Annotated in this window: 111 protein-coding genes, 2 tRNA genes, 2 rRNA genes and 1 other RNA gene (2 of these 116 only partly in view); 68 read left to right on the forward strand and 48 right to left on the reverse strand. The window is 56.0% G+C overall.

Translation table 11 applies throughout. The features are described 5' to 3' along the window. The 4 genes from LG383_RS00545 to LG383_RS00560 form a co-directional block, all read left to right on the forward strand. Positions 1–2429 (forward strand): 23S ribosomal RNA (locus LG383_RS00545); it begins 477 nt to the left of the window's first position. A gap of 97 nt (positions 2430–2526) precedes the next feature. Continuing rightward, a 5S ribosomal RNA gene (gene rrf / locus LG383_RS00550) occupies positions 2527–2642 on the forward strand. A gap of 197 nt (positions 2643–2839) precedes the next feature. Next, a complete protein-coding gene (locus LG383_RS00555) occupies positions 2840–3181 on the forward strand; it encodes a DUF1971 domain-containing protein (RefSeq protein WP_106994332.1) in 342 nt (113 codons plus the stop codon). Positions 3182–3234: 53 nt separating this feature from the next. Then, positions 3235–3453, forward strand: a complete 219-nt coding sequence (locus tag LG383_RS00560; RefSeq protein WP_225758095.1) for a hypothetical protein — start codon at positions 3235–3237, stop codon at positions 3451–3453. Positions 3454–3532: 79 nt separating this feature from the next. On the opposite strand, the gene LG383_RS00565 is transcribed toward LG383_RS00560, so the two are convergent. Together LG383_RS00565 and LG383_RS00570 are read right to left on the reverse strand one after the other, a co-directional pair. Beyond that, a tRNA-Phe gene (locus LG383_RS00565) sits at positions 3533–3608 on the reverse strand. Positions 3609–3703: 95 nt separating this feature from the next. Then, on the reverse strand, positions 3704–4414 hold the full coding sequence (locus LG383_RS00570) for a DUF554 domain-containing protein (RefSeq protein ID WP_166183959.1): 711 nt from the start codon (positions 4412–4414) through the stop codon (positions 3704–3706). 399 nt (positions 4415–4813) lie between these two features. On the opposite strand from LG383_RS00570, the gene LG383_RS00575 reads away from it, so the two are divergent. Beyond that, positions 4814–6949, forward strand: coding sequence for an ornithine decarboxylase (locus LG383_RS00575; RefSeq protein WP_225758096.1), 2136 nt, complete (start codon positions 4814–4816; stop codon positions 6947–6949). 37 nt (positions 6950–6986) lie between these two features. Here LG383_RS00575 and LG383_RS00580 read toward each other — a convergent pair whose 3' ends face one another. From LG383_RS00580 to mutY, 4 genes are all read right to left on the reverse strand, one after another. Then, positions 6987–8246, reverse strand: coding sequence for a nucleoside permease (locus LG383_RS00580; RefSeq protein ID WP_225758097.1), 1260 nt, complete (start codon positions 8244–8246; stop codon positions 6987–6989). 237 nt (positions 8247–8483) lie between these two features. After that, positions 8484–9563 (reverse strand): membrane-bound lytic murein transglycosylase MltC, encoded by a 1080-nt coding sequence (gene mltC / locus LG383_RS00585; protein ID WP_225758098.1) that lies wholly within the window; start codon positions 9561–9563, stop codon positions 8484–8486. 102 nt (positions 9564–9665) lie between these two features. Further along, positions 9666–9938, reverse strand: coding sequence for an oxidative damage protection protein (locus tag LG383_RS00590; RefSeq protein WP_032613973.1), 273 nt, complete (start codon positions 9936–9938; stop codon positions 9666–9668). A 25-nt stretch (positions 9939–9963) separates the two neighbouring features. Next, positions 9964–11016: an A/G-specific adenine glycosylase gene (gene mutY / locus LG383_RS00595; RefSeq protein ID WP_225758099.1), complete on the reverse strand. Its 1053-nt coding sequence runs from the start codon at positions 11014–11016 to the stop codon at positions 9964–9966. A 144-nt stretch (positions 11017–11160) separates the two neighbouring features. On the opposite strand from mutY, the gene trmB reads away from it, so the two are divergent. From trmB to LG383_RS00610, 3 genes are read left to right on the forward strand one after another with little or no spacing between them, the layout of a single operon-like run. Then, positions 11161–11880 (forward strand): tRNA (guanosine(46)-N7)-methyltransferase TrmB, encoded by a 720-nt coding sequence (trmB, locus tag LG383_RS00600; RefSeq protein WP_106994339.1) that lies wholly within the window; start codon positions 11161–11163, stop codon positions 11878–11880. Further along, the gene (locus LG383_RS00605) at positions 11880–12206 is read left to right on the forward strand and encodes a YggL family protein (protein ID WP_106994340.1); all 327 of its coding nucleotides are present in this window, start codon (positions 11880–11882) and stop codon (positions 12204–12206) included. Before trmB ends, LG383_RS00605 begins: the two co-directional genes overlap by 1 nt. Positions 12207–12258: 52 nt before the next feature. Continuing rightward, the gene (locus LG383_RS00610; protein ID WP_106994541.1) at positions 12259–12978 is read left to right on the forward strand and encodes a DUF2884 domain-containing protein; all 720 of its coding nucleotides are present in this window, start codon (positions 12259–12261) and stop codon (positions 12976–12978) included. Between the two features lie 81 nt (positions 12979–13059). On the opposite strand, the gene LG383_RS00615 is transcribed toward LG383_RS00610, so the two are convergent. The 6 genes from LG383_RS00615 to LG383_RS00640 form a co-directional block, all read right to left on the reverse strand. Further along, positions 13060–13398, reverse strand: coding sequence for an endonuclease domain-containing protein (locus LG383_RS00615; protein ID WP_106994341.1), 339 nt, complete (start codon positions 13396–13398; stop codon positions 13060–13062). Positions 13399–13461: 63 nt separating this feature from the next. Beyond that, complete coding sequence (gene hemW / locus LG383_RS00620) at positions 13462–14604, reverse strand: radical SAM family heme chaperone HemW (protein WP_225758100.1); 1143 nt, start codon at positions 14602–14604, stop codon at positions 13462–13464. Then, positions 14597–15190: an XTP/dITP diphosphatase gene (locus LG383_RS00625; RefSeq protein WP_106994343.1), complete on the reverse strand. Its 594-nt coding sequence runs from the start codon at positions 15188–15190 to the stop codon at positions 14597–14599. The genes hemW and LG383_RS00625 overlap by 8 nt, the downstream gene beginning before the upstream one ends. 3 nt (positions 15191–15193) lie before the next feature. After that, positions 15194–15490 (reverse strand): DUF167 family protein YggU, encoded by a 297-nt coding sequence (gene yggU / locus LG383_RS00630; RefSeq protein WP_225758101.1) that lies wholly within the window; start codon positions 15488–15490, stop codon positions 15194–15196. Beyond that, entirely contained in the window at positions 15487–16053 is a 567-nt protein-coding gene (locus LG383_RS00635) for a YggT family protein (RefSeq protein ID WP_106994345.1), read from the reverse strand. Before LG383_RS00635 ends, yggU begins: the two co-directional genes overlap by 4 nt. 21 nt (positions 16054–16074) lie before the next feature. After that, a complete protein-coding gene (locus LG383_RS00640; RefSeq protein ID WP_225758102.1) occupies positions 16075–16776 on the reverse strand; it encodes a YggS family pyridoxal phosphate-dependent enzyme in 702 nt (233 codons plus the stop codon). A gap of 17 nt (positions 16777–16793) precedes the next feature. On the opposite strand from LG383_RS00640, the gene LG383_RS00645 reads away from it, so the two are divergent. Together LG383_RS00645 and LG383_RS00650 are read left to right on the forward strand one after the other, a co-directional pair. After that, on the forward strand, positions 16794–17771 hold the full coding sequence (locus LG383_RS00645) for a type IV pilus twitching motility protein PilT (RefSeq protein WP_225758103.1): 978 nt from the start codon (positions 16794–16796) through the stop codon (positions 17769–17771). 96 nt (positions 17772–17867) lie between these two features. Then, the gene (locus LG383_RS00650) at positions 17868–18557 is read left to right on the forward strand and encodes a transcriptional regulator (protein WP_106994348.1); all 690 of its coding nucleotides are present in this window, start codon (positions 17868–17870) and stop codon (positions 18555–18557) included. Between the two features lie 38 nt (positions 18558–18595). On the opposite strand, the gene ruvX is transcribed toward LG383_RS00650, so the two are convergent. From ruvX to metK, 8 genes are all read right to left on the reverse strand, one after another. Next, the gene (gene ruvX, locus LG383_RS00655; RefSeq protein WP_106994349.1) at positions 18596–19012 is read right to left on the reverse strand and encodes a Holliday junction resolvase RuvX; all 417 of its coding nucleotides are present in this window, start codon (positions 19010–19012) and stop codon (positions 18596–18598) included. Beyond that, positions 19012–19572 carry a YqgE/AlgH family protein gene (locus LG383_RS00660; RefSeq protein WP_181247292.1) on the reverse strand — a complete coding sequence of 187 codons (561 nt, stop codon included), beginning with the start codon at positions 19570–19572 and terminating at the stop codon, positions 19012–19014. Before LG383_RS00660 ends, ruvX begins: the two co-directional genes overlap by 1 nt. An 88-nt stretch (positions 19573–19660) precedes the next feature. Then, positions 19661–20608 (reverse strand): glutathione synthase, encoded by a 948-nt coding sequence (gene gshB, locus LG383_RS00665; protein ID WP_106994351.1) that lies wholly within the window; start codon positions 20606–20608, stop codon positions 19661–19663. 19 nt (positions 20609–20627) lie between these two features. Continuing rightward, a complete protein-coding gene (gene rsmE, locus LG383_RS00670; RefSeq protein WP_106994352.1) occupies positions 20628–21359 on the reverse strand; it encodes a 16S rRNA (uracil(1498)-N(3))-methyltransferase in 732 nt (243 codons plus the stop codon). A gap of 113 nt (positions 21360–21472) precedes the next feature. Continuing rightward, positions 21473–22180, reverse strand: a complete 708-nt coding sequence (gene endA / locus LG383_RS00675; RefSeq protein WP_225758104.1) for a deoxyribonuclease I — start codon at positions 22178–22180, stop codon at positions 21473–21475. Between the two features lie 94 nt (positions 22181–22274). After that, complete coding sequence (locus LG383_RS00680) at positions 22275–22772, reverse strand: SprT family zinc-dependent metalloprotease (protein WP_166183938.1); 498 nt, start codon at positions 22770–22772, stop codon at positions 22275–22277. 72 nt (positions 22773–22844) lie between these two features. Continuing rightward, complete coding sequence (galP, locus tag LG383_RS00685; protein WP_106994355.1) at positions 22845–24242, reverse strand: galactose/proton symporter; 1398 nt, start codon at positions 24240–24242, stop codon at positions 22845–22847. A 208-nt stretch (positions 24243–24450) separates the two neighbouring features. Continuing rightward, positions 24451–25605, reverse strand: a complete 1155-nt coding sequence (metK, locus tag LG383_RS00690) for a methionine adenosyltransferase (protein ID WP_106994356.1) — start codon at positions 25603–25605, stop codon at positions 24451–24453. Positions 25606–26265: 660 nt separating this feature from the next. Between metK and yqgB the strand changes: the two genes are divergently transcribed. The 3 genes from yqgB (at position 26266) to speB (ending at position 29516) form a co-directional block, all read left to right on the forward strand. After that, positions 26266–26397, forward strand: coding sequence for an acid stress response protein YqgB (yqgB, locus tag LG383_RS00700; protein ID WP_146145527.1), 132 nt, complete (start codon positions 26266–26268; stop codon positions 26395–26397). 8 nt (positions 26398–26405) lie between these two features. Further along, positions 26406–28382: a biosynthetic arginine decarboxylase gene (speA, locus tag LG383_RS00705; RefSeq protein ID WP_106994359.1), complete on the forward strand. Its 1977-nt coding sequence runs from the start codon at positions 26406–26408 to the stop codon at positions 28380–28382. A 213-nt stretch (positions 28383–28595) separates the two neighbouring features. Further along, positions 28596–29516, forward strand: coding sequence for an agmatinase (gene speB / locus LG383_RS00710; RefSeq protein ID WP_014071686.1), 921 nt, complete (start codon positions 28596–28598; stop codon positions 29514–29516). 44 nt (positions 29517–29560) lie between these two features. Here the strand turns inward: speB and LG383_RS00715 are convergent, their stop codons facing one another. Next, positions 29561–30319, reverse strand: coding sequence for a M48 family metallopeptidase (locus LG383_RS00715; RefSeq protein WP_225758105.1), 759 nt, complete (start codon positions 30317–30319; stop codon positions 29561–29563). 279 nt (positions 30320–30598) lie between these two features. Between LG383_RS00715 and tkt the strand changes: the two genes are divergently transcribed. The 7 genes from tkt to LG383_RS00750 all read left to right on the forward strand — a co-directional run bounded on the left by tkt (position 30599) and on the right by LG383_RS00750 (position 39084). After that, the gene (gene tkt, locus LG383_RS00720) at positions 30599–32590 is read left to right on the forward strand and encodes a transketolase (RefSeq protein ID WP_106994361.1); all 1992 of its coding nucleotides are present in this window, start codon (positions 30599–30601) and stop codon (positions 32588–32590) included. A gap of 386 nt (positions 32591–32976) precedes the next feature. Next, the gene (epd, locus tag LG383_RS00725) at positions 32977–33996 is read left to right on the forward strand and encodes an erythrose-4-phosphate dehydrogenase (protein ID WP_106994362.1); all 1020 of its coding nucleotides are present in this window, start codon (positions 32977–32979) and stop codon (positions 33994–33996) included. A 49-nt stretch (positions 33997–34045) separates the two neighbouring features. Continuing rightward, the gene (gene pgk, locus LG383_RS00730; RefSeq protein ID WP_106994363.1) at positions 34046–35209 is read left to right on the forward strand and encodes a phosphoglycerate kinase; all 1164 of its coding nucleotides are present in this window, start codon (positions 34046–34048) and stop codon (positions 35207–35209) included. A gap of 89 nt (positions 35210–35298) precedes the next feature. Continuing rightward, positions 35299–36378, forward strand: a complete 1080-nt coding sequence (gene fbaA / locus LG383_RS00735; RefSeq protein ID WP_166183909.1) for a class II fructose-bisphosphate aldolase — start codon at positions 35299–35301, stop codon at positions 36376–36378. Between the two features lie 187 nt (positions 36379–36565). Further along, the gene (locus LG383_RS00740; protein WP_106994365.1) at positions 36566–37423 is read left to right on the forward strand and encodes a small-conductance mechanosensitive channel MscS; all 858 of its coding nucleotides are present in this window, start codon (positions 36566–36568) and stop codon (positions 37421–37423) included. 141 nt (positions 37424–37564) lie between these two features. Further along, a complete protein-coding gene (argO, locus tag LG383_RS00745; protein WP_106994366.1) occupies positions 37565–38200 on the forward strand; it encodes an arginine exporter ArgO in 636 nt (211 codons plus the stop codon). A gap of 92 nt (positions 38201–38292) precedes the next feature. Further along, a complete protein-coding gene (locus LG383_RS00750; RefSeq protein ID WP_225758106.1) occupies positions 38293–39084 on the forward strand; it encodes an oxidative stress defense protein in 792 nt (263 codons plus the stop codon). 59 nt (positions 39085–39143) lie between these two features. On the opposite strand, the gene argP is transcribed toward LG383_RS00750, so the two are convergent. Beyond that, positions 39144–40037 carry a DNA-binding transcriptional regulator ArgP gene (gene argP / locus LG383_RS00755; protein ID WP_106994367.1) on the reverse strand — a complete coding sequence of 298 codons (894 nt, stop codon included), beginning with the start codon at positions 40035–40037 and terminating at the stop codon, positions 39144–39146. Between the two features lie 150 nt (positions 40038–40187). Between argP and rpiA the strand changes: the two genes are divergently transcribed. Further along, on the forward strand, positions 40188–40847 hold the full coding sequence (gene rpiA / locus LG383_RS00760) for a ribose-5-phosphate isomerase RpiA (protein WP_166185451.1): 660 nt from the start codon (positions 40188–40190) through the stop codon (positions 40845–40847). A gap of 267 nt (positions 40848–41114) precedes the next feature. Then, positions 41115–42347 (forward strand): phosphoglycerate dehydrogenase, encoded by a 1233-nt coding sequence (gene serA, locus LG383_RS00765; protein WP_225758107.1) that lies wholly within the window; start codon positions 41115–41117, stop codon positions 42345–42347. A gap of 102 nt (positions 42348–42449) precedes the next feature. On the opposite strand, the gene LG383_RS00770 is transcribed toward serA, so the two are convergent. The 3 genes from LG383_RS00770 to zapA all read right to left on the reverse strand — a co-directional run bounded on the left by LG383_RS00770 (position 42450) and on the right by zapA (position 43626). Continuing rightward, positions 42450–43046 (reverse strand): 5-formyltetrahydrofolate cyclo-ligase, encoded by a 597-nt coding sequence (locus LG383_RS00770; RefSeq protein ID WP_225758108.1) that lies wholly within the window; start codon positions 43044–43046, stop codon positions 42450–42452. Between the two features lie 25 nt (positions 43047–43071). After that, positions 43072–43255, reverse strand: a non-coding RNA gene (gene ssrS / locus LG383_RS00775) — 6S RNA. 41 nt (positions 43256–43296) lie between these two features. After that, entirely contained in the window at positions 43297–43626 is a 330-nt protein-coding gene (zapA, locus tag LG383_RS00780; protein ID WP_032613890.1) for a cell division protein ZapA, read from the reverse strand. A gap of 167 nt (positions 43627–43793) precedes the next feature. Here zapA and LG383_RS00785 point away from each other — a divergent pair, with 167 nt between their 5' ends. The 8 genes from LG383_RS00785 (at position 43794) to LG383_RS00820 (ending at position 53854) form a co-directional block, all read left to right on the forward strand. After that, positions 43794–44372 (forward strand): YecA family protein, encoded by a 579-nt coding sequence (locus LG383_RS00785; protein WP_146145529.1) that lies wholly within the window; start codon positions 43794–43796, stop codon positions 44370–44372. A 21-nt stretch (positions 44373–44393) separates the two neighbouring features. Next, a complete protein-coding gene (gene pepP, locus LG383_RS00790; protein WP_225758109.1) occupies positions 44394–45707 on the forward strand; it encodes a Xaa-Pro aminopeptidase in 1314 nt (437 codons plus the stop codon). Next, on the forward strand, positions 45704–46882 hold the full coding sequence (ubiH, locus tag LG383_RS00795) for a 2-octaprenyl-6-methoxyphenyl hydroxylase (protein ID WP_106994373.1): 1179 nt from the start codon (positions 45704–45706) through the stop codon (positions 46880–46882). Before pepP ends, ubiH begins: the two co-directional genes overlap by 4 nt. Positions 46883–46894: 12 nt before the next feature. Continuing rightward, on the forward strand, positions 46895–48097 hold the full coding sequence (gene ubiI / locus LG383_RS00800; RefSeq protein ID WP_225758110.1) for an FAD-dependent 2-octaprenylphenol hydroxylase: 1203 nt from the start codon (positions 46895–46897) through the stop codon (positions 48095–48097). A 428-nt stretch (positions 48098–48525) separates the two neighbouring features. Then, a complete protein-coding gene (gene gcvT / locus LG383_RS00805) occupies positions 48526–49620 on the forward strand; it encodes a glycine cleavage system aminomethyltransferase GcvT (RefSeq protein WP_225758111.1) in 1095 nt (364 codons plus the stop codon). Between the two features lie 23 nt (positions 49621–49643). Further along, complete coding sequence (gcvH, locus tag LG383_RS00810; RefSeq protein WP_039029826.1) at positions 49644–50033, forward strand: glycine cleavage system protein GcvH; 390 nt, start codon at positions 49644–49646, stop codon at positions 50031–50033. Positions 50034–50160: 127 nt separating this feature from the next. After that, complete coding sequence (gcvP, locus tag LG383_RS00815) at positions 50161–53034, forward strand: aminomethyl-transferring glycine dehydrogenase (protein ID WP_106994376.1); 2874 nt, start codon at positions 50161–50163, stop codon at positions 53032–53034. 76 nt (positions 53035–53110) lie between these two features. Next, a complete protein-coding gene (locus LG383_RS00820; RefSeq protein WP_225758112.1) occupies positions 53111–53854 on the forward strand; it encodes an SDR family oxidoreductase in 744 nt (247 codons plus the stop codon). Between the two features lie 77 nt (positions 53855–53931). Here LG383_RS00820 and bglA read toward each other — a convergent pair whose 3' ends face one another. Both bglA and LG383_RS00830 read right to left on the reverse strand, forming a co-directional pair. Further along, positions 53932–55365 (reverse strand): 6-phospho-beta-glucosidase BglA, encoded by a 1434-nt coding sequence (gene bglA / locus LG383_RS00825; RefSeq protein ID WP_225758113.1) that lies wholly within the window; start codon positions 55363–55365, stop codon positions 53932–53934. Positions 55366–55478: 113 nt separating this feature from the next. Next, positions 55479–56210 (reverse strand): MurR/RpiR family transcriptional regulator, encoded by a 732-nt coding sequence (locus tag LG383_RS00830; protein WP_225759490.1) that lies wholly within the window; start codon positions 56208–56210, stop codon positions 55479–55481. A gap of 52 nt (positions 56211–56262) precedes the next feature. Between LG383_RS00830 and yqfB the strand changes: the two genes are divergently transcribed. Both yqfB and LG383_RS00840 read left to right on the forward strand, forming a co-directional pair. Next, on the forward strand, positions 56263–56574 hold the full coding sequence (gene yqfB / locus LG383_RS00835) for a N(4)-acetylcytidine aminohydrolase (protein WP_225758114.1): 312 nt from the start codon (positions 56263–56265) through the stop codon (positions 56572–56574). A 164-nt stretch (positions 56575–56738) separates the two neighbouring features. Continuing rightward, positions 56739–57398 carry a hemolysin III family protein gene (locus LG383_RS00840; RefSeq protein ID WP_225758115.1) on the forward strand — a complete coding sequence of 220 codons (660 nt, stop codon included), beginning with the start codon at positions 56739–56741 and terminating at the stop codon, positions 57396–57398. 90 nt (positions 57399–57488) lie between these two features. On the opposite strand, the gene ygfZ is transcribed toward LG383_RS00840, so the two are convergent. Beyond that, entirely contained in the window at positions 57489–58469 is a 981-nt protein-coding gene (gene ygfZ / locus LG383_RS00845) for a tRNA-modifying protein YgfZ (protein ID WP_166183879.1), read from the reverse strand. Between the two features lie 304 nt (positions 58470–58773). Between ygfZ and sdhE the strand changes: the two genes are divergently transcribed. Both sdhE and LG383_RS00855 read left to right on the forward strand, forming a co-directional pair. Continuing rightward, positions 58774–59040, forward strand: coding sequence for an FAD assembly factor SdhE (sdhE, locus tag LG383_RS00850; protein ID WP_032613860.1), 267 nt, complete (start codon positions 58774–58776; stop codon positions 59038–59040). Next, positions 59021–59434 carry a protein YgfX gene (locus LG383_RS00855; RefSeq protein WP_225758116.1) on the forward strand — a complete coding sequence of 138 codons (414 nt, stop codon included), beginning with the start codon at positions 59021–59023 and terminating at the stop codon, positions 59432–59434. Before sdhE ends, LG383_RS00855 begins: the two co-directional genes overlap by 20 nt. A 4-nt stretch (positions 59435–59438) precedes the next feature. On the opposite strand, the gene fldB is transcribed toward LG383_RS00855, so the two are convergent. After that, positions 59439–59960 (reverse strand): flavodoxin FldB, encoded by a 522-nt coding sequence (fldB, locus tag LG383_RS00860; RefSeq protein WP_106994383.1) that lies wholly within the window; start codon positions 59958–59960, stop codon positions 59439–59441. A gap of 102 nt (positions 59961–60062) precedes the next feature. Here fldB and xerD point away from each other — a divergent pair, with 102 nt between their 5' ends. From xerD to lysS, 5 genes are all read left to right on the forward strand, one after another. Continuing rightward, positions 60063–60959: a site-specific tyrosine recombinase XerD gene (gene xerD / locus LG383_RS00865; RefSeq protein ID WP_106994384.1), complete on the forward strand. Its 897-nt coding sequence runs from the start codon at positions 60063–60065 to the stop codon at positions 60957–60959. A 21-nt stretch (positions 60960–60980) separates the two neighbouring features. Then, the gene (dsbC, locus tag LG383_RS00870; RefSeq protein ID WP_106994385.1) at positions 60981–61694 is read left to right on the forward strand and encodes a bifunctional protein-disulfide isomerase/oxidoreductase DsbC; all 714 of its coding nucleotides are present in this window, start codon (positions 60981–60983) and stop codon (positions 61692–61694) included. Positions 61695–61699: 5 nt separating this feature from the next. Beyond that, on the forward strand, positions 61700–63433 hold the full coding sequence (gene recJ, locus LG383_RS00875; protein WP_225758117.1) for a single-stranded-DNA-specific exonuclease RecJ: 1734 nt from the start codon (positions 61700–61702) through the stop codon (positions 63431–63433). A 91-nt stretch (positions 63434–63524) separates the two neighbouring features. Next, positions 63525–64623, forward strand: a protein-coding gene (gene prfB / locus LG383_RS00880; RefSeq protein WP_225758118.1) for a peptide chain release factor 2 whose coding sequence is annotated in 2 segments (ribosomal slippage) — positions 63525–63599 and positions 63601–64623 — 1098 coding nt in all. Because the reading frame shifts where the segments join, the coding sequence is not laid out codon by codon here. 9 nt (positions 64624–64632) lie between these two features. Then, the gene (gene lysS, locus LG383_RS00885; protein ID WP_106994388.1) at positions 64633–66150 is read left to right on the forward strand and encodes a lysine--tRNA ligase; all 1518 of its coding nucleotides are present in this window, start codon (positions 64633–64635) and stop codon (positions 66148–66150) included. A gap of 38 nt (positions 66151–66188) precedes the next feature. Here the strand turns inward: lysS and idi are convergent, their stop codons facing one another. Further along, complete coding sequence (gene idi / locus LG383_RS00890; protein ID WP_225758119.1) at positions 66189–66731, reverse strand: isopentenyl-diphosphate Delta-isomerase; 543 nt, start codon at positions 66729–66731, stop codon at positions 66189–66191. Positions 66732–66895: 164 nt separating this feature from the next. On the opposite strand from idi, the gene actS reads away from it, so the two are divergent. The 3 genes from actS (at position 66896) to LG383_RS00905 (ending at position 68585) form a co-directional block, all read left to right on the forward strand. Continuing rightward, the gene (gene actS / locus LG383_RS00895) at positions 66896–67633 is read left to right on the forward strand and encodes an amidase activator ActS (RefSeq protein WP_106994543.1); all 738 of its coding nucleotides are present in this window, start codon (positions 66896–66898) and stop codon (positions 67631–67633) included. An 80-nt stretch (positions 67634–67713) separates the two neighbouring features. Beyond that, positions 67714–67787 (forward strand) — tRNA-Gly (locus LG383_RS00900). A gap of 153 nt (positions 67788–67940) precedes the next feature. Then, the gene (locus LG383_RS00905) at positions 67941–68585 is read left to right on the forward strand and encodes a LysE family translocator (RefSeq protein ID WP_225758120.1); all 645 of its coding nucleotides are present in this window, start codon (positions 67941–67943) and stop codon (positions 68583–68585) included. Between the two features lie 25 nt (positions 68586–68610). On the opposite strand, the gene fabV is transcribed toward LG383_RS00905, so the two are convergent. After that, a complete protein-coding gene (gene fabV / locus LG383_RS00910) occupies positions 68611–69807 on the reverse strand; it encodes an enoyl-ACP reductase FabV (protein ID WP_225758121.1) in 1197 nt (398 codons plus the stop codon). Between the two features lie 287 nt (positions 69808–70094). Between fabV and yjdI the strand changes: the two genes are divergently transcribed. Together yjdI and LG383_RS00920 are read left to right on the forward strand one after the other, a co-directional pair. After that, complete coding sequence (gene yjdI / locus LG383_RS00915) at positions 70095–70325, forward strand: 4Fe-4S mono-cluster protein YjdI (protein WP_103792598.1); 231 nt, start codon at positions 70095–70097, stop codon at positions 70323–70325. A gap of 10 nt (positions 70326–70335) precedes the next feature. Further along, on the forward strand, positions 70336–70608 hold the full coding sequence (locus LG383_RS00920; RefSeq protein ID WP_166183868.1) for a GNAT family N-acetyltransferase: 273 nt from the start codon (positions 70336–70338) through the stop codon (positions 70606–70608). 43 nt (positions 70609–70651) lie between these two features. Here LG383_RS00920 and LG383_RS00925 read toward each other — a convergent pair whose 3' ends face one another. After that, positions 70652–71881 (reverse strand): amino acid permease, encoded by a 1230-nt coding sequence (locus LG383_RS00925; RefSeq protein ID WP_166183866.1) that lies wholly within the window; start codon positions 71879–71881, stop codon positions 70652–70654. 118 nt (positions 71882–71999) lie between these two features. Further along, a complete protein-coding gene (locus tag LG383_RS00930) occupies positions 72000–72461 on the reverse strand; it encodes a multidrug/biocide efflux PACE transporter (RefSeq protein ID WP_106994394.1) in 462 nt (153 codons plus the stop codon). 106 nt (positions 72462–72567) lie between these two features. Here LG383_RS00930 and LG383_RS00935 point away from each other — a divergent pair, with 106 nt between their 5' ends. Both LG383_RS00935 and LG383_RS00940 read left to right on the forward strand, forming a co-directional pair. Continuing rightward, the gene (locus tag LG383_RS00935; protein ID WP_225758122.1) at positions 72568–73443 is read left to right on the forward strand and encodes a LysR family transcriptional regulator; all 876 of its coding nucleotides are present in this window, start codon (positions 72568–72570) and stop codon (positions 73441–73443) included. An 80-nt stretch (positions 73444–73523) separates the two neighbouring features. After that, complete coding sequence (locus LG383_RS00940) at positions 73524–74051, forward strand: cupin (RefSeq protein WP_106994396.1); 528 nt, start codon at positions 73524–73526, stop codon at positions 74049–74051. Between the two features lie 14 nt (positions 74052–74065). Here the strand turns inward: LG383_RS00940 and LG383_RS00945 are convergent, their stop codons facing one another. Next, on the reverse strand, positions 74066–74842 hold the full coding sequence (locus LG383_RS00945) for an ABC transporter substrate-binding protein (protein ID WP_225758123.1): 777 nt from the start codon (positions 74840–74842) through the stop codon (positions 74066–74068). Positions 74843–74856: 14 nt separating this feature from the next. Then, complete coding sequence (locus LG383_RS00950; RefSeq protein WP_106994398.1) at positions 74857–76035, reverse strand: M20 aminoacylase family protein; 1179 nt, start codon at positions 76033–76035, stop codon at positions 74857–74859. A gap of 244 nt (positions 76036–76279) precedes the next feature. Here LG383_RS00950 and LG383_RS00955 point away from each other — a divergent pair, with 244 nt between their 5' ends. Then, positions 76280–77458 (forward strand): acetyl-CoA C-acetyltransferase, encoded by a 1179-nt coding sequence (locus LG383_RS00955; protein ID WP_106994399.1) that lies wholly within the window; start codon positions 76280–76282, stop codon positions 77456–77458. 328 nt (positions 77459–77786) lie between these two features. Beyond that, complete coding sequence (locus tag LG383_RS00960) at positions 77787–78470, forward strand: oligogalacturonate-specific porin KdgM family protein (protein WP_106994400.1); 684 nt, start codon at positions 77787–77789, stop codon at positions 78468–78470. 142 nt (positions 78471–78612) lie between these two features. On the opposite strand, the gene LG383_RS00965 is transcribed toward LG383_RS00960, so the two are convergent. Continuing rightward, entirely contained in the window at positions 78613–79788 is a 1176-nt protein-coding gene (locus LG383_RS00965) for an oligogalacturonate lyase family protein (RefSeq protein ID WP_225758124.1), read from the reverse strand. A gap of 454 nt (positions 79789–80242) precedes the next feature. On the opposite strand from LG383_RS00965, the gene kduI reads away from it, so the two are divergent. The 3 genes from kduI to LG383_RS00980 all read left to right on the forward strand — a co-directional run bounded on the left by kduI (position 80243) and on the right by LG383_RS00980 (position 83635). After that, complete coding sequence (kduI, locus tag LG383_RS00970) at positions 80243–81079, forward strand: 5-dehydro-4-deoxy-D-glucuronate isomerase (RefSeq protein WP_077227196.1); 837 nt, start codon at positions 80243–80245, stop codon at positions 81077–81079. 63 nt (positions 81080–81142) lie between these two features. Continuing rightward, positions 81143–81904 carry a 2-dehydro-3-deoxy-D-gluconate 5-dehydrogenase KduD gene (kduD, locus tag LG383_RS00975; protein WP_106994402.1) on the forward strand — a complete coding sequence of 254 codons (762 nt, stop codon included), beginning with the start codon at positions 81143–81145 and terminating at the stop codon, positions 81902–81904. Positions 81905–82201: 297 nt separating this feature from the next. Next, positions 82202–83635, forward strand: coding sequence for a sugar porter family MFS transporter (locus LG383_RS00980; protein ID WP_225759491.1), 1434 nt, complete (start codon positions 82202–82204; stop codon positions 83633–83635). An 80-nt stretch (positions 83636–83715) separates the two neighbouring features. Here the strand turns inward: LG383_RS00980 and LG383_RS00985 are convergent, their stop codons facing one another. From LG383_RS00985 to LG383_RS01010, 6 genes are all read right to left on the reverse strand, one after another. Further along, on the reverse strand, positions 83716–84843 hold the full coding sequence (locus LG383_RS00985) for an oligogalacturonate lyase family protein (RefSeq protein ID WP_225758125.1): 1128 nt from the start codon (positions 84841–84843) through the stop codon (positions 83716–83718). Between the two features lie 66 nt (positions 84844–84909). Further along, complete coding sequence (locus LG383_RS00990) at positions 84910–86196, reverse strand: ABC transporter substrate-binding protein (RefSeq protein WP_106994405.1); 1287 nt, start codon at positions 86194–86196, stop codon at positions 84910–84912. Between the two features lie 14 nt (positions 86197–86210). Beyond that, positions 86211–87338 (reverse strand): ABC transporter ATP-binding protein, encoded by a 1128-nt coding sequence (locus LG383_RS00995; protein WP_106994406.1) that lies wholly within the window; start codon positions 87336–87338, stop codon positions 86211–86213. Positions 87339–87350: 12 nt separating this feature from the next. Beyond that, the gene (locus tag LG383_RS01000; RefSeq protein WP_106994407.1) at positions 87351–88253 is read right to left on the reverse strand and encodes a carbohydrate ABC transporter permease; all 903 of its coding nucleotides are present in this window, start codon (positions 88251–88253) and stop codon (positions 87351–87353) included. Continuing rightward, positions 88246–89136: a carbohydrate ABC transporter permease gene (locus LG383_RS01005; protein WP_106994408.1), complete on the reverse strand. Its 891-nt coding sequence runs from the start codon at positions 89134–89136 to the stop codon at positions 88246–88248. Before LG383_RS01005 ends, LG383_RS01000 begins: the two co-directional genes overlap by 8 nt. A 417-nt stretch (positions 89137–89553) precedes the next feature. Beyond that, positions 89554–89877: a cupin domain-containing protein gene (locus tag LG383_RS01010; RefSeq protein ID WP_106994409.1), complete on the reverse strand. Its 324-nt coding sequence runs from the start codon at positions 89875–89877 to the stop codon at positions 89554–89556. A 136-nt stretch (positions 89878–90013) separates the two neighbouring features. On the opposite strand from LG383_RS01010, the gene LG383_RS01015 reads away from it, so the two are divergent. Further along, positions 90014–90706, forward strand: coding sequence for an aspartate/glutamate racemase (locus LG383_RS01015; protein ID WP_225758126.1), 693 nt, complete (start codon positions 90014–90016; stop codon positions 90704–90706). On the opposite strand, the gene LG383_RS01020 is transcribed toward LG383_RS01015, so the two are convergent. Then, positions 90693–91631 carry a LysR family transcriptional regulator gene (locus LG383_RS01020; protein ID WP_225758127.1) on the reverse strand — a complete coding sequence of 313 codons (939 nt, stop codon included), beginning with the start codon at positions 91629–91631 and terminating at the stop codon, positions 90693–90695. The genes LG383_RS01015 and LG383_RS01020 overlap by 14 nt on opposite strands. A gap of 121 nt (positions 91632–91752) precedes the next feature. Between LG383_RS01020 and lysA the strand changes: the two genes are divergently transcribed. Further along, positions 91753–93015, forward strand: coding sequence for a diaminopimelate decarboxylase (lysA, locus tag LG383_RS01025; protein WP_225758128.1), 1263 nt, complete (start codon positions 91753–91755; stop codon positions 93013–93015). Here the strand turns inward: lysA and LG383_RS01030 are convergent. After that, positions 92985–94022 carry a LacI family DNA-binding transcriptional regulator gene (locus LG383_RS01030; protein ID WP_225758129.1) on the reverse strand — a complete coding sequence of 346 codons (1038 nt, stop codon included), beginning with the start codon at positions 94020–94022 and terminating at the stop codon, positions 92985–92987. The genes lysA and LG383_RS01030 overlap by 31 nt on opposite strands. Before the next feature lie 291 nt (positions 94023–94313). On the opposite strand from LG383_RS01030, the gene LG383_RS01035 reads away from it, so the two are divergent. The 4 genes from LG383_RS01035 to LG383_RS01050 all read left to right on the forward strand — a co-directional run bounded on the left by LG383_RS01035 (position 94314) and on the right by LG383_RS01050 (position 98394). Next, the gene (locus tag LG383_RS01035) at positions 94314–95651 is read left to right on the forward strand and encodes a PTS sugar transporter subunit IIC (protein WP_106994414.1); all 1338 of its coding nucleotides are present in this window, start codon (positions 94314–94316) and stop codon (positions 95649–95651) included. Then, entirely contained in the window at positions 95648–97075 is a 1428-nt protein-coding gene (locus tag LG383_RS01040; RefSeq protein WP_225758130.1) for a glycoside hydrolase family 1 protein, read from the forward strand. The genes LG383_RS01035 and LG383_RS01040 overlap by 4 nt, the downstream gene beginning before the upstream one ends. A 72-nt stretch (positions 97076–97147) precedes the next feature. Next, positions 97148–97921 (forward strand): GntR family transcriptional regulator, encoded by a 774-nt coding sequence (locus LG383_RS01045; protein WP_166183835.1) that lies wholly within the window; start codon positions 97148–97150, stop codon positions 97919–97921. Further along, a complete protein-coding gene (locus LG383_RS01050) occupies positions 97918–98394 on the forward strand; it encodes a GNAT family N-acetyltransferase (RefSeq protein WP_106994417.1) in 477 nt (158 codons plus the stop codon). Before LG383_RS01045 ends, LG383_RS01050 begins: the two co-directional genes overlap by 4 nt. Here the strand turns inward: LG383_RS01050 and galR are convergent. Continuing rightward, positions 98355–99371: an HTH-type transcriptional regulator GalR gene (gene galR / locus LG383_RS01055; protein ID WP_225758131.1), complete on the reverse strand. Its 1017-nt coding sequence runs from the start codon at positions 99369–99371 to the stop codon at positions 98355–98357. The genes LG383_RS01050 and galR overlap by 40 nt on opposite strands. A 423-nt stretch (positions 99372–99794) precedes the next feature. Between galR and aas the strand changes: the two genes are divergently transcribed. Further along, positions 99795–101954 carry a bifunctional acyl-ACP--phospholipid O-acyltransferase/long-chain-fatty-acid--ACP ligase gene (gene aas, locus LG383_RS01060; protein ID WP_225758132.1) on the forward strand — a complete coding sequence of 720 codons (2160 nt, stop codon included), beginning with the start codon at positions 99795–99797 and terminating at the stop codon, positions 101952–101954. After that, on the forward strand, positions 101947–103140 hold the full coding sequence (gene lplT / locus LG383_RS01065) for a lysophospholipid transporter LplT (RefSeq protein WP_225758133.1): 1194 nt from the start codon (positions 101947–101949) through the stop codon (positions 103138–103140). Before aas ends, lplT begins: the two co-directional genes overlap by 8 nt. A 105-nt stretch (positions 103141–103245) precedes the next feature. On the opposite strand, the gene LG383_RS01070 is transcribed toward lplT, so the two are convergent. From LG383_RS01070 to mutH, 3 genes are all read right to left on the reverse strand, one after another. Beyond that, positions 103246–104286 carry an NADP(H)-dependent aldo-keto reductase gene (locus LG383_RS01070; RefSeq protein ID WP_225758134.1) on the reverse strand — a complete coding sequence of 347 codons (1041 nt, stop codon included), beginning with the start codon at positions 104284–104286 and terminating at the stop codon, positions 103246–103248. 116 nt (positions 104287–104402) lie between these two features. After that, complete coding sequence (ygdR, locus tag LG383_RS01075; protein ID WP_032613767.1) at positions 104403–104621, reverse strand: lipoprotein YgdR; 219 nt, start codon at positions 104619–104621, stop codon at positions 104403–104405. Positions 104622–104751: 130 nt separating this feature from the next. Further along, positions 104752–105444 carry a DNA mismatch repair endonuclease MutH gene (gene mutH / locus LG383_RS01080; RefSeq protein WP_106994423.1) on the reverse strand — a complete coding sequence of 231 codons (693 nt, stop codon included), beginning with the start codon at positions 105442–105444 and terminating at the stop codon, positions 104752–104754. Positions 105445–106128: 684 nt separating this feature from the next. Between mutH and rppH the strand changes: the two genes are divergently transcribed. The 9 genes from rppH to recC all read left to right on the forward strand — a co-directional run. Then, positions 106129–106659, forward strand: a complete 531-nt coding sequence (gene rppH / locus LG383_RS01085) for an RNA pyrophosphohydrolase (protein WP_032613763.1) — start codon at positions 106129–106131, stop codon at positions 106657–106659. Between the two features lie 12 nt (positions 106660–106671). Further along, positions 106672–108918 (forward strand): phosphoenolpyruvate--protein phosphotransferase, encoded by a 2247-nt coding sequence (gene ptsP, locus LG383_RS01090; RefSeq protein WP_225758135.1) that lies wholly within the window; start codon positions 106672–106674, stop codon positions 108916–108918. A 194-nt stretch (positions 108919–109112) separates the two neighbouring features. Continuing rightward, entirely contained in the window at positions 109113–109985 is an 873-nt protein-coding gene (gene lgt, locus LG383_RS01095; protein WP_225758136.1) for a prolipoprotein diacylglyceryl transferase, read from the forward strand. A gap of 6 nt (positions 109986–109991) precedes the next feature. Continuing rightward, positions 109992–110786 (forward strand): thymidylate synthase, encoded by a 795-nt coding sequence (gene thyA, locus LG383_RS01100; RefSeq protein WP_142486965.1) that lies wholly within the window; start codon positions 109992–109994, stop codon positions 110784–110786. A gap of 183 nt (positions 110787–110969) precedes the next feature. Then, on the forward strand, positions 110970–111434 hold the full coding sequence (locus LG383_RS01105; RefSeq protein WP_225758137.1) for a prepilin peptidase-dependent protein: 465 nt from the start codon (positions 110970–110972) through the stop codon (positions 111432–111434). Further along, on the forward strand, positions 111425–111988 hold the full coding sequence (locus LG383_RS01110) for a prepilin peptidase-dependent protein (protein ID WP_225758138.1): 564 nt from the start codon (positions 111425–111427) through the stop codon (positions 111986–111988). The genes LG383_RS01105 and LG383_RS01110 overlap by 10 nt, the downstream gene beginning before the upstream one ends. Then, complete coding sequence (locus tag LG383_RS01115) at positions 111985–112389, forward strand: DUF2509 family protein (protein ID WP_225758139.1); 405 nt, start codon at positions 111985–111987, stop codon at positions 112387–112389. The genes LG383_RS01110 and LG383_RS01115 overlap by 4 nt, the downstream gene beginning before the upstream one ends. Continuing rightward, positions 112374–112697, forward strand: a complete 324-nt coding sequence (locus LG383_RS01120; RefSeq protein ID WP_106994430.1) for a prepilin-type N-terminal cleavage/methylation domain-containing protein — start codon at positions 112374–112376, stop codon at positions 112695–112697. The genes LG383_RS01115 and LG383_RS01120 overlap by 16 nt, the downstream gene beginning before the upstream one ends. 12 nt (positions 112698–112709) lie before the next feature. Continuing rightward, positions 112710–114784, forward strand: the 5' portion of a protein-coding gene (recC, locus tag LG383_RS01125) for an exodeoxyribonuclease V subunit gamma (RefSeq protein WP_225758140.1). It continues 1294 nt past the right edge of the window; only the first 2075 of its 3369 coding nucleotides appear in the window; its start codon is at positions 112710–112712; its stop codon lies off the right edge, out of view.

Consider the following 114784-nt stretch of genomic DNA (forward strand, 5'->3'; position numbering starts at 1 on the left):
AAAGAACCCCGGCGAGGGGAGTGAAAAAGAACCTGAAACCGTGTACGTACAAGCAGTGGGAGCACCTTCGTGGTGTGACTGCGTACCTTTTGTATAATGGGTCAGCGACTTATATTCTGTAGCAAGGTTAACCGTATAGGGGAGCAGAAGGGAAACCGAGTCTTAACTGGGCGTTAAGTTGCAGGGTATAGACCCGAAACCCGGTGATCTAGCCATGGGCAGGTTGAAGGTTGGGGAACACTAACTGGAGGACCGAACCGACTAATGTTGAAAAATTAGCGGATGACTTGTGGCTGGGGGTGAAAGGCCAATCAAACCGGGAGATAGCTGGTTCTCCCCGAAAGCTATTTAGGTAGCGCCTCGTGAACTCATCTCCGGGGGTAGAGCACTGTTTCGGCTAGGGGGCCATCCCGGCTTACCAACCCGATGCAAACTGCGAATACCGGAGAATGTTATCACGGGAGACACACGGCGGGTGCTAACGTCCGTCGTGAAGAGGGAAACAACCCAGACCGCCAGCTAAGGTCCCAAAGTCATGGTTAAGTGGGAAACGATGTGGGAAGGCACAGACAGCCAGGATGTTGGCTTAGAAGCAGCCATCATTTAAAGAAAGCGTAATAGCTCACTGGTCGAGTCGGCCTGCGCGGAAGATGTAACGGGGCTAAACCATGCACCGAAGCTGCGGCAGCGACACTATGTGTTGTTGGGTAGGGGAGCGTTCTGTAAGCCGTCGAAGGTGGACTGTGAGGTCTGCTGGAGGTATCAGAAGTGCGAATGCTGACATAAGTAACGATAAAGCGGGTGAAAAACCCGCTCGCCGGAAGACCAAGGGTTCCTGTCCAACGTTAATCGGGGCAGGGTGAGTCGACCCCTAAGGCGAGGCCGAAAGGCGTAGTCGATGGGAAACAGGTTAATATTCCTGTACTCGGTGTTACTGCGAAGGGGGGACGGAGAAGGCTATGTTGGCCGGGCGACGGTTGTCCCGGTTTAAGCATGTAGGCGGAGGTTCCAGGTAAATCCGGAACCTTACTAACGCTGAGGTGTGATGACGAGGCACTACGGTGCTGAAGCAACAAATGCCCTGCTTCCAGGAAAAGCCTCTAAGCATCAGGTAACATCAAATCGTACCCCAAACCGACACAGGTGGTCAGGTAGAGAATACCAAGGCGCTTGAGAGAACTCGGGTGAAGGAACTAGGCAAAATGGTGCCGTAACTTCGGGAGAAGGCACGCTGATGGTAAGTGAAGCGACTTGCTCGTGGAGCTGAAATCAGTCGAAGATACCAGCTGGCTGCAACTGTTTATTAAAAACACAGCACTGTGCAAACACGAAAGTGGACGTATACGGTGTGACGCCTGCCCGGTGCCGGAAGGTTAATTGATGGGGTTAGCGGCAACGCGAAGCTCTTGATCGAAGCCCCGGTAAACGGCGGCCGTAACTATAACGGTCCTAAGGTAGCGAAATTCCTTGTCGGGTAAGTTCCGACCTGCACGAATGGCGTAATGATGGCCAGGCTGTCTCCACCCGAGACTCAGTGAAATTGAAATCGCTGTGAAGATGCAGTGTACCCGCGGCAAGACGGAAAGACCCCGTGAACCTTTACTATAGCTTGACACTGAACACTGGTCCTTGATGTGTAGGATAGGTGGGAGGCTTTGAAGCGTGGACGCCAGTCTGCGTGGAGCCAACCTTGAAATACCACCCTTTAATGGCTGGTGTTCTAACGTGGACCCGTAATCCGGGTTGCGGACAGTGTCTGGTGGGTAGTTTGACTGGGGCGGTCTCCTCCTAAAGAGTAACGGAGGAGCACGAAGGTTAGCTAATCCTGGTCGGACATCAGGAGGTTAGTGCAATGGCATAAGCTAGCTTGACTGCGAGAGTGACGGCTCGAGCAGGTGCGAAAGCAGGTCATAGTGATCCGGTGGTTCTGTATGGAAGGGCCATCGCTCAACGGATAAAAGGTACTCCGGGGATAACAGGCTGATACCGCCCAAGAGTTCATATCGACGGCGGTGTTTGGCACCTCGATGTCGGCTCATCACATCCTGGGGCTGAAGTAGGTCCCAAGGGTACGGCTGTTCGCCGTTTAAAGTGGTACGCGAGCTGGGTTTAGAACGTCGTGAGACAGTTCGGTCCCTATCTGCCGTGGGCGCTGGAGAATTGAGGGGGGCTGCTCCTAGTACGAGAGGACCGGAGTGGACGCATCACTGGTGTTCGGGTTGTCATGCCAATGGCACTGCCCGGTAGCTAAATGCGGAAAAGATAAGTGCTGAAAGCATCTAAGCACGAAACTTGCCCCGAGATGAGTTCTCCCTGACCCTTTAAGGGTCCTGAAGGAACGTTGAAGACGACGACGTTGATAGGTCGGGTGTGTAAGCGCAGCGATGCGTTGAGCTAACCGATACTAATGAACCGTGAGGCTTAACCTTACAACGCCGAAGCTGTTTCGGCGGATTTGAGAAGACGATTTTCAGCTGATTACAGATTACTCATCACGCCTGAGGGCGGGGTGAACAACAGAATTTGCCTGGCGGCTGTAGCGCGGTGGTCCCACCTGACCCCATGCCGAACTCAGAAGTGAAACGCCGTAGCGCCGATGGTAGTGTGGGGTCTCCCCATGCGAGAGTAGGGAACTGCCAGGCATCAATTAAAGAAACCCCGTACCGGAAGGTGCGGGGTTTTTTGCCGTCTGCGGGAAAACTGCCGGGCGGCACTGCGGTTGCCCGACCTACAAGCTAATTACCCCTCCTTCCATGTAAATGAGATTTATTATCAATAATGCTTTACAGGCGGACCATAAAGATGTATTTTAAATGCATGTTTAAAGCCGGAGGTAATTATGAGCCATCAAAGAATCCCCAAAAACTGGACCATCAAACGTTCCACTCCCTTTTTTACTAAAGACAACGTCCCCGCAGCGCTTCTGAGCCATCACAACACCGCAGCCGGTATCTTTGGCCAGCTCTGTGTAATGGAAGGGACGGTGACGTACTACGGTTTCGCCAATGAAGAGGCGACAGAGCCAGAAGTGAAAGTTGTGATTAACGCAGGAACCTTTGCGACCAGTCCACCCCAGTACTGGCACCGTATTGAGATGACCGACGATGCACAGTTCAACATCAATTTCTGGGCCGAACCGGCATTCTCCGGTGATGAAGTCTACAGCGCGAAAAAGGCATAATCCCGATGCTCCCTTATCCCTGAGGGAGCCCCTTCATACGGTGTGAAAGCGTTATGATTACTTTCTTCAAGAACTCTTCAATGCAGGCGGACTACGGTGAGCAGGAGTGTTGCGCAGAGCCGTCTCTGCTGCTCGTGGCAGAATATCAAGAGTATCTTTTTAACGACTGTATCGCGCGTGGACAGCGAGGAGAGAGTAAATATACGCTGGACTATACTGAAGACGTCAAAGCCTGCCACGAAGCCTGTATGGCGCAAATTACCCATCAGTAGATCTATTGGTCGAACAGGGAAGGGGTTTATAGCTTTCCAAAAGCAAAAAACCAGCCCTTAGGCTGGTTTCTTTAAATAGTGGTGCCCGGACTCGGAATCGAACCAAGGACACGGGGATTTTCAATCCCCTGCTCTACCGACTGAGCTATCCGGGCAACGGGGCGAATTAAACCCGATCTGCCTTGTGCCGTCAACGGAATTTGTTGATTTCGTTACTGACCGCACACTCTGTCGCCACTTTGCTGCTATCTCAGGCAAAAAATGCGGTCCACAGAGCAGAAAGCGGCATGGCGATCACCAGCGCAGGCAGCATATTTACCACCGCAAACATCTTAATTCCACAGATCCGCAGCCCGGTTGCCAGCAGCAGCAGGCCGCCTACCGCGGTAAAGTCCGCCATCATCGCCGGTGTGGTCAGGGGTAAAATCAGCGTGGCACAGGTTGCGAGGGCGAGCTGGATAAGCAGCATCGGCACGCAGATCGCGGCAACCGCGATACCCAGGGTGGTCGCAAAAATCGTGGCGGTGAAGAAATCGAGGAAGGCTTTGGCGATCAGGATGCTGGGGTCGCCGGTCATCCCTTCCTGCATCGAACCAAAGATCCCGGTGCCGCTGGCGCAAAACAGTATGATGATGGCGACATAGTTCTGAATATAGGCATCGTGGCCACCGGCTTTCTGCTTACCGCGCGAGAGCAGATCTTTCGCTTTGCTGACGGCGCCGTTAATCCCTTTCTCCAGATAGCAGAACTCCCCGATCAACGCCCCGAGCAGCGTTGCCAGCACCATCACCGGCAAATTGGCGCACTTGATGACCAGCAGAATACCAATTCCCAGTGAGGCGAGGCCGAAGATGGAGGGCATCGAGGAGCGAATACGCTCCGGTAAGCGCTGGCTAAGTACGGCACCCAGTACGCCGCCCAGCAGCACGGCTCCCGCGTTAATGAACGGTCCAATAACCACTGTGAACTCCTGTTATTTACTCATTGATATTGCATTATTATTACTCTTTTCAGTGAGTAATCGCCAAATGTAATCCCATTTTTTGCATAATGATTCCTTGTTGCGCCTCCTGGCGAAAGGTGACATTATTGCGCGAATTTTCTCCTCTCAGATACGGGGCCGCCAATGAACCGACTCTCTTTTACTGCGCGAATGGCTGGCCGTATCGACACATCTTATTCTACGCTCACCATGCGGTGAGGGTAATGCAGGCTCACTGCAGGACAACAGTAAAATCAGACGCGTTCTGCTTTTACTGATGTCTGGCGGTCGGAGCTGAACTCCGGTCAGACACATTCGTTGGGCAGGGGGGACTCCCTGTCCGGGGCTTTTTCTCGCCTTGCACGGGTATTTGCGCTTATGAAATCAATGAAAATTGCCGTCAGCCGCGAGCTGGCGTCCGCCTTGTCCACGCACCGGGAAGTGGTGACGCTGGATAACACAGATTTTACGGATGTGGCGGCAGTCGTCATTACCGTCGCTGACAGTCACAGCGGCATCCTCGCGTTGCTGAAACGCACCGGCTTTAAGCTGCCGGTATTGATGTTCTCGCCCCAGCCTGTTGAGATACCGGCGGGAGTTGATGCGGTGATCGATGGCAAAGCGCAGGAGTGGTTAGAGCTCGAAGCGGCGGCCTGTCGCTATGAAGAGAACCTGCTGCCGCCGTTTTTCGACACCCTGAGTCAGTATGTGGCGATGGACAACAGCACTTTTGCTTGTCCGGGGCACCAGCACGGCGCGTTCTTTAAGAAACACCCCGCCGGACGCCAGTTCTTCGATTTCTTTGGTGAAAATGTCTTTCGTGCCGATATGTGCAACGCCGACGTGAAGCTGGGCGATCTGCTGATCCATGAAGGTTCCGCCAAACACGCGCAAAAGTTCGCGGCGAAGGTGTTTAATGCTGACAAGACCTATTTCGTCCTTAACGGCACCTCGGCCGCCAACAAGGTAGTAACCAACGCGCTGCTGACCCGTGGCGATCTGGTGCTGTTTGACCGTAATAACCATAAATCCAACCACCATGGCGCGCTAATCCAGGCCGGGGCCACGCCGGTCTATCTTGAAGCGGCGCGTAACCCGTTTGGCTTTATCGGCGGCATCGATGACCGCTGCTTTGACGAGACCTATCTGCGGGAGCTGATCCGTGAAGTCGCCCCGGAAAAAGCCCGTGAAGCGCGTCCGTTCCGTCTGGCGGTGATCCAGCTCGGCACCTATGACGGCACCATTTATAATGCCCGCCAGGTGATCGACAAGATCGGTCAGCTGTGCGACTACATCCTGTTTGACTCCGCGTGGGTGGGTTACGAGCAGTTTATCCCGATGATGGCCGACAGCTCGCCGCTGTTGCTGGAACTTAACGAGAACGATCCGGGGATCTTTGTCACCCAGTCGGTGCATAAACAGCAGGCCGGGTTCTCCCAGACCTCGCAGATCCACAAGAAGGATAACCATATCCGCGGCCAGGCGCGTTTCTGCCCGCACAAGCGTCTCAACAATGCCTTTATGCTGCACGCCTCTACCAGCCCGTTCTACCCGCTGTTTGCGTCTCTCGACGTTAACGCCAAGATCCATGAAGGAGAGAGCGGGCGTCGGCTGTGGGCCGAATGCGTAGAGCTGGGGATCGAAGCGCGTAAGGCGATTATCGCCAACTGCAAAATGATTCAGCCGTTTATCCCGCCAGAAGTGGCTGGTCGCCCATGGCAGGATCATCCTACCCATGCGATTGCCAGCGAGCTGCGCTTCTTCAGCTTTGAGCCGGGGGCGAAATGGCACGGCTTTGAAGGCTATGCCCGGGAGCAGTACTTTGTCGATCCGTGCAAGCTGCTGCTGACCACGCCGGGCATTGATGCCGAAAGCGGGAAGTACACCGATTTTGGTATCCCGGCGACCATTCTGGCGCACTACCTGCGCGAGAAAGGCATTGTCCCGGAGAAGTGCGATCTCAACTCCATTCTCTTCCTGCTCACCCCGGCGGAGAGCGCAGAGAAGATGGCGCAACTGGTGGCAATGCTGGGCCAGTTTGAACAGCACATCGAAGACAACACCCCGCTGGCCGATGTCCTGCCGACCATCTGGAAGAAGTATCCGGTGCGCTATCGCGACTACACCATTCGTCAGCTCTGCCAGGAGATGCACGATCTGTACGTTAGCTTTGACGTGAAGGATCTGCAGAAAGCGATGTTCCGCAAAGAGAGCCTGCCCACCGTGGCGATGAATCCGCAGGATGCTAACCAGGCCTTCATCCGCGGTAACGTCGAGCTGGTGCGCATCAGTGAAGCCGAAGGGCGCATTGCGGCAGAAGGCGCGCTGCCATACCCGCCAGGCGTGCTGTGCGTTGTGCCGGGCGAACTGTGGGGCGGGGCGGTACAGCGTTACTTCCTGGCGCTGGAAGAGGGCGTCAATTTGCTGCCCGGGTTTTCACCGGAGTTACAGGGCGTTTACAGCGAGAAGGATGCGGACGGGATTAAGCGGTTGTACGGCTATGTACTGAAGTAAAAAAATCCCCCCTCCGCCAGGAGGGGGGACTTACAGATTAATGCGCGACAGGAGTCTGCGCACCTGTTGGCGTACGAACATGTTTGTACTTGAACAGCACCATGAACGCGAAGGCCAGAACCAGTGAGTAGCCGGCAAAGATCAGCCACACCGGCTGCCAGTCAGTAATCCCGTTGGTGGTATACATCTCCACAACCTTACCGCTCACCACACCGCCGAGAATACAGCCGAAGCCGTTGGTCATCATCAGGAACATACCCTGGGCGCTGGCACGGATTTCCGGGCGTACTTCTTTTTCCACAAACACCGAACCGGAGATGTTGAAGAAGTCGAAGGCACAGCCGTAGACGATCATCGACAGTACCAGCAGCACGGTACCGAAGGCTGACGGGTCGCCGTAGGCAAACAGACCGAAGCGCAGCATCCACGCGAAGATACTGATCATCATCACGTTCTTAATGCCGTAGCGGCTCAGGAAGAACGGGATGGTCAGGATGAACAGCGTTTCGGAGATCTGTGAAATCGACATCATCACCGACGCGTGCTCAACGATAAAGCTCCCTGAGAACAGCGGGTCGTTATCGAAGCTGTGCAGGAAGGTGTTGCCGAACATGTTGGTGATCTGCAGTTCCGCACCCAGCAGCATGGAGAAGATAAAGAAGATCGCCATGCGTTTGTTTTTAAACAGCGCGAACGCATCCAGACCGAGCATTGCGCTCCAGCTCTGGTTTTTCTGCTGATTAGAGACCGGAATATGCGGCAGGGTCAGGGTAAACAGCGCCAGTACCAGAGACAGGGCAGCACCGATATAGAGCTGCATGTGGCTCAGTTCGAAGCCGGCGAAGCTGACAGCCCACATCGCCATAATAAAGCCGATGGTGCCCCAGATACGGATCGGTGGGAAGTCCGTCACGATATCCATACCGGCTTCTTTCAGACGGTAGTAGGAGATGGTGTTAATCAGGCCCAGCGTTGGCATATAGGCCAGCGAGTTGAACAGGATCACCAGGAACATCGCCCCCGGCGTCGTGACCTCGGCCGCCATAAACAGCGTACCTGCCCCCACCAGATGGCAAAGCGCATACACCCACTTGGCGCTTATCCATTTATCCGCCACGATCCCGAGCAGCGTCGGCATCAGAACGGCGGCAATGCCCAAAGAACTGTAGACCGCGCCGATTGAGGCGCCATCGAACTTGAGCGTGACAAACATGTAGGAACCGAGCGTGGTTAGCCAGCTCCCCCACAGACAGAACTGCAGAAACGACAAGATTTTAAGCTGCAGCTTAAGGTTCATGTTACTTTCCTCACAAGAGAGCGGGCTGTATGTTGGTGTAGAAACATTTGGGTTTTGTATTTGATGCAATTCTATCAGCGAGTGGCGTGATGTTTTGTTACCTCCCGCAAAAAAATGCAATCAACATTAATTTGCAGTTTGGATTGTGATGCAAATAACACTTTCCTATGGATGAGGTCTGGACAGCTGGAGAGCATCTTTACCCTCTCCGGGGAGGAGAGGGTAAAAGAGAGAAGGCTACTTTCTACGATAGTTCTTTTGCGCCGTATTGACCTTGTACAGGTAGCGGCGTGACTCGGCGGCGGGGTGACGGGTGGTCAGGGTCTGGTAAACATCCCCTGGCGACATGCTGTTGATAATGCTTGCCGCCTTCAATTTATCGTTGGAGAAGACCCGCAGCACGCTGCCCGCGCCACCGTTATAGGCGGTGATCACCGCATAGCGGCGCGAGGTCGGGTTATCGATACCGCTCAGGTAGACGTTGTTCAGCATCGCCAGATAGGCGGTGCCGGTATCAATGTTACTCGCAGGATCGAACAGATAGCTGCGGCCCGGCATGCCGGATTTCCCCTGCGCGCGGAAGACATCTTTCCCGGCGCTGTGCTGGACAACCTGCATCAGGCCCAGGGCGTCGGAGCGACTCACCGCATACGGGTTAAACGAGGATTCGGTCTGCATAATCGCCAGGATCAGCGACTCATCGACACCGTATTTACGCGATGCCTGGCGTACCATCCCGAAGTATTTGTGCGCACGTTTATCGAGGTGGTTTGGCACCAGGTTAATGGTTACGCTGTAGATAACACGCAGGCCATTGCTGCGGCTTTTCAGGCGCGTCTGCAACAGGTATGTGGCAAAGCTGTTGGCGCGACCTTCCCAGCGAATCGACTGCCCGGTCTGATCCACCACCTGACCATACAGGAACGGCTCTTTCGAGATGGTGGTGTCGTCGGCGTCAGAGTACAGGTCGATTGAGCCCGGATCGTCGCCCATCAGCAGGGTTTTCACGATCGCCTCGCGTAAACGCGCCGCAGGATCGGTTCCGGCGATGGTCTCGACGGTGATGGTACCCTCGTCAAAGTTGATGTGGCTGCGGGTCTGGTAGGCGTCGGTGTACTTAACGTAGTCCTTCGGTCCGGCGATCAGTACCTCGTTAAATCCCCATATGTTTTCGATGTTGTGGGCAAACTGCCCCATCAGAATGTCAAAACCGTTGGTGTCCTTCAACCAGGCTTCGTTATAGCTATCGCCTTTATTACTGGAGGAACACGAAACAAGTAACGGTGCAACAAGAGCAAGCGCTAAAAATTTTTTCATCATTCCGGGAGTGCGTGTTGTGTTGGTTCTGGGGCTGTTTTCGCCGGGTGGCGCTACGCTTACCCGGCCTACAAACCGTAGACCAGGCATGGCGGCACGATATTATTTTTCTGGTGGTGTATAGCCTTCAATGTGAACGTCTTTGCCTTCAAACAGGAAATTCACCATCTCCTGCTCCAGCTGCTTGCGGTGTTCAACGTTCATCATGTTGAGCTTGCGCTCGTTAATCAGCATGGTTTGCTTTTGCTGCCACTGCGCCCATGCCTCTTTGGAGATCTCGTTGTAGATGCGCTTACCCAGATCGCCCGGATAGAGCTGGAAGTCCTGACCTTCTGCGTCGCGTTGCAGGAAGGTACAAAAAATTGTTCTGGCCATACTGATTCCTCTTTGTCGCCCGGAGCTAAACCATTGCCCCGATACGTAATTGCTGTAACAGGCGCTCTACGGGAGCTGCCAGCCCCACTGACGGCGGTTGCGCTAAGTTATACCAGAGAGCGGTGCCTTCATCCATGCACGCGGTGAATGAGGACACGGGAAGCCACATTGGAACAATATCCAGATGGAAGTGGCTGAAGGTATGGCGAAACGCAGTGAGCTGCACAAGAGTATCAGCAGGGATGCCGCGTTGCGCCAGCCAGTCGCGAAGACTCTCTTCATCTTCAAACTGCGGGAAGCAGAATAAGCCGCCCCACAAACCGCTTGGCGGACGCTGGGCGAGATAGACCGTCTCTTCGTGCTGCATCAGCAGAAAATAGCCGGTGCGCTCGGGCAGCGTCTGCTTCGGTTTTTTACCGGGATACTGTGCCCAGCTGTGGTTGGCATAAGCCACACACAGATTATTCAGCGGACAGAGTTCGCATTTGGGCTTCGAGCGGGTGCAGACCATCGCCCCTAAATCCATCATCGCCTGGTTGAAGCGTTCGACGCCGTTAGCAGGGGTGACCGCTTCGCTAATTTCCCACAGGCGCTTCTCCACCTCTTTCTTGCCCGGCCAGCCACCAACGGCATAGCAGCGGGCCAGCACGCGCTTCACATTGCCGTCGAGAATAGGGAAGTGTTTACCCAGCGAGAGGGAGAGGATCGCGCCGGCGGTGGAGCGCCCGACACCCGGCAGGGCGGCGACTTCATCGAAGGTTTCCGGGAATTTTCCGCCGTGCAGCGATACCACCTGCTGGGCGGCTTTATGCAGATTGCGGGCGCGGGCATAGTAGCCGAGTCCGGTCCACAGATGCAGCACCTCATCAAGGGGGGCGTTCGCCAGATCGGTCACGGTGGGAAAACGCGCCATAAAGCGCTCAAAGTAGGGGATAACGGTAGTGACCTGCGTTTGTTGCAACATCACCTCAGAGAGCCATACTTTATAAGGCGTTTTTTCAGTTTGCCAGGGCAGGGTTTTACGCCCGTATTTGTCGTACCAGTCCAGCACCTGGGCTGAAAAATGAGAGGCTTGCATGGTCTTCGCTTCGCGATATCAGGGACGCAGATTGCAGCACAGAGGCATGCGGCTGTAAACCGGATCTTTCCCATGCTTGCATCCCATCATTAACTTTGGATAATGCCCGTTTCCCGAACATTCTCACAAGCAGACTACTCTTTTATGAAAAACGACGTCATATCACCGGAATTTGATGAAAACGGTCGCCCGCTGCGCCGTATTCGCAGCTTTGTCCGCCGTCAGGGTCGCCTGACAAAGGGGCAGCAACACGCGCTGGATAACTACTGGCCGGTGATGGGCGTGGAGTTCACCGAACAGCCGCTCGATTTCGTTGAGCTGTTTGGCCGCGACGCGCCGATTACGCTGGAGATCGGTTTCGGCATGGGCGCTTCACTGGTGACCATGGCAAAAGCGCGTCCGGAGCAGAATTTCCTCGGCATTGAGGTTCACTCCCCGGGCGTGGGCGCGTGCCTGGCAACGGCCCATGAAGAGGGCGTTGAGAACCTGCGGGTGATGTGTCATGACGCGGTGGAAGTGCTGCACAAGATGATCCCTGACAATTCTCTGAACATGGTTCAGCTCTTTTTCCCTGACCCATGGCACAAAGCACGTCATAATAAACGCCGTATCGTTCAGGCTCCTTTTGCTGAGCTGGTAAAAAGCAAACTGAAGCTGGGTGGCGTTTTCCACATGGCGACCGACTGGGAACAGTATGCGGAACATATGCTGGAGGTGATGTCAGCGCTCGACGGGTATAAAAACCAGTCGGTGAGCAACGATTATGTGCCGCGTCCTGACTCACGTCCGGTAACGAAATTTGAACAGCGTGGCCATCGTCTTGGTCACGGCGTATGGGACTTAATGTTCGAGAGGGTGAAATAATGGCAAAGAACCGTAGCCGTCGTCTGCGTAAGAAAATGCACATCGAAGAATTCCAGGAAATTGGTTTTTCGGTTGCATGGCGTTTCCCGGAAGGCACCAGTGTAGAAAAAATTGATGAAGACGTGGATGCGTTCATCAATGAAGTTATCGAGCCGAACAAGCTGGCGTTTGACGGCAGCGGCTACCTGGCGTGGGAAGGTCTGATCTGCAAACAAGAGATCGGCCAGTGCACCGAAGAGCATCAGGCTATCGTGCGTAAGTGGCTGGAAGACCACAAATTCGAAGAGGTACGCGTCAGCGAACTTTTCGATATTTGGTGGGACTAATAGAGCATCAGGGGCCAGCAATTGCTGGCCCGTTTTGTCTGAGGGAGAATATATGATGCGCAAAACGCTGCTCGCTGCGGCTTTAATGACCACGGCTCTGACCGCTCACGCAGATTACAAATGCGAAGTCACGCCGCGTGACGACGTGATCCTGAGCCCGCAAACCGTGCAGGTAAAAGGTGAGAACGGCAATCTGGTGATCACCCCGGATGGCAACGTCATGTTTAACGGCAAGCAGTATCAACTGAGCGCAGCCCAACGTGAACAGGCAAAAGATTACCAGGCCGATCTGCGCAGCGCGCTGCCGTGGATCGACGAAGGCGCTCTGACCCGCGTGGAAAAAGGCCGTGTCGCGCTGGATAAGATCATCGCCAAAGAGGTGGGGGAGAGCAGCAATATGCGCTCGCGCCTGACCAAACTGGACGCCCAGCTAAAAGAGCAGATGAACCGGATTATTGAGCATCGTACCGATGGCCTGACGTTCCACTATCAGGCCATCGATCAGGTGCGTGCCGATGGCCAGCAGCTGGTAAATCAGGCGATGGGTGGCATTCTGCAGGACAGCATCAACGAGATGGGTGCCAAAGCGGTGCTCAAAGGCGGCGGCAACCCGCTGCAGGGCGTGCTGGGTAGCCTGGGTGGTCTGCAAACCTCGATTCAGAACGAGTGGAAGAACCAGGAAGCGGATTTCAAAGCGTTCGGCAAAGACGTGTGTAAACGCGTGGTGTCGCTGGAAGAGAGCCGCAAGGGGCTGGTGGGATCGCTGAAGTAGGTTAGTGCGGTCTGGGCCCCTCACCCCGGCCCTCTCCCCATGGGAGAGGGAGTTAATGTTCCCTCTCCCTGTGGGAGAGGGTTAGGGTGAGGGCATCAGGTACTGCAGATGTTCCAGAATAGTCATTAACACTCCCTCCTCATTCATCCTGAATTCATTATTCCAGAACCGAACCACCCGCCAGCCTTGCGCATTAAGATACGCGCTTCTGCGCAGATCATATTCCTCATTATCCTGATGTTGTCCGCCATCCAGCTCAACAATTAAGTGTGCCTTAAAACACGCAAAATCAACGATATAAGCGCCAATTGGCATCTGGCGGCGGAACTTGTAGCCATAGAAATGACGCCCCCGGAGTAAATACCAGAGACGTACCTCTTCAGGCGTCATATTTGTTCGTAGCTGTTTTGATTTTTCCATCCCCGCACTCTGCCAGCTTTTCCTTCAGCCAGCAGAACGGGATGCAAAATCCTGAATCAGGCTTCAGGACTCTTCGGCGAGGAACAGCTCAAGCAGGGAGTTTAAGAACAGTTTGCCATGCTCGGTGATCTGCCAGTACTCCGCGCATTCGGTCAGGTATCCCTGCGCCAGCGCCTCGTCAATCTGCGGGCGAATCACCGACTCCGGTAATCCGGTATACAGCGCAAACTCCGCGCGCGGCGCGGCTTCCAGCAGACGGAAGCGGTTCATAAAGAACTCAAATGGCTTATCTTCGGCTTCGACGTCGTGCTGGCGCTCCAGATAGCGTCCTTCCATATAGCCACGCGGGTGACGCGTTTTGGCGGTACGCAGAATACGACCGTCCGGGAAGGTCACTTTGCCATGGGCGCCGCAGCCAATGCCCAGATAGTCACCAAAACGCCAGTAGTTCAGGTTGTGCTGGCACTGGTAGCCCGGCTTCGCATAGGCCGAGGTTTCGTACTGCTGATACCCGGCGGCGGTCAAAAGCCTATGGCCCTGCTCGAAAATATCCCACAGCGCGTCGTCATCAGGCAGCACCGGCGGGCGCGAACCAAACAGCGTGTTCGGCTCAATGGTCAGCTGATACCAGGAGAGGTGCGGCGGGTTCAGCTCAATGGCCTGACGTAAATCGTCCAGCGCTTCCTCCAGGGACTGATCCGGCAGGCCGTGCATCAGGTCGAGGTTAAAGCTACGCAGGCCCAGGCCGGTTGCCAGATGTGCGGCGCGCTTAGCTTCACCCGGACCATGAATACGCCCCAGACGCTTTAACTTCGGCTCGCTGAAGCTCTGTACCCCAATGGAGATCCGATTTACACCGGCACGCTGATACTCGACAAAACGATCGGCCTCAACCGTCCCCGGATTGGCCTCCATGGTAATTTCTGCATCCGCTGCCAGATTGAGGCGCGCACGCACGCCATCCAGCAGCGTCTGCATCGCCGGGCCTGAGAGCAGGCTCGGCGTACCGCCACCAATGAAGATAGTCTTAACTTCACGTCCCTGCGCGTAAGCTACGTCGGCGTCCAGATCGGCAAGCAGATGCTGAACGTAATCGTCATGAGGCACTTCGCCTTTCAGCGCATGCGAGTTGAAATCGCAGTACGGGCATTTCTGCACGCACCACGGGATGTGAATATAAAGGCTCAGAGGTGGCAAATTAGCCATTACGTAACGCTTCCAGTAACAGTTTCAGTGCGCGCCCACGATGGGAAATCGCGCTTTTTTCGTCGCGGGTCAGCTCCGCAGCGGTCTTGCCCTCAGACGGGACAAAGAAAATAGGGTCGTAGCCAAAGCCGCCGTTGCCTGCCGCTTCGCGGGCAATCACACCCGGCCAGCTGCCGTGACAGACAATCGGCGTAGGATCATCGGCATGGCGCATATAGACCAGCACGCAGTGGAACTGCGCCTTGCGCCGATCATCCGGTACGTCCTTAAGCGCTTCCAGCAGCTTTTCGAGGTTCTGCTGGTCGCTGGCATCGACGCCGGAATAGCGGGCGGAGTAGATCCCCGGCGCGCCGCCCAGCACGTCCACCGCCAGACCAGAGTCATCGGCGATAGCCGGCAGACCGGTGACCTGCGCCGCGTGGCGTGCTTTCAGAATGGCGTTTTCAATAAAGGTCAGGCCGGTCTCTTCGGCAGAGTCCACGCCCAGCTCGGTTTGCGCAACCACATCCAGACCAAAATCATTTAACAGCGAGGCCAGCTCGCGCACCTTACCGGCATTACCGGTAGCGAGAACAACTTTTTGCATGTGTTAATCCTGTTGTATCAGAGCCGCGACTTCCGTCGGGATTTGTTGCGGGTTCAGAATTTTGACCTGCTTATGGCGCCCCAGTTCACCTTTCTCGAGAAGCACCTGGCTTTTCGCGACGCGAAACTGTTTTGCCAGATACTTCACCAGATGGGCATTAGCCTGGCCATCCACAGGAGGGGCAGTGATGGCGACTTTTACTTCGTCGCCATGCAGCCCGACAATGGAGTCACGGCTGGCTTTCGGCTGAATATACAGCCGTAAAACCAGCCCGTCGGCGCAGGTGCTGACAGCACTCATAACGCCATCCACAGCCCCGGCAGCAGAATGTTGCCCGTGGACTGCAGCAGTTCAGCGATACCCATGTTGAGCACGTACAGCAGCAGCACGAGGATCATTGGGGAGAAGTCGATCCCGCCCATGGCAGGCAGCAGGTTACGGATCGGACGCAGCAGCGGTTCGGTAAGCTGAATCAAAGAATATTCTACCGGACTGCGGCCCCGGCTGACCCAGCTCATGATTGCCATCACCATCAGCACCCAGAACACCAGCAGGCCGATCGTTTTCAACAGGATCAACACCGCCGCGATCCAGATGATCGGCTGGAAGGTGATGACCATAAACAGCACGATCGCTTTCACCACGCACAGGATCAGCGCAACCAGCAGAGAGGCACTGTCAATGGGGCCCATCGGCGGGATCACCCGGCGCAGCGGCCCGATAATCGGCTGGGTCACTTTGACGACAAACTGTGAGAAGGGGTTGTAAAAATCACAACGAGCCCACTGCATCCAGACGCGAAGCAAAAGCACCATCGTATACAGTTCAATGACGGTTGAGAGCAGGAAGGTCAACGTCTTCATGGCGTTCCTCAGGTTTCCTTATTATTGGGTGTAATCGCGCGCACCGAAAATTGCTGTGCCGATGCGCACCATGGTGCTGCCAGCCGCAATCGCGGCAGCCATATCGTCCGTCATGCCCAGTGAAAGCGTGTCGACCGTTGGGAAGCGTGTTTTAAGCGCCTCAAATGCTACAGCCATTTGCCGGGCGACGGCAAACTGCCTGTCGTAATCTGACTCCGGGGCCGGGATCGCCATCAGTCCGCGAAGCGTCAGGCCAGGCAGCGCCGCTACCTGATCCGCCAGCTGATCCAGCTCTTCCAGAGCAATACCTGACTTGCTGTTTTCGTCGCTGATATTGATTTGAATCAGTACGTTAAGCGGTGGCATCTCTGCCGGACGCTGCTCGCTCAGACGGCTGGCGATGCGCAGCCGATCGACGGTATGACACCAGTCGAAATGCTCCGCCACCAGTCGGCTTTTGTTCGACTGTAAGGGGCCGATAAAGTGCCACTGCAGATCCGCGGTGCCTTTCTCCTGGAAGTGGCGGATTTTTTCCACTCCTTCCTGCACGTAGTTTTCACCGAACATGCGCTGGCCTGCATCAATCGCTTCTGCGATGGCGCTCGCAGGTTTGGTTTTACTGACTGCAAGCAACGTAACTTCTTCTGAAGCACGGCCGCAACCTGTTGCCGCGGCTGAGATTTTGTTCCTGACCTGTGCCAGGTTATGCGCAATGTCGTTCATTTTCCGAGGATCATTAAATGGATATGGAAGAAATTGTGGCCCTTAGTGTAAAGCATAACGTGTCGGATCTACACCTGTGCAGTAACGCACCACCGCGCTGGCGACGACGAGGGAAGATGGAGTTCGCCCCTTTTCCGGGGCCGGACGTCGTGATGCTGCTGAAAAGCTGGCTTAGCGACGAACAGCAGGGGGCATGGTGCGCTCAGGGGCAGGTGGATTTTGCCGTCGCCCTGGAGAACAACCGGCTGCGGGCCAGCGCCTTCGCCCATACACAAGGGTGCTCGCTGGCGCTCCGGCTGCTGCCGGAACAGTGCCCGCAGCTGCGTACCCTGGGCACACCGCGGGCGATCCCCGAGCTGCTGACCAGCGATAACGGCCTGATTCTGGTGACCGGGGCCACCGGCAGCGGCAAGTCCACCACGCTGGCGGCGATGGTCGACTTTCTCAATCACCACAGCGACGGGCATATCCTGACGCTCGAAGATCCGGTGGAGTTCATCCATCAGAGCAAGCGCTGTCTGGTGCAGCAGCGGGAGATTGGCCTGCATTGCCCTTCCTTTGCCGATGCGCTGCGGGCGGCGTTGCGTGAAGATCCCGATGTGATCCTGCTGGGTGAACTGCGCGACAGCGAGACGATCCGCCTTGCGCTCACTGCCGCCGAGACCGGGCATCTGGTACTGGCGACTCTCCATACCCGCGGTGCGGCGCAGGCGATAGAGCGGCTGGTGGATGCTTTCCCGGCCGACGAGAAAGAGCCGGTACGTAAGCAGCTGGCGGGCAGCCTGCGGGCGGTGCTGGCGCAAAAGCTCGAAAGGGATAACCAGCAGGGGCGCGTCGCGCTGTTTGAGTTACTGGTTAATACCCCCGCAGCGGCAAATTTAATCCGTGAAGGTAAAACCTTCCAACTGCCGGGCGTCATCCAGACCGGGTTGCAGGCCGGCATGCAGAACTTCGAGCAGAGCCGTGCTGAGCGCAGGGCACAGGGCCGGCTTTAATGCGCGGGCTTACGGCAGAGAATGATTTTCACGGCCTTGTATACTTATGTATGGGCGGTAAAATCGAGCCTCTGATTGCACACATTGAAAGCGACTATGTCATCACAACCGAACCAAAGTCTTATCGACGGCATTCGCTGTCTGCAATATCTGGTTTCCAGCGGTCGCGCCATCGGTTGCCGTGAACTCGCGCGACTGATGGGGATCAACACCACCCGTGTGAACCGTTTGCTGATGACCATGGCCTCTATTGGCCTGACCATGCAGGACGAGCACCGACGCTATCTGCCGGGCCCCGGTATTCATGCCCTGGCGGCCCAGTCAATCCGCGGCTCCGAGCTCTTCTCCCGCGCCTTGCCCCGGCTGGAGCGCGATGCACCACGCGATATCGTGGTGGCGCTGGGCGTGCTGTGGGAGGACCAGGTGATCTATATCTGGCACTCGGTGCCCGGTAGCCAGACCACCCAGGCGCTGGCCGGTTTCCATATGCTGCCTGCCTGGCAATCGGTAATTGGCATGTCGCTGCTGGCGAGTGAGACGGACGAGGCGCTGATGTCGCGCTTTACGCCAGAACAGTGGCAGAATCTCGCCCCGCATGTGGCCCAGCAGCGCCAGCAAGGGCGTGTGATCTGGCACCATGATGATGGCGAAGTGTCGATGGCGCTACCGGTAGGCGCGCACCATGCCGCGCTGGCCTTTGCCGGGATGTGGAATATCGACGATGAGAGCGTGCGGACGCGTCTGGCTGAACTAACGGCGCTCAACGCCACGTTGCTGGAAGCGTAAGAAGTATTTGCCCGGGGAGCCGGGCAAAGGGAAGGGGATCAGTAACCCTGCTCGAAGAAGCTTTCGAGGATAATCACCGCTGAGGCGGAATCGACGCTGCCTTTGCTGAGCGCACGAAAACCGCCATGCTCAAACAGACCGGCGCGGGCTTCTACCGTGCTCAGTCGTTCATCATGCAGCTTAATCGCCACGCCAAAACGGCCATGAATTTTATTGGCAAAGTTGCGTGCCCGTGCCGTCAGTGGCTGCTCGGTGCCATCCATATTCAGCGGCAGCCCGACAATCACTACCTCCGGCTGCCACTCTTTCAGCAGCCGCTCAATCAGGTTCCAGTCCGGAGTGCCGTTTTGCGCCTTCAGCGCCGTCAGTGGACGAGCGGTGCCGGTGATGCGCTGGCCGATTGCCACGCCGATACTTTTAGTGCCGAAATCAAACGCGAGAAGCGTGCCGCTCATCAGGCATGCCCCGCTACGCCAGGCATGGTCTGGATATCAATGCCAATCAGTTTTGCCGCATCACGCCAGCGATCGGCGATAGGGGTTTTAAACAGGATGTTTAAATCTGCCGGAGCCGTCAGCCAGGCGTTATCGAGGATCTCCTGCTCAAGCTGGCCTTTTTCCCACGAGGAATAGCCGAGCGCCACCAGCACATCAGCAGGCTGCTTTTCTGTGCCCAGGGTCTCGAGCACGTCACGGGAGGTGGTGATCACGGTATTGTCCGAGATGCGGATGCTGGAGGAAAAGCCTGGCGGGCTATGCAAAATAAAGCCGCGATCTTCTGCCAGCGGGCCGCCGAGCATCACCGCTTTGTCGAGACGAATTTCAGGAACACGTTCGTCCTGGGAAATTTTTAATTTTTCCAGAATGCCTTCAACAGTAAGATTTTCCAGCGGTTTATTGATGATGATACCCATCGCGCCATCTTCGCTGTACTCGCAGATGTAAACGACCGCACGACGGAAAATGGGATCCTGGAGAGCAGGCATGGCAATCAGAAAGTGATGCTGTAAATTCATTGTCAGAGGTTCTGTTTCCTGGTTTAAAAAGCGACAGCACCCAGTATGCGGAGAAAGCTGAGTACTGTCACTAATAGTATTGGCTAGGTTACTGCTTCAGACGTTTTTCGATCGCATCCATCAGCATGCCGGTAATCGACACCGGGAATTCTGCTTCGATTTCGCGAATACAGGTCGGACTGGTGACGTTCACTTCTGTCAGACGATCGCCGATGATGTCGAGGCCAACAAAGATCAGCCCTTTGGCTTTTAACATCGGGCCGACGCGACGGGCAATTTCCCAGTCGCTTTCGGTCAGCGGACGCGGTTCGCCACGGCCACCGGCCGCCAGGTTACCGCGGGTTTCGCCGCCCTGCGGAATACGCGCCAGGCAGTACGGCACCGGCTCACCGTCCACCACCAGCACGCGCTTATCGCCGTCGACGATCGCCGGGATATAGTTCTGCGCCATGCAGTAGCGGGAGCCGTGCTCGGTCAGGGTTTCGGCGATCACCCCGAGGTTCGGGTCGCCCTCTTTAACGCGGAAGATAGATGCGCCACCCATGCCGTCCAGCGGCTTCAGGATGATATCGCCGTGTTTCTGCCAGAAGGCTTTCAGCTGCGTTTTGCTGCGCGTCACCAGCGTCTCTGGCGTCAGGTCGGAGAACCAGGCAGTGTAGAGCTTCTCGTTGCAGTCGCGCAGGCTCTGCGGTTTGTTGACGATCAGCGTCCCTTTCTCTTCTGCGCGTTCAAGAATATAGGTGCAGTAGATGTATTCAGTGTCGAACGGCGGGTCTTTACGCATCAGGATGACGTCGAGTTCGGCCAGGGGCAGATCCTGCTCGGAACCGAACTCGTACCATTTATCGTAATTCTGCTCGACGTTGACGATGCGGGTGCGCGCACGCGCTTCGCCGTTAATCAGGTACAGGTCGCTCATCTCCATATAGTGGAGCTGGTAGCCGCGACGTTGTGCTTCCAGCAGCATAGCGAAGCTGGAATCTTTCTTGATATTGATGCTTGTGATGGGATCCATCACGATGCCGAGCTTAATCATTGTCTTCTCCGTTAATGCTTCAACCTAAATCGCCAAAACGCACCTGCAGGGCAGTGATGGCGGTTAGCGCGGTGGTCTCAGTACGCAGAACGCGGGGTCCCAACAGAATATCAGTAAACTGGTAGCGCGCGGTCATGGCGATCTCATCCGCCGACAGACCGCCTTCCGGGCCAATCAGCAGCCGCACGCGCTCAACCGGCAGCGGCAGAGTGTTGATGCTGGCGCTGGCGCGGGGATGCAGGTTGAGCTTCAGACCCTGCTCCTCTTCCGCACACCAGGCTTCCAGATCCATTGCCGGGCGGATCTCCGGGACCCGATTGCGGCCACACTGTTCACAGGCTGCAACGGCGATTTTTTGCCACTGCTGGAGCTTCTTATTCAGACGTTCGGCATCCAGTTTAACGCCGCAGCGCTCAGAAAAAAGTGGCGTAATGAGGCTTACACCCAGTTCGATCGATTTCTGGATAGTGAATTCCATTTTTTCGCCGCGCGACATCACCTGGCCTAAATGGATATGCAGCGGCGATTCACGATCGTCGATTTCGCCACGCAAGATATTCACCTGCACGCTTTTTTTATCGGCGCGGGTAATTTCCGCCTCAAACACCTGGTTTGAACCATCAAACAGTTGAATCGCCTGACCTGCGCCCATGCGCAGCACACGGCCAACATGGTTGGCGGCCTCTTCAGACAGGGCAATTTCACTGTCCGGGGTTATCAGTTCCGGGTGATAAATACGGGGAATACGCATAGTCAAAGAATTCCATAAATAGCCAGGTCCCGGCTCGGTCTGTCCCCTCTCCCCTGCGGGGAGAGGGTTAGGGTGAGGGGTGTAAGTAAATAAACAATTGCCGCTAGTGTAGGTTAGCTCTTTTGCGCCTGGCAAGCGCGCTGGACGTACGGGTTATGATTCCCCTGCACTTTAGCAATGCGTTCGTCGCGCTGGCACTCCCAGGCGGTTACCGGATAGAGCTTATCCCAGGCGTTAAACAGCTGGGTTTGCTGGCGGGAGAGGGTCAGTTGGTATTGATCGCGCATATAGAAGTAGATGCGGGCTATGCTGCCCCGGGCGCGGGCTGGTGGTTCGGCGAGCTTCTCTTTGAAGTCTACCTTCATGGCGCACTGACCATACTGGCCTTCGCCGCCGTTCCACTGGCTGTACATAAAGTTGCCGCGATCGCCATTCACCTCGCCCACGGCGGGTTGCAGGTTATGCATATCGCTTTCTATCTGGCGATAGATCGGGTCTTTGGCGCAGTTTTTACGTCCGCCGTCCTGCCAGCACTGACGCTGGTGGCCGAACTGCCAGGCCGGGACGACATGTTCCCATTCAATGCGGCTGGCGCGGTTCTCGTTTTTACGCACTTTGTAACCGCAGGAGGCCAGATCGACGACCCCTTTTTTGCCCTGCCAGTTAATTTTGCATCCGCAGTAAAAATCGCCTGCGACGTCGGCGTTGACCTTCACGCCTGCGGCTTTTGCCTGAGAGAAACTGTGGATACCTTCGGCCAGCACATGGCCTGAAAACGCCGTCGTCAGAAACGCGACCGCGAGAGAGAAATTACGGGACATCGTGAACTCCGTATCAAAACGAGCCCGCAACGTAACGAAAGTTGTTCCTGTATGCAATCAGGCAGATCATGAATGTTCCTGATGATTCTGCCGCTTACTCCGCAATAAGAGGGTTGCCGCACTTGACGCAGCGGTAGGTAGCTTCGCCGCGCACCACCCGGTTATGGCGACGCACGGTGAGCTGGTGCTGCTGACACGGGCAGCGGTAGGGGAAGGTATTGCGCCGTACTGAATCAAGCTCGAACTGATGCGTGCGACGCGCCGGCACGCCAAGCACCGCTTCCATCATCCATTTCCACTCTTTGCCATGGGGTGCCACGCGGCCAAAGTGCTTCCACACCAGCAGGTGCGCCAGCTCATGCGGGACCACTTCGTCGATAAAAGCCTGCTGATTTTCCAGCATCAGGACCGGGTTGAGGCGGATCTCATACGCATCCAGCCAGGCGGTGCCGGCTGCGGTGCCGCGCTGCTGCCAGACCAGTTTCGGTTCAGGGTAGTTCCGGGCAAGCTTAAGATTGGCCTTGGCCAGGTTATCACGCAGGCTGCGCATGGCGGCTTGCTGAAGCGCAATGGGGAGACGGGGTGTTTTCATAACGGCAGAGCATAGAGTTTGTCGCGGGGCGGTGCAAGCGGCTTCCTCCCGGGCGGGAGGAAGCCAAAAGGATCAGTCGTGAGCGCCGATTTCGCGCAGCGGACGACCTTTCATCAGGTTACGTTCAATATGTTCCAGCGACACGTGTTTGGTTTCAGGAACCAGCCACAGGGTCAGGACGATAAACAGCAGGTTCAGACCACCGTACACCCAGAAGGTATTGGCGTTGCCAAACGTATCGAGCATGGTCAGGAAGGTTGCGCCGACGATCATGTTGGCGATCCAGTTAGTAGCGGTGGAGCAGGTGATACCGAAATCGCGGCCTTTCAGCGGCTGGATCTCAGAACACAGAACCCAGATCAGCGGACCGGCGCTCATCGCAAAACCAACGATAAACATCAGCAGCATCGCCACGGCAGCATACTGTGCGGTGGTGGAGTGGATGCCCATATGCATCATCGTGCCCAGCACGCCCATGCCGATCGCCATCACCAGGAAGCCCAGGGTCAGCGTCGGTTTACGGCCCCAGCGATCCACCAGACCGATTGCGATAAAGGTTGCCAGCACGTTGGTCAGACCGACAATCACCGTACCCCACATCTGCTCGGTGGTGTTGCTGTAACCCGCCAGTTCAAAGATTTTTGGCGCGTAATACATGATGACGTTCATCCCGGTGAACTGCTGCATCACCTGCAGCAGCACGCCCAGGAACACTGCCCGGCGGAAGTTACTGTTCTCTTTAAACAGCGCCCAGCCGCTCTGTTTGATCTTCAGGCTTTCGCGGATCTCTTCCAGCTCGCGTTTCGCTTCTTCACTGGTATCACGCAGGCGCAGCAGCACGCGCTCCGCATCATTAAAGCGCCGTTTGGCCGCAAACCAGCGCGGGCTGTCAGGCAGGAAGAAGACGCCAATCAGCAGCAGGATTGCCGGGATAATAATCACACCCAGCATCCAGCGCCATGCGCCGCTGTAGCTGAACGCGGTATCGGAAAGGTAGGCACCGAGAATACCGATGGTGATCATCAGCTGGTACATGGAGATCATGCTGCCGCGAATTTTCTCCGGCGCAATCTCCGACAGGTAAAGCGGTGCGGTATAAGAGGCAACACCCACCGCCAGGCCCAGCAGTACGCGGGAGATAATCAGCACTTCCACGTTAGGTGCTGCGGCGGAAAACAGTGAACCGGCGACAAACAGAATGGCGCCAATCATCAGGCTCTTTTTACGCCCGAGCTTGAAGGAGAGCCAGCCGCTGCCCACTGCGCCGACTGCCGCACCGAACATCATCGAGCTCACCACCCACTCCTGGGTGTGGGAGTTGATCTGGAATTCATCCGTAATAAACGGCAAGGCCCCGGCAATAACGCCGATATCAAGACCGAAAAGTAATCCTGCCAGAGCGGCAAGGAAGCAGACGAAGAACGTCATCGTCTTGTTAGACGTCCGCCCCTGTTTTTTATTGTCAGGCATTTTGCCCTCCATTTGGCTTAGCTGTTTCATCAATGTAAAGATTTGATTAGGAAACAGTAAAAGTATGTCAGAGGGGGAGGCGTGACAAAGAGAGTATTCCGAAAGGGACTGATTTTATTTGGGTGTAAGCGATTTCATGGCGGGCGATATAGAGCCGAAAACAAAAAGGCCAGCACGGGGCTGGCCTTTCAGGAGCGCTGTCAGTCGATTATTTCAGACCGGCGGCTTCACGCAGCAGAGCGGCTTTGTCGGTTTTTTCCCATGGGAAATGTTCGCGACCAAAGTGACCGTAAGCGGCGGTCTCTTTGTAGATTGGGTGCAGCAGATCCAGCATCTGGATCAGGCCGTATGGACGCAGGTCGAAGAACTCACGCACCAGCAGGGTCAGCTGCTCCGTTGGCACTTTTTCGGTACCGAAGGTTTCAACCATGATGGAGGTTGGTTCTGCCACGCCAATCGCGTAGGAAACCTGAATCTCACAACGGTCAGCCAGGCCAGCCGCAACGATGTTTTTGGCAACATAACGTGCAGCGTACGCAGCAGAACGGTCAACCTTAGACGGATCCTTACCGGAGAACGCGCCGCCACCGTGACGCGCCATGCCGCCGTAGGTATCAACGATGATCTTACGACCGGTCAGACCGCAGTCGCCCATTGGTCCACCGATAACAAAACGGCCCGTTGGGTTGATGAAGAATTTGGTTGAGGCATTCAGCCACTCGGTCGGCAGAACCGGCTTGATGATCTCTTCCATCACCGCTTCCTGCAGAGATTTCTGGTCGATATCTTCTGAGTGCTGAGTGGAGAGAACTACCGCGTCGATGCCGACAATTTTGCCGTCGTCGTACTGGAAGGTAACCTGGCTTTTCGCATCCGGACGCAGCCACGGCAGGGTGCCGTTTTTGCGCACTTCAGCCTGACGCTGCACCAGACGGTGAGCATAGGTGATTGGCGCAGGCATCAGCACGTCGGTTTCGTTGGTGGCGTAGCCAAACATCAGGCCCTGGTCGCCCGCGCCCTGCTCCAGCGGATCGGCACGGTCAACGCCCTGGTTGATGTCAGGGGACTGTTTGCCGATGGCGCTCAGTACGGCGCACGAGTTGGCATCAAAGCCCATATCAGAATGCACATAGCCGATTTCACGCACGGTGTTACGGGTGATCTCTTCGATATCAACCCATGCACTGGTGGTGATTTCACCGCCAACCATTACCATGCCGGTTTTGACATAGGTCTCACAGGCAACGCGCGCTTTTGGATCCTGCTCGAGGATCGCATCCAGCACCGCATCGGAGATTTGGTCAGCAATTTTATCAGGATGTCCTTCTGATACAGACTCGGACGTAAACAGGTGTTTTGCCATGTTTTAATTTACCTAAGGAGAATTTGTTTAGCTCAAACTGTCGTGTGGGATAGCCGTGGCAGGTTTTTCCACCAGGACTTGCAGATGATGACACTGGCAGTCTGAGTGTTAATCAGTATGGATGGATTAACATCTGGACGGCTATTTTAGGTCACATCTTCGCCCGATTTCCAGCTTTTTTTATCTATGCGCCTACGGCCTTGAAAACCCAACTGGAAATTTTTGCTGACGGTCCCGGCAATGCGCACATTTATATTTTGCATTTTCCCTGTCTTGTCGGTATAAAACGCGGCGCGCGGCTCATACAAAAAAGCACACGACGTTTCTTCGTGTCGCCACTTCCAGCCGGGTAAAGCAGTGAACTTTTAGCTTTAACTTGTCGCGAGTTTTATCAGGCTTGCGTGGAGGTGATACGAGATAATGAACCGTCGTTTTCCGCTTAGTCAGTTCTGCCTTTCAGGCCGGAACATGCTCCCCGCCATTCGCATTTCTAATCTGCAAACCTGCCGATGTTATACCCATCTCGGCGCTTCTCAGGATTCCAGGGCAGGCACTACGCTTTGTGAAGTCTGAACAAGGGCGCTCTTGTAAATACAAGAGTTTTCTCGTGGTTTCGCCGGACCTTGTCATACAGAGTTCGGATACGTGTTTTACAATGATATGAATAAGAAACCGGTGGCACGCCCCGGCTTTCAGCATTCTGTGCTGGAAATCCGGTCGGATAATGGGTTGTTATCGCAGATTGACGCTGCGATAGTAGTCAACTGTTTTACACTGAATAGTAAGAATTGAGGTTCGCTATGTCTGACGACATGTCTTCGTTTTCGCCTTCGTCAGCAGGCGAACAGGGTGTACTACGTTCTATGCAGGAGGTTGCGATGAGCTCCCAGGAAGCCAGCAAGATGCTGCGCACTTACAATATTGCCTGGTGGGGCAATAACTACTACGACGTCAATGAACTGGGCCACATCAGCGTCTGCCCGGATCCTGACGTACCGGAAGCGCGCGTCGATCTCGCAAAACTGGTGAAAGCGCGTGAAGCGCAGGGGCAGCGTCTGCCTGCACTGTTCTGCTTCCCGCAGATCCTGCAGCACCGTCTGCGTTCCATCAACGCCGCCTTCAAACGCGCGCGTGAATCTTACGGTTACAACGGCGACTATTTCCTGGTTTATCCGATCAAGGTGAACCAGCATCGTCGCGTTATCGAATCCTTAATTCACTCCGGCGAACCGCTGGGTCTGGAAGCCGGTTCCAAAGCGGAACTGATGGCGGTACTGGCCCATGCCGGCATGACCCGCTCGGTGATCGTCTGTAACGGCTATAAAGACCGGGAATACATTCGTCTGGCGCTGATTGGTGAGAAGATGGGCCACAAGGTCTATCTGGTCATCGAGAAGATGTCTGAGATTAATATCGTGCTGGAAGAGGCCGAGCGTCTGAACGTGGTGCCGCGCCTTGGCGTGCGTGCGCGTCTGGCCTCGCAGGGCTCCGGGAAGTGGCAGTCCTCCGGCGGCGAAAAATCCAAATTTGGCCTTGCGGCGAACCAGGTACTGCAGCTGGTCGAAATCATGCGCGATCGGGGCCGTCTGGACAGTATTCAGCTCCTGCACTTCCACCTCGGTTCGCAGATGGCTAACATCCGCGATATCGCCACCGGCGTGCGTGAATCGGCCCGTTTCTACGTCGAGCTGCATAAGCTGGGCGTGAACATCCAGTGCTTTGACGTGGGCGGTGGCCTGGGCGTGGACTATGAAGGGACCCGCTCGAAGTCTGACTGCTCGGTGAACTACGGCCTGAACGAATACGCCAACAACATCATCTGGGCGATTGGCGATGCCTGTGAAGAGAATGGTCTGCCGCACCCGACGGTGATCACCGAGTCCGGACGTGCGGTTACCGCGCACCACACGGTGCTGGTATCGAACATCATCGGCGTGGAGCGCAACGAATACACCGAAGCGACACCGCCGGAAGACGATGCGCCGCGTGCCCTGCAAAGCATGTGGGAAACCTGGATTGAGATGCACGAGCCGGGCACCCGTCGTTCACTGCGTGAATGGCTGCACGACAGCCAGATGGATCTGCACGATATTCATACCGGCTATTCATCCGGGGCGTTCAGCCTGCAGGAGCGAGCCTGGGCCGAGCAGCTGTATCTGAACATGTGTCACGAAGTGCAGAAACAGCTCGACCCGAGCAACCGTGCGCACCGTCCGATTATCGACGAACTGCAGGAGCGTATGGCGGACAAGATGTACGTCAACTTCTCCCTGTTCCAGTCGATGCCGGATGCCTGGGGTATCGACCAGCTGTTCCCGGTTATGCCGCTGGAAGGGCTGAATCAGATCCCTGAGCGCCGCGCGGTGCTGCTGGATATCACCTGTGACTCAGACGGGGCGATCGACCACTACATTGACGGGGATGGCATCGCCACCACCATGCCAATGCCGGAGTACGATCCGGAGAACCCGCCAATGCTGGGCTTCTTTATGGTCGGGGCGTATCAGGAGATCCTGGGCAACATGCACAACCTGTTCGGGGATACCGAAGCGGTTGACGTGTTTGTCTTCCCTGACGGCAATGTCGAAGTGGAGCTCTCTGACGAGGGTGACACCGTGGCGGATATGCTGCAGTACGTGCAGCTCGATCCGAACAAGCTGCTGACCCAGTTCCGCGATCAGGTGAAAAAGACCGATCTTGACGACACTCTGCAGAAACAGTTCCTGGAAGAGTTTGAAGCGGGTCTGTACGGCTACACGTATCTGGAAGACGAGTAAGCATTCTTCCCTCTCCCCTCTGGGGAGAGGGTTAGGGTGAGGGGTGAAGTCCGCACAATGCCCTATACTCACTTGAACCCGTATGAAATAGCGGCGATAATCCGCCGCAACAGGCACTATTCGAATCAATCCCTTCCTCGTCGGGTTTAACGACGCGGAGGGGATTTTTTTTCATCTATTTTTAATGCACCGACGTTATAAAGAGGTCAGGACATGAGCACTTTAGGGCATCAGTACGATAACTCCCTGGTATCGAACGCTTTTGGTTTTTTACGCCTTCCGATGAATTTCCAGCCGTACGACAGCGATGCGGACTGGGTGATCACCGGTGTGCCGTTTGATATGGCGACATCCGGTCGTGCCGGTGGCCGTCATGGTCCGGCAGCGATCCGTCAGGTCTCCACCAATCTGGCCTGGGAGCACAACCGTTTCCCGTGGAACTTCGACATGCGCGAGCGCCTGAACGTGGTTGACTGCGGTGACCTGGTCTATGCCTTCGGTGATGCGCGTGAAATGAGTGAAAAGCTGCAAGCCCACGCTGAGAAGCTGCTGGCTGCCGGCAAGCGTATGCTCTCCTTCGGGGGTGACCATTTCGTGACCCTGCCGCTGCTGCGCGCTCACGCGAAGCATTTCGGTAAGATGGCGCTGGTGCATTTCGATGCCCATACCGACACCTATGCGAACGGCTGCGAATTTGACCACGGCACCATGTTCTTCACCGCGCCGAACGAAGGCCTGATCGATCCAAACCACTCCGTGCAGATCGGGATTCGTACCGAGTTCGATAAAGACAACGGTTTCACCGTGCTGGACGCGGGTCAGGTGAACGATCGCGGCGTGGATGACATCATCGCGCAGGTGAAGCAGATCGTTGGCGATATGCCGGTATACCTGACCTTCGACATCGACTGCCTGGATCCGGCCTTTGCGCCAGGTACCGGCACCCCGGTGATCGGCGGCCTGACCTCCGATCGCGCTATTAAGCTGGTACGTGGCCTGAAGGATCTGAATATCGTGGGTATGGACGTGGTAGAAGTCGCGCCTGCTTACGACCAGTCCGAGATCACCGCGCTGGCCGCGGCGACCCTGGCTCTGGAAATGCTCTACATCCAGGCGGCGAAAAAAGGCGAGTAATTAAGAGACAGGCCGGGACGTCTTGCCCGGCCTTTTTTTTGAGGTTATTTAATACCGTCTGTGGTCATGCGATCGCGAATATGCTGCGCACGTGCCGCAGAAGCAGGGTGGTCGTCAAACATTGAGCTTTGACGGCCCGCTTCCTGTTGCGCCAGTTTTTCGAAGCTGGTGGCTAAACCTGACGGGTTGATGCCGCGTTTGCGCAACAGATCGTAAGAGTAGTCATCCGCTTCAGATTCCTGACGCTGGGAGAACTGGGAATTGACCAGTTTTTCACCGAGATCGCCAAGCTGCGACTGGGACAGGCTCCCGACAATGCCGCCGGCAGACGCTGCCGCCACGCGCACGGCGTTGGTGCCAAGTGCAACCTGCATGCCTTTCTTCACGTGGCCGAGGGCAACGTGACCCATTTCATGCCCGATAACCGCTTCAACTTCGTTGTCGGTCATCATATCCATCAGTCCGCTGTAGACGCGGATACAGCCGTTGGCCATCGCAAAGGCGTTGACGTCTTTGGCCATGTAAACCTTATAGTTCACCGGCTGGCCATTAATGTTGTCACCAAGCGCAGAAGCAATCTTGTCCAGACGCTGAGCGTAAGTGCTGCCTGCCGGGGCGATGGTAGCCTTACCGTCCATCTCCTTACAGGCTTCATCGCTTAATGTTTTGACCTGAGCATCGCTCAGGGAGTAGGCCTGAAACGCCTCTGCTCCAGAGCTCATCAGACCGCCGGAGTCCATATTCTGACACCCGCTCAGCAGGAGCGTTGTTCCCAGAGCCAGCACTATTGCACGCATTTTCATTAGGTTGCTTCCGCACTCGTTAAACACGATAAATTCTGAAATTACATCACGGCAGCGAGGCCGGAGTACCCTGAGTATAAAGAATATAAACGAAGGCGGGCGAGAAGATTGCGCAACGTGCGAGCCTGTTCCAGAGATTTCTTAACCGGCAAAAGAATGGTCCATGTACATGCTTTGTCGCTTGGGTTACATTGTTGGCACTTTTTTCTGGCGTAGCCCAAAACGCGCTGTCGTCAAGCCGAAACGGGTATGGCCTTCAACATCCGATCTGGAGTCAAAATGTCCTCACGTAAAGAGCTTGCCAATGCTATTCGTGCGCTGAGCATGGATGCTGTACAAAAAGCTAAATCCGGTCACCCGGGTGCCCCGATGGGTATGGCTGACATTGCCGAAGTCCTGTGGCGTGATTTCCTGAACCACAACCCGCAGAACCCGGCCTGGGCTGACCGCGACCGTTTCGTACTGTCCAACGGCCATGGCTCCATGCTGATCTACAGCCTGCTGCACCTCACCGGCTATGCGCTGCCAATCGAAGAGCTGAAAAACTTCCGTCAGCTGCACTCCAAAACCCCGGGTCACCCGGAAGTGGGCTACACCGCAGGTGTTGAAACCACTACTGGTCCGCTGGGGCAGGGGATTGCTAACGCCGTGGGCATGGCAATTGCTGAGAAGACGCTGGCGGCGCAGTTCAACCGTCCGGGTCACGACATTGTTGACCACTTCACCTATGCGTTCCTCGGCGACGGCTGCATGATGGAAGGTATCTCTCACGAGGTATGCTCCCTGGCCGGTACTCTGAAGCTGGGCAAACTGGTTGCGTTCTATGACGACAACGGCATCTCCATTGATGGTCACGTTGAAGGCTGGTTCACCGACGATACCGCAGCACGTTTCGAAGCCTACGGCTGGCACGTGGTACGTGGTGTTGACGGTCACGATGCTGACGCGATCAAACGTGCAGTAGAAGAAGCACGTGCTGTAACCGACAAGCCGTCCCTGCTGATGTGCAAAACCATCATCGGTTTCGGTTCCCCGAACAAAGCCGGCACCCACGACTCTCACGGTGCACCGTTGGGTGACGCAGAGATCGCCCTGACCCGTGAACAGCTGGGCTGGAAACACGCCGCGTTTGAGATTCCATCTGAGATCTATGCTCAGTGGGATGCCAAAGAAGCCGGTCAGGCAAAAGAAGCAGCATGGAACGAGAAATTTGCTGCCTACGCTAAAGCCTTCCCACAGGAAGCGGCTGAATACACCCGTCGTATGAAAGGTGACATGCCGGCTGACTTCGACGCCAAAGCGAACGAGTTCATCGCTAAACTGCAGGCGAATCCGTCCAAAATCGCCAGCCGTAAAGCGTCCCAGAATGCCATCGAAGCCTTCGGCCCGTGGCTGCCAGAGTTCCTCGGCGGCTCCGCTGACCTGGCGCCAAGCAACCTGACCATCTGGTCCGGTTCTAAAGCGATCAACGAAGATGCTGCCGGTAACTACATCCATTACGGTGTACGTGAATTCGGTATGACTGCGATTGCCAACGGTATCTCCCTGCACGGTGGTTTCCTGCCGTACACCTCCACCTTCCTGATGTTCGTGGAATATGCCCGTAACGCGGTGCGTATGGCTGCGCTGATGAAACAGCGTCAGGTGATGGTTTATACCCACGACTCCATCGGTCTGGGCGAAGATGGCCCGACTCACCAGCCGGTTGAGCAGGTTGCTTCTCTGCGTGTGACCCCGAACATGTCCACATGGCGTCCATGTGACCAGGTTGAATCCGCGGTAGCGTGGAAATACGGCGTTGAGCGTCAGGACGGCCCGACCGCACTGATCCTCTCCCGTCAGAACCTGGCTCAGCAGGATCGTACCGAAGCGCAGCTGGCGAACATCGCCCGCGGCGGTTACGTGCTGAAAGATTGCGACGGTCAGCCACAGGTGATCTTCATCGCGACCGGTTCTGAAGTTGAACTGGCGGTTGCGGCCTGGGATCAGCTGGCAGGCGAAGGCGTGAAAGCGCGCGTGGTTTCCATGCCGTCTACCGATGCCTTTGACAAGCAGGACGCAGCGTACCGTGAATCCGTACTGCCTAAAGCGGTCTCCGCTCGTGTGGCTGTGGAAGCGGGTATTGCTGACTACTGGTTCAAATACGTGGGCCTGAACGGCGCAATCGTCGGCATGACCACCTTCGGTGAGTCTGCTCCGGCTGAGCAGCTGTTCGAAGAGTTTGGCTTCACCGTTGAGAACGTGGTCGCAAAAGCGAAAGAACTGCTGTAATTGCTGGTACGGTGCGGGCTGATGCCCTCACCCCAATCCTCTCCCACGGGAGAGGGTGCAAACACCAAAAACGGTAACCCCTGGGTTACCGTTTTGCTTTTACCTCGCCACCCGGCTTTTTTGTATCTACTATTCCTCCTGCATGTAACTGCGCTGTGAATTATTCCATTAAAAATGTGACGCAAGTCATATAGCTGGCTTATTGGTCCGAGGGCTCATTCCCTTTATTCCACGTTTCGCTTATTCTGGCTGAAGCGTTTCAGTCGATTAAACGTTCGACAAATGACCAATCAGTTGGAGTTTGTGACAGGCGAGGATTCCCCTCAGAGCGTTGCTGGATTACTCTGTCAGCCACCTCGAATCAGGGAAAGCTTTGCAGGAGACTTATGACCGTACGCGTAGCGATTAATGGTTTCGGTCGCATCGGACGTAACGTGGTTCGTGCTTTATATGAATCCGGGCGCCGGGCGGAAATGACCGTGGTGGCCATCAATGAACTGGCCGATGCCGCAGGCATGGCGCATTTATTGAAATATGACACCAGCCATGGGCGCTTCGCCTGGGACGTTCGTCAGGAGAGAGAGCAGCTGTTCGTCGGTGATGACGTGATTCGTGTACTGCACGAGCAGACGATCGACGCCTTACCCTGGCGTGAGCTGGGCGTGGATGTGGTGCTCGACTGTACCGGCGTCTACGGCAATCGCGAACATGGCGAAGCCCATCTGGCGGCTGGCGCGAAGAAAGTGCTCTTCTCACATCCCGGCAGTAACGATCTCGATGCCACGGTGGTTTATGGCGTTAACCATCATGAGCTGCAAGCGGAACACCGCATCGTCTCCAATGCCTCCTGCACCACCAACTGTATTATTCCGGTCATCAAACTGCTGGACGATGCCTATGGCATTGAATCGGGCACCGTGACCACGATTCACTCCGCCATGCACGATCAGCAGGTCATTGACGCATACCACCCGGACCTGCGACGCACTCGCGCGGCGAGTCAGTCGATTATCCCGGTGGATACCAAACTGGCGGCCGGTATCACCCGAATTTTCCCCCAGTTTGAAGACCGTTTTGAAGCTATCGCCGTGCGTGTTCCTACCATCAACGTGACGGCGATCGACCTCAGCGTGACCGTGAAAAAACCGGTAAAAGCCTGTGAGGTCAACCTGTTGCTGCAAAAAGCGGCACAGCAAGCATTTCATGGTATAGTTGACTATACGGAATTACCGTTGGTCTCAGTAGATTTTAACCACGATCCGCACAGCGCCATTGTTGATGGCACCCAAACGCGCGTGAGTGGGGCACATCTGATCAAAACGCTGGTCTGGTGTGATAATGAATGGGGCTTTGCTAACAGGATGCTCGACACCACGTTAGCCATGGCCGCACAAGGTTTCAGGTAAGGCGCGTATTGCGTCTGCAAAACTTTAAGAATCAACGAGAGGATTCACCATGTCTGTAATTAAGATGACCGATCTGGATCTGGCAGGTAAACGCGTTTTCATCCGTGCGGATCTGAACGTACCGGTTAAAGATGGGAAAGTCACCAGCGACGCACGTATCCGTGCCTCTCTGCCAACCATCGAACTGGCACTGAAGCAGGGTGCAAAAGTGATGGTCACCTCCCACCTGGGTCGTCCGACCGAAGGCGAGTACAACGAAGAATTCTCTCTGCTGCCGGTTGTTAATTACCTGAAAGACAAACTGTCCAGCCCGGTACGTCTGGTTAAAGACTACCTGGACGGCGTTGAAGTTGCTGAAGGTGAACTGGTTGTTCTGGAAAACGTTCGCTTTAACAAAGGCGAGAAGAAAGACGACGAAACCCTGTCCAAAAAATATGCTGCCCTGTGCGACGTGTTTGTAATGGATGCTTTCGGTACTGCTCACCGTGCGCAGGCTTCTACTCACGGTATCGGTAAATTCGCTGACGTCGCCTGTGCAGGTCCACTGCTGGCAGACGAACTGGAAGCACTGGGCAAAGCCCTGAAAGAACCAGCGCGTCCAATGGTTGCTATCGTTGGCGGTTCTAAAGTCTCTACCAAACTGACCGTTCTGGACTCTCTGTCCAAAATCGCTGACCAGCTAATCGTCGGTGGCGGCATCGCCAACACCTTCGTTGCCGCTCAGGGCCACAATGTGGGTAAATCCCTGTACGAAGCAGATCTGGTTGACGAAGCAAAACGCCTGCTGACCACCTGTGATATCCCGGTTCCAACTGACGTTCGCGTAGCGACTGAGTTCTCTGAAACCGCTACCGCTGAGCTGAAATCTGTCTCTGACATCAAAAATGAAGAGCAGATTCTGGACCTGGGCGATGCCTCTGCAGAAAAACTGGCTGAGATCCTGAAGAATGCGAAAACCATTCTGTGGAACGGCCCGGTTGGCGTGTTCGAATTCCCGAACTTCCGTAAAGGTACTGAAATCGTGGCTAACGCGATTGCAGACAGCGACGCATTCTCCATTGCTGGCGGCGGTGATACCCTGGCAGCAATCGATCTGTTCGGTATTTCCGACAAGATCTCCTACATCTCCACTGGCGGCGGCGCATTCCTCGAATTCGTGGAAGGCAAAGTTCTGCCAGCAGTAGCCATGCTCGAAGAGCGCGCTAAGAAGTAAGCCATTTTAGGGCAGGGAAACCTGCCCAATTTTCAGCGTGCTTTTAAGAGCTCGCCCCTTTCCAAGGCCGAAGATACAGGACTCGCAACATGTCTAAAATTTTTGATTTCGTAAAACCTGGCGTGATCACTGGTGATGACGTTCAGAAGGTGTTCCAGGTAGCAAAAGAAAACAACTTTGCTCTGCCAGCGGTTAACTGCGTCGGTACCGACTCTATTAACGCCGTACTGGAAGCCGCAGCAAAAGTTAAAGCTCCGGTAATCGTTCAGTTCTCTAACGGCGGTGCTGCGTTTATCGCAGGTAAAGGCGTGAAAACTGACGTTCCTCAGGGCGCGGCAATCCTGGGCGCAATCTCTGGCGCACATCACGTACACCAGATGGCTGAGCACTACGGTGTTCCGGTTATCTTGCACACTGACCACTGCGCGAAGAAACTGCTGCCGTGGATCGACGGTCTGCTGGACGCGGGCGAAAAACACTTCGCAGCAACCGGTAAGCCACTGTTCTCTTCTCACATGATCGACCTGTCTGAAGAGTCTCTGGAAGAGAACATCGAGATCTGCTCCAAATACCTGGCGCGCATGGCCAAAATGGACATGACTCTGGAAATCGAACTGGGTTGCACCGGTGGCGAAGAAGATGGTGTGGACAATAGCCACATGGACGCTTCTGCCCTGTACACTCAGCCAGAAGACGTTGATTACGCGTATACCGAGCTGAGCAAAATCAGCCCACGCTTCACCATCGCTGCCTCCTTCGGTAACGTACACGGCGTGTACAAGCCAGGCAACGTGGTTCTGACCCCGACCATTCTGCGTGATTCTCAGGAATACGTTTCCAAGAAACACAACCTGCCGCACAACAGCCTGAACTTCGTCTTCCACGGCGGTTCCGGTTCTTCTGCTCAGGAAATCAAAGACTCCGTAAGCTACGGTGTTATCAAAATGAACATCGATACCGACACCCAATGGGCAACCTGGGACGGTATCCTGCAGTACTACAAAACCAACGAAGCTTACCTGCAGGGCCAGCTGGGCAACCCGAAAGGCGAAGACCAGCCGAACAAGAAATACTACGATCCACGCGTATGGCTGCGTTCAGCCCAGGCCTCTATGGTGACGCGTCTGGAGCAGGCATTCAAAGAGCTGAACGCGGTTGACGTTCTGTAATTTGCACTGCTGATAGCCTCAAAAAGCCCGCGTTAATCGCGGGCTTTTTTTATGCTTTTTCAACTGGCTACGGGCACTATTTATGTGATCTGTTTGGCAAAAGCTCTCGCTTTTGTTTACCCTTTACTAACTTGCCTGCCTCGATGGGGGATGCATTTCTATGGTTTGCTTAGATAAGGAATATTGAATGGAAGATCTCGGTGTTGTAGATAGCATCAATAACGCGGGCTCCTGGCTGGTGCGTAACCAGGCATTGCTGTTGAGTTACGCCGTAAACATTGTGGCGGCCATCGCCATTATCATCATCGGTATGATCGTGGCGCGCATCATCTCTAATGCGGTTAACCGCGTGATGCGGGCGCGTCATATTGATGCCACGGTGGCAGATTTCCTCTCCGCACTGGTGCGCTACGGCGTTATCGCGTTTACGCTGATTGCGGCTCTGGGCCGTGTCGGGGTGCAAACGGCATCGGTTATCGCCGTGCTGGGTGCCGCCGGTCTGGCAATTGGTCTGGCCTTGCAGGGCTCGCTGTCGAACCTGGCGGCCGGGGTACTGCTGGTGACCTTCCGTCCGTTCCGCTCTGGCGAATATGTTGATCTCGGCGGCGTGGCCGGTACCGTGCTGCAGGTGCAGATCTTCTCTACCACCCTGCGCAGCGCGGATGGCCGGATGGTCGTGATCCCGAACGGGAAAATCATCGCCAACAACATCATTAACTTCTCTCGTGAACCGGTCCGTCGCAATGAGTTCATCATTGGCGTGGCGTATGACTCGGATATCGACAAGGTTAAGCAGCTCCTGACTAACATTATCGAGTCGGATGACCGCATTCTGAAAGATCGTGAGATGACCGTTCGCCTGAACGAGCTGGGTGCTTCATCTATCAACTTTGTGGTGCGCATCTGGAGCCACAGCGGCGATCTGCAGAGTGTTTACTGGGATGTGCTGGAACGCGTGAAACGCGACTTTGACGCCAACGGTATTAGCTTCCCGTACCCGCAGATGGACGTGAACTTCAAGCGTGTGAAAGAGCCAGCGGAATAACGTTTTCCCGGTAACCCGGCATGCGCAATGCGTGTCGGGTTTAATTAGTTCTGCTTATTGCCAATTAATATTATCCATTTCCTCTTATTATCCTCCCGCAGTATAGTCTGCCCTCAAGACAGCTTCCTGAGATTAATTTTCATGTTATCTTTTTACATTCAAGGGCTTATGATTGGCGCAGCGATGATCCTGCCTCTCGGCCCGCAAAATGCGTTCGTCATGAATCAGGGTATTCGTCGTCAGTATCATCTGATGATTGCGTTGCTCTGCGCAGTGAGCGATATGCTCCTGATCTGCGCCGGTATTTTTGGCGGTAGCGCGCTGCTGATGCAGTCCCCCTGGCTGCTGGCGCTGGTCACCTGGGGCGGCGTCGCGTTTCTGCTGTGGTATGGCTTTGGCGCCCTGAAAACGGCGATGGGCAGCAATATTGAGCTGGCCAGCGCCGAAGTGATGAAGCAGGGGCGCTGGAAAATTATCGTCACCATGCTGGCGGTCACCTGGCTCAACCCGCATGTTTATCTGGATACCTTCGTGGTGCTGGGCAGCCTGGGCGGTCAGCTTGATGCCGAGCCGAGACGCTGGTTTGCACTGGGTACCGTCAGCGCCTCTTTCCTGTGGTTCTTTGGGCTGGCGCTGCTTGCCGCCTGGCTGGCTCCCCGTCTGCGCACCGCCAAAGCCCAGCGCATTATCAACGGCCTGGTCGGTGTGGTGATGTGGGTTATCGCTTTCCAGCTGGCGAAAGAGGGGATTCATCATATTCGGGAACTATTCGACTAAGCGTTGTCTTATGGACATTCGACCAGCAGCCGCTAAGCTTGCTGGCATGCGCCCTGTTACATGGGCACTCTTCGCAACATGGAGGAATAAAAGTGAAGTTGAATGTAATCGCCCTGGCGGCATTAATGGGTTTTGGCGCAGCATCCGTTCAGGCCAGTGAACTGCCTGACAGCCCGCACATTGTGACCTCCGGTACCGCCAGCGTTGATGCGGCCCCGGATATTGCAACCTTAGCCATCGAAGTGAACGTGGCGGCAAAAGATGCCGCTACCGCCAAGAAACAGGCAGACGATCGCGTTGCGCAATATCTCTCTTTCCTGGAGCAGAACGGCGTCGCTAAAAAAGATATCAACTCTGCCAACCTGCGTACTCAGCCGGATTATGACTATAAGGATGGCAAAAGCATCCTGAAAGGTTACCGCGCGGTGCGTACCGTGGAAGTCACGGTACGTCAGCTTGATAAGCTCAACTCCCTGCTGGATGGCGCGCTGAAAGCGGGTCTGAACGAAATCCGTTCTGTCTCCCTGGGTGTTGCGCAACCTGAGAAGTATAAAGACGAAGCGCGTAAAGCGGCGATTGATGATGCCGTGCGTCAGGCGCAGCAGCTGGCTTCTGGCTTTAACAGCAAGCTGGGCCCGGTTTACAGCGTCCGTTACCACGTCTCTAACTATCAGCCGAGCCCGATGGTACGCATGATGAAAGCGGAAGCGGCGCCAGTCTCTGCGCAGGATACCTACGAACAGCCAACCATTCAGTTTGACGATCAGGTTGACGTGGTGTTCCAGCTGGAGCCAGCGCAGGGTCAGCAGCAGAACCAGCAGGTTCAGCAGACTCAGCCGGTTCAGCAGAATCAGCAGCAGGATACGGCGACTAAAGCACCGTAAGTCTGGTATTCAGCACAGAAAAAAGGCCGGGTCAGCGTTAATGCGACCCGGCCTTTTTATTAGTCCTGACGCAGGACTTTATGTCCATGGGCCAGCAGCGCGTCGGTGACGTTGCGCATCATCCGGCTTTCCGGGGCAAAGCGGTGCCAGTAGAGCATACGGCGCTGGTGTAAGCCTGGTGTCAGGTCGATCAGCTCGCCGCTGTTCAGCTCTTTCTCGATCTGCAGATGCGGGATCATGCAGCAGGTGGTGCCCTGACGTGCCAGCTGCACGAAGGCTTCGGAGGAGTTCACGATATGGCAGGGTACGCTGCCCGGTGGCAGGTCGAAGTTCTGCTGTAAAAATGCCTGATGCATGTCATCAAGATGGTCAAAGGCCACGGCAGGTGCTTTCAGCAGCGCCGCGCGGGTAACGCCATTCGGGAAGTAACGCTCGGCAAAGGCTTTTGAGCCAACGAACAGATAATCCAGCGCCCCCAGCTGATCCACCAGGCAGCTTGGCAGCGCCTGAGGCTGGATACTGACTGCACCCACTACTTCACCGCGGCGCAGACGTTCCTGGGTACGGGTTTCGTCTTCAACCTGCAGATTCAGGCGAATAGGCGAATCGGCCAGCACCGGGGCGAGGGCAGGGAGGAGCCAGGTTGCCAGACTGTCGGCGTTGACCGCCAGCGAGAGCAGCAGCGGCGTGGAGCCGGTCTGTTCATCGCCCAGCCACTCATCTTCCAGCAGCTCAACCTGACGCAGTAGCGCCAGCAGCTTTTGCCCCTGTTCGGTTGGACGCGGCGGCACGGTACGAACCAGCAGCGGCTGCCCGAACATGTTTTCAAGCTGTTTGATTCGTTGTGAAACAGCGGATTGGGTAATGCACAGCTTTTGGGCTGCGCGTTCGAATCCGCGTTCACGAATAACGGCATCAAGCGCCTGTAATGTTCTGTAGTCCGGACGTTTCATTGCTCTGGCTGACTCCCAAAAAATTCAATACTTCGCACTATGACATAAATTTATGTTTGATACAGACGAAATTGGTGACCTCGCAGATCACATGGCGCAGGCGAATGCTCTATAATGCGCGTCACGCAAAATCATCACGGGCACGAGATCATGACGCAGGATGAACTGAAAAAAGCAGTAGGATGGGCCGCTCTCCAGTATGTACAGCCGGGTACCATTGTCGGCGTGGGCACAGGGTCAACGGCAGCACACTTTATTGATGCGCTGGGCACCATGAAAGGCCAGATCGAGGGCGCGGTTTCCAGCTCCGATGCCTCCACGGAAAAGCTGAAAAGCCTGGGGATCACCGTTTTCGATCTCAACGACGTTGACCGTCTGGGGATCTACGTCGACGGCGCGGATGAGATCAACGGCCATATGCAGATGATCAAGGGCGGTGGCGCGGCGCTGACGCGCGAGAAAATCATCGCCTCCGTGGCGGACAAGTTTATCTGTATCGCCGATGCCTCCAAGCAGGTCGATATCCTCGGCAACTTCCCGCTGCCGGTTGAAGTGATCCCGATGGCGCGCAGTGCGGTTGCCCGCGAGCTGGTGAAACTGGGTGGCCGCCCGGAATACCGTCAGGGCGTGGTGACGGATAACGGGAACGTGATTCTGGATGTTCACGGTCTGGAGATCCTCGACGCCGTGGCGCTGGAGAATGCCATCAATGGTCTGCCAGGCGTGGTCACCGTAGGGTTATTCGCCAATCGTGGCGCGGACGTCGCGCTGATCGGCACTGCCGATGGCGTCAAAACCATCGTGAAATGATCTGACGGGGGGAGCCTCCCCCCGCTAACTTTTTTTGCAACAGCGATATTCGGTGACTTGTGTCACATTTCTAATTCTCTCCTGACGATCCTGCCGCTTTCGTATTCCTCCACAGCATATTTCACTGCCAATTGGCGCTGTATGACATTTCTTCAGAGTCCCGACGCAAACGTTCATATTGCTGCAATAGTTTTTTTTGATATGTTGGCTGGAGCGGATTTCAATCCAGCACAACAACAGTTCAGACAATCAGACAGGGTCGGGGAAATGGCAAAGGTATCACTGGAGAAAGACAAGATTAAATTTCTGCTGGTCGAAGGGGTGCATCAGAAAGCACTGGATAACCTTCGTGCGGCAGGTTACACCAACATCGAATTTCACAAAGGCGCGCTGGATACCGAACAGCTGAAAGAGTCGATCCGTGACGCCCACTTCATTGGCCTGCGATCCCGTACCCACCTGACTGAAGACGTTATTGCCGCAGCAGAAAAACTGGTTGCGATTGGCTGCTTCTGTATCGGTACCAACCAGGTCGATCTCAATGCTGCTGCGAAGCGCGGTATCCCGGTATTCAACGCGCCATTCTCCAATACCCGTTCCGTGGCGGAGCTGGTGATCGGTGAACTCCTGCTGCTGCTGCGCGGCATCCCTGAGGCTAACGCCAAGGCCCACCGCGGGATCTGGAATAAACTGGCATCCGGCTCTTTCGAAGCGCGTGGTAAAAAGCTGGGTATTATCGGCTACGGCCACATCGGCACGCAGCTGGGCATTCTGGCGGAATCGCTGGGGATGCACGTCTTCTTCTACGATATCGAAAACAAGTTGCCGCTGGGGAATGCCACTCAGGTTCAGCATCTCTCCGACCTGCTCAACATGAGCGATGTCGTGAGCCTGCACGTGCCGGAAAACGCCTCCACCAAAAACATGATGGGTGCAGAAGAGCTGGCGCTGATGAAGCCGGGCTCGCTGCTGATCAACGCCGCGCGCGGTACGGTAGTGGATATCCCGGCGCTGTGCGAAGCCCTGAAAAGCAAACATCTGGCGGGTGCTGCCATCGATGTCTTCCCGACCGAACCGGCGACCAACAGCGATCCGTTCACCTCGCCGCTGTGTGAGTTCGACAACGTGATCCTGACTCCGCACATCGGGGGCTCTACTCAGGAAGCGCAGGAAAACATTGGTCTCGAAGTGGCCGGTAAGCTGAGCAAATACTCTGACAACGGCTCAACCCTGTCGGCGGTCAACTTCCCGGAAGTCTCTCTGCCGCTGCACGGCGGACGTCGTCTGCTGCACATCCACGAAAACCGTCCGGGCGTGCTGACGGCCATTAACCAGATCTTCGCTGAGCAGGGCGTGAACATCGCCGCACAGTATCTGCAAACTAACGCCCAGATGGGTTATGTGGTTATCGATATCGAAGCGGATGAAGACGTTGCAGAGAAAGCGCTGCAGGGGATGAAGGCTATTCAAGGCACGATTCGCGCGCGTCTGCTGTATTGATTGTGCGGTTTGTGTTGTCGGGTGGCGCTTGCGCTTACCCGACCTACAAAGTCCGAGGGTTTATGTAGGCCGGGTAAGGCGTAGCCGCCACCCGGCTTTATTCTACCAGAGCCAGATTTTGCTGGGCGTCACCACCGCAGGCAGCGGAATATCCCATTTCTCTACCGGTAACGCGTCCACGCGCTGACAATCATGGGCATAGCCCACGGGCTGTAAGCCGTGCTGCTGCCAGTTTTGCAGAGTGCGATCGTAAAAACCTCCGCCCATACCCAAACGCTGTCCGCTCTCATCAAATGCCACCAGCGGCGTCACCAGTACGTCCAGCTGATCCAGCGGCAGCACGTCACGCACATCCAGCTTAGGTTCGGTGATTTTCAGACGATTCACCACCAGCTCGCTGTGAGGATGGTAGTTGAGAAACAGCAAGTTCCCCGGGCTGAACGGGTGAAGTACCGGCAGGTAGACCTTTTTCCCGGTGCGCCAGAGCTCATCGATCAGCGGTTGGGTATCGAGTTCGCCATCAAAGGAGAGAAACAGGGCGACAGTATGCGCCATCACAACGGGTGGATAAGCCATCATGCGTGCCGCGGCTTGCTGCGCGAAATGGGCTTGCTGTTCGGATGTTAAGGCTCGGCGTTGCTGACGGATAAACTGACGAATGTGTTGACGAGAGGCAGGGACTTCAGGAAGTTGCGTCATGGTAGTCGCTGGGTAGAAAAGTGAGGGAATCTCCGAGATGCCGCCGCAGGCTGTAACCCTTGAACCCTTGGTTCAAGGTGAATGTGTCGTCATAGTTTTAAGGCTTCTCGGACGAACCGAGCATGCTCACCAACCATGGAGCGCCACATTCTTGTGGTATGAAATATCGGCTCAGGGGACTGGCCCGCATGCGAACATCTCAGAGAAATTTTTCCTTCAGGGTCACTCTACCATAGTAGACCACGAAGTGTTATTCAAAGTTTTGCCCCGGTCTGTCTGTAATTCGACCCTGATCAAGCAACGCCTGTTCAATGGTCTGCTGGAGCATTTTAATGCGTTGTTCCATGCTCGCCGCGTAATCGCGGGTCTTCGCTTTTTCCTGAGCCAGTTCATAACTGATGTTCAACGCGGCGATGAAGACCAGCTGCTCAGTATTTGTGACTCTAGTGCGTTCTTTTAAATCTTGCAACCGCTGATTCAAATCATCCGCAGCCTGATTCAAAGCATCCCTTTGTTCAGGCGGACAATTCACTCGCAGCGAACGGCCAAAAATTTGGATATCGACGGGTTGTGCAGACATGCCACCTTCCTGCTGTTTGACTGCGCTGCCTTCACTTCCGCTACCGGGGGCTGCGAAGGGGCGACACTATAGCTACCCTGGCGTGTAGAAACAAGCCCTATTCTGGTTCACCAGGGTCCAAAGTGGTAGCATATCATGAATATTCCTCCCTTTGATGACGAATGAGCATGTCTATGCAGAACGAAATGCCTGGTTACAACGATGTCAGCCAGTTACTGAACCAGCAGGGAGTGGGTTTAACCCCGGCTGAAATGCACGGTCTGATCAGCGGGATGCTGTGTGGTGGAAACAACGACAGCTCATGGCTGCCGCTGGTTCACGACCTGACGAACGAGGGTCTGGCGTTTGGGCACGACCTCGCCCAGGCGTTGCGCAGCATGCATGGCGCAACCAGCGATGCGCTGGAAGACGACGGCTTCCTTTTTCAGCTTTATCTGCCTGACGGCGACGACGTCAGCGTGTTCGATCGCGCCGATGCGCTGGCCGGTTGGGTCAATCACTACCTGCTTGGGTTGGGTGTGACGCAGCCTAAGCTGGAAAAAGTGACAGGCGAGGCCGGAGAAGCGATCGACGATCTGCGTAACATCGCTCAGCTGGGCTACGATGAAGACGAAGATCAGGAAGAGCTGGAGATGTCGCTGGAAGAGATCATTGAGTATGTGCGCGTGGCGTCGCTGCTTTGCCACGATACCTTTACGCGCGTAAAACCGACCGCGCCGGAAGTGCGCAAACCAACCTTACACTAATAACAATTCCAGGAGGGTGTCATGACTCAGCAAGAGTACCTTCGCCGCCGTCAGGCGCTGCTGGCCACTATGCAGCCGGGCAGCGCCGCGTTGATTTTTGCCGCACCGGAAGCCACGCGCAGCAACGATAGCGAATATCCGTACCGCCAGAGCAGCGATTTCTGGTACTTCACCGGCTTCAATGAGCCGGAGTCGGTGCTGGTGCTGATCAAAAGTCACGACACCCATAACCACAGCGTGCTGTTTAACCGCGTTCGGGATCTCACCGCCGAGATCTGGTTTGGCCGCCGTCTGGGCCAGCAGGCCGCACCGGAAAAGCTGGGCGTGGATCGCGCCCTCGCGTTCAGCGAAATCAACGAGCAACTCTACCAGCTGCTCAATGGCCTGGATGTGGTCTACCACGCGCAGGGTGAATACGCCTATGCCGATGAGATTGTCTTTGCCGCGCTGGATAAGCTGCGCAAAGGTTCCCGGCAAAATCTGAAAGCGCCGATAACGCTCACCGACTGGCGTCCCGCCGTCCACGAGCTTCGCCTGTTTAAATCAGAAGAAGAGCTCGATGTCATGCGTCGCGCGGGCGAGATCAGCGCTCTGGCTCATACCCGGGCGATGCAAAAATGTTGTCCGGGAATGTTCGAGTATCAGCTGGAAGGCGAAATTCACCATGAATTTACCCGCCACGGTGCTCGCTACCCGGCCTATAACACCATCGTTGGCGGCGGTGAAAACGGCTGCATTCTGCATTACACCGAAAACGAGTCTGAACTGCGGGATGGCGATCTGGTGCTGATCGACGCCGGATGCGAATTTAAAGGCTATGCCGGGGATATCACCCGTACCTTCCCGGTCAACGGCAAATTTACCCCGGCCCAGCGCGCCATCTACGACATCGTCCTGCAGTCGCTGGACACCGCGCTGATGCTGTTCCGCCCGGGCACTTCCATTCAGGAGGTCACCGGCGAAGTGGTGCGCATTATGATCAGCGGCCTGGTGGATCTGGGGATCCTCAACGGCGACGTCGATCAGCTGATCGCAGAGAACGCTCACCGTCCCTTCTTTATGCATGGCCTGAGCCACTGGCTGGGGCTGGATGTGCATGATGTGGGCGTGTATGGCCCGGAACGTTCCCGCGTGCTGGAGCCAGGAATGGTGCTGACCGTTGAACCGGGGCTCTATATCGCCCCGGATGCCGACGTGCCCGCCGAGTATCGCGGGATCGGTATTCGTATCGAAGATGACATCGTGATCACTGAATCCGGTAACGAAAACCTCACGGCGTCGGTGGTGAAAAACGCCGACGAGATTGAAGCCCTGATGGCGGCGGCCCGCCAATGAGCATCATCATCGTTGGCGGGGGCATGACGGGCGCCACCCTGGCGCTGGCGATTTCTACGCTGACCCAGGGCAAGCTTCCGGTGCATCTGGTGGAGGCCGTGGCGCCGCAGTCGGCCGGTCATCCGGGGTTTGATGGCCGCGCCATCGCCCTGGCGCAGGGCACCTGCCAGCAGCTGGCCCGCAGCGGCATCTGGCAGGCGATTGCCGATTGCGCTACCGCGATCGAAACCGTCCATGTCAGCGATCGGGGCCACGCCGGGTTTGTCACCCTTGAGGCGCAGGATTATCGTATTGATGCCCTGGGGCAGGTGGTGGAGCTGCACGACGTAGGTCTGCGCCTGTTCCGCCTGTTGCAGGATGCCCCTGGCGTGACGCTGCATTGCCCGGCGCGCGTGGAACACTTCACCCGCAGCGAAAACTCGGTCAGCGTCACGCTGGATGACGGCAGTACCCTTGAGGGACAACTGCTGGTGGCGGCCGACGGTTCCCGTTCGGCGCTCGGCCAGCAGTGTGGCATCCAGTGGCAGCAGCAGCCGTACCACCAACTGGCGGTGATCGCCAACGTTGCCACCGCCGAGCCACACCGTGGCCGCGCCTTTGAACGTTTTACCCAGCATGGTCCTTTGGCCATGCTGCCGATGTCGCAGGGGCGTAGCTCGCTGGTCTGGTGCCATCCGCTGGAAAAAGCGGATGAGGTGCAGGCCTGGTCGGATGAACGCTTCTGCACCGAACTGCAAAAAGCCTTTGGCTGGCGGCTGGGACGTATCACCCATGCCGGGAAGCGTTCGGTCTATCCTTTAGCATTAACCACGGCGTCGCAGGCTGTCTCCCATCGCGTCGCGCTGGTGGGCAATGCGGCCCAGACGTTACACCCCATCGCCGGGCAGGGCTTTAACCTCGGGCTGCGCGATGTGATGACCCTCGCCGAAACGCTGGCGCAGGCCTTTGCCCGACAGCAGGATTGCGGCGCGTATCCGGTGCTATGCCAGTATCAGAAACGACGTCAGGCAGATAAAGAGGCCACCATCGGCGTAACCGACGGGCTGGTGCATCTGTTTGCTAATCGCTGGGCACCGCTGGTGGCAGGGCGTAACCTGGGGTTAATGGCGATGGAATTATTCATTCCGGCACGCGATGTGCTGGCGCAGAGGACTCTCGGTTGGGTCGCTCGCTAAGGAGTTAACAAAGTGCAGAATGTTGATGTTGCCATTGTCGGTGGCGGAATGGTAGGACTGGCGCTGGCCTGCGGTCTGCAGGGCAGCGGTCTGCGCGTGGCGGTACTGGAGCAGAAACAGCCTCAGCCTGTCGCTTCCGATGCGCCGCCTGAGCTCCGTGTCTCAGCGATCAACGCCGCCAGTGAAAAGCTGCTGACCCGTATCGGCGTCTGGTCAGAGATCGTCGCCCAACGCGCCAGCTGCTATCACGGCATGGAAGTGTGGGATAAAGACAGCTTCGGGCATATCGCTTTTGATGATGAGAGTATGGGCTACAGCCATCTTGGCCATATCATTGAAAACGCGGTGATTCACCATGCGTTATGGCAGAAAGCGCAGCAGTGCAGCGACGTGACGCTGATTGCGCCCGCGCAGCTGCAGCAGGTGGCCTGGGGCGAAAACGATGCTTTTATTACCCTGCAAAGCGGCGACATGCTGACCGCGCGTCTGGTGGTAGGGGCCGACGGGGCAAACTCCTGGCTGCGTAACAAAGCCGACATTCCACTCACATACTGGGACTACCGCCATCATGCGCTGGTCGCCACCATCCGCACCGCGGAGCCGCACCAGGCTGTAGCCCGGCAGATTTTCCATAATGATGGCATTCTCGCCTTCCTGCCGCTGAGCGATCCGCATCTCTGCTCGATCGTCTGGTCGCTTTCCCCCGAGAAGGCCCAGCAGCTGCAGGAGGCGTCCGCCGACGAGTTCAATCAGGCCCTGTGCGTGGCCTTTGATAACCGGCTGGGGCTCTGCACCGTCCAAAGCGAGCGCCAGGTGTTCCCGTTAACCGGTCGCTATGCGCGCCAGTTCGCCGCCCATCGTCTGGCGCTGGTGGGTGACGCCGCGCACACCATTCATCCGCTGGCCGGGCAGGGCGTGAATCTGGGCTTTATGGATGCCGCCGAGCTGGTGAATGAACTGCGTCGTCTGCATCGTGAGGGTAAAGATATCGGGCAGCATCTTTACCTGCGCCGATACGAACGCAGCCGTAAGCACAGTGCTGCGATGATGCTGGCGGGCATGCAAGGGTTCCGCGAACTCTTTGCCGGTGCCAATCCGGCCAAAAAACTGCTGCGCGATCTCGGGCTGAAACTGGCTGATACCCTCCCGGGCGTCAAACCACAACTCCTGCGTCAGGCGATGGGTCTTAACGATCTGCCGGACTGGCTACGCTAATTTAGATCCCCATCACACTTTATTTTCCCGGCCTGTGGGCCGGGAAAATTCCCTCGTTTGAAATATTCTAATTTCACCCGCTTTTTCGCATTAGATTATCTAATCTAATGATTTTTATGTTACGGAAATTTCGCGCATTTTTCCGCAGTAAATATCCTCTTGTACTAAATCTTCTTCAGGTTACTTTGCTTTTGTGCGGAATGATTCGCATTTTTATAGTGAATAACTCTGTACGCTTTGCTGGCATTTTTGACCATAAGCTAATGTGATGACCCATTTTCCCTTATGGTTAACCACCGTTTTCAGTGGTAACTTCAGGGAAAAGAGAACGTTTGCGTCGGCGTCCGGGAGCGATGCCGATGCCGGGTTTTATGGTGAATTTTTCAGCATAAAACGCAAGACAGCCCAGCTCATTCAACGAGGATAAGATGGCTCAACAGACGCCTTTGTACGAACAACACACCTTATGCGGTGCACGCATGGTCGATTTCCATGGCTGGATGATGCCGCTGCATTATGGTTCGCAGATTGATGAGCATCATGCGGTGCGCACCGATGCCGGTATGTTCGACGTCTCGCATATGACCATTGTCGATCTGCACGGCAGCCGCACCCGGGAGTTTTTGCGTTATCTGCTGGCGAACGACGTGGCGAAACTGACGAAGCCGGGCAAAGCGCTCTATTCCGGTATGCTGAATGCTTCCGGCGGCGTAATTGACGACCTGATTGTCTATTACCTTACCGAAGATTTCTTCCGCCTCGTTGTTAACTCCGCCACCCGTGAAAAAGACCTCGCCTGGATCACCCAACACGCTGAACCTTACGCCATCGACATCACCGTACGTGATGACCTGTCGCTGATCGCGGTGCAGGGTCCGAACGCCCAGGCGAAAGCTGCATCCCTGTTCACTGATGAACAGCGCCAGGCCACCGACGGCATGAAGCCGTTCTTTGGCGTGCAGGCGGGCGATCTGTTTATTGCCACCACCGGGTATACCGGTGAAGCGGGCTATGAAATTGCGATGCCGAATGAAAAAGCGGCCGATTTCTGGCGTGCGCTGGTCGAGGCGGGCGTTAAGCCGGCCGGTCTGGGGGCGCGCGATACGCTGCGTCTGGAAGCCGGCATGAATTTGTATGGCCAGGAGATGGACGAAGGCGTCTCTCCGCTGGCGGCCAACATGGGCTGGACCATTGCATGGGAACCGGCGGATCGCGACTTTATCGGACGTGAAGCGCTGGAAATGCAGCGTGAGAAGGGCACCGAACAGCTGGTTGGCCTGGTGATGACCGAGAAAGGCGTACTGCGCGGCGAGCTGCCGGTGCGTTTCACCGATGCCAATGGCAACCACTGCGAAGGCATTATCACCAGCGGCAGCTTCTCTCCGACGCTGGGCTACAGTATTGCGCTGGCGCGTGTGCCGGCGGGCATTGGCGAGACTGCCGTGGTGCAGATCCGCAACCGCGAAATGCCGGTCCGCGTGACCAAACCGATTTTTGTTCGCGCCGGTAAGCCGGTCGCCTAATTATTTTTATCAGGAGAAATTCAATGAGCAATGTGCCAGCAGAACTGAAATACAGCAAAGAACACGAGTGGCTGCGCAAAGAAGCCGACGGCACTTACACCGTTGGGATCACCGAGCATGCTCAGGAGCTGTTAGGTGACATGGTCTTTGTGGATCTGCCGGAAGTGGGCGCGACCGTGACCGCGGGCGACGACTGCGCCGTGGCGGAATCTGTTAAAGCCGCTTCTGATATCTATGCGCCAGTGGGCGGCGAAATCGTGGCGGTAAACGACGCGCTGAGCGACTCCCCGGAGCTGGTGAACAGCGAGCCCTACGGCGAAGGCTGGATCTTCAAAATCAAAGCCAGCGACGAAGCGGAAGTTGCCGCTCTGCTGGATGCGACTGCATACGAAGCCCTGTTAGAAGACGAATAATGTTGTGCCGGATGGCGCTGCGCTTATCCGGCCTACAGGTCAGCGTAGGCCCGGTAAGCGTTAGCGCCACCGGGCAACAGAGTTAGAGACAACTACGATTCACTGCACGTTTCAGGAACCATCGCTCATGACACAGACTTTAAGCCAGCTTGAAAACCGTGGCGCCTTCATTGAACGTCACATCGGGCCGGATGCTCAGCAACAGCAGGAGATGCTGAAGACGGTTGGCGCGGATTCGTTAAACGCCTTGATCGGCCAGATCGTGCCGAAAGATATTCAGCTCGACACGCCGCCGCAGGTGGGTGAAGCCACCACTGAATACGCTGCGCTGGCAGAACTGAAAGGCATTGCCAGCCTGAACAAGCGCTTTAAGTCTTACATTGGCATGGGCTACACCAACGTGCAGTTGCCGCCGGTGATCCTGCGTAACATGCTGGAAAACCCGGGCTGGTACACCGCTTACACCCCATATCAGCCGGAAGTGTCTCAGGGCCGTCTGGAAGCGCTGCTTAACTTCCAGCAGGTCACCCTGGATCTGACCGGTCTGGATATCGCCTCGGCCTCGCTGCTGGATGAAGCCACCGCTGCCGCAGAAGCGATGGCGATGGCAAAACGCGTCAGCAAACTGAAGAACGCAAACCGCTTCTTCGTTGCCGCCGACGTTCACCCGCAAACCCTCGACGTGGTGCGTACCCGTGCGGAGACCTTTGGTTTTGAGGTGATTGTTGATGACGCTGATAAAGTGCTGGATCACCAGGACGTGTTCGGTGTACTGCTGCAGCAGGTTGGCACCACCGGTGAAGTGCACGACTACGGCACCCTGATTGCCGAGCTGAAAGCGCGCAAAGTTGTTGTCAGCGTGGCGGCCGATTTTATGGCGCTGGTGCTGTTAACGGCCCCGGGCAAACAGGGCGCAGACATCGTCTTCGGCTCCGCGCAGCGCTTCGGCGTGCCGATGGGCTACGGCGGTCCGCACGCGGCCTTCTTTGCCGGCAAAGATGAATTCAAACGCTCCATGCCAGGCCGCATTATCGGCGTATCGAAAGATGCCGCCGGTAACACCGCGCTGCGCATGGCGATGCAGACTCGCGAGCAGCACATCCGTCGTGAGAAAGCGAACTCCAACATCTGTACTTCTCAGGTGCTGCTGGCCAATATCGCCAGCCTGTATGCGGTCTTCCACGGCCCGGCTGGCCTGAAGCGTATCGCCAGCCGTATTCATCGTCTGGCGGATATCCTTGCCTGCGGCCTGCAGCAGAAAGGTCAAAAACTGCGCCACGCGCACTTCTTTGACACCCTGTGTGTTGAAGTGGCTGACAAAGCCGCGGTGCTGGCGCGCGCCGAAGCCGCAGAGATTAACCTGCGCAGCGATATCCTCAATGCGGTGAGCATTACCCTGGATGAGACCACCACGCGTGAAGATATTCAGGTCCTGTTCAACGTCCTGCTGGGTGACGACCACGGCCTGAATGTGGATACCCTCGATAAAGAGGTGGCGCATGACAGCCGCTCTATCCAGGCGACCATGCTGCGCGACGACGCAATCCTCGCCCATCCGGTGTTTAACCGCTACCACAGCGAAACCGAGATGATGCGCTACATGCACTCCCTGGAGCGCAAGGATCTGGCCCTGAACCAGGCGATGATCCCGCTGGGCTCCTGCACCATGAAGCTGAACGCCGCCGCCGAGATGATCCCGATCACCTGGCCGGAATTCGCCGAGCTGCACCCGTTCTGCCCGGCCGACCAGGCGGAAGGCTACCATATGATGATTAACCAGCTCTCCGACTGGCTGGTGAAACTGACCGGCTACGACGCCCTCTGCATGCAGCCGAACTCCGGCGCGCAGGGTGAGTACGCGGGCCTGCTGGCAATCCGTCACTATCACGAGAGCCGCAACGAAGGCCATCGCGATATCTGCCTGATCCCAAGCTCTGCCCACGGCACCAACCCGGCCTCTGCCCAGATGGCGGGGATGGAAGTGGTGGTTGTGGCCTGTGATAAAAACGGCAACATCGATCTGGCTGACCTGCGTGCCAAAGCAGAACAGACCAGCGATAAGCTCTCCTGCATCATGGTGACCTATCCGTCTACCCACGGGGTGTACGAAGAGACCATCCGTGAAGTGTGCGAGATCGTGCACCAGCACGGCGGCCAGGTTTACCTCGATGGCGCCAACATGAACGCTCAGGTGGGGATCACCACGCCAGGCTTTATCGGCGCGGATGTGTCGCACCTGAACCTGCATAAAACCTTCTGCATTCCGCACGGCGGTGGCGGCCCGGGTATGGGGCCAATCGGTGTGAAAGCACACCTGGCCCCGTTCGTACCGGGCCACAGCGTGGTGCAGATCGAAGGCATGCTGACCCGTCAGGGCGCGGTCTCTGCGGCACCGTTCGGCAGCGCCTCCATTCTGCCAATCAGCTGGATGTATATCCGTATGATGGGCGCGGAAGGGCTGAAGCAGGCCAGCCAGGTGGCGATCCTGAATGCCAACTACATCGCGACCCGTCTGAAGTCTGCCTTCCCGGTGCTCTACACCGGCCGCGATGGCCGCGTGGCGCACGAATGTATTCTGGATATTCGTCCGCTGAAAGAGCAGACCGGTATCAGCGAGCTGGACATTGCCAAACGTCTGATCGACTACGGCTTCCATGCCCCAACCATGTCGTTCCCGGTCGCGGGCACGCTGATGGTTGAGCCAACCGAATCCGAAAGCAAAGCTGAGCTGGACCGCTTTATCGACGCGATGCTGGCGATCCGCATGGAGATCGACCGCGTTCAGGATGGCGAATGGACGCTGGAAGATAACCCGCTGGTCAACGCCCCGCACACCCAGCACGAGATGGTGGCGGAGTGGAATCACGCTTACTCCCGCGAGCTGGCGGTCTTCCCGGCAGGCGTGGCTAACAAGTACTGGCCGACCGTGAAGCGTCTTGATGACGTCTACGGCGACCGTAACCTGTTCTGCTCCTGCGTGCCGATGAGCGAATACCAGTAACGGTTCTGCTATAACATAATCATGTAGGCCGGGTAAGCGTCAGCGCCACCCGGCTTTTTTGTTTCTGGAGGTTCTTATGGCAATCGCACTTGTTACCGGCGCCAGCCGCGGAATTGGCAAAGCAACCGCGCTTCAGCTGGCACGTGAAGGCTACACCGTGGCGGTGAATTATCACCACAACATCAAAGCCGCGACCGATGTGATCGCGCAGATTGTGAAAGAGGGCGGCAAAGCCTTTGCCCTGCGGGCAGATATCAGTGATGAAGCCCAGGTCATGGCGATGTTTGACAGCCTCGATCGTGAAGGTGAACCGCTGACGGCGCTGGTTAACAACGCTGGCATTCTGTTCGAGCAGAGCACCATCGAAAATCTCTCTGCCGAGCGCATTAACCGGGTGCTGGCCACTAACGTGACCGGGTATTTCCTCTGCTGCCGTGAGGCGGTAAAACGCATGTCACACAAACATGGTGGGAAAGGCGGGGCGATTGTGAACGTCTCGTCCGCGGCATCGCGACTCGGCGCACCGGGGGAGTATGTGGATTACGCGGCGTCGAAAGGGGCCGTGGACTCCCTTACCACCGGGTTAGCGCTGGAAGTGGCGGCGCAGGGCATTCGGGTTAACTGCGTCCGTCCGGGGCTGATCTACACCGAAATTCATGCCTCCGGCGGGGAGCCAGGACGTGTGGATCGGGTGAAGTCGATGCTGCCGATGCAGCGCGGCGGCCAGCCTGAAGAGGTGGCGCAGGCGATTGTCTGGCTGCTGAGCGAGAAGGCGTCGTACGTGACGGGCAGTTTTATTGAGTTAGCGGGCGGCAAATAAATGCCGGGTGGCGGCTTCGCCTTACCCGGCCTACACGAATCGTAGGCCCGGTAAGCGTAGCGCCACCGGGCTAAAACTTAAAGCGTCTCGCCGTTGCTGGCAATCACCGCTTTGTACCACTCAAAACTCTTCTTGCGCGAACGGGACATGTCGCCGGTACCGTCGTCGTGCTTGTTCACATAGATAAAGCCGTAGCGTTTGCTGTACTGACCAGTGGTGAACGACACGCAGTCGATGCAGCCCCACGGGGTGTAGCCCATCAGGTCCACGCCATCATACGTGACCGCTTTCATCATCTCTTCGACGTGGGCGCGCAGGTAGTCGATACGGTAGTCATCGTTAATGCTGCCGTCTTCTTCCACTTTGTCGTACGCGCCAAAACCGTTTTCGACGATAAACAGCGGCTTCTGATAGCGCTCATACAGCTCACACAGGGCGTAACGCAGGCCGACCGGGTCGATCTGCCAGCCCCAGTCCGACGCCTTCACGTGCGGGTTCGGGACGCTGCCTTCGAAGCCGGAGATCGCATCGCCAGTACCGCCTTCCGCTTTCACGGCGTTAGTCATGTAGTAGCTGAAGCCCAGGTAGTCACAGGTACCTTCGCGCAGGATCTGCTCGTCGCCGGCTTCCATGTTGATGGTGAAACCGCGGCGCTCCCACTCGTTCAGCACGTAGGACGGGTAGTAACCGCGCAGCTGCACGTCGGTAAAGACATAGCGCTCGCGCATCGATTCCTGGGCAAACATCACGTCTTCTGGTTTGCAGGAGAACGGATAGAGCGCCACCATCGCCAGCATGCAGCCGACTTTCATTTCCGGGTTGATGCGACGGGCGGCTTTCACCGCCAGGGCGCTGGCCACGAACTGGTGGTGCAGCACCTGGTACATGGTCTCTTCCGGGTTTTGATGCTCGGTATAGACCACCCCGGAGCAGCAGTAGCCGAACAGCGGGGCACGCCAGTTGCGCTGGTTGTTAATCTCGTTGAAGGTCATCCAGTATTTGACCTTGCTCTTGTAGCGCTCAAACACGACTTCAGCGAAGTTCACGAAGAAATCGACCACCTTGCGGTTGGTCCAGCCGCCGTACTCCTGCACCAGGTGCAGGGGCATTTCGAAGTGGGAGAGGGTGATCACCGGCTCGATGTTGTACTTCAGCAGCTCATCGAACATGTCGTCGTAGAACTTCAGCCCCTCTTCGTTCGGCTGGGTTTCGTCACCTTTCGGGAAGATACGGGTCCAGGCGATGGAGGTGCGGAAGCATTTGAAGCCCATCTCGGCAAACAGCTTGATGTCTTCTTTATAGTGGCCGTGGAAGTCGATGGCTTCATGGTTCGGGTAGTATTTACCTTCGATCACTTCCTGAGTGATTTCGCGCGGAACGCCGTGGGCGCCGCCGGTCAGCACGTCACAAATGCTCGGGCCTTTGCCGCCTTTGTTCCAGCCGCCTTCAACCTGGTGCGCCGCCACTGCGCCGCCCCATAAAAAGTCTTTTGGTAAGGTGAGTTTTTTCATCTTTGCTAATCTCATTAATTGACTTATTTTTGAGTCTAACAAAGGGAAATAAAAAGTCACGATATAACAATTTGCAGGAATTGTGATTTGTTACGGCAAAAAAACAGGGTGTTTTATTCCGTTAATTTCTTCGCCAGTTTGCGCCCCAGAGATTCAAGAATATAAACCACCGGGATTTGCGTCGTTATATCGTAGACGCCTCCGATACGGGTTTGCGGGACATGCCAGGAGAGATTAAAGTCCGCCAGTTTTGCCAGACGCGAATGTTCGTGGCTGGTGATGGAGAGCACCTTACAGTGATGCAGGCTGAACTGGCTGGCGAAGCGCAGGATCTCTTCAGTTTCGCCCGAGACCGAGAGCACAATTGCCAGCGCGTTTTTCGCCATATCGTTGGTGACCGGGAAATAAGGATCGTCGATATGGTTGCTGAATTTGCCAATATTGGAAAAGAAGCGTGCGCCATATTTTGCCAGTGACCCCGAGGTGCCAGCGCCGACAAATATAATGCGCTCTGAGGATAAGATAATATCCACGGCGTTATTGAGTAGCGTATCAAATTCATCATTGTTCACGCTTTTGAAAAAACTGATAATCTCGCTGGCGCCAAAATTGGCCTGCTGCGGTTCGTTTTGTTCGAGATATAATTTAAACCGCACGCGGAATTCAGAATACCCATCGCATTTCAGCTTGCGGCAAAAGCGCAGCACGGTAGTGGTGGAGACCCCTGCCGCATCCGCCAGTTCACGAATGGTCATGTACATCACCTGGTCACGGTTTTTGATGACGGTGTTGTAGACCATCATCTCCAGATTATTAAGACTGGCAATGGCGGAATGGGAGAACATGCTCACAGGGGTTAAACTCACTCATCAGACTTCATCTTCAGGGAATAATACCATGCAGCCAAACGACATTACTTTTTTTCAGCGCTTCCAGGATGACATTCTGGCCGGGCGTAAGACCATTACCATTCGCGATGAGAGCGAAGCGCACTTTAAAGCGGGTGATATTCTGCGGGTGGGGCGTTATGAAGATGACGGTTACTTTTGCACCATTGAGGTGACGGGCACGTCGACCGTGACGCTGGAAACGCTGACCGAAAAGCATGCTCTGCAGGAGAACATGACCCTCGGTGAACTTAAGCGGGTCATCGCGGAGATCTATCCGAGTCAGACTCAGTTTTATGTTATTGATTTTAAATGCCTTTGATTTTATTCCGAACAGCTGTTAGCTGAAAATATCATTCAACATCATGATTATATTCAATAAATATTAAAATTATATTTATTTTAGCTAACATGTGTTCACTGAAATCATTCTCAGTTAGCATAGTCAGTGATGCATTATTCACTTAAGTTTTCCCGGAGTTCTCTATGGTTAGCAAACCATTAACCGCACAGGGATATTCGCTGGCTGAGGAAATAGCCAACAGTATTAGTCACGGAGTCGGTCTGGTGTTTGGCATCGTCGGACTGATATTGCTGCTCGTTCAGGCCGTCGACACCAACGCCAGCGCGCTGGCGATCACCAGTTACAGCCTGTATGGCGGAAGCATGATTCTGCTGTTCCTGGCGTCCACTCTTTACCATGCCATTCCGCATCAGCGGGCCAAAATCTGGCTGAAAAAATTCGACCACTGCGCCATCTATCTGCTGATTGCCGGGACCTATACGCCGTTTTTGCTGGTGGGACTGGGTTCACCGCTGGCGCGCGGGCTGATGATTGTGATCTGGAGCCTGGCGCTGCTGGGGATCCTGTTCAAGCTGACCATCGCGCACCGTTTCAAGGTGCTGTCGCTGGTGACTTATCTGATCATGGGCTGGCTGTCACTGATTGTGGTTTATCAGCTGGCGGTAAAACTGGCGGCGGGTGGAGTGACCTTGCTGGCGGTCGGCGGAATTATCTATTCGCTGGGGGTGATTTTTTACGTCTGCAAGCGCATCCCCTATAACCACGCGATCTGGCACGGGTTTGTGCTGGGCGGCAGCGTCTGCCATTTCCTGGCGATTTATTTGTATGTAGGGCAGGTTTAATTCCGCTTTTGCCCGGCGGTGCTGCGCTTGCACGGGCCTACGGGTTTCGTAGGCCGGGTAAGGCGAAGCCGCCACCCGGCACTAACACCATCACTCTTCCAGCGAATACGGCAGCGGCTCGATGCTCAGGGTATTCACATCTTCGCGCACGCGGAACACGCTGTCCGGCTCCATATCATTATTCATGACGGCCTGCACCAGCAGGCGACCATCGTCGAGCTGAACGGCAGCAAGCACGGTGCCGGTCCGGCGCCAGTTCTCACCCATTTTCAGCTCCAGATCTTCACCGGCTTCCGGTACACGGCTGGCCTGGCCTGCCAGATACCACAGCGCACGTTTGTTGGCACCGCGGAACTTCGCGCGAGCCACCATCTCCTGGCCGGTGTAGCAGCCTTTTTTAAAGCTGATCCCGCCGAGCGCCTGCAGGTTGGTCGCCTGAGGAATAAACTGCCCGCTGTTAGCGGCGTCGATTACCGGGATGCCCGCTTCAATGTTCAACGCCAGCCACTGCTGGCTGTTATTCAGCTGAGCTTCGCCACGCAGGGCCTGGGTCACGCGCTCTGCGGTGGCGACATCGGTCACCAGCAGGAAACGTTCCGCCGGGTGTTCAAACCACAGCAGCGAGGTGGCACCGTCGTTAGTCACCTGTTTTTCGGCATCAGGCAGTTCGCTGAACAGGTTTTTCAACGCTGCGCGCGCCTGGAACCCGGCCACGCCCAGCAGCACCAGCTCATCATCGGCAGCAATGGTCACTTTTGAGAACACCGCATACTTTTTCAGCTCGGTGAGTTGGGCGTCGCGCAGGCTGCGGCGTTCGATCAGGGCAAAACCGTCCTGACGGCGGAAGAGGCGCAGGTTGCTCCACATCTTGCCTTTTGGATCGCAGTGCGCAGCCAACAGATGCTGGTGTTCGGTCATCTGGCTGACGTCAGCGGTCACCTGGCCCTGCAGGTACTTTTCGCTGTCCGCCCCCACGAGGGTGGCCAGCGCCCAGTCATCAAGAGTCATAAGCGTCAGCGGCAGACGCGCAGAGGCGACAGGCTGGCGCGGAGAAAAAGGTGTAAATGCCATAGTGAGATCCTGAATTGCATAACGCTTTGTTAATGCCTAATGGTAAAAGAGACTGTCGCCATTGCAAGCGGTTTCAACAGGCTATTCGTGCCCTCGCGCCATTCTGCGTAACGCGCCGCAAAACGGATGAACACCGGTATTTGTTGTGGTTTTTTCTGGAAGCATGCGTCAGGAACGCAATATTCCAGTAATGAAACAGCAAAAAACACGTTACACTAAGAGCCGTTTCTTCCCGGTAGATCCTCTTTCTCAGCCGATACGAACGGAACACTGCCTGAACTCAACGTTATGCAGGAAAAAGCACATGGACATTACTAACAAAGCCCGCATTCATTGGGCATGCCGTCGCGGCATGCGCGAACTCGATATCTCCATCATGCCGTTCTTCGAATACGAGTACGACACCCTGAGCGATGAGGACAAAAAGCTCTTCATCCGCCTGCTGGAGAACGACGATCCTGATTTATTTAACTGGTTGATGAATCATGGCGAACCCGCCGACGCCGAACTGCAACGGATGGTGCTTTTAATTCAAACACGGAATCGGGAACGTGGTCCTGTGGCAATCTGATTTACGCGTCTCGTGGCGCGCCCAGTGGATGTCTCTTTTGCTCCACGGCCTGGTGGCGGCTTGCATTCTGTTGATGCCATGGCCGCTGAGCTACACCCCATTATGGTTAATCTTACTGTCGCTGGTGGTGTTTGATAGCGTACGCAGTCAACGACGCATCAATTCCCGTCAGGGCGAAATCAAACTGTTCATGGATTCCCGCCTGCACTGGCAGGGCAGCGAGTGGGAGATTGTCGGCACGCCGTGGATGCTCAATTCCGGCATGATGCTCCGCTTACGCAAAGGCAACGGGAAACGCTACCAGCATTTATGGCTGGCGGCAGACAGTATGGATGAAGGGGAGTGGCGGGATCTGCGCCGGATGCTTTCGCAGCAACCGACGCACGGGCGGTAGGGGTTTAGCTGAACTGCTCCGCCATTTCGCCGAGGATCTGCTCGCACCAGTTTTGCAGGCGCTCTTCACTCAGATCGTATTGATTCGTTTCATCGATGGCCAGCCCGACAAACAGCTGGCCGTCGGCAATGATCGGTTTCTTGCTGGTAAACTCATAGCCCTCTGTCGGCCAGTAGCCGATGAAGGTCACCCCTTTCGGCGCCAGCTTGTCATGCAGCATCCCCAGCGCGTCGAGGAACCACTCGCCGTAGCCTAGCTGATCGCCCATGCCGTACAGCGCGATAATTTTGCCTTCCAGCTGCAGGGAATCAAGCTGATCCCAGATGGCTTCCCAGTCTTCCTGCAGTTCACCAAAATCCCAGGTTGGGATACCCAGAATCAGCACGTCGTACTGCTCCATCATCGTCGGGGCGTCGTCTTTGAGATTATGCAGGGTGACCAGTTCCGGACCAATAATGTCGCGAATTTTCTCTGCGGCCATCTCGGTGTAGCAGGTGCTGGAACCATAAAACAGACCAATATTCATCGCTAAAATGTCTCAATACTTGCTATGACTTTGCGAACTAGTGTACCAGAAACAAGACCCGTTCAGGCATAATGCCCCCATTGCAGAACGAAAGAGGCTGACGTGGAAAAGGATCTCGCACTCATCGAGCAATTTCTCGATGCACTGTGGCTGGAGAAGAATCTTGCCGAAAATACCCTCAGTGCTTACCGACGCGATCTGGGGATGCTGGTGGCCTGGTTACACCATCATGATCTCGCCCTGGCCACGGCCCAAAGTGGCGATCTGCAGGCGCTGCTTGCCGAGCGCATGGAGGGGGGCTATAAAGCCACCAGTTCCGCCCGGCTGCTGAGCGCCATGCGGCGTCTGTTTCAGCATCTGTATCGTGAGAAATTACGTCCCGACGATCCCAGCGCCGCGCTGGCCTCGCCAAAATTGCCCCAGCGTCTGCCGAAGGATCTCAGCGAAGCACAAGTTGAGAGATTATTACAGTCGCCGGTGGTTGACCAACCGCTGGAGTTACGCGATAAAGCGATGCTTGAAGTGCTGTACGCGACGGGGCTGCGCGTCTCTGAGCTGGTCGGGCTGACGATGAGCGATATCAGCCTGCGTCAGGGCGTAGTGCGGGTGATCGGGAAAGGCAACAAGGAGCGTCTGGTGCCGCTGGGGGAAGAGGCGGTGTACTGGCTGGAGAACTATCTTCAGCATGGGCGTCCGTGGTTGCTCAACGGTGCCTCCATTGATGTGCTGTTTCCGAGCCAGCGTGCGCAGCAAATGACGCGTCAAACCTTCTGGCATCGCATCAAACATTACGCCACACTGGCGGGTATCGACAGTGAAAAACTTTCGCCGCACGTTCTGCGTCACGCTTTTGCGACCCATCTTCTGAACCATGGCGCCGACCTGCGCGTGGTTCAGATGCTGCTTGGGCACAGTGACCTTTCAACGACGCAAATCTACACGCATGTCGCGACGGAACGCCTGCGGCAGCTACACCAACAGCATCACCCACGTGCGTGATGACTTGTAACAGGAACCAATATGAAAAAGTCTTTAGTGCTCTTCTCTCTGCTGGCAGCCTCATTATCCGGCCTGGCGCATGCTGACGATGCGGCCATTAAACAGTCCCTGGCGAAGCTTGGCGTCACCGGGAGCGAGATTCAACCTTCGCCAATTCCCGGGATGAAAACCGTGATGACCAGCGGCGGCGTAATGTACGTCACCGAAGACGGTAAGCACTTCCTGCAGGGACCGCTGTACGACGTAAGCGGTGCCCAGCCGGTCAACGTGACTAACCAGATGCTGATGAAGAACCTGCACGCGCTGGAAAAAGAGATGATCGTCTACAAAGCGGCGCAGGAAAAACATGTCATTACCGTGTTCACCGACATCACCTGCGGCTATTGCCACAAACTGCATGAAGAGATGAAAGACTACAACGCGCTGGGGATCACCGTGCGTTATCTCGCCTTCCCGCGGGCGGGCGTGCAGAGCCAGCCTGAGCAGGACATGAAGGCCATCTGGTGTGCGAAAGATCGCAACAAAGCCTTTGATGATGCCATGAGCGGTAAAGGCATTCAGCCAGCCTCCTGCGATATCGACATTGCCAATCACTACGCGCTGGGCGTGCAGTTTGGCGTGACCGGAACGCCTGCCATCGTGCTGAGCAACGGTTATGTCGTGCCGGGTTACCAGGGTCCGAAAGAGATGAAAGCGTTCCTCGATGAGCACCAGAAACAGTTTGGCGGTAAATAATTCGCGTGAAATCTTCGATACAACTCCGTCGTCGTGAAGTGAACGACAGCGCCGCGTTACCCGCGGATCTGTCGCCTCTGTTGCGTCGACTGTATGCCAGCCGTGGCGTGCAAACCGCAGACGACCTTGAACGAAGCGTAAAAGGCATGTTGCCCTGGCAGCAGCTGAGTGGCGTCGAGAAGGCCACGGAGCTGCTGTACAACGCCTTTCGGGAAGGGACGCGCATCATCGTGGTGGGGGATTTCGATGCCGATGGCGCCACCAGTACCGCGCTGAGCGTGCTCAGCCTGCGGGCGATGGGATGCGATAAAGTCTCCTACCTGGTGCCGAACCGCTTCGAGGATGGCTACGGCCTGAGCCCGGAAGTGGTCGATCAGGCCCACGCCCGCGGCGCGCAAATGATCCTCACCGTCGACAATGGGATCTCCTCCCATGCCGGTGTCGATCGTGCGCACGAGCTGGGGATCCCGGTGCTGGTCACCGATCACCACCTGCCTGGCGATACGCTGCCGGCAGCGGAAGCGATCATCAACCCCAACCTGCGCGACTGCGACTTCCCGTCAAAATCCCTGGCGGGGGTTGGGGTCGCGTTTTACCTGATGCTGGCGCTGCGTACGCGGCTGCGGGATAACGGCTGGTTTGAGTCGCAGGGTATCGCGGCGCCGAATCTGGCGGAATTCCTCGATCTGGTGGCGCTGGGCACCGTGGCGGACGTGGTGCCGCTGGATGCCAATAACCGTATTCTCACCTGGCAGGGCTTAAACCGCATTCGGGCGGGCAAATGCCGTCCGGGCATTAAGGCGCTGCTGGAGATCTCCAACCGCGATCAGCAGCGGCTGGCGGCCAGCGATCTGGGCTTTGCTCTCGGTCCGCGTCTCAACGCCGCCGGGCGACTGGATGACATGTCGGTGGGCGTAGCGCTGCTGCTGTGCGACAACATCGGCGAAGCGCGCGTGCTGGCCAACGAGCTTGATGCCCTGAACCAGACCCGGAAAGAGATTGAGCAGGGGATGCAGGCTGAAGCCCTGATCCTGTGCGAGAAGCTGGAGCGCAGCGGCGAAACGCTGCCCGGCGGGCTGGCGATGTATCACCCCGAGTGGCACCAGGGCGTGGTTGGGATCCTGGCCTCGCGCATCAAAGAGCGTTTCCACCGTCCGGTGATCGCCTTTGCGCCAGCCGGAGACGGCACGCTGAAAGGATCGGGCCGATCTATTCAGGGGCTGCATATGCGCGATGCGCTGGAGCGTCTGCATACTTTACATCCCGATCTGATGATCAAATTTGGCGGCCACGCGATGGCGGCAGGCTTGTCGCTGGAAGAGGCGAAGTTCGATCGGTTCCAGCGCCTGTTCAGCGAGCTGGTCACCGACTGGCTGGATCCGGCTCTGCTGCAGGGCGAAGTGGTCTCCGACGGTCCGTTAACCCCCGCTGAAATGACCATGGAAGTGGCGCAGATGCTGCGTGATGCCGGTCCGTGGGGACAGATGTTCCCGGAGCCGCTGTTCGATGGCCGTTTCCGTCTGCTGCAACAGCGGCTGGTGGGGGAACGCCATCTGAAAGTGATGGTGGAACCGGTCGGCGGCGGTCCGCTGCTCGACGGTATCGCCTTTAACGTCGATACATCTATCTGGCCGGACAACGGCGTGCGCGAAGTCGAACTGGCCTACAAACTGGATATCAACGAGTTTCGCGGCAACCGTACGCTACAAATCATCATCGACCATATCTGGCCACTTTAGCATCACTATTCCGCTATAAAACAGGGCGTGAATCCGGTACAATTCCGCCCTTATCTCCGCATTTTGACTAGTCCATAAAAGAAAACAGACCATGTTTGAAATTAATCCGGTAAAAAACCGCATTCAGGACCTCACGGAGCGCTCCGACGTTCTTAGGGGGTATCTTTGACTACGATGCCAAGAAAGAGCGTCTCGAAGAAGTAAACGCCGAGCTGGAACAGCCGGACGTCTGGAACGAACCTAATCGCGCACAGGCGCTGGGTAAAGAGCGTTCCTCTCTGGAAGCTATCGTCGATACGCTGGATCAGATGGCGCAGGGTCTGGAGGATGTTTCCGGGCTGCTGGAGCTGGCCGTTGAGGCCGACGACGAAGATACCTTTAACGAAGCCGTGGCAGAACTCGACGTGCTGGAAGAGAAGCTGGCGCAGCTGGAATTCCGTCGCATGTTCTCCGGTGAATACGACAGCGCCGACTGCTACCTGGATATCCAGGCCGGTTCCGGCGGCACAGAAGCACAGGACTGGGCCAGCATGCTGACCCGTATGTACCTGCGTTGGGCTGAAGCCCGCGGCTTCAAGACCGAGATCATCGAAGAGTCTGAAGGCGAAGTGGCTGGCCTGAAATCTGTCACCGTTAAAATCATTGGCGATTACGCTTACGGCTGGCTGCGTACTGAAACCGGCGTTCACCGCCTGGTGCGTAAGAGCCCGTTCGACTCCGGCGGCCGTCGTCATACCTCTTTCAGTTCCGCGTTTGTCTATCCGGAAGTGAAGGACGATATCGATATCGAAATCAACCCGGCCGATCTGCGTATCGACGTTTACCGCGCCTCCGGTGCGGGTGGTCAGCACGTAAACCGTACGGAATCCGCGGTGCGTATTACCCACCTGCCGACCGGGCTGGTAACACAGTGCCAGAACGACCGTTCCCAGCATAAAAACAAAGACCAGGCCATGAAGCAGATGAAAGCGAAGCTTTATGAACTGGAGATGCAAAAGAAAAATGCTGAGAAGCAGGCGATGGAAGACAACAAGTCCGACATCGGCTGGGGCAGCCAGATCCGTTCTTACGTCCTTGATGACTCCCGCATCAAAGACCTGCGTACCGGTGTTGAAACCCGTAACACGCAGGCGGTGCTGGACGGCAGCCTGGACCAATTTATCGAAGCAAGTCTGAAAGCAGGGTTATGAGGAACCAACATGTCTGAACAACAAGCACAGGGCGCTGACGCGGTCGTCGATCTTAACAATGAACTGAAAACCCGCCGCGAGAAGCTGGCTGCACTGCGCGAGCAGGGCGTGCCGTTCCCGAACGATTTCCGTCGCGATCGCACCTCAGACCAACTGCACGCTGACTTCGACGCTAAAGAGAACGAAGAGCTGGAAGCGCTGAACATCGAAGTGGCCGTTGCGGGCCGCATGATGACCCGTCGTATCATGGGTAAAGCCTCCTTTATCACCCTGCAGGACGTTGGCGGCCGCATTCAGCTGTACGTCTCCCGCGACGATCTGCCGGAAGGCATCTACAACGAGCAGTTCAAGAAATGGGACCTGGGCGATATCCTCGGCGCCAAAGGTAAGCTGTTCAAAACCAAGACCGGCGAGCTGTCCATTCACTGCACCGAGCTGCGTCTGCTGACTAAAGCCCTGCGCCCGCTGCCGGACAAGTTCCACGGCCTGCAGGATCAGGAAGCGCGCTACCGTCAGCGTTATCTGGACCTCATCTCTAACGATGAATCCCGCAACACCTTCAAAATTCGCTCCCAGATCATGGCCGGTATCCGCCAGTTCATGGTTAAGCGCGACTTTATGGAAGTGGAAACTCCAATGATGCAGGTGATCCCGGGCGGTGCGTCTGCGCGTCCATTCATCACCCATCACAACGCCCTCGACCTCGACATGTACCTGCGTATCGCGCCGGAACTGTACCTGAAGCGTCTGGTGGTAGGCGGTTTCGATCGCGTGTTCGAGATCAACCGTAACTTCCGTAACGAAGGCATCTCCGTACGTCATAACCCAGAGTTCACCATGATGGAACTCTATATGGCGTATGCGGATTACAAAGATCTGATCGAGCTGACCGAATCCCTGTTCCGTACCCTGGCGCAGGACATTCTGGGCACCACCGAAGTGCCTTACGGCGAAGAGGTCTTCGACTTCGGTAAGCCGTTCGTTAAGCTGACCATGCGCGAAGCGATCAAGAAATACCGTCCGGAAACCGAGATGGCCGATCTGGATAACTTCGACTCTGCGAAAGCGATCGCTGAAAGCATCGGTATCAAGGTTGAGAAGAGCTGGGGTCTGGGCCGTATCGTGACCGAGATCTTCGAAGAAGTGGCCGAAGCGCACCTGATTCAGCCGACCTTCATCACCGAATACCCGGCTGAAGTTTCTCCGCTGGCGCGTCGTAACGACGAGAACCCGGAGATCACTGACCGCTTTGAATTCTTCATCGGTGGCCGCGAAATCGGCAACGGCTTTAGCGAGCTGAACGATGCAGAAGATCAGGCTCAGCGCTTCCAGGATCAGGTTGATGCGAAAGCTGCAGGCGACGACGAAGCGATGTTCTTCGACGAAGACTACGTGACCGCGCTGGAGCACGGTCTGCCGCCAACGGCAGGCCTGGGCATTGGTATCGACCGTATGGTGATGCTGTTCACCAACAGCCACACCATCCGCGACGTGATCCTCTTCCCGGCGATGCGTCCGGTGAAGTAAGCCGTAAAGATGTAAAAAAAGCCCCGAAAGGGGCTTTTTTATTGCGCCGCGAAGGCTCTGAGTGCCTCGCGAGCCGTACTCGCTTCCATCACCATCCACGGGCTAAAGGCCCAGGGCGTTGCCTCCAGCGCGCAGAATAGCGTCTCCAGCTCCACCCACTGATAGTCCATCACTTCGTCATCGTTAATGATTATTTCACTGGTGATGCGAGCGGCAAAGACCGGGCAAATTTCGTTTTCAACAATCCCGGAGGGATCGGTACTACGATAGCGAAACTCAGGCGCGACGGGGGTGATATTGGCAATTTCAGCACCCACCTCAAAGCGACAGCGGCGGATAATCGCCTGGTCTGTCTCTTCGCCAGACTGCGGATGGCCGCAGACCGAGTTTGTCCAGACGCCGGGCCAGGCTTTTTTGCTCAGTGCGCGTCGGGTTATCAGGCATTCACCGTTGGCGTTAAAGAGCCAGCAGGAGAAGGCCATGTGCAGTAGGGTATGAGAGGTGTGTGCGGCGTATTTTTCCTGAGTGCCCATCACCTTTCCCTGGTCACTTACTAAAATAACGTGTTCTTGAATACTCATTCATGCTCCAGTACCAGCCATGCCAGATGGCTCAGCACCATCTGCAGCACTATTATACTGCATCCTTATACGAACGGTTTGACGCGCAGAGCGGAAAAGGGCTGACCCATATCAGTTCTGGCTGCTATCATAGCGCGGCCATTCACGTTGACCGAGGAACTGTTTTGTTTGCAGGAAGCCTGACGAAAAAACCCGTTTCTGCTCTGTTTTGCCTGATCCTGGCCCTGTTGCTGGCGGGATGCGCGGGCGACCAGTCATCGGACTCTGGTCCTGTGTATACCGTTAAACGCGGCGATACGCTGTACCGCATCTCGCGTGCGACCGGCACCAGCGTGAAGGATCTGGCGCGCCTGAATAATATTTCGCCACCTTACACCATTGAAGTAGGGCAAAAGCTGAGAACTAACGGCAACAGCGCCACGGCGAAAAAATCCTCCTCAAAGAGCAAAGGGAAAACCGCCGCGGTTACCCCTTCTTACACCGTACCTAAGTCCTCCTGGCCGCCCGTCGGGCAGCGCTGCTGGATCTGGCCTGCCAGCGGAAAAGTCGTCGTGCCCTATTCCTTGTCCGAAGGGGGTAATAAAGGCATTGATATCGCAGCTGCGCGAGGCACCCCGGTCTATGCATCCGGAGCAGGGAAGGTGGTCTACGTCGGTAATCAGCTGCGTGGGTACGGTAACCTGATCATGATTAAACATGGCGAAGATTACATCACGGCCTATGCCCATAACGATACAATGCAGGTCAATAACGGGCAGAATGTGAAGGCCGGTCAGAAGATTGCGACTATGGGCAGCACTGGCACAGATTCGGTTAAGCTGCACTTCCAGATTCGTTATAAGGCGACCGCTATCGATCCGCAACGCTATTTACCGCCGCAGGGCGGCAAACCGAAGTGCTAAGTGGTTATTTAATCGCCGGTTAGCGCACGGGAGTCTTGTCAGGAGAGGCGTAAGGTCTATAATGCTTTACGCACCTCAAAGCGGGCGTAGTTCAATGGTAGAACGAGAGCTTCCCAAGCTCTATACGAGGGTTCGATTCCCTTCGCCCGCTCCAGTCTCCCCAGCCAGCACCTTTCCAGAAATCCCATTTCTTTCAGCATACTACGCAGTAGCGCTTATCGACTCTTGTTGAATAGAAATCTTCATTTAACGCATAACCATTCAGTGCTAGCATGACAGGTCTGTTCTTCTATTTCTGGAGATGACTATGCTGGACATAACAAACTTTGGGCTTTTTGCCCTGTCAGTTTTCCTGCTTTCCGTAACACCAGGGCCTGATATGGCCTACGTGATAGGTCAAAGCGTGGCTAACGGAAGAAGATCGGGGATCATCTCTGCTGCTGGTGTCGCCTTAGGTAGCTGTACTCATGCTGTAGCAAGCGCAGTGGGATTAACTGCATTAATTACCGCTTCTCCGCTGATGTTCACCATCATCAAGTATCTCGGGGCGGCTTATCTTATGTATCTCGGCAGTAAGATGGTTTTGGGAACCTTCGCAAAACAAACCTCAAATCACAGCGAAGCTGAACCTGTTAAGACCAAAGCGACTCTTACGAATCTGCTTTCTAAAGGCTTCATTACAACCTTAACCAATCCGAAGGTTCTGTTGTTCTTTATCTCCTTCTTTCCTCAGTTCGTTTCACCTGGGGGCGAGCACCACACCGCCTCTTTTCTGATCCTGGGGATGACTTACGCGCTGATCGCTTTTTTGACTGATTTAACCTTCGCCATACTTGCAGGTAGCGCCGCGGGTGCAGTCTCACAAAATCGGGGATTACAGAAAATGCTGGATCGGATTGTGGGGATGGCATTTATTGGATTGGGAGTGAGGTTGGCTCTGACACGTCGTTAAAAAAAGGGGCTTGCGCCCCCTTTTATTAGATTAATGTTTTCACATCAAAATCTATGTTTGTTTCGGTATCGGCTTCGTAGTTAACTTCTTCGAATCCGAAACCAAACAACTTCAGGAACTCTTCTTTATAAGCAATGTAATCTGTCAGCTGCTCCAGATTCTCATCGGTAATCGTCGGCCAGATTTCGCGGCACGCTTGCTGAACATCTTCACGCAGTTCCAGATCGTCCATGCGAATTCGCTGCTCGTCATCAAGTTTGGCATTACCGCCATACAGGCTGGTAGTCATCAGACGATTGATTTGCTCGATACAACCTTCATGAATTCCACGGTCTTTCATGAGTTTGAACACGATGGAAATATAAAGCGGCATGACAGGAATGGCGGAGGACGCCTGCGTGACGACGGATTTTAACACCGCGACGTTTGCAGAACCGTTGAGAGGAGCCAGCTTGCTGCGTAACGCTTTTGCCGCCCGATCCAGGTCTTCCTTCGCCTTACCGAGCGCACCGTGCCAGTAAATAGGCCAGGTCAAATCCGTGCCGATATAGGAGTAAGCAACGGTCTTCGCGCCATCAGCCAGCACGCCTGCGTTATTCAGCGCATCAATCCACAGTTCCCAGTCTTCGCCACCCATCACGGTAACCGTATTACGCACTTCTTCTTCGGTTGCCGGTTCAATGCTGGCGGTAATGATCTGATCTTTGTTGGTATCAATGGCTTTAGAGGTATAAACCTCACCGATTGGCTTCAGCACAGAGCGAACAATTTCGCCCGTTTTTGGCATCTTTCTTACCGGGGATGCCAGCGAATAAACCACTAAATCAATCTGACCCAGATCTTCTTTGATCAGGTTGATGACTTCGTCGCGGCACTCATCGGAGAACGCGTCGCCGTTGATGCTTTTCGAGTAAAGACCTTCACGTTTCGCTGCTTCATCAAAAGCCGCAGAATTATACCAGCCCGCTGAGCCTGGCTTGGCATCCGTTCCCGGTTTTTCAAAGAAAACACCGATAGTGGAAGCACCGCCGCCAAATGCTGCAGAAATTCTGGAAGCAAGCCCATAACCAGTGGACGCGCCGATCACCAGCACACGCGCAGGGCCATCAGTGAGCTTTCCGTTTTTGCGGATGTACTCGATTTGATTGTTTACATTGACCTGGCAACCAACCGGATGTGTCGTTGTGCAGATGAATCCACGAATCTTGGGTTTAATTATCATGTTGATTTTAATCCATATTCAAATTTCTTAAACATAGAGTAATGATAACTCTTTTGGGAAAACTTGTAATGAAGAATACGCCTTCATTAACTAACTCTAAGATTGATAATGGTTTTGTTAAAACGCTACGGTTATTAAAAATGAAAAGCCCTGGTATGACTGTGGTTATTAAGCGGTGTCGGGCACCAAAGGGAGTGGATAACTGGATTAAATAAATGTTAACTTTTGGATCTCAACACCAGCACACTCCTTATTCCCGAAAACATAATAATTACAGAGGCAATGTCATGGATAACGATCTCCTGCAAGCGGGATACCGGGCCTATACCGGTGAGAAAATTGATGTCTACTTCAACACCGGCATCTGTCAGCATGCGGGAAACTGCGTGCGTGGCAGCGCCAGACTCTTCAACCTGAAACGTAAGCCGTGGATCATCCCTGACGAAGTGGATGTCGATACGGTTGTGCGTGTGATTGATACCTGCCCAAGCGGCGCACTTAAATACCGCCACAAATAAGCGAGAAACCATGGAAATTCAGGAAGGCCATAACAAGTTTTATGTCAATGATGCCGAAGGCAACCAGGTCGCGGAGATCGTCTTTGTTCCCACTGGCGAACACCTCAGCATTATTGAGCATACCGATGTCGATCCCAGCCTGAAAGGACAGGGCGTGGGCAAACAGCTGGTGGCGAAGGTAGTGGAAAAGATGCGCGCAGAAAACCGCAAAATCATCCCCCTGTGCCCGTTCGCCAAGCATGAATTTGATAACACCCGCGAGTATGACAATATCCGCGCCTGATGCTGAACAGCACGCTGTCGCAAACCAGCGTGCTGTCTTTTGATCAGGCAATAAACATCACCGACACGCATAACACCCCAACAATCAGCGTCAGCACATTGCCAACGGAGCGGTAAGGCTTCAGGGCCGGGATCAGGAAGGTCGAGAGGGTTGGCATGATAAACAGGATCATCGCAATAAGCGGTCCGCTGATGGCATAGATCATTGAGATGGCGTTAGGATTAATGCAGCACACCGCAAAGGTGATCAGAGAGACCCCCATCACCGATACGGCCCGATTAAAGGCCCGGCTTTTCTTCACCCCAATCTGATTTAACCCGGATTTCACTATCTCTGTGGCCCCCTCAATCACGCCAAAATAGGTGCCGAGAAACGACTTCGACATCGCGATAATGGCCACCACAATCCCGGAGATCCCAAGCCAGGAAGGGGAGGAGGGCATCATCGAGAGCGCAGAGAGAATGGTCACCCCTTCCTCTTTAGCGGCGACGATGTAGGACGGTGGGATCGACAGCAGGCAACTGAAGACAAAGAACAGCACGCTCAGGCAGATAATCAGGTACGCCACCTTCATGATGCGGGTGCATTTGCCCATCGCGGCATCGCCATATTTCTCCTGCCGATCGACGGCAAAGGTCGAAATAATCGGCGTATGGCTGAAGGCGAACACCATTACCGGAATGGAGATCCACACCTGGTGCAGGGTGTGCTTATCCACGCTCATCTGGCTGGTGAGCAGCGAGGGCTGCCAGCTGTGGGTGAGATACAGCGACACCAGCAGGAAGTAGGCGATCAGCGGGAAGACCAGAAATCCCATCACCCGGATGGTGGCGTGACGGCCCATCAGAAAGATCAGATTCAACGCCAGCACGACTCCCAGGCTGACCAGCACCCGCACCGTGGTGTCCACCGTCAAATGCTTCGCCAGCTGTTCGGTCAGCGAGTTGGTGATCGCCACGGCATAGATCTGCACCACCACAAAAAAGGCGACAAAGTAGAGCGTGGTGATCAGATTGCCGATCTTTTTCCCGTAGTAGTGCGTTACCGCGCCGGTGATGCCTTCGCTACCTTTTGTTTTTGCAGAGAGGATGAACTGGCATAACGCTTTGTGGGGCCAGTAGGTGAATGGATACGCCACGAGGGCGGTGATAAACAGGACGACAGCGCCCGCAGATCCCAGCTGGATGGGCAGAAACAAGGTTCCTGCGCCCACGGCAGTGCCGTACAGGGCAAAGCTCCAGAGGGTCTCTTCTTTAGACCAGATTTTCGACATGTGAGAAACGTATCAACTATAAAACCAACAAAAAGGAGACTATTTTACCATAATCATCAGTTGGGGTCGCAGTTGGCGCTATGAGAAGCGGGCCGGAAAGCATTTCCGGCCAGAGGGATTAAGAGGTGGCGGCCTGTCGCTGCTGGCGTCGCTTCATGACGCGATCGCGCAGGGTGTCGTACGCCCAGTTATAAAGCATGGTGTACGGCAGGAAGAAAATAAAGAAGCCAATCTCTAAGGTGAACGCCTGCAACAGGCTCACGCCCAGCACCAGCGACACAATGCCGACGCCGATAAAAATAAACCCGACTTCAAAGCCGAGAGCGTGCAGGGCGCGGACTTTAGCGGTGCGGGTGACAATATGCCGCGGCCAGAGTCTGTCGAACCCGGCGTTATAGATGATGTTCCAGATCATCGCCGTGGTGGCGAGGAGAATGGTCAATCCGCCCATCTCCAGCACCGGGCGCTGCATCAGCCAGGCGGTGGTCGGGGCAAGGATCGCCGTGGCAATCCCTTCAAATAAGACGGCGTGGAAGATACGTTCCGGCAGTTTTCGGCGTTGAATATCGTTGTGCTGCATAACCTGATACCTCATTAACCTGCCAGGATGGGCAGAGTCAGGCCGCTATTTTTATCGTTAAAACTGATATATAAAAGTTAGATTCCATCGATAAAGTAGATACATCATGCGCTACTCCCCCGAAGCCTTAACGGCGTTTGTCGAGACGGTCGCCACCGGCTCGTTCTCTGCCGCCGCCCGCCGTCTGCGTAAAAGCCAGTCCACCATCAGCACCGCCATCGCTCATCTGGAAGATGACCTCGGTTTTGCGCTGTTCGATCGCAGCGCCCGTCAGCCGGTGCTCACCGCTCAGGGCAAACAGGTGCTGGGCTACGTTCAGTCGATCCTCGCCGCCAGCGCACGGCTCGACGAACTGGCGGTCTCCCTGAGCGAAGAGACCGAAGCGCGGCTGACCTTTGTGCTTTCGGACACCCTGCACCCGGACGTGCTGGAGGAGATGCTGTTTCGCTTTGACGAGCGTTTTCCCCATACCGAATTCGAATGCCTGATTGGTGAAGAAGAGGATGTCATCGACCTGCTGCAAAAAGGGCGAGCGCACATCGGCCTTACCGGGGCGCGGGAGAGTTATCCCACCGACATTGCCGCCGTCCGCCTGCCGATGCAGACCCACATGGCGATCTATACCTCTGCCAGCCATCCCCTCGCGGCGCAAAATCGCACCGAGGCTGATGAACTGCACGGCTGGCGGGAGCTGCGCCTGAACACCTATCTGGAACGTGAGCCGGTGCTGGCGCAGGGGCCGGTGTGGTCGGCGCCTAACTACCTGATGCTGCTCAGCATGGCGGTGCAGGGCTTCGGCTGGTGCGCGCTGCCCTGTGCGCTGGTGGCGGAGTTTGCCCCTGCGAATGCCCTGGTGCAGATCAACGTCCCGGGGTGGCCGCGCTCGGTGGCGATCGATCTGGTGTGGAATAAACGCTCCCCGCCGGGGACAGCGGGAAACTGGCTGCGGCACTGGCTACAGCACCAGGCAGATCCGGTGTGATGAATACGACATTCACCTGATCGGTGCCGAAATCTAAAAGGACTACACTTAATGGGGTAAATTAACCGGCGAGAAGTGACATGAACGCTAAAAATACCATTACGCCTCGGGTGCTGATGCTCTCATCTAAAGATTGGGTGCCTAATAATCCCCATCTGCCGGTGCTGATCTATAAAGGGGTGATAACGGATGGGGATCGTGCCAGCCAGTTTGAACAACGGTTTGCCGACAACGGCTGGCCGCCCCAGTGGCGCGATGGGATTTTCGACTATCACCATTACCACTCCACTGCTCATGAGGTCTTAGGCATTTCCCGGGGGGCGGCGCGCCTGATGATTGGCGGTCCTGGCGGGGAGGAGATCGAGGTAGAGGCAGGGGATGCCCTGTTATTGCCTGCGGGAACCGGGCACTGCCGCTTATCGGCAAGTCTCGATTTTCAGGTGGTGGGGGCTTATCCGCCGGGGATGGAGTTCGATCTCTGTAAGCAGGCAGCGACGCCAGCAATACTGGCGCGGATCGTTGCGCTGCCGTTTCCTGAATCGGACCCGTTAAATGGAAACGCGCCCGCCTTAACCCAGTACTGGAAATCGCCGCCCTTCAGCCAGTGAAGGGCGGAATACCGTTACTGACCAGTATAAATATCAAAGCTGAAGTATTTAGAGGCGAGCTTTTTGTAGGTCCCGTCGGCCAGGATCGCCGCGATGGCGCCGTTCAGCTCCTGGCGTAACTGGTCATCCTCTTTGCGCAGTCCAATCGCCGCTCCGGCGCCAAACAGGGCATCGTCCTGCAGCGCGCCGCCGACAAAGGCAAATTCTTTACCCTGAGGCTTGTTGAGGAAGCTGTACTCCGCCATCACCCCGGAGAGCACCGCGCCGTCAATACGCCCGGACTCGAGGTCGCGTATCACCTGGTCGGCACCCTGATAGGCCACCACGTTAACGCCCTTGCCGCGCCACTGCTCATTGGCATAGGTTTCCTGAGCGGAACCCTGCTCAACGCCGATGGTTTTCCCCTTCAACTGATCCACGCTGTTGCTGGCGAGGCTGTTTTTACGCGCCACCAGGAAGGCCGGGCCGCTGTAAATCTTGTCGCTGAAGGCAATCTGCTCTTTACGTTTGTCGGTGATGTACATCCCGGAGAGGATGGCATCAAATTTACGCGCCTTCAGGGATGGAATGATGCCGTCGAAATTACTTTCAACCCAGACGCATTTCGCCTGCAGCTGCTGACAGATGGCATTGCCCAGATCGATATCAAAACCGACCACCTCGCCCTGTGGGTTTTTTGACTCGAAGGGGGCAAAGGTCGGGTCTACGCCAAAACGCAGCGCTTTGGTCTCGCCGGCAAACGCGGATGAGGCAGCCAGCAGGGCCACCAGCGGTAAAAGGATTTTTTTCATTATCTGTCCCTGTCTTAACGGCAATAGTTTTCAACCAAACGGGCAAAGAAGGAGGCCCCGGTGGTAATGATCTCGTCATTGAAGTCGTAGCCGGGGTTATGCACCATGCAGCCGCCTTTTTCCCCTTTCTCGCCGTTGCCGAGCAGGAAATAGCTGCCCGGACGTTGCTGGAGCATAAAGGCAAAATCTTCACTGCCGTTGGAGGGAGAGACGCTGTCGAGTACCGCATCTTCACCAAAGAATTCGATGGCCAACTGGCGGGCGAAGGCGGTCTGTTCCGCATCGTTGACCAGCACCGGGTAGGAGTCATAGATCTCCACTTCGCTGGTGGCGCCGTAGCTGCGGGCGGTAAAGTCGGTAAGCTCCTGAATGCGGCGGATCAGCAACTCGCGGATCTCCGGCTTCATCGAACGTACCGTCAGCTCCATCACCGCACTGTCCGGGATCACGTTGGAGGCAATGCCCGCCTGGAAGGTTCCGACCGTCACCACGGCGGTTTCGCCCGGCGGCACGTTACGCGCCACGATACTCTGCAGGGACATGATCAGCGCAGCCCCGGTCACAATCGGATCCACGGTGCGTTCCGGATGCGCGCCATGCCCGCCGTACCCTTGCAGGGTGATTTTCACGGTATCGGCGGAGGCCATAAAGTTGCCTTCATAGAAGCCAAACTTGCCGGTCGGCAGGTAGGGCATATTGTGCAGGGCAAAAATACGGTCGCAGGGGAAGCGGTCAAACAGCCCATCTTTGATCATGAGATCGGCGCCGCCAATCGCCTCTTCGGCAGGCTGGAAAATCAGGTGCACGGTACCGTTAAACTGGCAGGCGTCAGAGGCAATATATTTCGCAGCGGCCAGTAAAATCGCCGTGTGGCCGTCGTGACCGCAGGCGTGCATTTTGCCCGGCACGGTACTGGCCCAGGGCAAATCGGTGGCTTCGAAGATCGGTAGGGCGTCCATATCGGCGCGCAGGCCGATGGATTTGCTGCCCTGGCCCTTGCTGAGCGAGCCGACCACGCCGGTTTTGCCGATCTCCCGCGTCACCTGATAGCCCCAGCCTTCCAGCTGGCGCGCCACCAGATTGCTGGTATTGAACTCTTCGAGGCTTAATTCAGGATTGGCATGTAAATGACGACGGATGGCGATGATTTCTTCTTCTGATTCTTTTATTTCTGGAATGATACAGTCGGACATTTGTTACTCCAGTGTTAACGCGTGTTTGCATCTCCTAACTTATCGCCGCGGCGTCATAATGCAAATTCGTTCTCTAATAATTACCGTGAAAATTATAAGTTATGTGAATGCATGCAGGCTTTCACCGGGACACTCAAAATAAGTGCGTGACCTTTGTGATAAAACTCACTTTTTTTAAACAATTACATCATTAGTTGATAACAATCCTCTAGTATGAGCGGTGTCATTTTGCGCAGAGGTTGAGATGAAAGACGTCGTGATAGTGGGTGCGTTGCGCACAGCAATAGGCTGTTTCCAGGGAGCGCTCTCACGCCACTCGGCGGTAGATCTGGGCAGCGTGGTAGTCCGCGCGCTGGTGGAGCGCAGTGGCATTGAGGCCCACGAGGTTGATGAGGTGATCCTCGGCCAGGTGCTGACCGCTGGGGCCGGGCAAAACCCCGCCCGCCAGGCCGCGCTGAAGGGGGGATTACCCAATACCGTCTCGGCCATTACCATCAACGACGTCTGTGGCTCCGGCCTCAAGGCGCTGCACCTGGCGACCCAGGCGATCCAGTGCGGCGAAGCCGACGTGGTGATCGCCGGCGGCCAGGAGAACATGAGCCGCGCGCCGCACGTTCTGACCGACAGCCGCACCGGGGCCCAACTGGGCAACAGCCAGCTTATCGACAGCCTGGTGCATGACGGGCTGTGGGATGCCTTCAACGATTACCATATGGGCGTCACGGCGGAAAACCTGGCCCGGGAATATGGTATCACCCGTGAACGTCAGGACGCTTACGCTCTTAGCTCGCAGCACAAGGCCCGGGCCGCCATCGACGCAGGCCGCTTCCGGGATGAGATTGTCCCGGTCAGCGCCCGGATGCAGAACGGTGACCCTCTGCTGGTAGATACCGATGAACAGCCGCGCACCGACGCCAGCGCCGAAGGGCTGGCGTTACTCAATCCTGCCTTTGAAATTACCGGTTCGGTCACCGCCGGGAATGCCTCCTCTATTAACGACGGCGCTGCCGCGGTGATGATGATGAGCGAGAGCAAAGCCGAAGCGCTGAATCTACCGGTGCTGGCACGCATCAAAGCCTTTGCCAGCGTCGGCGTGGATCCTGCTTTAATGGGGATCGCCCCGGTGCATGCCACGCGCCGCTGTCTGGAGCGGGCAGGGTGGCAGCTGGCGGATGTCGATCTGATCGAAGTCAACGAGGCATTTGCCGCTCAGGCCCTGTCGGTGGGCAAAATGCTGGAGTGGGATGAGCGCCGGGTCAATGTCAACGGTGGGGCGATTGCGCTGGGCCACCCCATTGGTGCCTCAGGGTGCCGTATTCTGGTCTCGCTGGTGCATGAGATGGTGAAACGCGATGCCCGCAAAGGGCTGGCCACGCTGTGCATTGGCGGCGGGCAGGGCGTGGCGTTAGCTATAGAACGATAACGCGCTTTGATAAATATCAACCTGAATAAGCCTCCCCACCCGGAGGCTTATTTGTTTGTGAGCTCCGTCATATTTTTACCCCTGTAAGTACATTCTCAAACTTCCTCGAAATATTCATCGCATTCCCTGAAGTGCTAATAACAATTTAGTGTGATCCCGATCCGTTAAATTCCCTTTAAAAACCCTCTTTTGTTGATATTGCTCACGGCTGGCTTTGCCAAAAAAAATGAAACAAATATTTACGATCATGATCACTAAAATTACGTATTTAAAAAAATAAAATGCAATTCCATAAAAACGAAACATCATTTTAAACGAGGGTTTTTCCATGTTTAAGAAATCTCTGGTCCTTGCTTCACTTATTGGCGCTTCTTTCGCAGCTCAGGCTGTCACTGTCGATCTGCGTCACGAATACATTGATACTGGTACCAACGCAGACCGCGTGGCAGTTTCACACCGTTTTGATAATGGCTTTGGTTTTTCTGTCGAAGCTAAATGGAAATCTGGCGGCGATAAAACTGACCAGCCGTTTTCCGATATGGTAGGTAATGGTCACGAAGACCAGATTAGCTGGCGCTGGAAAGCCAACGATAATATCTCCCTGACGCCAGGCTTTACGGTCGAAAGTAAAGAAAGCAACACCATTTATAAGCCGTTCCTGCAAGCGCAATACAGCTTCGACAATGGCTTCTATATTTCCGGTCGTTACCGCTATGAGTACACCCGTTATCCTTCTACCCCGGACAGAGAAGATGATAAGGTTAACCGCGGTGATGCGTGGGTGGGTTGGGTAATGGGCGATTTCCGTACCGAGCTGAACTACGTTTATGCAAAAAGCTCCGAAGGCAATATTCGTAACAACAACAAAGATTACTCCCAGGAATATAACGTCAAGCTGGCGTATAAAATTGATAAAAACTGGTCCCCGTATGGCGAAGTGGGTAACGTTGGCGTGAAATCAACTGATGAACGTCAGACCCGTCTCCGTGTCGGCGTAGCATATTCCTTCTAATAACAAGCAGTACCTCCGGGATTAACCGGCTCGAAAGAGCCGGTTTTTTTATGCCTGCAATTTATGACTGCACCGATATAGGCAAAAAAAAGCCCTCCATAAAGGAGGGCAAGGCCAGTTACAGGAACACAGACACAAACATTTATTCACGCAATAATTCAGGTTGCTCAGGAAGCTTCGCAATATAGAGAGCAGGTTTGCCGTCTTTATCGGAACTAAACAGGACCGCTTTATCATCCGGGGTAAAGGATGGGTGCGGATGGGTCACCTGGCGGCTGTTGGCCACGGTTGCCCAGGAGGTATCGTGACGCGCGATGCGGAAGTAAGCCTTTTTCGCCACGTCGAACGCATACAGATAAGGATCGTTATCGATTGTGTAACCGCTGGTGTCCTTCACATCAACCGGGGTACCGGAACCATCACCTACCAGCAGGGTGCCATCAAAGTTACTCATCAGGTGCGAACAGGCCGGCATCTGCATCACTGCGCTGTTCTCGCCGGTGTCCGGGTTGAAGCTGTACACGGTACGGCCTTGCTCACCTTTTAGGTAAGAGACATACACCAGCGCCGAGCCGTTTGGGACCCAGAACTCGTGGGTGCAGCTTTCGCCTTCCGCATGCTCTTTAACCTTACGCACGTTGCTGCCGTCTTCGTTCACCATCCACATGCGGGCATCCACCAGATCGTGTGGGCCTTCATGGCAGAACGCGACGGTATTATCGTCAAACGGACGGTAGATAGGGTGGCCGAGCCAGTTTTTCTCTTCGTGGATCACGCTGCTTGCACCGGTCTGTAGATCAACGCGCAGCAGGCGGCAGTGCGGGCCTTTGTGGAAGAAGTCATGGAAGATTTGCCAGTCATTCAGCGGCGTCCAGTCGCTTTTCGCGATTTCGATGCCGACCAGTTTGGTGCAGTCGCTGTTCGCTACCCAGGTGCCGTAGCCGACCCAGTCGTCGCTAACGCGATACACTTCGCGTTCATCAAGGGTCGTCAGATTGACTTCCCGCAGAGTGCGATCATTCTTAACGTAATAGAGCGATTTATCATCCGGTGACAGGAAACCACCAAAGGTATTGTCGCCCGCGCCTTCGGTTAACTGCACCGCTTCGGCCTTTTTCAGATCCAGCAGATAGTAGTTCCAGTGGCCATCGAATTCGCCGGCAAACAGCAGATGACTACCGTCGTTGAAAAAGCATTTTTGATAGAAGTAGTTACGATGACAGGTAACTTCAGGGGGGGTCAGGCGGGTGACTTCCACGCCTGTATCCGGATCGCGACTGACCTCATAGTTCAGTTTGACCCGCATGCCTTTTGCCATGATGCACTCCTTGAATTCGACGGCAGGATTTCCCTGCGGTCCGCTCGGTAAAATATGAGTTTAAAAACTGGGTGTTAAAATATCAAAACATCGTTTCAGTGTGTGTGACTGGTGGCGCACTTCTGAAGGAAAAGCCCGCCAGATCATCATTCTCTTTACATCTGTTCAGATTTTTAGCATCCCGACATCAATTTTTTATTGTTTTATAACCTGTTGTTTAATTTGCAAATTAATCGGGATGCTTTAAACAAACGTTTTAAGAAAGCGATGTCAACTCCCTGACAATCGTGATCGCAACTGCAATTTTGAGAATAACTTACAGAAAAAGTGAAACATCGTTTTAAATGTAATTGAAAACCCATTTCACAGCAGATAATATGTGCTCATCATGAAAACGGAACGCCGTTTTGTTAATTATCCTGGCCTTCGGGGCCGATAAATTCTGGAGGTTAATGTGGAAGTCAGACAAAGCATCCACAGCGCGCATGCAAAAACGCTGGATACCCAGGGGCTGCGCGATGAGTTTTTAGTCGAGAAAGTGTTTGTCGCGGATGAGTACACCATGGTGTACAGCCACATTGACCGCATCATTGTTGGCGGCATCATGCCGGTGGCAAAAACGGTCTCCGTCGGTGGTGAAGTGGGCAAACAGCTCGGCGTCAGCTTCTTCCTTGAGCGTCGTGAGCTGGGCGTGATTAACATCGGCGGCCCGGGCACCATCACCGTTGACGGTCAGTGCTATGAGATCGGCCATCGCGATGCCCTGTACGTCGGAAAAGGCGCGCAGGAAGTGGTTTTCGCCAGCGTTGATAGCGGCAAACCGGCGAAGTTCTACTACAACTGCGCCCCGGCACACACCACGTATCCGACCAAAAAAGTGACCCCGGCGGAAGTCTCTCCGGTCACCCTGGGTGACAACCTCACCAGTAACCGCCGCACCATCAACAAATACTTCGTTCCTGATGTGCTGGAAACCTGCCAGCTCAGTATGGGTCTGACCGAGCTCGAGCCGGGCAACCTGTGGAACACCATGCCGTGCCATACCCATGAGCGCCGCATGGAAGTGTACTTCTACTTCAATATGGAAGAAGACGCCTGTGTATTCCACATGATGGGACAGCCTCAGGAGACGCGCCATATCGTGATGCATAACGAGCAGGCGGTCATTTCTCCAAGCTGGTCTATTCACTCCGGCGTTGGCACACGTGCCTACACCTTCATCTGGGGCATGGTTGGCGAAAACCAGGTCTTCGATGATATGGACCACGTTGCCGTTAAGGATCTGCGCTAGTCGCGGACAGTTAAGCACACACTTGCCTGTTCGTTCAGGCGCTGAAAGATTAAAGGATAAAAAATGATTCTGGATGCATTTTCTCTGCAAGGTAAAGTTGCGGTCGTCACCGGTTGTGATACCGGTCTGGGCCAGGGTATGGCGGTGGGTCTGGCGGAAGCCGGCTGTGACATCGTGGGTATCAACATCGTTGAGCCGCAGGAGACCATCGAGCGCGTCACCGCGCTGGGCCGTCGTTTCCTGAGCCTCACCGCTGACCTGCGTAAAATCGACGCCATCCCTGAGCTGCTGGAGCGCGCAGTGGCTGAATTCGGTCATATCGACATTCTGGTCAACAACGCCGGTCTGATTCGTCGTGAAGATGCGATCAACTTCAGCGAGAAAGACTGGGACGACGTCATGAACCTGAACATCAAGAGCGTGTTCTTCATGGCTCAGGCTGCAGCGAAGCACTTTATCGCGCAGGGTAACGGCGGCAAAATCATTAACATCGCCTCCATGCTCTCCTACCAGGGCGGCATCCGTGTGCCTTCTTACACCGCTTCCAAAAGCGGTGTAATGGGCGTAACCCGTCTGATGGCGAACGAATGGGCGCAGCACAACATCAACGTGAACGCCATCGCACCGGGCTACATGGCCACCAATAACACTCAACAGCTGCGTGCTGATGAAGAGCGTAGCGCGGCGATCCTCGAGCGTATCCCTGCGGGTCGTTGGGGTCTGCCAAGCGATCTGATGGGGCCGGTGGTGTTCCTGGCGTCCAGCGCTTCTGACTACATCAACGGCTATACCGTAGCGGTTGACGGCGGCTGGCTGGCGCGTTAATTCTCGCGCCTGTTGAAAAGACCTCTGCTCACGGGCGGAGGTTTTTTTTGTCCTCAATTAACCATTGTCCATATCGATAAACGAGGAAAATCCATAGGCATTTTACCAAAATGACGCGCATCACATATTTAATCTCTATAAATCATGTCATTAACAAAAAGTGGTGAATATTCACCCTTGTTTTAAATTGTAATGTCCATCACAGATCGCACCCTGCCAGCCAATAAATCCATATTTTCACGTTATACGACCTGACACTTTTTCAGGGTTTCTCGTAATTTCATTTAACGTCTTACGCTGTTCAGGCAGGAAAATATGACATCTATAAATGACTCAACCTTTATGCCCCGCGCGCTTCGCGATACCCGCAGGATGAACCTGTTTGTTTCTGTTTCCGCGGCGGTGGCCGGTTTACTGTTTGGGCTGGATATCGGCGTTATTGCCGGTGCGCTTCCCTTTATCACCGATCACTTTACGCTCAGTAATCGCCTGCAGGAGTGGGTAGTGAGCAGCATGATGCTGGGTGCGGCAATGGGGGCCTTGTTCAACGGCTGGCTCTCCTTCCGCCTGGGCCGAAAATATAGCCTGATGGTGGGTGCCATTCTGTTTGTGGCCGGCTCGCTGGGCTCTGCGTTTGCCACGGGCGTTGAAGCGTTACTGCTTTCACGCGTGCTGCTGGGGGTGGCGGTAGGGATTGCCTCCTACACCGCACCGCTCTATCTCTCGGAGATGGCGAGCGAAAACGTGCGCGGCAAGATGATCAGCATGTACCAGTTGATGGTGACGCTCGGGATCGTGCTGGCCTTTCTGTCTGATACGTATTTCAGCTACAGCGGCAACTGGCGCGCCATGCTGGGTGTTCTGGCGCTCCCGGCAGTATTGCTGATTGTGCTGGTGATCTTTTTGCCCAACAGTCCGCGCTGGCTGGCGCAAAAAGGGCGACACGTCGAGGCGGAGGAAGTGCTGCGGATGTTGCGCGATACCTCGGAGAAAGCGCGGGAAGAGCTGAACGAGATCCGCGAAAGCCTCAAGCTGAAACAGGGTGGCTGGTCGCTGTTTAAAATTAACCGCAACGTTCGTCGCGCAGTATTTCTCGGCATGCTGTTGCAGGCGATGCAGCAGTTTACCGGCATGAATATCATCATGTATTACGCGCCGCGTATTTTCAAAATGGCCGGGTTCACCACTACCGAGCAGCAGATGATCGCCACCCTGGTGGTGGGGCTAACCTTCATGTTCGCTACGTTTATTGCGGTGTTTACCGTCGATAAAGCGGGCCGTAAGCCGGCCCTCAAAATTGGTTTTAGCGTGATGGCGCTGGGGACGCTGATCCTCGGCTACTGCCTGATGCAGTTTGATAACGGTACCGCGTCCAGCAGCTTGTCCTGGCTCTCCGTGGGCATGACGATGATGTGCATCGCGGGTTACGCCATGAGCGCCGCGCCCGTGGTGTGGATCCTGTGCTCTGAAATTCAGCCGCTGAAATGCCGCGACTTCGGGATCACCTGTTCCACCACCACCAACTGGGTGTCGAACATGATCATTGGCGCCACCTTCCTGACCTTGCTGGACTCTATCGGCGCTGCGGGAACCTTCTGGCTCTATACGGCGCTGAACGTGGTGTTTATTGGCATCACCTTCTGGCTGATCCCCGAAACCAAAGGCGTCACCCTGGAACACATCGAGCGCAAGCTGATGGCAGGGGAGAAGTTAAGAAACATCGGCGTGTGAGGTTAACGCCCGGCGGCGCTTCGCTTGCCGGGCCTACGGTTTTCTCCCTCTCCCTGTGGGAGAGGGTTGGGGTGAGGGCATCAGACCGCACACAAGTACAGCGCCGGCATCCCTTCTTCGTCCGAGGTATACAGCACCCACTTATTGTCCGGTGAAAACGATGGATGCGGGTGCGTCACCTGGCGGTCGCCATCCAGCACTTTCCAGCTGGTGTTGTGCTGGCAGATGGAGGTTTGCGTGCCTTTTTCAATGTCGAACACCCAGATGAAGGGATCGTTAAGGCTGATATCCCCGGTATTGTGCGGCGCGCCGTCACCGACAATCAGCGAGCCGTGGTGGTTGCTCATCAGGTGGGAGCAGGGCGGGATCGCCATCAGCTGGCGGTTTTCCAGCGTCGCGGGATCGGCGCTGAACAGGTAGCGCTGCGGATCGTTCTCCTTATGCGCCACGTAATAGAGCGCCGAGCCGTCCGGCACCCAGAACTCGTGGGTAAAGCTCTCGCCCGCGTCATGCTGGCGCACCTTGCGCAGATTGCTGCCATCCGGGTTGATCAGCCACATGCGCGCATCGATCGCGTCGCGCGGGCCTTCGTGGCAAAACGCCACGGTGCTGTCGTCGAACGGCCGATAAATCGGGTGCCCGAGCCAGCGTTTTTCCTGCAAAATCACCTCACGTTCGCCGGTTTGCAGGTCGATGTTGATCAGACGGCATTCCGGATTGGTGAAGTAAAACGCGCGGAACTTGCTCCAGTCGGTGAGCGGCTGCCAGTCGCTTCTCTTGATTTCAATGCCCACCAGCTTCGTGCAGTCAGAGTTTGCCACCCAGGTGCCGTAGGCCACCCACTCATTATCGACCTCATACACCACGTACTCTTCCAGGCTAGTAAGATCCACCCGGCGCAGTTCGCGGCTATTTTTCACGTACCACAGGGACTGGTCGTCCGCGGAGAGGAAGCCGCCAAAGGTGTTGTCTCCGGCACCGTCGGTCAACTGGGTCGCCTGTTGCTGCTCAATATCCAGCAGGTAGTAGTTCCAGTGGCCCTCAAAGGCGCCGCCAAAAATCAGCTTGCTGCCGTCACGGGTAAAACATTTCTGATAGAAGTAGTTACGGTGACAAATAATGTGCGGGGGCGTCATCCGTATCACCTCGTGGCCGGTCTGGCTGTCCTGGCGGGTACGGAAACGCAGGGGGATGATTTTTCCTTTCATGGTGTGTTCCTTCAGATAAAAAAATACCCCACCGCATAACGGTAGGGTATTGATAACCTAAGATAATCAGCGCATTGCGCGTTTCAGGATACGTTCAGCCTGACGCTGGAAGTCAGCAGCGGTCTCTTCCACGGTTTTCTGACCGTAGTCGATGTACTGCAGGGAGGTGCCGAACTGAGCCACGATCTGCGGATCGTCAAAGTATGGCGATACGGAGAGTTTCGCTGGCAGAGACTGCGCCAGACGCAGGCCAGACACTGCCGGATCGTCCTCTTTGATGGTGCCGTTTTCGGTCAGGTATTTCACCGCCACTTTGCTCAGCGGTACGCCACGTTCCAGACCCAGAGTCTCAACGCCTTCTTTGCTGTTCAGCAGGAAGTTAATGACTTTCGCTGCGGCTTCCGGGTTTTTCGTGGATTTACCGATAGATAGCATCTGCGCTGGTTTAAAGAACAGACCGGCATCGGTGGCACCCGGCAGCATTGGATAGCTGCCCAGCGCCAGTTTCGCTGGTGGCTTCAGGTTGTCGGAGTATTTTTTGATGGTGGAGTTCCACATGTAGGTTCCGCCCCATTCACCCTCGATCCACGGCTTCATCTCGTACATGTTGCTCTTACCGAACGACGCATAGTACTTGGTGTCCGGCATTACGTGGCTGTCGATCAGACTTTTATAGGTCTGGAAGAACTCTACCCACTGCTCTTTGCTGTAGGCGAATTTCTTCGTCTTCTCGTCTACCGCCGGGATGTTATACTTCTGGATCATGTAGGAGTTGAGCAGCGCCAGGGTATCCTGGTGCTCCAGCACTACCGGATAGTACTGTTTGCCCAGTTTGCTTTCGAAGGCTTTACCGGCTGCTTTCAGCTCATCCCAGGTTTTCGGGTATTCCACACCCGCTTTTTTCCAGGCTTCATCGTTGAAGTAAAAGACGCGCGCGGTCACGGAGATTGGGATCCCGTTCAGCTTGCCGTCCACGGTGGTGGACTGCAGCTCTTTCGGATCGAACTGGGAGAGATCGATCACGTCCTTCATTTTGTTCAGGTCGTAGAAGCCGTCGCCGGTTTTCGAGAAGATCGGCAGCCAGTTCCAGTTGGTCTGCATGACGTCCGGCTCGGTACCGCCCGCAATCTGGGTGGTCAGACGGGATAAATGACCATCCCAGCCGGTGTATTCCGCCTTCACGTTAATATCCGGATTCTGTTTGTGGAACTCTTCCAGCGCTTTGAGTGTGACCTGGTGACGGCCATTACCGCCCCACCAGGACATACGTAAATCAACATCCTGCGCCATCGATGGCAAAGCAGTAAGGCCCAGAGTGGCGGAGATTGCTGCGCTTAAAAGCACTTTTTTCATTTTTATAACTCCAGTCAGAGAGAGATGTTCTGTTCAGTTTTCGCGTCAAAAATATGACACTTATTCATATCAAACTTAAAGTACACCTGACGGTGAAGGCCTTTGTTAATCATCGGCTTAGCTTCATCGGAAGGAATTCGGGCAGTCAGTTCATACTCGCCAACTTTCAGGTACACGAAGAATTCATGTCCCATGTTTTCGGCGCGAACCATCTCGCCGCTGCAGCAGCCCTGGGCGAAGGGCTCATCGGAGATGGAGACAAAATCAGGGCGGATCCCGTAGAAAATGTCCTGATCGGCGTAGCTGGCGACTTTCTCTTTCAGCTCCGGGCTTAACGGCATGGTCTGGTTGCCGATGGTCAGAGAGAGCTGGCCGTCCTGCTGCACCAGTTTGCTGGCGCGGATGTTCATCTCTGGCGAGCCGATAAAGCCGGCCACGAACATGTTTTTCGGTCTGTGGTACAGGTTGTCCGGGGTATCCACCTGCATGATGTGGCCGAGCTTCATCACGCAGATGCGGTCGCCCATGGTCATCGCTTCGGTCTGATCGTGCGTCACGTAGACGGTGGTCGCCGGTTTGCCGGAGGCCTTCAGCTGCTTGTGCAGGTCCGAGATACGGATACGCATCGAGGCACGCAGCTTGGCATCAAGGTTGGACAGCGGTTCGTCGAACAGGAACACGTCCGGCTTTTTCACAATCGCACGGCCTACGGCCACACGCTGGGCCTGACCACCGGAGAGCTGGCGCGGCAGGCGGTCCAGCAGCTCATCCAGCTCAAGGATTTTGGCCGCTTCGTTAACCTGGGCCTCAATCTGCGCTTTTGGCAGCTTGCTCAGCTTCAGGCCAAAGGCCAGGTTTTCACGCACGGTCATGTGCGGATAGAGCGCATAGTTCTGGAACACCATCGCAATCCCACGCTCTTTTGGCGCGAGGTTGTTGACGATCTTGTCCCCGATGCGCACTTCACCGCCGCTGATGGTCTCCAGACCGGCCAGCATACGCAGGGTGGTGGACTTCGCGCAGCCGGAAGGGCCGACGATCACCATGAATTCACCTTCAGCGATTTTCAGGTCGATAGCATGTACCGCTTTGAAGCCGTTGGAGTAAACCTTTTCCAGTTTGTTGAAAATAACTTCAGCCATGATATTTCCCTCTTAACCTTTAATTCCGCTGCTGGTTACGCCCTGTACGAAGTAGCGCTGTGCCAGGAAGAAGACAATGATGGATGGCAGAATGGAGATGCTCGCCATTGCCAGAATTTCGTTCCACGGCGCACCTTCGGTGACGTCGATGGACATTTTCAGAGCCAGTGCAATCGGGTATTTATCCACGCTATAGACGTAAATCAGCGGCCCGATAAAGTCGTTCATTGACCACATGAACTGGAACAGCGCCACGGAGATGATGGCCGGTTTCAGGATTGGCACCACCACGTACCACAGCACCTGAATGGAGTTACAGCCGTCAATCTGCGCTGCTTCTTCCATGTCACGCGGTACGCCGCGCAGGAACTGGATCAGCATGAAGACGAAGAACCCCTGGGTGGCGAAGGCCAGCGGCAGGTACAGCGGCATATAGCTGTTCAGCATGCCCATTTCACGGAACATCAGGTACTGAGGGATCAGCAGCACGGTGCTTGGCAGCAACATGGTGGTGATCAGGGTTGCGAACCAGAACTTCTTCCATGGGATCTCGAAGCGGGCAAAGCCGTACGCCACGATGGTGGAGGAGATAATGGTCAGGATCACTTTCGGGATCACATACTTGAAGGTGTTCAGCATGTAATGACCGAAGTTGTACTCGGTACCGGTTTTCCAGCCGTTGATAAACCCATCCCAGGTGGCGTGGGCCGGCCACAGGCTCAGGGTGGTGAAGATCTCGTGGTTCGGTTTGAACGACGCCGAGAACATCCACACCAGCGGATAGAGCATCAGCAGGCCAACAAACAACAGGATCACATAGCGAATACTGGCGCTAATCTTTTCACGACGCAGCGTCCGCGCCACTTCACGTTCTGCGAGGCTTCTCGCCGTGGAGAGTTGTTGAATATCAGCCATTTTTGCCTCCCTTATCGGCGGAGTAGAACACCCAGTATTTCGAAGACTTAAAGGCGATAGCGGCGAAGACAGCGACTACCAGGAACAGGACCCAGGCCAGTGCAGCGCCATAACCCATGTCAAAGTACTTGAATGCGGTGTCGTAGATGTACAGCGAGAACAGGTAAGTGGAGTAGGTTGGCCCACCGCCGGTAATGACATAGGGTCCGGTAAATTCCTGGAACGCCTGAGTGGTCTGCATGATGAAGTTGAAGAAGATCACCGGCGTAATCAGCGGCACGGTCACTTTCATGAACATCTGCCATTTGGACGCGCCGTCGATCATCGCCGCTTCATACTGCGACTGTGGGACGTTCTGCAGGGCGGCCAGGAAGATCACCATCGCCGAGCCGAACTGCCAGACGCGCAGCAGGGTCACGGACATCAGCGCCAGAGAGGGTTCGCCAAGCCAGTTCACCGCGTCAAAACCAAACACGCCAATGAAGCTGTTGAGCAGGCCATCAATCGCAAACAGGGCGCGCCACAGAACGGCAATGGCCACGGAGCTGCCGAGGATCGACGGAATATAGTAAGCGGTACGGAAGAAGCCGATGCCGCGCAGTTTAAAGTTCAGAACAAAGGCAATACCCAGCGCAAAGGCCAGCTTTAAGGGGATGGTTAAAAAGACATAGGCAAAGGTCACGCCCATGGATTTCCAGAAGAGGCTATCTTCCGTAAGCATGTAGCGATAGTTTTCAATGCCGTTAAATACCGGCGGGCTCATCAGATCGTACTCAGTAAAACTGAGGAAGAAAGATGAAACAAAGGGGAAAGCGGTGAAGAGTATCAGCCCAATTATGTAGGGTGATATCCACGCCAGCCCCAGCATCTTGTTTTCATTCATACATACCTACCTGGTAATTAATGGTTTAAAACGGAATCTGTGCGGGGAGTCATTTTTAAAACATATGAACCGTTGTTTTCAAATTGTAAAACATCGTTTTAATTTATTTTATTGCGATTTAAACTCACGTCATTCGATAAATAGTGGAAATGTGATCGCGGTCGAAACAGCGTTTCAATAAGGTGAGATGGGTGGCATTTTTATCGACTTGCGCGGAAAGGCGATGAGAAAAAACCAGCTAAACAGAGGACTTTGCGCACATATTCTGGAAATTATCGCTGGCAGATACAAACTACTAATGTTTGTAGCCACGCGCAGCGTGGGAAATAAGATAGTGAGGATATAATTAACTTGTTGAATGATTATGGCGTGACAATCAGACGGGAAAAGGCGATGCGGTGACATCGCCCTGTTTTGTTATTTCAGGAAGTCTTCACGAACCGGGGTAAAGGTATCCAGCAGGGTGCCTGGCTTCAGGCAAACGCAGCCGTGCATCACATGCGGCTCTTTATAAAGCGTGTCTCCGGCGGTAACGATATGCTTCTCTTCACCGATGGTGAATTCGAATTCGCCGGATAATACATAGGTCAGCTGCTCGTGCGGGTGGTTATGCATCGGGCCGACGGCGCCTTCTTCGAAATTCACTTCCACTGCCATCATTTTGCCGTCGTGCGCCAGAATGCGACGCGAAACGCCATTGCCCAGATCCTGCAGCGTGGTTTCTTTATGGAAAATAAACATGCTCATGTCCTGTTATATAGTGAAACGTTGTTTCATTTAATTTATCCCAGCACGGGCTAAAGGGAAGCGTGGAACCAGAGAACTGGAAACTCGATCACAAGTTTGCTTCACTGGAAGAAACTCAAAGGAGAGCGCGATGAAAACGATAGGCCTGTTGGGAGGAATGAGCTGGGAATCCACCATTCCGTATTACCGTCTGATCAACGAAGGGGTGAAGCAGCGCCTGGGCGGGTTGCACTCGGCAAGCCTGCTGCTGCACAGCGTCGATTTTCATGAGATCGAAGCCTGCCAGTCCAGCGGCGACTGGGACAAAGCCGGAGAGATCCTCGCCGATGCGGCGCTGGGGTTGCAGGGGGCGGGAGCGGAGGCCATTCTGCTCTGCACCAACACCATGCACAAAGTCGCCGCGCAGATCGAAGCGCGCTGTTCTCTTCCGTTCCTGCATATCGCCGATGCCACCGGGCGGGCGATTACCGCGGCGGGCATGAACCGCGTGGCCCTGCTCGGCACCCGCTACACCATGGAACAGGATTTCTATCGTGGACGGCTGACGGCGCAGTACGGCATCGAGAGCCTGATCCCGGATGAGGCGGAGCGGGCCCGCATCAATCAGATTATCTTCGAGGAGTTGTGCCTCGGCACCTTCAGCGACGCCGCGCGCCACTACTACCTGAGCGTGATCCAGACGCTCGCCGATCGAGGGGCTCAGGGGGTGATCTTCGGCTGTACCGAGATTGGCCTGTTGATCCCGGCGGAGGAGAGCCCGATCCCGGTGTTTGATACCGCGGCGATCCACGCCGCCGATGCGGTGGAGTTTATGCTTTCGTAACCGGCGAGGATAAAAGCCGCTCCAGTGGATCGATGATGGTATCCAGCCCCTGTTGCAGATGGGCGCTAAAGGTATCCACCAGCGCCGAGGCCGGGCGGTGCAGCGGCTTAATCAGGCTCACCGTAAAGGGCACCGAAACAGTGAAGCGGCGGATCGCAATGCCGCTGTCGGCATAATCCAGCGCCGTCAGCGGATTCACCACCGAAATCCCCACGCCCGCCCGTACCATGGCGCAGATCGACGCGGCGCTGTGGGTCTCCACCACCATCCGTCGTTTCACCTGATGCTCGGCAAACAGAGTATCCAGCAGCTGCCGGTAACTGTCGGTGCGCGACAGGCTGATGTAGTTCTCACCCTGAAAATCCGTCGGGGTCAGCACCGCTTTTTCAGCAAGCCGATGTCCGGCGGGCAGGACGCACACCTCATCTAATGAGAGCAGTTCGTGTCGGGCGGTGCCCGCCGGGGTGGCGAGGGTTTCGGTCAGGCCGAGATCGTGGCGCTGGGCCGAAAGCCACTCCTCCAGCAGGGGCGACTCCTGCGGGACGATGGTCAGGTTCACGTCCGGGTAGCGGGCGAGAAAGGGTTGCAGCAGGGCGGGCAAAAAAGATTGAGAGAAGACCGGCAGGCAGACGATGGACAGCTCGCCCTGGCGAAACTCGCGCAGGCTGTCGGCGGCGCTGACGATGCGGTCCAGCCCGTACCAGGATCGCTGCACCTCCTCGAACAGCCGCAGCCCCTGCACCGTGGGGTGCAGCCGCCCGCGGGTGCGCTCAAACAGCGTCAGGCCGATGACCTTCTCGAAGCGCGCCAGCTCGCGGCTCACCGTCGGCTGAGAGGTGTGCAGCAGGCGGGCCGCTTCGGTCAGGTTTCCGGCGGTCATCACCGCGTGGAAGATTTCAATATGGCGCAGGTTTACAGCGGGCATGGGAGGCGACCTGGTTGAACGTAATCCATATCATTTTTGCATAGACTGGCGATAAAACGATATTTTTTATTCTCTTCGCGCTATGGCGTAATCATTAAAAATTGCCTTCCCGGAGAACACCATGCCACGCCCGCTGAACAACACTGATACCGACCTGAACGCTGACAATTTACTGCGCCTGCCTGCGGAGTTTGGCTGCCCGGTCTGGGTTTATGACGCGCAGATTATCCGCGACAAAATTGCGGCGCTGCATCAGTTCGACGTGGTGCGCTTTGCCCAGAAAGCCTGCTCCAATATCCATATTCTGCGCCTGATGCGCGAGCAGGGCGTCAAGGTCGACTCCGTCTCGCTGGGCGAAATCGAGCGTGCGCTGGCGGCGGGTTACGATCCAAAGCGTGAACGCGACTCCATCGTCTTTACCGCCGACCTGATCGACAGCGCCACCCTGGCCCGGGTGCATGAGTTGCAGATCCCGGTTAACGCCGGTTCGGTGGATATGCTGGAGCAATTAGGGCAGGTGTCGCCGGGCCATCGCGTCTGGCTGCGGGTCAACCCGGGCTTTGGTCACGGCCACAGCCAGAAGACCAACACCGGCGGCGAAAACAGTAAACACGGCATCTGGTACAGCGATCTGCCTGCGGCGCTGGAAGTATTGCAGCGCTATAACCTGAAGCTGGTGGGCATTCACATGCACATTGGCTCCGGCGTGGACTACGGTCACCTGGAGCAGGTGTGCGGCGCGATGGTGCGCCAGGTGATCGAATTTGGTCAGGATCTGGAGGCGATCTCCGCGGGTGGTGGCTTATCGATCCCGTATCGCGAAGGGGAAGAGGCGATCGACACCGATCACTACTATGGCCTGTGGAACGGCGCGCGGGAGAAAATTGCCGCCCACCTGGGTCATCCGGTGAAGCTGGAGATCGAGCCGGGGCGTTTCCTGGTGGCGGAATCCGGCGTGCTGGTGGCGCAGGTGCGCAGCGTGAAGGCGATGGGCAGCCGTCACTTCGTGCTGATCGACGCGGGCTTTAACGATCTGATGCGTCCGTCGATGTACGGCAGCTATCACCACATTACCGCCCTCGCGGCTGACGGCCGGGATTTAACCCAGGCGTCAGTGGTGGAGACGGTGGTGGCCGGGCCGCTGTGTGAATCCGGTGATGTCTTCACCCAGCAGGAGGGCGGGAAAGTTGAAACCCGCGCGCTGCCGCAGGTTGTGCCTGGAGATTATCTGGTGCTGCACGATACCGGTGCCTACGGCGCGTCGATGTCCTCGAACTACAACAGCCGTCCGCTGCTGCCGGAAGTGCTGTTTGATAAGGGCGCGGCGCGTTTAATTCGCCGTCGCCAGACCATTCAGGAACTGCTCGCCCTCGAATTGTTCTGATCGAACCAGGGTCCCGTCGCTACCGAATCGCGTAATACCAGCGTGCCGGTAAACGGCGGAATCGCTTCGATCGGCTCGCTTTTCGCCAGTCGGATCGCCTGATCGATAGCGGTGGTGATCATGTTGTCGATCGGCAGATAGACGGTAGAAAGTGCAGGCTCCAGCCATTTCGCGCAGGGGGCGTCATCAAAGCCGAACAGCGACACATCCTGCGGAATATGCAGCCCGGCCTGGTGCAGCGCCTTCGACGCCCCCAAAGCCATATCGTCATTACAGGCAAACAGGGCGCTGAATGGCACCTTGTCGTTGAGTAACTCCTGGCACAGCTCATACCCGCGGGTCATCCCTGAGTCACCGTACTTTACCCGGCTCTCATCCCAGGGAATGCCATGCTTTTCCAGCGCCATGCGGTAGCCGGTCAGTCGCGCCTTGCCGGTGGGGGTGTGGATCGGCACCGTCATACAGGCGATCTCCCGGTGCCCCTGGCTTATCAGGTACTCCACGGCGCTGAACGCCGCTGCCTGCTGCTCGAAGAACACGCAGCGTTCCCGGGCCTGGCTGACGTCGCGGTTGATCACCACCAGTGGCATCTGCACGCTGTTGATCAGCTTCATGATCGCTTTTTCGCTCATGTAGCGGGTGTAAAGCACGATGGCATCACACTGGCGATCGGCCAGCATCTGCACCGCTTCTTCCTCCCGCTCCGGGGTATCGTGACCGTCGGTGACAATCAGCTGTTTCCCGTGCGTTTCGGTCTGACGGGAGGCCTGCTGCAGCAGGCGACCAAAGTAAAAACCGTCGAAGGTCGAGACCACCAGACCAATGCTGTTGCTGGTCCGGTTCGCCAGCGATCGCGCCAGAAAATTGGGGCGATAGCCCAGCTCTTCCATCGCGTTAAACACCTGCTGACGGGTACTCTCTTTCACCTGACCTGTGCCGTTCAGTACGCGCGACACCGTGGCTTTCGACACGCCCGCGCGCAGTGAGACATCCAGCATTGTTGCCATTTGCTCTTCCTGCTTCCACGTTATGCACGCAAGTTTATCACAGACGTTCAGGGGCATAAGCCGGGCGGGAGAGGCAAAACCCCCATCAGGATCACGCTTTCTGGTAACGGGTGACGGGTCAGGTAAAAGTGGTATACCAAAGTGGTTATAAATCACACTCCGGGATACCTCTTGCCGCGTTGGGAGCTTAATCACAGAACAAATCTTCACCAGAAGCTATTTTTGGTATGCCAATAGAAGCCGGCTGTACACCTTATCCCAATAAAGGCCCTTTTACTGAGGTATTACCCCATGGCATTACAGGAAAAACTGATCAACTCTCTGGGCAGTTTCGCCACTAAGTTCAACAGTTATCGCTATATCATGGCGATAAAGTCCGCCTTCATCACCTTAATGCCGGTCATCATCGTAGGCGCATTTTCGGTGCTGATCTCCAACATGGTGCTGGATCCAAAAAACGGCTTAGCCAGCTTTGAGTCGCTCTCGTTCCTCGCCACGCTGAAACCGATCACCAGCGCCCTGAACTACGCCACCCTGAACTTCCTCAATATCGGGGCCGTCTTCTTAATTGGCATCGAGCTGGGGCGCATTAACGGCATTAAGTCCCTGTTCCCGGGGCTGCTGGCGGTGATCTGCTTTATCTGCGTCACCCCGACCACCGTGGAGATGATGATCGACGGCGAAATGCACATCGTGAAAGACGTGCTCCTGCGCCAGTTCTCTGACACCCGCAGCCTGTTCCTCGGCATGTTTATCGCCATCCTGTCGGTAGAGATCTACTGCTGGCTGGAGGGCCGTCCGGGGCTGAAAATCAGGATGCCTGACACCGTGCCGCCGAACGTGTCGGCCTCGTTCTCGGCGCTGATCCCGGCGATCATTACCACCACCGTCATCGCCACCTTCGGCTTTGTGTTCCATCAGGTCACCGGCATGTACCTCTACGATGCGGTCTACCAGGTGGTGCAGCAGCCGCTGGAGCGGGTGGTGCAAAGCCTGCCGGGGATCCTGCTGCTGATGTTCGTCGCCCAGCTGTTCTGGGTGATCGGGATCCACGGTAACCAGATGATCAAACCGATCCGTGAGCCACTGTTGCTGGGGGCGATCACCGTCAACATGAGCGCCTTTGAGCAGGGGAAAGAGATCCCCAACATCATCACCATGCCGTTCTGGGATGTGTACATGAGCATCGGCGGCTCAGGCCTGACCATCGGCCTGCTGATCGCGGTGATGATTGGCACCAAACGTAAAGAGATGAAGGAGATCGCCAAGCTCTCTATCGGGCCGGGGATCTTTAACATCAACGAGCCGGTGATCTTCGGTATGCCAATCATGCTCAACCCGATTCTGGCCATCCCGTTCATCATCACCCCGCTGGTGACCGGCTCCATCGGCTACTTCGCCACCGTCACCGGTTTTGCCGGCAAAGCGGTGGTGATGGTCCCCTGGACCACGCCGCCGCTGATCAACGCCTGGCTCTCCACTGCCGGTTCGATGGGGGCGGTGGTCACGCAGGGTGTTTGCATTATCACGGCGGTGCTGATCTACCTGCCGTTTGTGAAGATCGCTTCACGCCGTGCCGAGCAGGCCGCGATTCAGGCTGCTAACAAGGAGGCGACGAATAACGCATGAGCATTAAACAGATGACTATCCCCGGGGACTTCATCCTCGGGGCCGCGGCCTCCGCCTGGCAGACCGAGGGCTGGATCGGGAAGAAAGCGGGCCAGGATTCGTGGATCGATCTCTGGTACAAAAACGATCGTCAGGTGTGGCATAACGGCTACGGCCCGGCGGTGGCGACCGATTTTATCAACCGTTTCCGCGAAGACGTGGCGCTGATGAAGCAGGCCGGGCTGACCCACTACCGCACCTCCATCAACTGGTCGCGTTTTCTCACCGACTATGAAAACGCCACCGTCGATGAGGAGTACGCCGCGTATTACGACGCCCTGTTTGCCGAGATGCACCGTCAGGGCATCGAGCCGATGATCTGCCTGGAGCACTACGAGCTGCCTGGCACCTTGCTGGAAACTTACGGGGGCTGGGCCTCGAAGCACGTGGTGGAGCTGTTTGTCCGCTATGCCGAACAGGTCTTCGCCCGCTATCACCACCTGGTGAAGCGCTGGTTTAGCTTCAACGAGCCGATTGTGGTCCAGACCCGGGTCTATCTTGACGCGCTGCGCTGGCCTTACGAACAGAACACCAGCACCTGGATGCAGTGGAATCACCATAAGGTACTGGCGACGGCGAAGGTGGTGAAGCTGTTCCGCGAGAAGGGGTATAACGGCAGCGTGGGCTGCATTCTCAACCCGGAAGTGACCTATCCGCGCTCACGTGCGGCCCATGACGTGAAGGCTGCCGAAATCTACGATCTGTTCTACAACCGGGTATTCCTCGATCCGCTGGTGCACGGCTACTACCCGCAGGAGCTGTTCACCCTGCTGGAAAAACATCAGGTGTCGTGGGAGTACAGCCCCGAGGAGCTGGCGCTGATTGCCGACAACACCGTCGACGAGTTGGGGATTAACCTCTATTACCCGCACCGGGTGAAGGCGCCGTCCCGGGCCTGGCACCCGGAGACGCCGTTCCATCCGGCGTACTACTATGAGCCGTTTGAACTGCCGGGGCGACGAATGAATCCCTCCCGCGGCTGGGAGATCGCCCCGCGCATCATTTACGACATGGCGATGCGGATCAAAAACGACTACCGCAACATCGACTGGTTCGTGGCCGAAAGCGGGATGGGGGTTGAGAACGAAGGCCAGTACCGTAACCGTGACGGCATTATCGAGGACAACTACCGCATCAACTTTATCAGCGAGCATCTCTATTACACCCTGCTGGCGCGGGAGGAGGGGGCGAACTGCCACGGGTACATGCTGTGGGCCTTCACCGATAACGTCTCGCCGATGAACGCCTTCAAGAACCGCTACGGTCTGATTGAGATCGACCTGGCGGATAACCGCGCCCGACGCGCTAAAAAGTCGGCCAGCTGGTTCCGGCAACTGCGCGATTCGCGCGTCCTGACCCTGACCCTCGATGACGAATGGAAGTAGGCGCAGATCGCGGCGCTTCTGGTAACATAGGGCGCAAACTGGCCCGCATTAACTCAGAGTACAGGTGATAACGTGGATAAGGCTGTCGTCCCGGCGGAAAAGAAGCAGTACCAGGAGATTGGCGAGGATTTACGCGCCCAGATCATCCAGGGGCACTATCCCGTGGGCTCGCGTCTGCCGCCGGAGCGCAATATCGCGGAGACCTACGGCGTCAGCCGCACCATCGTGCGCGAAGCATTGTTGATGCTGGAGCTGCAGGGCACCGTGGATATCCGTCAGGGTTCCGGCGTCTACGTGATGCGCATCCCCGAAGAGCATGAGAACGAGGAAGAGCGTCTGTTAACAAGCGACGTTGGCCCGTTTGAAATTCTACAGGCGCGCCAGCTGCTCGAAAGCAACATCGCCGCCTTTGCGGCCAAAATGGCCACCCGCGCCGATATCGACAACCTGCGTCGCATCATCGAGCAGGAGCAGCGGGCGATCGCCGCCAACGACAACAGCCAGGACAACAGCAAGATGTTCCATCTGGTGCTGGCGGGTGCCACGCAGAATCAGATGCTGCTGGCGACCGTCGAAAGCGTCTGGCACCACATGGACAGCAGCCCGCTGTGGCAGCAGTTCAACGTCCATATCGCCAGCCGGGCGTACCGTCTGAAGTGGCTGGGCGACCGGCAAACCATCCTCGCCGCGCTGCGTCGCCGCGATGTGATGGGGGCCTGGCAGGCCATGTTCCAGCATCTGGAAAATGTCAAAAAGAGCCTGCTGGAGCTCTCCGATGAAGACGCCCCGGATTTTGACGGCTACCTGTTTGAGTCGGTGCCTGTTTTTCAGGGGAAGCTGGTGTGAAGATCCAACCGCTTTACGCCGCCCCGCAACATGCGGAGCAGGTGATCGACTGGCTGTGGCAGGCCTTTGGCGACGGGCTGGCGCGAGACTTTTTCGCCAGCGTAGTGACCTACAGTCAAACTCCGGACGCGCTGCCGCTGACCTTTATTGCCACCGAGGGCGATCGGTTACTCGGCACGGTGGGGTTATGGCGCTGCGACCTGATCACCCGCCAGGATCTTTACCCCTGGCTGGCGGCGCTGTACGTGGACGAAGCGGCGCGCGGGCAGGGGCTGGCAGGAAAATTACAGCAGTACGTGCAGAGGTATGCCGCAGAGAGCGGGCATCGCGAACTGCATCTCTGGTCCGCCTGCCGCGATTTCTATGAACGCTACGGCTGGCACTATATCGGTGACGGTCTGGAGTACCCGGACAAAACCGTGCACCTCTACCGCTATTCGCTGGCCGACTCTGCCGGTGGCGTGACCGAGTGACGGCGCACCAGCGTCGGGCTGAACACGTGGGTGATCTCCGGCGGCTGGCGTTTATCCGCCAGTGACAGCGCCAGCTCCGCCGCCTGAGTCGCCATGGTGACGATCGGGTAGCGCACCGTGGTCAGACGCGGGCGGACATAGCGGGAGATCAGAATGTCATCGAAGCCGATCAGCGAAATATCTCCCGGCACGTCAATCCCGTTATCGTTCAACACCCCCATCGCCCCGGCGGCCATCGAATCGTTATAACAGGCAATCGCCGTAAAGTTACGCCCTCGTCCCAGCAGTTCCGTCATCGCCTGCTCCCCGCCGCTCTCATCAGGTTCACCGTAGGTGACCAGACGATCGTTGCAGGGCAGGTCGTTCTCGCGCAGCGCATCGTAGTAGCCCTGCAGCCGGTCTTCGGCATCGGAGATGGGGTGGTTCGAGCAGAGGTAGCCGATGCGGGTATGCCCCTGTTGGATCAGGTGGCGGGTGGCAAGCCAGGCGCCGTAGCGATCGTCCAGCGCCACGCAGCGTTGTTCATAGCCGGGGATAATGCGGTTCACAATTACCATCCCGGGGATCTGCTTCATCAGATGCACTAACTCGTCATCTGACAGCTTTTTGGCATGCACCACCAGCGCCGCGCAGCGATGGCGGATCAACTGCTCAATCGCCTGACGCTCTTTCTGTTCGTTGTGGTAGCCATTGCCAATCAGCAGAAAGTTGCCGGTGTGGTAGGCGACCTGCTCAACGGCTTTCACCATCGCGCCGAAAAAGGGATCCGACACATCACCCACCACCAGCCCGACGGTGTCGGTGGACTGCTGAGCCAGTGCCCGGGCGTTGGCGTTCGGGTGATAATTCAGGGATTCCATGGCAGTCATCACCGCCTGGCGGGACGTTTCGCTGGCCTTGGGTGAATTGTTGATGACGCGTGAAACCGTGGCAACAGAAACACCCGCCAGTCGGGCCACATCCTTAATTGTCGCCATTCTCTACCTTCTCTTTAGGGTAAGCGTTTACACACTAAATAGTGTTGCGGAAAAGTGAGGCGTATTCAAGCGCAGGGCGGTGAGGCAATTCACAAAGGTGACAGACGGCAGAGGAAATTGTGTAATCGTTACACAGCGAAGCGTGACAGAAGCGGGAGAATTTGAATCTTTGCTTACACTTTGCCTCAGGCTGTTGCGATTGTCTGCTGGCGGGGGTTTGGTCGCCATTGCTACATTTGAGATCCCAGAGGTATTGATTGGTGAGAATTCTTAGTACGTACTGCGTACTCATCTCTTGCACCAGCCTGCGCAGATGCGCAGGTTTTTTTTTGTCTTTATCCGGCTGTCGCTCCTGCTGCACTTCTCGTGTAATCTGCCACAATTTACCGTAACCCGGCTCATTGAAAGGCAAAGGGAGTTGAAATGCTATTTGGGTTCTTCCGCACGCTGTTCCGTCTTCTTTTTCGCGTCCGTCTGACGGGCGACACGCAGGCATTGCACGCCGATCGCGTTCTTATTACCCCCAACCACGTCTCCTTTATTGATGGCATCCTGCTGGCGCTGTTTTTACCCGTGCGTCCGGTGTTTGCGGTCTATACCTCCGTCAGCAAGCAGTGGTACATGCGCTGGCTGACGAAGCTGATTGATTTTGTTCCGCTCGACCCGACCAAGCCGATGATGATTAAACATCTGGTGCGTCTGATTGAGCAGGGGCGTCCGGTGGTGATCTTCCCGGAAGGTCGGATCTCCATCACCGGCTCGCTGATGAAAATCTATGACGGTGCGGGCTTTGTGGCGGCGAAATCCGGTGCCACGGTGGTGCCGGTGCGCATTGAAGGCGCGGAGCTGACATTTTTCAGCCGCCTGAAAGGGCTGGTGAAACAGCGCCTGTTCCCGCGCATCACCCTGCATCTGCTGCCGCCCACCTCCTTGCCGATGCCCGACGTACCGCGTGCCCGCGATCGACGTAAAATCGCCGGGGAGATGCTGCATCAGGTGATGATGGAAGCGCGGATGGCAGTCCGCCCGCGCGAAACCCTGTACGAGTCGCTGCTGACGGCGATGTACCGCTATGGCGCGAAGAAAAACTGCATCGACGACATCAACTTTGCCCCTGACAGCTATCACAAGCTGCTGACCAAGACCTTGTTTGTTGGCCGTATCCTCGAAAAATACAGCAAGCAGGGGGAGAAGATCGGCCTGATGCTGCCGAATGCCGGGATCAGCGCTGCGGTGATCTTTGGCGCCGTCTCCCGCGGGCGTATTCCGGCGATGCTGAACTACACCGCAGGGGTGAAAGGGCTCAGCAGCGCCTTCACCGCCGCGCAGATCAACACCGTGTTCACCTCACGCACCTTTCTTGATAAAGGCAAACTCTGGCATCTGCCGGAGCAGCTTACCCAGGTGCGCTGGGTCTTCCTCGAAGATCTGAAAGCCGAAGTCACTGTCGGCGATAAGCTGTGGATTTTTGCCCACCTGCTGATGCCGCACCTGGCCCAGGTCAAACAACAGCCGGAAGATGCCGCGGTGATCCTCTTTACCTCCGGCTCGGAGGGGAACCCGAAAGGAGTGGTTCACAGCCATAAGAGCCTGCTGGCCAACGTCGAGCAGATCAAAACCATCGCTGACTTCACCGCGAAAGACCGCTTTATGTCGGCGCTGCCGCTGTTCCACTCCTTTGGCTTGACGGTAGGGCTGTTCACGCCGCTGCTGACCGGGGCCGAAGTGTTCCTCTACCCGAGTCCGCTGCACTATCGCATTGTGCCGGAGCTGACTTATGACCGTAACTGCACGGTGATCTTCGGCACCTCGACCTTCCTCGGCAACTACGCCCGCTTTGCCAATCCGTACGATTTCCACCGCGTGCGTTACGTGGTGGCCGGGGCAGAGAAACTCCAGGAGAGCACTCGCCAGCTGTGGCAGGACAAGTTTGGTCTGCGCATTCTGGAGGGCTACGGCGTGACCGAGTGCGCGCCGGTGGTCTCCATTAACGTGCCGATGGCGGCCAAACCCGGCACCGTCGGACGCATTTTACCGGGGATGGACGCGCGGCTGCTTGCCGTGCCGGGTATCGAAGAGGGCGGACGTCTGCAGCTGAAGGGCCCGAACGTCATGAACGGCTATCTGCGGGTAGAAAACCCCGGCGTGCTGGAAGTGCCGACGGCAGAAAACGTTAACGGTGAGGTGGAGACTGGCTGGTACGACACCGGCGACATCGTGCGCTTTGACGAGCAGGGCTACGTGCAGATCCAGGGGCGCGCAAAACGCTTTGCCAAAATCGCCGGGGAAATGGTGTCGCTGGAGATGGTTGAACAGCTGGCGCTGGCCGTATCGGCGGACAAAATGCACGCTACCGCAGTGAAAACCGATGCCAGCAAAGGCGAGGCGCTGGTGCTCTTTACTACCGACAGCGAACTGAAGCGCGAGCAGCTGCTGCAGAAGGCCCGCGAGCATGGCATTCCGGAGCTGGCGATGCCGCGCGATATTCGCTATCTGAAACAACTCCCGGTGCTGGGCAGCGGCAAACCGGATTTCGTTACTCTCAAAGGTATGGTTGACCAGGCGGAGCCGCATAATGAGTGAGTCAGTACCCACTAACACCTCCATCTGGTCGAAAGGGATGATGGCGGTCACTGCCGCCCAGTTCCTCTCTGCCTTTGGTGATAACGCGCTGCTGTTTGCCACCCTGGCGCTGCTCAAATCCCAGTTTTATCCGGACTGGAGCCAGCCGATCCTGCAGATGGTGTTTGTGGGCGCTTACATCATTTTCGCCCCCTTTGTCGGTCAGGTGGCGGACAGCTTCGCCAAAGGGCGGGTAATGATGTTCGCCAACAGCCTGAAACTGCTGGGGGCCGCCAGCATCTGCTTTGGTGTGAATCCGTTTATCGGCTATACGCTGGTGGGGATCGGAGCGGCAGCCTACTCACCGGCCAAATACGGCATCCTCGGTGAACTCACCACCGGTGATAAGCTGGTCAAAGCCAACGGCCTGATGGAGGCCTCGACGATTGCGGCGATCCTGCTGGGCTCGATGGCAGGCGGGGTGCTGGCGGACTGGCATGTGCTGGCGGCACTGGGTGTCTGCGCGGTGATGTATGGCGGGGCGGTGATCGCTAACCTGTTTATCCCGAAACTGCCGGCGGCGCGTCCGGGACAGTCCTGGCGTTTTACGCCGATGACCGCCAGCTTCTTTAACGCCTGCCGGGTGCTGTGGCGTAACGGCGAAACCCGCTTCTCGCTGCTGGGCACCAGCATGTTCTGGGGCGCGGGGGTGACGCTGCGCTTCCTGCTGGTGCTGTGGGTACCAACGGCGCTGGGCATTACCGATAACGCCACGCCGACCTATCTCAATGCGATGGTGGCAGTGGGCATTGTGCTGGGTGCGGGGGCCGCAGCGAAGCTGGTGACGCTGCAAACCGTCGCACGCTGCATGCCCGCCGGGATCCTGATCGGCGTTGTGGTGCTGATCTTCGCGCTGCAGCATGCGCTGTTACCGGCTTATGCGCTGCTGTTCCTGATGGGGATCTGCGGTGGCTTCTTCGTGGTGCCGCTGAATGCGCTACTGCAGGAGCGCGGGAAACATACCGTGGGGGCAGGTAACGCCATCGCGGTACAAAACCTCGGCGAAAACGCCGCCATGCTGCTGATGCTGGGTCTTTACTCGCTGGCGGTGAAAGTGGGTGTGCCGGTGGTAGGCATTGGCGTTGGGTTTGGGGGCCTGTTTGCGCTGGCGATTACGGGACTGTGGATCTGGCAGCGTCGGCGGTGACAGGGCCGATGGGTTGTGTGCCCTGATGCCCTCACCCCGACCCTCTCCCACGGGGAGAGGGCGCAAACATTAAAAAAGGCAACTTACGTTGCCTTTTTGCTTTTATTACGGTGCCGGATAGGTATACACCTGATGCACCGCTTCAATCTCCGCTAACACCTCTTCGCTCAGCTCCAGATGGAAGCTTTCGACGTTCGTTTTCAGCTGCTCCATAGTGGTCGCGCCCAGCAGGGTGCTGGCAACAAACGGCTGACGGCGTACAAACGCCAGCGCCATCTGCGCCGGATCGAGCCCGTGACGTCTGGCGATATCCACATAGGCTGCTACCGCTTTCTGCGTCTGTTCGCCGCTGTAACGGGTAAAGCGGCTGAACAGCGTATTACGTGCCCCCGCCGGATTTGCACCGTTAAGATATTTACCGGTCAGCGTGCCAAAGGCCAGGCAGGAGTAGGCCAGTAGCTCGACGCCCTCATACTGGCTCACTTCCGCCAGACCCACTTCGTAGCTGCGGTTCACCAGGCTGTACGGGTTCTGAATGGTAACGATGCGCGGCAGATCGTGCTTATCCGCCAGGTGCAGATAGCGCATCACGCCGAAGGCCGTTTCGTTAGAGACACCGATATAGCGGATTTTCCCCGCACGCTGGCACTCGGTTAAGGCTTCCAGGGTTTCCAGCAGCGTAACGACCGGCGCACTGTCGCTCCAGCTATAGCCGAGCTTGCCAAAACAGTTGGTCGGACGCTGAGGCCAGTGAACCTGATAGAGGTCGAGGTAATCGGTCTGCAGACGCGTCAGGCTGGCGTCCAGCGCGGCGCGGATGTTCTTACGATCGAGGTTTTGATTCGGGCGAATGCCGCTGTCGTTATTGCGCGACGGGCCGCTGACCTTGGAGGCAACAACCAGCTTTTCGCGATTACCGCGTTTCGCCAGCCAGTTGCCGACGTAGGTTTCGGTTAAGCCCTGTGTTTCCGGACGCGGCGGAACCGGGTACATTTCTGCGACATCAATCAGGTTAATGCCCTGGCTGACGGCGTAATCGAGTTGCGCATGGGCATCGGCTTCGCTATTTTGTTCACCAAATGTCATCGTGCCCAACCCCAGTTGGCTTATCTCAAGTGCGCTATGGGGGATACGGTGATAATGCATAGCCGGCTTCCTTAGTTGACATGTTTTATGCGTCAGGAAACTCCCGACAAAGGAATATAAACATGACAGAGGGGAAGCGAAAAATCAAAAGGTCAGCAAGCTGCTGACCTTTAATACTATCTTTCAATAATCTGTGAAACGTCGTCGCGGTTAATCTGCATATTATTACCCTGCTGATCCCGGTAGCTAACCAGACCGGTATCATCGTCGACTTCGGGTTTGCCGTCGGTCAGGATCATGCGGCCATCTTTCGTCGCCATGACGTAATCGCTGCTACAACCTGAAACGGCAAACGCTAAACCAACAGCCGAGATTATTACTGCCCATTTTTTCATTCTTTATTACCTCCACCTGGCTCGTATTACATCTTATTGTAGTAATAACTCGGGCAAGGTTTTTTACAAAGCGGTGAAATCTGAAAAAACAGGCAAATCTGTGATAAAAGACATAATTCTGGCTAAAAAGTCAGGTATTCAGCAGAAAATGACGTGCTAACAGGGCTCCCGTGAAGTTCTTTTTCAAATAAAAGCCGCGGGGCAGCGTCAGGATAGGTTCGCCGCCCGCGCCTATGGCTTCGGTCAGCGCTTTACTGTTTGCCGCTTTGGGCCGCAGCTGGAGTACTTCCCCGTGGCGGGCGGTGATACGCTCCACCTGACCCAGCACGATCATGTCCATCAGCTCCTCCCAGTCCAGCCGCAGCTGACGATCTTCCTCCTCATTCGGGCTCCAGATCAAGGGCGCACCGACGCGCCTCTGCGCCAGCGGGATCGCGCGATCGCCTTCTACCGGGATCCACAGCACGCGCTTTAACTTATGCCGCACGTGGCTGCTCTCCCAGGTGATCCCGGTATTGCCGGTTAACGGCGCCACGCAGACAAAAGTGGTCTCCAGCGGGCGGCCCAGGCTGTCGATGGGGATCGTCTTCAGCTCCACCCCCAGGGCGGCAAAATCCTGTTCAGGTTTACTGCCCGCGCTGGCTCCCAGCCACAGCTCCAGCAGAACGCCCGTCCACCCTTTATCACGCTTAAGATCGGGGGGAATTGGCAGACCAGCCAGGGCAGCGAGTTCTCCCAGCGAGTATCCCGCCAGGCGTTGCGCTTGTTGCAGTAATGCCGCTTCCGTTGCGGGGGGAGACGTCAGAGGGGCGAGGGAAAGCATGAGCATTGCCTTATGGTTAAAAAATGAACAGCAGTTTTCCACTGCACTGAATGAGTTTATCTTTTTCTTTTTGCTGATGCCAGGTGGATGATTTATCAGTGTTTTTATCGGCTGTAATCCGGTCAGGTTGAGGAGGGCATCCGGGTTGTTCAAATCTGGTCACTGACAATAAACAGGATCTTACCCCCTGTTATCCACAGAAAAATGGGATAACTGGGTATAACACCCACTACTGTTTCCATTTACAGCCTTGACGTGGGATGAAAATCGAAAAATCAGACAAAATGTGCCTAACTTATTGGCACAATCTGTGGATAAAACCGACGTTGTTCGATCTTTCATCAGCACCAGGATCTTTAAGGTGACCTGCATCACAATAAGCGCTGTAACTCACACAATTCACAATTTAACTGTATGAATTATAGTGGTTTGTAAAAAACGCTATTCTCTGCAATATTCAGAGTGATCTGGGTTGTCCATCGGTAATTCCACACTTCTTCACAACTCTATCCACAGAAAAAGTGAATAAAATTGCCCTTCTGACCGCTCATCTGTTTATAACTCAGCTGATAATTGTGAGTTATTCAAATGTTATTAGGCTCCAGGCCAGAAAGAGAGTGGTTTACCGCCTCACTGGAGTGTGAAACAATCATTTATATATAAGGTTTAGTTTGGGGTAGTCCGGTGATTGATGACGATGGCTACCGCCCGAATGTAGGTATCGTAATTTGTAATCGCCAGGGTCAGGTTATGTGGGCCCGGCGATATGGTCAGCACTCCTGGCAATTTCCCCAAGGCGGGATCAATCCAGGAGAGTCTGCAGAGCAAGCGATGTATCGGGAGCTGTTCGAAGAAGTTGGCTTAAGCCGCAAGGATGTTCGCATTCTGGCTTCGACCCGCAACTGGTTGCGTTACAAGTTACCGAAGCGTTTGGTGCGTTGGGACACAAAGCCGGTATGTATCGGCCAGAAACAGAAATGGTTTCTTCTGCAATTGGTGAGCAGCGATGCGGATATCAATATGCAAACCAGCAGCACGCCCGAATTTGATGGCTGGCGCTGGGTCAGCTACTGGTATCCCGTTCGTCAGGTCGTGTCGTTTAAGCGCGACGTTTACCGTAGGGTGATGAAAGAGTTCGCAAGTGCTGTGATGATGCTTCAGGAGGCCCCTCCTAAGCCGCAGAGCGCACCTGCCTGGCGACGTAAAAGAGGTTAAGCTACGCACATTATGCTCACCCGCCTGCGTGAAATAGTCGAGAAGGTGGCCAGTGCCCCGCGGCTCAACGAGGCGCTGGATATTCTGGTCACGGATATCTGCCTTGCGATGGAAACCGAGGTCTGTTCGGTCTATCTGGCCGATCACGACCGCAGGTGTTACTACCTTATGGCCACGCGCGGATTGAAAAAACCGCGTGGTCGTACCGTCGCGCTGGCATTTGATGAAGGCGTTGTCGGTCTGGTCGGGCGTCTGGCGGAACCCATCAACCTTGCCGATGCGCAGAAACACCCCAGCTTTAAATATATTCCTTCCGTAAAAGAGGAGCGCTTCCGCGCCTTCCTCGGCGTGCCGATTATCCAGCGCCGCCAGCTGCTTGGCGTGCTGGTGGTCCAGCAGCGTGAGCTGCGCCAGTACGACGAAAGCGAAGAGTCATTCCTCGTTACGCTGGCCACGCAAATGGCGGCTATCCTCTCCCAGTCGCAGCTGGCGGCGCTGTTTGGTCAGTACCGGCAGACGCGCATTCGCGCCTTACCGGCTTCGCCGGGCGTTGCGATTGCAGAAGGCTGGATGGACGCCACGCTGCCGTTAATGGAGCAGGTTTACGAAGCTTCGACGCTGGACACCGCCCTTGAGCGCGAACGTCTCACCGGTGCGCTGGAAGAGGCCGCCAATGAGTTTCGTCGCTACAGCAAGCGTTTTGCCGCCGGAGCGCAGAAAGAGACGGCAGCGATCTTCGATCTTTATTCCCACCTGTTATCCGATGCCCGGCTACGCCGGGAGCTGTTTGACGAGGTCGACAGCGGCTCGGTAGCGGAGTGGGCGGTTAAAAAGATCGTCGAAAAATTTGCCGAGCAGTTCGCTGCCTTAACCGACGGCTATCTGAAAGAGCGTGCCGGGGATCTGCGTACCTTAGGCCAGCGTCTGCTGTTCCATCTCGATGACACCATTCAGGGGGCCAATACCTGGCCGCCGCGCTTTGTGCTGGTGGCGGATGAACTCTCCGCCACCACGCTTGCAGAGCTGCCGCAGGACCGGCTGGCCGGGATCGTGGTGCGCGATGGCGCCGCCAACTCCCATGCCGCCATTATGGTGCGCGCGCTGGGGATCCCGACGGTGATGGGCGCGGATATTCAGCCTTCGGCGCTGCACCGGCGTACGCTGGTAGTCGATGGCTATCGCGGCGAGCTGCTGGTCGATCCTGAACCGGTGCTGTTGCAGGAATATCAAAAGCTTATCAGCGAAGAGAACGAGCTGAGCCGTCTTGCCGAGGATGACGTTAATCAGCCTGCGGCGCTAAAAAGCGGTGAGCGGATCAAAGTGATGCTCAATGCCGGATTGAGTCCGGAACACGAAGAGAAGCTCGGCAGCCGTATTGATGGCATCGGTCTCTACCGCACCGAAATCCCGTTCATGCTGCAAAGCGGCTTCCCCTCTGAAGAGGAACAGGTCGCGCAGTATCAGGGCATGTTGCAGATGTTCAACGACAAACCGGTGACCTTACGTACCCTTGACGTTGGCGCCGATAAGCAACTGCCGTACATGCCGATCAGCGAAGAGAACCCCTGCCTGGGCTGGCGCGGGATCCGCATTACCCTCGATCAGCCGGAGATATTCCTGATCCAGGTGCGCGCCATGCTGCGCGCCAATGCCGCCACCGGCAACCTCAGCATTTTGCTGCCGATGGTCACCAGCATTGACGAGATCGATGAAGCCCGCCGTCTGATCGAACGCGCCGGACGCGAAGTCGAAGAGATGATCGGCTACGAGATTCCGAAACCGCGGATTGGGGTGATGCTCGAAGTTCCCTCGATGGTCTTTATGCTGCCGCAGCTGGCGACGCGGGTTGATTTCATCTCGGTGGGCACCAACGATCTGACCCAGTACATGCTGGCGGTGGATCGCAACAACACCCGGGTGGCGAGCATTTACGATAGCCTGCATCCGGCGATGCTGCGTGCGCTGGCGATGATTGCCCGCGAGGCGCAAGAGCAGGGCCTCGACCTGCGTTTATGCGGTGAGATGGCGGGTGACTCGATGTGTGTGGCGATCCTGATTGGCCTCGGCTTCCGTCACTTATCCATGAACGGACGCTCCGTCGCCCGCGTGAAGTATCTCTTGCGCCATATTGACTTTGAGGATGCGCAGCTGCTGGCGAAACGCAGTCTTGAAGCCCAGCTGGCAACGGAAGTGCGTCATCAGGTGGCGGCCTTTATGGAGCGCCGCGGCATGGGTGGCCTGATCCGCGGCGGGCGTTAAGCACCGGGTATCCCTTCACCTCGGGAGGAGGGATACAAACTGCGCGAAGTCTCTATACACATCTTTTACATCTCGGGCGCAACCTCCACGCTCGCTTGTGCTATGATTCGCAACTTTGGAGCGCAGGGTACACCTCTGCGCGCATCTCTGCCGCTGTCCACTTTCAGCGGAATAACAACATCTTGTGGTGACAGATGAACAGTGGCTATCTGCATTTTCCGGAGTTTGATCCGGTCATTTTCTCAGTAGGACCCGTTGCGCTTCACTGGTACGGTCTGATGTATCTGGTCGGTTTCGTCTTTGCCATGTGGCTGGCTGGCCGTCGTGCCAAACGCCCTGGCAGCGGCTGGACCAAAGACGAAGTGGAAAACCTGCTGTATGCCGGTTTCCTCGGCGTTTTCCTCGGTGGACGTATCGGCTATGTGCTGTTCTATAACTTCCCGGTCTTCCTGGCCGATCCGCTCTACCTGTTCCGCGTCTGGGATGGCGGTATGTCCTTCCACGGTGGCCTGATCGGCGTCATCCTGGTAATGGTCATCTTCGCCAAACGTACCAAACGCAGCTTCTTCCAGGTGGCTGATTTTATTGCCCCACTGATCCCGTTTGGGCTGGGCGCAGGTCGTCTCGGTAACTTTATCAACGGCGAACTGTGGGGCCGCGTCGATCCAAGCGTGTCATTCACCATGCTGTTCCCGCAGTCCCGTGCCGAAGATATGGCGCTGCTGCCGTCGCATCCGGAGTGGCAGTCGATTTTCGACACCTACGGCGTTCTGCCGCGCCACATGTCCCAGCTTTATGAAATGGCGCTGGAAGGTGTGGTGCTGTTTATCATTCTGAACCTGTTCATCCGCAAGCCGCGCCCGACGGGCTCCGTATCGGGCCTGTTCCTGATCGGTTATGGTGCGTTCCGCATCATCGTTGAGTTCTTCCGCCAGCCGGATGCGCAGTTTACCGGTGAGTGGGTGCAGTACATCAGCATGGGGCAGATCCTCTCTGTGCCAATGATTGTGGCAGGCATCTTGATGATGGTCTGGGCGTATCGTCGTCCACAGCAACAGGTCTCCTGAGGAATCATGAAACAGTATCTTGAACTGATGCAAAAAGTGCTCGATGAGGGCACGCCAAAGAACGATCGCACCGGCACCGGTACGATCTCCATTTTTGGCCACCAGATGCGCTTCAACCTGCAGGAAGGCTTTCCGCTGGTCACGACCAAGCGCTGCCATTTACGCTCGATCATTCATGAACTGCTCTGGTTCCTGCAGGGCGACACCAACATCGCTTATCTGCGCGAGAATAACGTCTCCATTTGGGACGAATGGGCGGATGAAAACGGCGATCTGGGCCCAGTTTATGGTAAGCAGTGGCGCGCCTGGCCTACGCCGGACGGCCGCCATATTGACCAGATCACCACCGTGGTGAACCAGCTGAAAAACGATCCAGACTCGCGGCGTATCATCGTCTCAGCCTGGAACGTGGGCGAACTGGATAAAATGGCGCTGGCCCCGTGCCATGCGTTCTTCCAGTTCTATGTGGCGGATGGCAAGCTCTCCTGCCAGCTCTATCAGCGCTCCTGCGATGTCTTCCTCGGTCTGCCGTTTAACATCGCCAGCTATGCGCTGCTGGTGCATATGATGGCCCAGCAGTGTGACCTGGAAGTGGGTGATTTTGTCTGGACCGGCGGGGATACCCACCTGTACAGCAACCATATGGAACAGACCCACCTGCAGCTGACCCGCGAGCCGCGTGCGCTGCCGAAACTGGTGATTAAACGTAAACCGGACTCCATTTTCGACTATCGCTTCGAAGATTTCGAAATTGAAGGTTACGACCCGCATCCGGGAATCAAAGCCCCTGTGGCCATCTGAGGCTGCAATCCTGACATGACCGGCGCCCTCTGCGCCGGTTTTTTTATGCCTGCGTGACGGTTTTGCGAGCCTTCGTCCGCGGAAATTGCAACGCGCTGCAACTCCTCCAGAAGTGCTGAAACCGCCTCGTAATTTACACATCTCTCCCTCGAACTGTTTTTTTCCTCACGGCAAACTGCTGCCATGAAAAAGGAAAAGGGTTTTACCCTCATGGAAATGCTGATCGCCATCTCGCTGATTATGACGCTCAGTGCCGCAGGGCTATATGGCTGGCGGCGCTGGCAGCAGCAACAGCAGCTATGGCAGACGGCGCGCCAGGTGCGGGATTATCTGGTGGTGCTGCGAAATGACGCCTGGCGCAATAATCAGGACCATACCGTGACCCTGAAACAGGACGGCAAACGGTGGTGTCTGTTAAAGAGCGGTATTCCGGAGTGCCAGGCGGACAACGCCTTTGTGCTCACGCCGCAGTGGCCTGACATACAGGTCACCGAGTTGACGCCTGCGCTGGGGTTTTACGGTTTACGCGATACCGCCTGGGCCGGAAGAGTGCGTCTGCAAAGCCAGGCCGGAGAGTGGCTGATCCTGATTTCCGCATGGGGACGTATCCGCATGTGCAATGGCAAGGGGGAGTTCGCATGCCGGTAAATCAGCAAGGATTTTCGCTAACCGAAGTGCTGATCGCGATGGCGATAAGCAGCGTGCTGCTGATGAGTGCGGCGCGATTTTTGCCTGCGCTACAGCGGTCGATAATGGGGCTGACGAAGCAGCAGGAGCTGGAAGAGGAACTCTGGCTGCGCATCAACGGCATCGGTAAGCACCTGCAGCGGGCGGGGTACTGCACGGGAAAATGCGAAGGCGAGGGGTTGAAGATTGGCCTGCGCGACGAATGCGTCATTGTCCAGTGGGACGAAAACAGCAACGGCCGCTGGGAAACCTCGCCATCCGCTGCCGCAGAGCAAACTGGTTTTCGCCTGAACGGCGGCGCACTGGAAACGTTGCGAGGTGCGACGCAGTGCGACGGCAAGGGTTGGGAGAGAATGACCGACCCTGACAGGATCAGGGTTCAGCGTTTTCAGGTGCAGCGCATTTCACGGGCGGGCTTTGCGCCGGAGCTGAGCCTGACGCTGGCGGCCTCCGCCAACGGACAGCCTGATGGCGAAGTCGAGGCACACCACATCGTGACCGGGTTTAATCTGTGAATCGTCAGCAGGGGATGTCATCGCTGGCGCTGGTGCTCCTGCTGTTGATTCTCGGCAGCCTGATGCTGGCCGGGCTCAACCAGCAGTTGGCCGCCCTGATGCGCATCGTCAGTACGGAACGTCAGGCGATACAGCATCAGGCGATAGCCCAGTCCGCGCTGGAGTGGGGAAGAACGCTCCCCTGGCAAACCCAGGCTGAGGTCACGTGCCGACAGCATCCGCAGCAGCCGTGGCGCGTCTGCTTACGCATCCTCGAGGAACGCGTAGTGCTTATCGCCAACAGCGGCAGGGTGATGCTGTGGCGGCTGGGCGAGGTGAAGGGTGGAAAGGTGGTCTTTTCCCCGCACGGCTGGAGCGATTTTTGTCCTCTGAAGGAGAAAGCGTTATGTCAGCAGCCGTAGCGAAACAGAAGGGGTTCAGCATCGTCGAGGTCTTGCTGGCCATGATGCTGATGGTGATGGTCGTCACCGGGCTGGCGGGTTACCATCGTGTTTTAGCCAGCCGTTTTGTCACCCTTGAGCAGTATCGCCAGCTCTGGCGTCATGTCTGGTCTCAGTCACAGCTGGCCGCCGGGGATATCCCTCCGGGCTGGCAGGTCAACAGGGTGCAGACAACACCGGCCGGATGTGTCAGCATCTCGGTCTCACTTATTTCTCCATTGGGTCGGCAGGGGCAAATGACGCGCCTGCACTGCCCGGTTAGCCAGTAGTTGGGAGCAGCAATGTTAAGGGTCTACCACTCAAACCGTCTTGATGTGCTGGAAGCGCTGATGGAATTTATCGTCGAGCAGCAGCGGCTCGACGATCCCTTTGAACCGGAGATGATCCTGGTTCAGAGCACCGGTATGGCCCAGTGGCTGCAGATGTCCCTGTCGCAAAAGTTTGGCATTGCCGCCAATATTGATTTCCCGCTGCCCGCCAGCTTTATCTGGGATATGTTTGTCCGCGTGCTGCCCGAGATCCCAAAACAGAGCGCGTTTAACAAACAGAGCATGAGCTGGAAGCTGATGACGCTGCTGCCTGAGATGCTGACACATGACGAATTCGTCATGCTGCGCCACTACCTGAACGACGATACCGACAAACGAAAACTGTTTCAGCTGGCGTCGCGTACCGCGGATCTCTATGACCAGTATCTGGTCTATCGCCCCGAATGGTTAACGCGCTGGGAAGCCGGTGAACTGATCGACGGTCTTGACCAGGCGCAGGTCTGGCAGGCACCGCTGTGGAAAGCGCTGGTGGAACATACTGCACAGCTGGGTCAGCCGCAGTGGCACCGTGCCAATCTCTATGAACGTTTTATCGCAACGCTGGAATCCGCCTCAGTGCCGCCTGCCGGATTGCCGTCCCGGGTCTTTATCTGCGGGATCTCCGCCTTGCCGCCGGTTTACCTCAAGGCGCTGAATGCGCTGGGCAAACACATCGACATTCATATCCTGTTCACCAACCCGTGCCGACATTACTGGGGGGATATTCAGGATGCCCGCTGGCTGGCCCGCATCGTCACGCGCCAGCGTCGTCGCCTGTTTGACGAGCGCGCGGTACCGCTGTTTAAAGACAGCGAGACGGCGGCCGACCTCTTTGATGAACAGGGGATCCAGGACTTACCGAATCCGTTATTGGCCTCCTGGGGAAAACTGGGGCGCGACTATATCTACATGCTCTCCGAGCTCACCGCCTCCGGTGAAGGCGATGTCGATGCCTTTGCGGATATCACCCCGGACAGCCTGCTGCATAACGTGCAGCGGGATATTCTGGATCTGGAAAACCGCGCGGTGGCTGGCGTCACGGCGGCAGAGTTTGCCAGCAGTGCCAACAAACGCCTGCTCGATCCCGACGATCGCAGCGTGACCCTCCATCTGTGTCATAGCCCGCAGCGTGAAGTCGAGGTGCTGCATGACAATCTGCTGGCGATGCTGGAGGAGGATCCACAGCTCACGCCCCGCGATATCGTGGTGATGGTGGCGGATATCGACAGCTACAGCCCCTATATCCAGGCGGTTTTTGGCAGCGCAACGGGCGATCGCTATCTGCCGTTTGCGATATCGGACCGCCGTGCGCGCCAGTCCCACCCGGCCCTGCAGGCGTTTGTCAGCCTGCTCTCCCTGCCGGACAGCCGCTTCGTTCCGGAAGATGTGCTGGCCCTGCTGGATGTTCCGGTACTGGCGGCCCGTTTTGATATCGATGAGGACGCGCTGCGCTACCTGCGTCAGTGGGTCAACGAATCCGGCGTACGCTGGGGAATGGATGATGACAACGTGCAGGAGTTTGAGCTGCCGGTCACTGGCCAGCATACCTGGCAGTTTGGTCTGACGCGTATGCTGCTCGGCTACGCCATGGAGAGCAGCCAGGGGGAGTGGAACGCCGTCCTGCCGTATGACGAATCCAGCGGCTTAATCGCCGAGCTGGTGGGTCATCTGGCTTCGCTGCTGATGCAGCTTAACCGCTGGCGGCGGGAGCTGATGAAATCGCGCTCGCTCGAGGAGTGGATGCCGGTATGCCGGGAGATGCTCAACGATTTCTTCCTGCCGGATCAGGAAACTGAAGCGGCGATGGCGCTCATTGAGCAGCAGTGGCAGGCCATTATTGATGAGGGGATCTCCTCGCACTATGGCGAAGCGATCCCCCTGTCGCTGTTACGTGATGAACTCACGCTGCGTCTCGACCAGGAGCGTATCAGCCAGCGCTTCCTCGCCGGGCCGGTGAACATCTGCACCCTGATGCCGATGCGCTCCATTCCGTTTAAGGTGGTCTGCCTGCTGGGCATGAACGACGGCATTTACCCGCGGGCGCTGGC

It is taken from the genome of Leclercia sp. Marseille-Q4284 (genome assembly GCF_916618945.1).
Classification (GTDB): domain Bacteria; phylum Pseudomonadota; class Gammaproteobacteria; order Enterobacterales; family Enterobacteriaceae; genus Enterobacter; species Enterobacter tamurae.

Coding starts and splice junctions, on each gene's coding strand:
- LG383_RS01040 (WP_225758130.1), top strand. CDS start 95,648: ATGAGCATTAAACAGATGACTATCCCCGGGGACTTCATCCTCGGGGCC.
- gcvP (WP_106994376.1), top strand. CDS start 50,161: ATGACACAGACTTTAAGCCAGCTTGAAAACCGTGGCGCCTTCATTGAA.
- LG383_RS00985 (WP_225758125.1), bottom strand. CDS start 84,843: ATGAAAGGAAAAATCATCCCCCTGCGTTTCCGTACCCGCCAGGACAGC.
- serA (WP_225758107.1), top strand. CDS start 41,115: ATGGCAAAGGTATCACTGGAGAAAGACAAGATTAAATTTCTGCTGGTC.
- lplT (WP_225758133.1), top strand. CDS start 101,947: ATGAGTGAGTCAGTACCCACTAACACCTCCATCTGGTCGAAAGGGATG.
- LG383_RS00950 (WP_106994398.1), bottom strand. CDS start 76,035: ATGTCCGACTGTATCATTCCAGAAATAAAAGAATCAGAAGAAGAAATC.
- mutY (WP_225758099.1), bottom strand. CDS start 11,016: ATGCAAGCCTCTCATTTTTCAGCCCAGGTGCTGGACTGGTACGACAAA.
- lysA (WP_225758128.1), top strand. CDS start 91,753: ATGCCACGCCCGCTGAACAACACTGATACCGACCTGAACGCTGACAAT.
- epd (WP_106994362.1), top strand. CDS start 32,977: ATGACCGTACGCGTAGCGATTAATGGTTTCGGTCGCATCGGACGTAAC.
- galP (WP_106994355.1), bottom strand. CDS start 24,242: ATGCCTGACAATAAAAAACAGGGGCGGACGTCTAACAAGACGATGACG.
- LG383_RS00960 (WP_106994400.1), top strand. CDS start 77,787: ATGTTTAAGAAATCTCTGGTCCTTGCTTCACTTATTGGCGCTTCTTTC.
- LG383_RS00935 (WP_225758122.1), top strand. CDS start 72,568: ATGCGCTACTCCCCCGAAGCCTTAACGGCGTTTGTCGAGACGGTCGCC.
- idi (WP_225758119.1), bottom strand. CDS start 66,731: ATGAGTATTCAAGAACACGTTATTTTAGTAAGTGACCAGGGAAAGGTG.
- LG383_RS00680 (WP_166183938.1), bottom strand. CDS start 22,772: ATGAAAACACCCCGTCTCCCCATTGCGCTTCAGCAAGCCGCCATGCGC.
- zapA (WP_032613890.1), bottom strand. CDS start 43,626: ATGTCTGCACAACCCGTCGATATCCAAATTTTTGGCCGTTCGCTGCGA.
- LG383_RS01120 (WP_106994430.1), top strand. CDS start 112,374: ATGTCAGCAGCCGTAGCGAAACAGAAGGGGTTCAGCATCGTCGAGGTC.
- LG383_RS00995 (WP_106994406.1), bottom strand. CDS start 87,338: ATGGCTGAAGTTATTTTCAACAAACTGGAAAAGGTTTACTCCAACGGC.
- argP (WP_106994367.1), bottom strand. CDS start 40,037: ATGAAACGTCCGGACTACAGAACATTACAGGCGCTTGATGCCGTTATT.
- LG383_RS01110 (WP_225758138.1), top strand. CDS start 111,425: ATGCCGGTAAATCAGCAAGGATTTTCGCTAACCGAAGTGCTGATCGCG.
- LG383_RS00955 (WP_106994399.1), top strand. CDS start 76,280: ATGAAAGACGTCGTGATAGTGGGTGCGTTGCGCACAGCAATAGGCTGT.
- LG383_RS00990 (WP_106994405.1), bottom strand. CDS start 86,196: ATGAAAAAAGTGCTTTTAAGCGCAGCAATCTCCGCCACTCTGGGCCTT.
- speA (WP_106994359.1), top strand. CDS start 26,406: ATGTCTGACGACATGTCTTCGTTTTCGCCTTCGTCAGCAGGCGAACAG.
- mutH (WP_106994423.1), bottom strand. CDS start 105,444: ATGCTTTCCCTCGCCCCTCTGACGTCTCCCCCCGCAACGGAAGCGGCA.
- gshB (WP_106994351.1), bottom strand. CDS start 20,608: ATGATTAAGCTCGGCATCGTGATGGATCCCATCACAAGCATCAATATC.
- LG383_RS00650 (WP_106994348.1), top strand. CDS start 17,868: ATGTCATCACAACCGAACCAAAGTCTTATCGACGGCATTCGCTGTCTG.
- LG383_RS00770 (WP_225758108.1), bottom strand. CDS start 43,046: ATGACGCAACTTCCTGAAGTCCCTGCCTCTCGTCAACACATTCGTCAG.
- ygdR (WP_032613767.1), bottom strand. CDS start 104,621: ATGAAAAAATGGGCAGTAATAATCTCGGCTGTTGGTTTAGCGTTTGCC.
- LG383_RS00940 (WP_106994396.1), top strand. CDS start 73,524: ATGAACGCTAAAAATACCATTACGCCTCGGGTGCTGATGCTCTCATCT.
- dsbC (WP_106994385.1), top strand. CDS start 60,981: ATGAAAAAGTCTTTAGTGCTCTTCTCTCTGCTGGCAGCCTCATTATCC.
- LG383_RS00820 (WP_225758112.1), top strand. CDS start 53,111: ATGGCAATCGCACTTGTTACCGGCGCCAGCCGCGGAATTGGCAAAGCA.
- aas (WP_225758132.1), top strand. CDS start 99,795: ATGCTATTTGGGTTCTTCCGCACGCTGTTCCGTCTTCTTTTTCGCGTC.
- lysS (WP_106994388.1), top strand. CDS start 64,633: ATGTCTGAACAACAAGCACAGGGCGCTGACGCGGTCGTCGATCTTAAC.
- LG383_RS00840 (WP_225758115.1), top strand. CDS start 56,739: ATGGTTAGCAAACCATTAACCGCACAGGGATATTCGCTGGCTGAGGAA.
- LG383_RS00785 (WP_146145529.1), top strand. CDS start 43,794: ATGTCTATGCAGAACGAAATGCCTGGTTACAACGATGTCAGCCAGTTA.
- rsmE (WP_106994352.1), bottom strand. CDS start 21,359: ATGCGTATTCCCCGTATTTATCACCCGGAACTGATAACCCCGGACAGT.
- LG383_RS01105 (WP_225758137.1), top strand. CDS start 110,970: ATGAAAAAGGAAAAGGGTTTTACCCTCATGGAAATGCTGATCGCCATC.
- galR (WP_225758131.1), bottom strand. CDS start 99,371: ATGGCGACAATTAAGGATGTGGCCCGACTGGCGGGTGTTTCTGTTGCC.
- yjdI (WP_103792598.1), top strand. CDS start 70,095: ATGGATAACGATCTCCTGCAAGCGGGATACCGGGCCTATACCGGTGAG.
- LG383_RS00590 (WP_032613973.1), bottom strand. CDS start 9,938: ATGGCCAGAACAATTTTTTGTACCTTCCTGCAACGCGACGCAGAAGGT.
- lgt (WP_225758136.1), top strand. CDS start 109,113: ATGAACAGTGGCTATCTGCATTTTCCGGAGTTTGATCCGGTCATTTTC.
- LG383_RS00610 (WP_106994541.1), top strand. CDS start 12,259: ATGATGCGCAAAACGCTGCTCGCTGCGGCTTTAATGACCACGGCTCTG.
- LG383_RS01005 (WP_106994408.1), bottom strand. CDS start 89,136: ATGAATGAAAACAAGATGCTGGGGCTGGCGTGGATATCACCCTACATA.
- LG383_RS00555 (WP_106994332.1), top strand. CDS start 2,840: ATGAGCCATCAAAGAATCCCCAAAAACTGGACCATCAAACGTTCCACT.
- fldB (WP_106994383.1), bottom strand. CDS start 59,960: ATGAATATTGGTCTGTTTTATGGTTCCAGCACCTGCTACACCGAGATG.
- LG383_RS00660 (WP_181247292.1), bottom strand. CDS start 19,572: ATGAATTTACAGCATCACTTTCTGATTGCCATGCCTGCTCTCCAGGAT.
- LG383_RS00715 (WP_225758105.1), bottom strand. CDS start 30,319: ATGAAAATGCGTGCAATAGTGCTGGCTCTGGGAACAACGCTCCTGCTG.
- LG383_RS01015 (WP_225758126.1), top strand. CDS start 90,014: ATGAAAACGATAGGCCTGTTGGGAGGAATGAGCTGGGAATCCACCATT.
- LG383_RS01035 (WP_106994414.1), top strand. CDS start 94,314: ATGGCATTACAGGAAAAACTGATCAACTCTCTGGGCAGTTTCGCCACT.
- thyA (WP_142486965.1), top strand. CDS start 109,992: ATGAAACAGTATCTTGAACTGATGCAAAAAGTGCTCGATGAGGGCACG.
- fbaA (WP_166183909.1), top strand. CDS start 35,299: ATGTCTAAAATTTTTGATTTCGTAAAACCTGGCGTGATCACTGGTGAT.
- LG383_RS00575 (WP_225758096.1), top strand. CDS start 4,814: ATGAAATCAATGAAAATTGCCGTCAGCCGCGAGCTGGCGTCCGCCTTG.
- LG383_RS00625 (WP_106994343.1), bottom strand. CDS start 15,190: ATGCAAAAAGTTGTTCTCGCTACCGGTAATGCCGGTAAGGTGCGCGAG.
- yqgB (WP_146145527.1), top strand. CDS start 26,266: ATGAATAAGAAACCGGTGGCACGCCCCGGCTTTCAGCATTCTGTGCTG.
- yggU (WP_225758101.1), bottom strand. CDS start 15,490: ATGAGTGCTGTCAGCACCTGCGCCGACGGGCTGGTTTTACGGCTGTAT.
- pepP (WP_225758109.1), top strand. CDS start 44,394: ATGACTCAGCAAGAGTACCTTCGCCGCCGTCAGGCGCTGCTGGCCACT.
- ruvX (WP_106994349.1), bottom strand. CDS start 19,012: ATGAGCGGCACGCTTCTCGCGTTTGATTTCGGCACTAAAAGTATCGGC.
- argO (WP_106994366.1), top strand. CDS start 37,565: ATGTTATCTTTTTACATTCAAGGGCTTATGATTGGCGCAGCGATGATC.
- LG383_RS01020 (WP_225758127.1), bottom strand. CDS start 91,631: ATGCCCGCTGTAAACCTGCGCCATATTGAAATCTTCCACGCGGTGATG.
- ubiH (WP_106994373.1), top strand. CDS start 45,704: ATGAGCATCATCATCGTTGGCGGGGGCATGACGGGCGCCACCCTGGCG.
- trmB (WP_106994339.1), top strand. CDS start 11,161: ATGAAAAACGACGTCATATCACCGGAATTTGATGAAAACGGTCGCCCG.
- yqfB (WP_225758114.1), top strand. CDS start 56,263: ATGCAGCCAAACGACATTACTTTTTTTCAGCGCTTCCAGGATGACATT.
- tkt (WP_106994361.1), top strand. CDS start 30,599: ATGTCCTCACGTAAAGAGCTTGCCAATGCTATTCGTGCGCTGAGCATG.
- LG383_RS00830 (WP_225759490.1), bottom strand. CDS start 56,210: ATGTTCTCCCATTCCGCCATTGCCAGTCTTAATAATCTGGAGATGATG.
- gcvH (WP_039029826.1), top strand. CDS start 49,644: ATGAGCAATGTGCCAGCAGAACTGAAATACAGCAAAGAACACGAGTGG.
- endA (WP_225758104.1), bottom strand. CDS start 22,180: ATGTCCCGTAATTTCTCTCTCGCGGTCGCGTTTCTGACGACGGCGTTT.
- ptsP (WP_225758135.1), top strand. CDS start 106,672: ATGCTCACCCGCCTGCGTGAAATAGTCGAGAAGGTGGCCAGTGCCCCG.
- fabV (WP_225758121.1), bottom strand. CDS start 69,807: ATGATAATTAAACCCAAGATTCGTGGATTCATCTGCACAACGACACAT.
- LG383_RS00925 (WP_166183866.1), bottom strand. CDS start 71,881: ATGTCGAAAATCTGGTCTAAAGAAGAGACCCTCTGGAGCTTTGCCCTG.
- LG383_RS01000 (WP_106994407.1), bottom strand. CDS start 88,253: ATGGCTGATATTCAACAACTCTCCACGGCGAGAAGCCTCGCAGAACGT.
- LG383_RS00645 (WP_225758103.1), top strand. CDS start 16,794: ATGGATATGGAAGAAATTGTGGCCCTTAGTGTAAAGCATAACGTGTCG.
- LG383_RS00605 (WP_106994340.1), top strand. CDS start 11,880: ATGGCAAAGAACCGTAGCCGTCGTCTGCGTAAGAAAATGCACATCGAA.
- LG383_RS01070 (WP_225758134.1), bottom strand. CDS start 104,286: ATGCATTATCACCGTATCCCCCATAGCGCACTTGAGATAAGCCAACTG.
- LG383_RS00905 (WP_225758120.1), top strand. CDS start 67,941: ATGCTGGACATAACAAACTTTGGGCTTTTTGCCCTGTCAGTTTTCCTG.
- LG383_RS01030 (WP_225758129.1), bottom strand. CDS start 94,022: ATGGCAACAATGCTGGATGTCTCACTGCGCGCGGGCGTGTCGAAAGCC.
- LG383_RS00930 (WP_106994394.1), bottom strand. CDS start 72,461: ATGCAGCACAACGATATTCAACGCCGAAAACTGCCGGAACGTATCTTC.
- LG383_RS00635 (WP_106994345.1), bottom strand. CDS start 16,053: ATGAAGACGTTGACCTTCCTGCTCTCAACCGTCATTGAACTGTATACG.
- LG383_RS00945 (WP_225758123.1), bottom strand. CDS start 74,842: ATGAAAAAAATCCTTTTACCGCTGGTGGCCCTGCTGGCTGCCTCATCC.
- LG383_RS00580 (WP_225758097.1), bottom strand. CDS start 8,246: ATGAACCTTAAGCTGCAGCTTAAAATCTTGTCGTTTCTGCAGTTCTGT.
- sdhE (WP_032613860.1), top strand. CDS start 58,774: ATGGACATTACTAACAAAGCCCGCATTCATTGGGCATGCCGTCGCGGC.
- LG383_RS00965 (WP_225758124.1), bottom strand. CDS start 79,788: ATGGCAAAAGGCATGCGGGTCAAACTGAACTATGAGGTCAGTCGCGAT.
- LG383_RS00615 (WP_106994341.1), bottom strand. CDS start 13,398: ATGGAAAAATCAAAACAGCTACGAACAAATATGACGCCTGAAGAGGTA.
- LG383_RS00640 (WP_225758102.1), bottom strand. CDS start 16,776: ATGAACGACATTGCGCATAACCTGGCACAGGTCAGGAACAAAATCTCA.
- LG383_RS00920 (WP_166183868.1), top strand. CDS start 70,336: ATGGAAATTCAGGAAGGCCATAACAAGTTTTATGTCAATGATGCCGAA.
- LG383_RS01010 (WP_106994409.1), bottom strand. CDS start 89,877: ATGTTTATTTTCCATAAAGAAACCACGCTGCAGGATCTGGGCAATGGC.
- LG383_RS00560 (WP_225758095.1), top strand. CDS start 3,235: ATGATTACTTTCTTCAAGAACTCTTCAATGCAGGCGGACTACGGTGAG.
- hemW (WP_225758100.1), bottom strand. CDS start 14,604: ATGGCTAATTTGCCACCTCTGAGCCTTTATATTCACATCCCGTGGTGC.
- bglA (WP_225758113.1), bottom strand. CDS start 55,365: ATGAAAAAACTCACCTTACCAAAAGACTTTTTATGGGGCGGCGCAGTG.
- rpiA (WP_166185451.1), top strand. CDS start 40,188: ATGACGCAGGATGAACTGAAAAAAGCAGTAGGATGGGCCGCTCTCCAG.
- ygfZ (WP_166183879.1), bottom strand. CDS start 58,469: ATGGCATTTACACCTTTTTCTCCGCGCCAGCCTGTCGCCTCTGCGCGT.
- gcvT (WP_225758111.1), top strand. CDS start 48,526: ATGGCTCAACAGACGCCTTTGTACGAACAACACACCTTATGCGGTGCA.
- kduD (WP_106994402.1), top strand. CDS start 81,143: ATGATTCTGGATGCATTTTCTCTGCAAGGTAAAGTTGCGGTCGTCACC.
- metK (WP_106994356.1), bottom strand. CDS start 25,605: ATGGCAAAACACCTGTTTACGTCCGAGTCTGTATCAGAAGGACATCCT.
- speB (WP_014071686.1), top strand. CDS start 28,596: ATGAGCACTTTAGGGCATCAGTACGATAACTCCCTGGTATCGAACGCT.
- pgk (WP_106994363.1), top strand. CDS start 34,046: ATGTCTGTAATTAAGATGACCGATCTGGATCTGGCAGGTAAACGCGTT.
- mltC (WP_225758098.1), bottom strand. CDS start 9,563: ATGAAAAAATTTTTAGCGCTTGCTCTTGTTGCACCGTTACTTGTTTCG.
- LG383_RS00740 (WP_106994365.1), top strand. CDS start 36,566: ATGGAAGATCTCGGTGTTGTAGATAGCATCAATAACGCGGGCTCCTGG.